The organism is Bradyrhizobium sp. SOJA106 (assembly GCF_059448745.1).
Genome location: NZ_CM182549.1, coordinates 1,820,152 through 1,935,494 on the forward strand (window position 1 = coordinate 1,820,152; position 115,343 = coordinate 1,935,494).

Below are 115,343 nucleotides of genomic sequence, written 5' to 3' on the forward strand. Positions count from 1 at the left end.
ACAGCAGAAATCGTCACAATCCATCTCATCTCGCATCAGGAGGTCGTTTTGATCGACGCCGTCATTGTTTCAACCGCCCGCACGCCCATCGGCAAGGCCTATCGCGGCATGCTCAACGCCACCGAGGGCGCAACCCTGCTCGGCCACGCCATCGGCGAAGCCGTCGCCCGGGCCAAGATCGAGCCCAATGAGGTCGAGGACATCGCAATGGGGGTGGCCCTTCAACAGGGATCAACCGGCAGCAACATCACTCGCAAGGCGCTGCTCCGCGCCGGCTTTCCCGTGACCGTTTCCGGCACCACGATCGACCGGCAATGCGGTTCGGGCCTGCAGGCGATCGCGCTCGCCGCGCGCTCGGTTATCTTCGACGGCGTCGAGATCGCGGTCGGCGGCGGCGGCGAGTCGATCAGCCTCGTGCAGAACGACAAGATGAATTCGTTCCACGTACGGGATCCCGCGCTGCTAAAAATCAAGAGCGAAGCCTACATGTCCATGATCGACACGGCAGAAGTCGTCGCTAAGCGCTACGGCATCTCGCGTGCACGCCAGGACGAATATTCGCTGGAAAGCCAGCGCCGCACCGCGGCCGCGCAGCAGGGCGGCAAATTCAAGGACGAGCTCGCGCCGATCACCACCACGATGGCGGTGACCGACAAGGCGACCGGTGCCGTGTCGATGAAGGAGGTCACGCTGTCGCAGGACGAAGGTCCGCGCCCCGAAACCACCGCTGAAGGCCTCGCAAGGCTCAGGGCCGTGCGGGGCGAAGGATTTTCGATCACCGCCGGCAATGCCAGCCAACTTTCGGACGGCGCCAGCGCTTCCGTCATCATGAGCGACAAGGAAGCGGCCAAGCGCGGTCTTGCGCCGATCGGCATCTTCCGCGGCTTCGTCTCCGCCGGCTGCGAGCCGGACGAGATGGGCATCGGCCCGGTCTTTGCCGTGCCGCGCCTCTTGAAGCGCCACGGCCTTACCGTCGACGACATCGGCCTCTGGGAGCTGAACGAAGCCTTTGCTGCGCAGGTGCTGTATTGCCGCGACAAGCTCGGCATCGACCCCGAGAAGATCAACGTCAATGGTGGCGCGATCTCGCTCGGCCATCCTTACGGGATGTCAGGCGCGCGCCTGACCGGCCACGCCCTGATCGAGGGACGCCGCCGCAAGGCCAAATATGCCGTCGTCACCATGTGCGTCGGCGGCGGCATGGGCGCGGCGGGTTTGTTCGAGGTGTTGCAGTAATCGCACCTTGCAGCCGAGTTGCGCAATTGCGCACGCGCGGCACGAACCGTATTCCGCAGACGGAGTGACGGCTACGGAGACGAGTGGCTTTCTTACGAAGGCCGATTGTTACGGTCCCGGCCCCTGTGCCTGTTTGCGCAAGGCCGGACGACGAGGAAGCTCACAGGAGGATCTCATGGATCTCGCGTTCACAAAGGAAGAGCAGGCGTTTCGGGAGGAGGTGCGGCAATTCCTGAGTGACAACGTGCCACCGGATACGCGGCGCAAGCTTGTGGAGGAGCGGCACCTCTCGAAGGACGAGATGGTGACCTGGTGGCGCATCCTCAACAAGAAAGGCTGGGGCGTCAGCCACTGGCCCAAGCAGTACGGCGGTACGGGTTGGACATCCGTGCAGCATTATATCTTCAATGAGGAATTGCAGTGCTATCCGGCGCAGCCTCCGCTCGCTTTTGGCGTCGGCATGGTCGGCCCCGTCATCTACACCTTCGGCAACGAGGAGCAGAAGAGGAAGTATCTGCCGCGCATTGCCAATGTCGACGATTGGTGGTGCCAGGGCTTCTCCGAGACAGGCTCCGGCTCGGACCTTGCTTCGCTGAAGACCAAGGCCGAGCGGAAGGGCGACAAGTGGATCATCAACGGCCAGAAGACCTGGACCACGCTCGCCCAGCACGCCGACATGATCTTTTGCCTGTGCCGCACCGATCCGTCCGCGAAGAAGCAGATGGGCATCTCCTTCATTGTCCTCTCGATGAAATCGAAGGGCGTCACCGTGCGACCGATCCAGACCATCGACGGCGGTCATGAGGTCAACGAAGTGTTCTTCGACGACGTCGAGGTGCCCTACGAGAACCTCATCGGCGAGGAGAACAAAGGCTGGGATTATGCAAAATTCCTGCTCGGCCATGAACGAATCGGCCTAGCTCGCGTCGGCCTCTCCAAAGCACGGTTGCGCCGCATTCGCGATCTCGCCTCCAAGGTGGAAGCCGGCGGCAAGCCCATTATAGAGCATCACGCGTTCCGCCAGAAGCTCACGGCCTGCGAGATCGAGCTGAAGGCGCTCGAGCTCACCCAGCTCCGCGTCGTCGCCGACGAAACCAAGCATGGCAAGGGCAAGCCGAACCCGGCCTCCTCAGTCTTGAAGATCAAGGGCTCCGAGATCCAGCAGGCCACCACCGAGCTGCTGATGGAAGTGATCGGCCCGTTCGCTGCTCCTTTCGAAGTGCGCGGCGACGACGGCTCCAGTGAGGCCATGGACTGGACCGCCCAAATCGCGCCGAGCTACTTCAACAACCGGAAGCTCTCGATCTATGGCGGCTCCGACGAGATCCAGCGGAACATCATCGCCAAGGCGGTGCTGGGGCTGTGAATTCTGCCCGTCACAAACACACTCGACGTCACGGCCGGGGCAAAAGCGCGAAGCGCGTCTTCGACGAATGACCCCGCCATCCACGCTAGCGGCACGAAGAACGTGGATACCCGGCACAAGGCCGGGCATGACGAAATCAGATACCGGGAGAGTTGAGAAACATGGATTTTGACCTGAACGAGGAGCAGCGGCTTCTCAAGGAAAGCATCGACGGCCTGCTGACCGATTCCTACGATTTCGAGCAGCGCAAGAAGTATATGAAGGAGAAGGGCGGCTGGAGCAAGGCGGTCTGGCTCAAGCTCGCCGAGCAGGGCCTGCTCGGCCTGCCGTTCAGCGAGGCCGATGGCGGCTTCGGTGGTGGCGGCGTCGAGACCATGATCGTGATGGAGGCGCTCGGCAAGGCGCTGGTGCTCGAGCCGTATCTGGCAACGGTCGTGATTGGCGGCGGCTTCCTGCGCCATGCCGGCACCGACGCTCAGAAGGCGGCACACCTGCCCGGCATCATCGACGGCAGCAAGACGCTGGCGTTCGCCCAGCTCGAGAAGAATTCGCGCTACGATCTGTTCGACGTCACCACGACCGCGAAGAAGAAGGGCGACGGCTGGGTCATCGACGGTGAGAAATTCGTCGTGCTCAACGGCGAGAACGCGGACACGCTTGTAGTGACCGCCCGCACCAAGGGCGACCGCCGCGATCATGGCGGCATCGGCGTGTTCCTGGTGCCGGCCAACGCCAAGGGCGTCGGCACGAAGGGCTATCCGACCCAGGACGGCCTGCACGCCGCCGACATCACCTTCGCCGGCGTCGAGGTCGGCCCGGATGCGGTGCTCGGCAATCCCGAGGATTCCCTCGCGCTGGTCGAGCGCCTGGTCGACGAGGCCCGCGTCGCGCTCTGCGCCGAGGCGGTCGGGCTGATGGACGAGTCGCTCAAGATCACGGTCGAGTACATCAAGACCCGAAAGCAGTTCGGCGTCGCGATCGGCTCGTTCCAGTCGCTCCAGCACCGCGCCTCCGACATGTTCGTCGCGGCCGAGCAGGCGCGCTCGATGTCGATGTTCGCGACCATGGCTGGTGATTTCGAGAACGCCAGGGAGCGCAGCAATGCCATCGCCGCGGCCAAGGCGCAGATCGGCAAGTCGCTGAAATTCGTCGGTCAGCAGTCGATTCAGCTCCACGGCGGCATCGGCATGACCATGGAGGCGAAGATCGGCCACTACTTCAAGCGCCTCACCATGATCGAGAACTCGTTTGGCGATGTCGACTATCACCAGTCTCGCGTGATGGGGATAGCTTAATTTAATACACAGCCGTCATCCTGGATCTCGCAAGCGCGGGGCCAGTCTTCTCGTTCCTGGCAAAGCGAACCAACCCAGACCCTTTCGGCGAGAGACAGCCGGATGGTTCGTCGCTACGCTCCTGGCGATGACGGAGCAAGCGCACCCAATCAGGTCGACAAAAATGGAAACCACCTTGTTCGACTGCACCAGCAAGGGCGCCCTCGTTAGCTGCTCAAGCCGCGGCATAAGTGGGTTTTGTACTGCAAGAACAGGCGGAAAAAGCGAGGATATGCGAAAAGGTCGTATAGATGCGATCTGGTCCACCGGTCGGACACTGCATTGCGATCTCCGGGACTCGCTTCCACAGCTGCGAAGATTTCGGAATAACGCTGCTCTTCTTATCCCGCCTCGCGATGGGCGTTACAACACCGACTAAGAAACCTAAGACCGGCAATTCAGAGATGTCGGCGGCGCAAAAAACGGATAGGCCGACATAGAGAGATCTGCTGGGGATGTTGTAGACCTTATGATGTGCACGAAGCGGTTGTCCGTAGAGGATTCTTCTTGGTAATGGTCGACTTTTCGGGGGAAATTCGTTGACTGTTCTCGACGAGCCGAACGAGGAGCTCCGGTTGGCTGGGGTGTACGATCGCCTCAGGCTGAAGCTTCTGGATCTGTCCAAAAAGAACTTAATGCTGAATTACAGCCTCGGTGCGAGATCCAAGCGACATCTTCAGATCGTCGACGAGGTGATGGAGGAGGTCTACAGGAAGCTCGCCGGCGAAGATGCCTCCTTGAGAATCGACCCTCTGGAAGAGCCCGAAGATATTCCGCCGGAGGAGAAGGCGGAGGAGTTCATCGCCGCGCTCGAGCATGCGAAAGTCTCGAACCTGGAGTATCTGACGAAGCTTCAGGCTCTGGAAAGCTCCGGGCGCGATGACGAGTTCTCCTTGGGAAAGCTCGAGCGCGAGCTTCGCGATCACATCCGCGACGAATTCGAATTGCCGCCTCGGCCCAAGAAGGCCGAAATCAACCGTGCAGAACACGCCCGCCGGTCGAACATCGATCCGAATCCGGAGCTCGGACGCGTCAAGTCGAAGCCATCGCATAGCGACGCCGCCCTACAGACCTTGAAATTTCCGGACGAACTCGAGCGCGTGCTGGAGAAGATCGCCGCTGATGCACGATTATCGGAACAGGAAATGGGACTTTCGACCCTGTTCCTGTCGTTCGGCTTTTTGGATGGTACGAATCCGACAACTGCGACAAGAAGGCGTTCGCGCCTTTGCTTCTGTTGCCCGTCGCACTCGACGTGAAGAAGGCGTACGGCCGAAATTCTTTCCATTTGTCGGCCACCGAATCTTCCGCCGAGTCAAATGTCAGTTTGCAGAAGCTTCTGGAGACGGAGTTCCACCGGAAATTGCCGTCCTTCGAAGGCAGCGATGACGAAGGATTGGCCTCTATCGAAGCATATTTCGACCTGGTCCAGGAGGCCATCAAGGATCTCGGACGATGGCAGATACGCCGATGGCTCGTCCCGGGTCATTTCGCCTTCGGTCGGTTCGCAGTATACGCCGACCTGAATCCTGCGAACTGGCAAGTCGATCCTGCTGCGCATCCCCTCGTCGGATCGATCCTGCAGGGGGCAGAAAAGGGCTTCGAAGGCGACGGCGCTCTCATCCCGAGTGAACCTACCGGCTATCTGATCGACGATCCGCATATAGAAGCGGCGGCGCCTTTCCTGATCCACGATGCGGACGCTTCGCAGCACAGCGCCGTCATCGATGCGATGAAGGGCCGCAACCTCGTCATCCAAGGCCCGCCGGGCACCGGTAAATCGCAGACGATAGCGAACATCGTGGCTATACTGAGCGATGCGAAGGTCGGAGCCCACATTCTGTCCCATGACGAAGAAAACCCGCCTGCCTTGCTGCACTCGTCGGCAGAATCCTGCAGGAGATCTTTCAGGAAAGCCGCAAAGAGTTGCGGACTTTGACCTGCATTTTTAGATGCTTGCACGATAGCAGGGTCAAAATTCGCGCGAAAATCGGCGAAGCGATGATCGTCAGCCCGGATTTTTGATAGTAGCTCCCAGTCGACACCGCTGGCATCGAGCAGTTGGAACGTAGTGATCGCGCGGGCTACTTCAATGCCCATGCTCTTTCCCTTGTCCGCCGTTTGAGCCAAACCCTTTTCGATACGCTCAAAAACATGAGGCGCGGTAGTGATCGGCCAAGCGCCGGTTGTCGCGACCCAGGCTAAGGCAAGCGCAACTTCATCGGATAGGAACCGGATTCCGAAGTTTATGCTGTCCTCCGGAGCCCCCGGGTTGGCATCTCGAACAAGCTTGGCCCAAAATTCCGTATCTTCGCTAGACACGTTCTTCAGCTCTTCGCGGGCGTGCGCCTGCAAGATAGGGTGCAATCCTCCGAAGCCATGTGGCACGAGGGCGAAGGCGCCAGCGCGGACTAGAGGGGCTATCTCAGCCAGTCTCATCAAGCCGGCGCGAAAGCCGATCCGGGCTTCTTCGAGCGAGAAAGAACCAATCAGCTGTCCAGTCTCTACGGACGGGTGCATCGCAGCGGCAAGTAGATCGGGAACGGCGATTGAACTGAAACAAAGTGCCGCTCGCTTATATGAGGCACTGGACATCAGGAGCGGACCTTCCTCGCCAAACTGGTCCGCGCCAGACGGCAAGTAGAGTGGCTTGTCCGCAATCGCCCCTCGCCGCGATACCGTCACTCTCCAGCCAATCGTACCAAGCAGGAGCGAATCTGGCGAGGAAATCGCTCAGTTGGTCGTCTGGAGCTCCAGAAAGTTTTTCAGCTTCATCAACGTCGAAGTGGCAGCCAATTAGGTCCTCGACTGCCTGTAGAGAACCCCAATTCCGCTCCTGCCCCGCCATGCCGTCGTCCTTTCCACTGGGAGATGTATGATGTCAGGATCACTCGTCTACCGCAATCTGCGGCGAACGCGCGAACTGCGTCCAACCGCGATCAAGAAGTCCACGCGCATTCGCGGGGCGGGCCTGCTTCGACAGTGGTCCCGATCCAATCGTCTGCCCGCCTGGCCTCGCGGGCTTCAACGCTGACGTCGAGAAAATTCAGCCCTGCCTTCGGGAGTGGGAGGGAGCCCGGCCTCGATGAGCCATTTCCGGATATGACCTGGGACGTACCCCTTGGATTCCAAGATATGTTGCTCGTCTCGGTCGCGTCGCGCGAAGTACTCCTCGACGGTGAAATTCTTGATCAGGAACCTCCTGAATCCCGCCGCGTTCGATCGCACGTACTTGAACCTGGCCACGAAGCGTCCCTCGTACTCGAGATACGTGTCATCCCAGGTGAACTTGGATTTGTCGAATGCCGTCATGTCACTCCCGAAGTGAACTTTCGTGCGTATCTGCGCGCTTAGAGCTTGCCGCGAAAGCGCTCGGCGCCCATTCGCACCATTGGTGTGGATCGGCAGAGGAACGAAGAAGTGGTCGACGACGGAGGGCGGAAGTCCGTCGCGAAAGGCGATCCTCTCTTCTTGCGTCTCGATGACGCCATTGCAATGGATCGATGCCCATGAAGGAAAATAGCTTGCGCCATTCCTCTAACCGAGCAGATCAGCCGTATGCGGAGAGATCGCCGTAAAGACCGGCTTTACGTATCCTTGCATGGCCCCGATGACGCAACGCGTCGGCAGGTAATCCCGATTGCTCGCTATTACCCGCTCAACGAGCTACTAGCTGAAATGACCCGCTACGCGGAACAGGAGTTCGGCAAAGTTCATGTGAGTTATCTGCTTCTGCCTGGTGTCAACGACACGCAACAGCATCGGGATCAGCTCAGCGCCGTAATTCGCGGGCGACCACTGTTCAAATCCTTCTGTGGAACGCGGTTGCCGGAATGGGTTTTTCTCGAGTGGCGATCGAGACCGCGTCCGACTGGGCAGACCACCTGTGGAGCGCCGGAGTTCCGGCATATGTCATGCAAAGCAAGGGAAGGGACATCGGCGCGGCTTGCGGTCAGTTGGGATTAAATTCAGTTGGTCTTTGCGGCGGCAAAGGGCGCCAAAGCGGCGGACCGCGCGTTCGCTGAGCACGATTTCGGCGTCGGCGGCGATATCCGCCAGCTTCACCTTCGTCCCGTTCGGTCGGCGTGATCTCGCCATTAAGATCAAGATCGCGAACGCGTTGAAGACGAGAATGATATACGCGAACTATGGATGGAAATGCAGTCCATCCCGTTCCAACTAAACGATCGGCGACCAGGTCCGGTAGGCGTCCGCGACCGGGCCGTGCCGCAGTGATCGGCGGTTGCGGCGACGTCGTCTGGCGCTCGGTGAGCGTCGCTCTTCGCGGCATACGCGGCGAAAGGTGTCGCATCGCAGATCGCGTTGGTCGAAGCGATCTTGTCGGCCTTGATCTTGGCGAGTTCGACCACCATGGCGTTCGCCATCAGATAAGTATCCGCGACTAGACGACCACCGCTTGCTCGTCGTCGCCGTAGACCGCGAGAGCCGTGAGCTTCTTGACAGGCGGGCGAAGGCATTCTGGAAGACGCGGAAACGCTCGATGCCCTTGATTGCCCGAGAGGATCCTCCCCGTCGATGCGGAGCTGAATACGGTAGCCATCGTATTTGATTTCGTGAATCCACCTAGAGCCCGAAGGTGCCTTCAGCTTCAGGGCCGCAAGCTGGAGAAAGATGAACCCCGGCATCCGAGAGGCTTGCGGCTCTCTGGCCGGCTTCTTGGTACGCTTCGCCACGCTACACAACTCATAAAAAACCCACCGCCGGGTTTGGGCCGACGGCGGGCAGTCTACCTACCTTACTCAACGAGTCCTCCAACTTCGGAGGCTGTGACGTGTTCCGAAGCGCACCAAGGCCATCGCGTTGCCCCGAGAACCGGTCCAAACGCCGCGCACAGGTTCCTATTTGAGCCCGCGGACCTCACCCCACCGAGTTCGACCGAACCATAGGCTCGAGCCGGCGTTTACCGACATCATGTCAGACGCATTCGACTACTTCCGGGCCTATGCCGTACGAGCTCTCTGCAGGGCCCGGTCTATGCCGCAGGGCAAGATGAAGCATCTGCAGCTCGTGGCCGGGCGAATATACAATCTCCTCAAGAAAGAGGCCGCTTACGGCCCGAACACCCAGCATCTGGAGGACTTCCGCGCAGCGCAGAAACTCGAGAGATCCCTCGATTGTCCGCCGGGCGATGGCCCGGCCGCTCAAAGTCATTTTGCTAAATCGAGATCGTCGAGCGCGGGTCGGGAGGCTCGTTGAGTGGCTTCTCTCGACAGTCCCACGGTAGCGAGCCTCCTGCGAGAATACGCGCAGCGCGGCGGCAATCCCTACCGGGCAAAAGCCTATTCACGGGCCGCGGACAGCCTGGCCGCCCTTGCGATCCCTCTTCATGTGCTCATAGCCGAAGAGCGGCTCACGGAGATCCCGGCGTCGGCGATGCGATCGCCGACATCATCACCAAGCTGCACAAGACCTCCTTGACGCCACGGGCGACGATCCGCAGCGTGCCGTCCGGCAGTGGCCGCTGCCGTCCAGCGGGCTCAACCCGCTGGCGATCGGAAAGAGCACCGGGGGCCTTTCGAATTTGCCGGTGCGTGTCACGATGACGAGCTGACGTTGAAATCGAGCGAGGCTGTTGTCGCCGCCGAATCCGTTGTCCTCGCCTTCGATCAGCGCCTTGTACATGCTGTTCACGTCTTTCGAGCATCGATTGAAAGCTTGTCGAAACTGCAGTCTCGGGTCTCCCGCGTCCAGGTCACGTCCTTCCACCAGGAGATCGGATGCGTAAGCAGCAGCTCCCAACGGTGGCCGGTCATCGGGTCGGGCGGAGGCCAACCCATCCCCGGTTGGTTTGCGAGCTTCAGGAGCCATTGTCGAGACGTCGTCGGGCCAATTCGGGAAGTCCGACTTAATGTCCGGGAGCGAAACCATTCACGGCGCACCTTGTCTAAGGGCCGCGCGGCGGCCAAAGTGATTAGAAATCGTGACGGATGGCAGGGCGACCCGCCGTCGAGGAAACTACCGGGTCATATTCCGCGCGGCTCTCGCGGCTTCGCTGTCGATCCTGAGGTTGAACAATTCGGGATTCGTTTGCGGTCGAGAACGGTTTGCCGTGCTCGGCAGCGCTCGCTTCGGCGAGCGCTTCAATCCGATCTTTCAGAACTTAAGCGAAGCAACTAGAATTCACGTGCGGTGCAAGGGAGGGGTGTTCGCCGAGGCCGGAAACGCTCTTGAGCCTCCGCTGCCGCCGTACGGACGTCTTCAGCCGAAGCCAATCCAAGTGCTTCCGATTGTCCGCCGGTCGCGAGATTGTAAGCAACCGCAGTACGGCCACCTGCATTGAAAATCGCTCTAAACAGGGCTTGATCGAGGTTCGTATGCAGCGCATAAATTCGTGCAACGACGACCGAATTTGCCGCCCGTTGTGCAAAAATTATATTCGATGGATTGGGAACGCGTTCGCATATTCTTGGAGGTCGCGCGAGCAGGGCAAATCCTGAAGGCATCGAAGACTCTTAGGTTAGATCATTCCACGGTAGCTCGACAACTTACCGCTCTTGAGCGAAGTTTGAACACTAAGCTGCTTGAACGACATACGTCTGGATGCACTCTAACTGCGGCAGGCGAGTCGTTGATGGTCGCGGCGGAGCGCGCGGAGAGCGAATTTATCAGAGTGAGTTCGAGCATCAGCGGCGCGAATCAGGCTATCACAGGTACAGTGCGCGTCGGTGCACCTGACGGCCTTGGCAACTATTTCCTTGCAGAGCGCCTCGGTATGCTTGCTGCGAAACATTCAAGGCTCGTCATCCAACTGGTTCCGCTGCCACGAACATTCTCGCTATCGCGGCGAGAGGCCGACATAGCGATCACGTTGGATCGCCCCAAACAGGGCCGACTGATCCTGGCGAAGCTAACCGATTACACACTAAGTGTGTATGCGGCGGAGAAGTACCTTGCGCGAGAGGGCCCGATCACAAACCAGCACGAACTGGACGGCCGATTGTTCGTAACGCATGTTGAGGACATGGCCTACAGCCCCGCCTTAGACTATGCTTCTGTACTCGGTCGCCTTATGTCACGTAAATACGAATGCGGCAGCGTGGTCGCGCAAATGGAGGCAATTCGCGCCGGGTATGGAGTTGGAATCCTTCACGACTATGCGGCGCAACGGTATCCGGAGTTGAAGCGCGTGCTGCCGGCAGTTCGATTCGTGCGCAATTATTGGATCACCTCTCACCCTGATACGCATGAGACACGCCGAGTTCAAGAGGTGCATCGATTTATCTCTAGATCCGTGAAGGCCGAGAGGGCCTCATTCGTGTCGGAGTAAGATGGACAGACGCACAGACGGATGCATCGAATAGGCTAGAGTTCATATTGCAGTCGAGAAGGGAGCGCAAACGTCGCTTACGAGTGCCTGGCGAGAAAGCCTGTCCAGCGCATGCGGAAAATGGTGCCAGGAATTCCGGTGCATCGGCTCCTGAAGATGGGCCCAGATCATAAGTACATCGTCATGAGCAAGGCTCTCGCACGACAATCTAGCCTATAACCGAGCTGGTCCAACAGGCGCGCTTGGAGAGAGACGTCTCAATTATTTCTTTTTGAAGAGTTGGATTGCCACCGCTGAGGACAAACACCAGCACAGTCTCAGGGTACGCGGCCAACGGATTGGCGGGGCTTAGCTGAACGTCACCGGCCGCGACTTGAACAAGGTACCTGTTGTTTGCTTCCTCGGAAGTGACTATGACACCCTTGATTCGCTCTGTTATTTTTGCCAGCTGGCTCAAAGATTCGCGCATTCCCAACTGGTCGACCAAATCCTTCGTGCGCAGAACCATGGTGCTGAACGTGGTTCCGGAGAGCTCAGCGTCGCTCGCGGCAGGAAGAACTTTTGAGGGAAGGCGCGTCAGAATCGGTATGCCATCCCGCAAGTAGATTGCACTCGCATCGACTTGACTATGACGGGTGCGTACAACGACTGCCTCTTGGTTGAGTTCGCGTAAGATCGCTTCGACCTTGGACACCCGACTTGCGGGTACAAGATCTATTTTGTTAAGGATCAGCCGGTCGGCCGCTTCGATTTGCCGCTGGACCAGTTTGCCAACGAACCTGTCGTTCAAACGATCGACGAAACTTGAAGCGTCGATCACTGTAATCATGGCGCTGAGGCTCAACTCTCGCAGGCCTCGGCTGTAATATGAAATGCGGCGAGGGTCGCCAACTCCGCTGGCTTCGACCAGAATGCGCTTTAGTCGCGGACGAAATGCAGTCATCCAATCGAAGGCCTCTCCGAGTCGATCGGTGACGGAGCAGCAGACGCAACCATCTTGAATGCCGAGCGTCAGCCCAGTCTCGCTAATCACGTGTTGAGCATCGATGTTGATAGGCGCGAGGTCGTTTACGATAACGCCTGTCTCTTTGGAGCCCCACGCTTGTAAGAGGTGATTGACAAGGCTTGATTTGCCGGAGCCGAGATACCCGCCAATTATGATGACGTCCACACTCATTGACGCGCTCTAAAAGCTGTTCGGAAAGTACTTTCCTTCAAAAACTGTGCCGAGAACCTTGATTTCGCGGATGCGCTCCGGCGGCACTTCGAACGGATCACTGTCCAGCACAGCGAAGTCCGCTTTTTTGCCCGAGCGGATACTACCGACTTCGCTATCCATTCCGAGTATATAGGCGGCGTCGATAGTGATGGCTTTCATCGCCTGCTCGACTGAAATGCGCTCGAGTTCTCCCATGACCTTACCCGTTTCAGACAGGCGGTTTACTGCAACCCAGGCGTTCACCAGTGGTGCTGCGGGCGCCATGCTGAAGTCTGAGTGCAAGGAGAAGCGAATATTGTTACGCGTCAAAGTGCCTAGCCGGGACATCTGCGATGCCCTCTCATAACCGAGTATGCGCTTATAAAAACGGTCGCTGAGCTCATGAACGTAGTAGACGTTGACCGAAGCATTGGCGCCCAGCTCGGCCGCACGCTGAATTTGTTCCGGTGTGCTAACTCCCAGATGCTCGATGACGAGCTTGCGTCCAAATCGCGGCCGGCGAGCTTGGAGATGCTCGAGCGTGTCGAGGACGAGTTCTAGACCCAAGTCGGCGGAGGTATGAATATGAATGACGTTTCCGGCATCCCAATAGGCTTCGGCAGCCTGGCGTAGGATCTCGGGCGATGTGATCCAGTGGCCATCCTGGCCCTCGATCCGACCCGGCCAGTTAAGTTGCATCAGGTTGGAGAAGAATCCACCGTCAGCAAACAACTTGACCGATTTGCCGAAGTGTGCGCGCTCGGTTTTCGTTGCGCGCAGAGCTTCGAGATGAGCCATACGCGCAGGGATGTCGACGGAGTCCGCTCCGAAGGGAACTCCAACGGGAGTCATTTGCACTCTGAACGGCGTGTTTTCATCGAAGGCTTCCTGGCAAAGCTGCCATTCCAGCTCTTCGCCGCCGATTTTGCCAAAGGCCATGTCACCGATCGTGGTGTTGCCGCCCGCACGTATGACGTCTTTGAAGGAACGATATCCAGCCTTGATACGTTCGGGTTCGAGGAGATAGCTCCGTAAACGCGCCAGCACCATGGCCATGCCGCTCTCGTAGAACAGCTGTCGTTCGGCATCGACTTGGGGATGCCTTTCGGCATCCTCCCGCGTTATTCCGGCCCATGCCATCGCGGCGTCGTTGAGGTAAAGCGAGTGAAAGCCGCGGTGCCACACGACAATCGGCCGTCTATTGGAGATGCGTGACAGAAGTCCTCCGCTTACCGGGCCGTGCCACAACTCGTGATAGCCCCAACTTACGAGCGGTTCGCCCTCGGAGAGCTGGCTTTCGATCTCGGTCAGACGGTTGAGAAATTCGTTTTGTCCACGAACGGAGACGAGCGATCTCCCAGGCAATTTCCAATCCACGCCAGTGATCCAGTGCATGGGAAGGAGTATAGAAGCCAGAGCAGGATGCACATGTGGGTCTATGAAGCCGGGCATCAGGACGGCATCTCGAAACCTGTCGTCGATCTCAGGTGTTTGGCCTGGGAACCACGGCCGGATTGACTCTTCCGTACCAACTTCGAGGATGCGAGACCCTCGAACGACCACGGTGTCGGCGACCGGCAATGACGGGTTCATCGTCCGGATGGTCTTCGCCCTGTAGATGGTCGTCTTTTCCACCTTGGAATCCTTCCGAAGATCTGTTGGGAATGGCCAAGCCCGTGCCATGACAACGCCGAGTTAGAGCCGATTCACTATGCGCGGTCACACATGCGATCGCCAACCAACGGCTGCTCAAGGTTCATTCTGCTCGTGATGGTAACGTGCACCCGGCACCACCATTCACGACGCATCGTTGCCGCTACTGCTTCGGTTAGCTGCTCCCTGTGAAGAAGGGTTGATGGCCGGCAGCTAGGAATGGTCGTCTGTGCTATGCAGCCTGTCGCCCACTCGGCGCTTCTTCGGCCGAGCACTCCCAAATTCTTTCTCCCTCGACGTACGTGCCGAGGACCTTGAGATCAAGCACGTGCTCTGGATCGACGGCGCGCGGGTTCTTGTCGAGGACTACAAAATCCGCATATTTGCCAACCTCAATGCTTCCGATCTCGTTGTGCTTTCTAAGATGGAAGGCCGCGTCAATTGTTATGGACCGCAAGGCCGAATCCATATCCATGATCTGATCTGGACCAATAACGTTTCCTGCGCGGCTTCGGCGAGTGGTGGCAAGATGTAGACAAAGGAGCGCGTGCGGCCAGGTCATCGGTGGGTCGCAGTGGAGCGAACTCCGCATCCCCTTTCGGACGGCGCTCCCCGCTGGCACAAACTTTGCGGCCGCTTCCGGTCCAAGGAGCGCGTCGCGGAGTGCTTCGCCCCAGTAATAAAGGTAAGGTAAGAAGAAGCTACACACCACTCCGAGCGTGTTGCAGCGGTCAATTTGGTCTTCGCGCAACGTTCCGCAATGCTCGAGCCGGAACGGTCGCTTTGCTTCGGGAAACTCATTGAGTGCCGCCTCATATGCATCCAGAACCGCGTCGATAGTCCGATCGCCATGCGTATGAACGGACATTTGATGCCCGCGGGCGGCGTAAGCTCGTATGATACGGTTCAACTCTTCGGGCTTGTAGTTCATGTGACCGACGCTGTCGCGCGGTAGACCCATGCTCGTAAGGGTGATTTCGTTATTGAGGTATGGCTTTGTCAGCCACACGTTGCCCATAAGGACGGACCCATCACCCCACACCTTGATGCCGGCCATTGCAAACCGATCGTTTCCTCCCTCAAAGGAAATTGTCTCGATTCCTTCGGGAACAGCTCTCTGATAGCAAAAGACCCGAATGGGCATTTGCTCTCTTTCCAAAGTCTTCTTGTAGAAGAGGCTGGTCATGGGCGTCACGCCCATTTCGGAGCTGGTCGTATATCCAGACTTTGAGAACTTCCACAGCCAATCCCGTAAGGAGTCGACGCCCCGCTGCTCGCCACAGAGAGCATAGAAACTCTCGATGACGTATTCGCGCGAGCGCTCCTCAAATTTCCAAGGTTCACCATTCTCATCGCAACGAACATTCCCGCCAGGAACAACGGGGGTTTCGCGTGTGATTTTAAGTGCCTTAAGGGCCGCCGAATTGAGGTAAATTCCGTGCATGTTTGACACCTGCACCGCGATCGGAATGTTCGGTGAGAGTTCGTCCAGGTCGGCCTTGCTAGGCTCTTTGGCGCCGACGTGGAGCTGGGGGTCAAGCCCCAGGAACCAGAGGAACTCACCATCTTTTGCTTTGCTAACTCTTCTTCTTATCTTAGCGAGAGCCGCCTCGTACGTGGGCGTGTGCACCGATCGAATATCGACCACGGGGTCGCCCCAACACAAAGCGCTAAGCAGGGGATGACCGTGTGCTTCGACGAAGCCGGGTAACATCGTGCGCCCATCGAGATCGACTAGAGTTGTTTGCGAGCCACGGTGACGGCTTACGGCCTCCCAAGATCCAACGGCGAGTATTTTTCCCTTGGATATTGCCACGGCTTCAACCTGCATCTGGTCGCGATCCATCGTGACTATCGGTCCGCCGTGAAAAATTGTGTCTGCGCCCATCTGTGCTCCTCCTGCCGGCTTTCCGGCGTCAAGCGCCGTTGGTCTGCCCTTCAAACATTTCCGTGAGTGTGTCGGTTGGTAGTTCGCCGCGCACGCCTATGAACACCAGCTCGCTTCTGCGATCGCCTGAAAAGGAAGGGCGGAGATCGATCGTCGAGCGCTTGCCGATTAGCTGGAAAATGCCGCTCTGATCGGCCAAATCCGAGAACCGAACGATACCTTTCGCGCGCAAGATTGACGCAGGAAGAGCCTTTACGATGTCAGCGAAGTTGGCTTGATTCCCGACATTGCCTGACCAGGACCAACTCTCAAACGTGCCGGAATGATTACGAATCCTTGAGGTGCCGGTGCAGGCGGTACAGCCTTCGTGACGGCAAGGGCTTTCAGCGCGGTCGCATCGAAAGGATGCCTTCCGATCAAGCCGGAGGGCCTCTGCGTCGCCGTCACCGAGCAGCATAAATGCCGGAAGGATGGCATTCTGCGTCTTTATGATTCTCATCGTCGGCAACGCACCGCGGAGTATCGTGATCACTTTGTCGGCGAACCGCGGCGCTATCAAATCGGTCTTGTTGAGTAATACATAATCCGCGACCGCAGCCTGATCGATAGCAAGCTCAGTATGTTCGAAGCTTAGGCTCGGGAAGTTTTCGGCATCAACAACGCAAATGGTGCGATCAATCCTCAGCCGGCGAGAAACCGCGGGTTGCATAAATGCATCCGCAATGGCCATCGGGTTCGATACGCCACTTGTCTCGAGCAAAACTCCGTCGAACCTCTGCTCCGAAGACGCGATAGACAGAATTGAGCTCAAGAGGTCATCTTTGATGCTGCAGCACACACATCCATTGGTAAGAGAAATGATGGTGTCGTCCTGCGATGCGATAAGCTTCACATCGATGCTGAGCGCGGCAAAATCATTGACGAGGACAGCCAGCTTCAGCCGAGTGTGCTGTAGGATGTTGTTCAGAAGCGTCGTCTTTCCGGCACCCAGAAAGCCGGACACAATCGTAACCGGTAATCGTTGCTCCCGGGCGAAATGCAGCATCGCGGCGAATCCTCGGTGATTACAGCAACGGTCAGGCGCGTCCGTCGCCTGCCACACCGCCCCAGGTACGAAGTGCGTTTTCGAGCCTTTGAAAATCGAAACGACGAAGCAGTTATTCCGATAAATCAACGAAAAAACTCTGTCAACATGAAATTTTACGCAAGAATTTCACGCGTGTGCTTGGCTGTTTCGGTCCGCACGGGACTTGCGTTTGCGAGATGTGGGAATGGCGTTCGGGTGTACTTCGCCAGCAGCGCAGCCGGCTGAGGACCTATCAATGCACGCAGGCGGAATGCGCCCAGACAAATTGGCAGGCATCCTTTTTAGGACGGAGTGTCCATTTCGTTTCGTGGCGCCGATCATTGCCAATGGCGAGGACTGTCGTCGGTTATAGAAAAGGTTCTCGCGGAGGCAGGTTTGCCGCCCCGGCGAGGGAGATGCTTCGCTAACAGGCACCGCTTCATTAGGGCAGATCGTCAGCCCGTTAAAGCGGGTCCATTTCTCACGAAGCAGCGCGACCTGGTGTAGCTTCTATCGTATGCCCCGGTCGCTCCGGAGCGAATGCAGCGGTCGCGATCATCAATTCAAGGAAGCTGCGCGACTAAGTGATGACGAGCCGACCCCGCCGTTTTCTTGCCCGGTTGTTTGCAACGGCGGCAGAGGCGGCAACGATTGGTCTCTATGCTCCTTCGAGATGATATCTGTATGGGGTCATCTGATTGCAGCTCGAGCCATTCTCGGATCTCCGCTTATCGACAGCGAGTCTAATAGTGCGGCGGAGTAATGACCCAAACCACTTTAGCTCGCACCGTTCCGGGATTTGCGCAGCGATGTTGCAAGGTGCTGCTAAAGGAGAAGCTGTCTCCTTCTTCAAGCTGAAACAGCTTGCCGTCGACCCACAGGTTCAGTTGCCCAGCAATCACAATCCCCGCCTCGTTGCCGTCGTGGCTGTATTCTTCGCTGTCGGCCCCCGGTTCAATCGTACTCAAGAGCAGCTCTAGAGGGCCAGCGAGGTTGGGCGAGAGAAGCTCCTCGGCGATCCCGAGGCCGGTGAATGTCAATCGGCGGCGGTGCGCTTTACGAACGACGATGTCTCGTTCGCCCGGCGCCGCCTGCATGTTCCCGTTGAAGAACCAATTCATATGTACGCCAAGAGCGTCGCTCAGCTTCTTCAGAACACCGATGGGCAGCTTCGATTGATTTCGTTCGACTTGGCTCAAATAGCCGACCGAAATGCCGGCGGCCTGAGCAAGCTGGGTCAGCGTCAGCTTCTTGATCTTCCGAAGTTCGCGGATCTGGCTACCGACGGCAGCCTCCAAATCCATTCCGCTTTTTGTTTCAGAGGCCGCCCATTCCTCAGCTGCGCGTATCGGTCTAATCGCCATGGGCTCTCTCGTCCTTCAATGCGGGCGGCGTGCCGCGACCAGCCGCCTGTAGCCACAAGCCACCATTCAAACCGCCAGATTGGGCTCAATCCATTTGGAGCGCCTGCAACATGAGCTCCCGACTACCCGATTCCTTATAGAAGCCACAACATCGAAAAAAAACTCCAGATGTGAAAAATCTATTCACCTTTGTGAAAAAATATGCAAGATTTTCGCGAAAGATCGTTAGGAGCTTTAGGTGTGACGGATCTCCCGAAGTCGGCCCAAGTCGTCATTGTTGGCGGCGGTATCATGGGCTGCAGTCTTGCCTACCATCTTACTCTTCGTGGGTGGACGGATGTCGTTTTACTCGAACGTAAGCAGCTTACGTCGGGAACGACGTGGCACGCCGCCGGGCTGGTAGGCCAACTCGGAGCAACCCACAACCTGACGCGGTTGGCCCAATACACGACCGAACTCTATGATCAGCTCGAGAGAGAAACAGGTCAAAACACCGGCTACCGTCAGATCGGATCGTTGGCGATTGCAAGTCATCAGGAGCGATTTGAGGAGTTGAAGCGCGGGGCCTCAATGGCTCGTTGTTTTGGGCTGGAAGTAAATATCTTGACTGCTAAGGAGGCGGCCGATCTTTGGCCGTTGATGGTGACCGAAGATGTTGTGGGTGCGGTCCATCTTCCGAAGGATGGTCAGACCAATCCGGTGGACACGACGCATGCGCTGGCAAAGGGTGCCAAGAGTCGTGGGGCGAAGATATTTGAGGGCACGGCTGTAACCGAGATCATGACCGAACGCGGTCGTGCTGTCGGTGTTCGCACCAAGGACAGCGAAATCGCTGCCGAATTTGTGGTCAATTGTGCGGGCATGTGGGCGCGGGACCTCGGTGCAGCCGCGGGGGCGATCGTCCCACTTCACGCAGCCGAACACTTCTATATCGTCACTGAGCCGGTGCCTGACATAAAAAAGCACCTTCCCGTGCTGCGGGACGCGGACGCCTGCACGTATTTCAAGGAAGATGCCGGCAAGCTGCTGGTCGGCTGGTTCGAACCGGTTGCAAAGCCCTGGGGGATGGAAGGCATTCCCGAGAGTTTCGAGTTCGATACGTTGCCGGATGATTTCGAGCACATCGAGCCGCTGCTTGAGGGAGCGATCCGTCGCGTTCCCATACTGGCAAAGACGGGAATCCAGTTGTTCTTCAACGGACCGGAGAGTTTCACCCCGGACGATCGCTATATGCTGGGCGAGACGCCAGAGGTGCGAAATCTCTTTGTGGCGGCAGGCTTCAATTCCATCGGTATTCGTTCGGCCGGCGGAGCAGGCAGAGTTCTCGCCGACTGGATTGTCGATGGTCATCCGCCGATGGACCTGTGGGACGTCGACATACGGCGCGTCATGCCTTTTCAGTCCAATCGTCTTTATCTACGGGATCGAACGGTCGAGTCGCTTGGCTTGCTGTACGCGATGCACTGGCCGTTCCGGCAGGCGGAGAGGGCGAGAGGAGTCCGGCGTTCGGCGCTACATGACCGCTTGCTCTCGCGGGGGGCTTGCTTCGGTGAGGTCGCGGGCTTCGAACGGCCCAATTGGTATGCGCCAAAGGGGCGCGAGCCCAAATATGAATATAGCTTCGGGCGGCAAAACTGGTTCGACTATTCCGCGGCGGAGCATCGCGCGGTTCGCGAGAACGTCGGACTGTTCGACCAATCCTCTTTCGCCAAATTCGTTTTCGAGGGCGATGATGCCGAGCACATTCTCAATCAAATTTGCGCAAACAACGTCTCAGTTCCGATCGGCCGCATCGTCTATACTCAGTGGCTGAACGAGCGGGGGGGCATTGAAGCAGATGTGACGATCACCCGTGAAGGCGAAAAGCGCTTCCTCATCGTTACTGCGGTCGCCACCCAAGTCAGGGATTTCGCCTGGTTGAAGCGCAATATTCCAGAAGGTGCCCGGGCGCTGGCCGTCGACGTCAGTTCGGCCTACGCCGTCCTGGGCGTTATGGGTCCGAAGTCTAGAAGTTTGCTGAGCAAGCTGACGGATGCCGATCTGTCGAACGGAGCGTTTCCATTTGCCAGCTCAAAGATCATCGATCTTGGTTATGCCAAGGTGAGGGCGAGCCGTATCACCTATGTCGGCGAACTGGGATGGGAATTGTATGTGCCGACTGAGTTCGTCCAGGGTGTATTCGACGTTCTTGTCGAAGAGGGAGCTTCATTCGACATGCGTCTCGCCGGCTACCATGCGATGAACTCGTTGCGGATGGAGAAAGGATATCGGCACTGGGGCCACGACATCACCGACGAAGATACCCCGCTGGAGGCCGGGCTCGGCTTCGCAGTTGCTTGGTCGAAGCCGCAAGGATTCATTGGGCGCGATGCGTTGCTGCGTCAAAAGGAGGTGGGCCTCAAACGCAAGATGATCCACATGGCAGTCGAGGATCCCGCGCTAATGCTCTACCACAATGAACCGATTTGGCATGACGGTCGGCTCGTTGGGCGCATCACGTCCGCCATGTACGGTCACAGCATTGGAGCTTCTCTTGGTCTGGGATACGTCGAGAATCCCGACGGCGGAGGAGTTGATGCGGCCTTCTTGCAGAGCGGAAGATTGGAGATCGAGGTTTCCGGCGTGCGTGTGCCCGCACGTGCGTCGTTGCGCGCGTTCTATGATCCGGCGAACAATCGGGTGAAGGACGTCGAAGGTGCCGTTACCGTGTCCGCGGCGGCTTCCTGATCGGTGCGTGTCATGTCTGAAATCAACACGGCACCCATCAAAATCCCCGATGCAGGGAGTTCGTCTGTCTTCCTCTCGTCAAAAGAACGAGCAGATCGTCCCGATTTCGTCCTGACATTTTCCTGCCCGGACCGGACCGGCATTGTCCACGCCGTCTCCGGTTTCCTCGCGACCCATGGATGCAACATCAGAGACAGCGCTCAGTTCTCCGATCGCAGCGTCGGCAAACTTTTCATGCGCATCTCTTTCGACGCGCTCGCTGAGACCGGAACCTCACGCTTACAGTCGGAGTTTGCCGAGGTCGGAAAGTTGTTTGACATGACGTGGCAATTGCATGATTTCGGGTTGAAGCCACGCTCATGATTATGGTCTCGCGGGCGGGGCACTGCTTGAACGATCTTCTGTTTAAGTATTCCACCCGAATGCTCGATGTCGAGATTCCGTTGATCGTTTCGAACCATAAGGATTTTTTCCGCCTTGCTGCGTCCTACGACATTCCTTTCCATCACCTGCCGATCACCGCCGATACAAAGCTGGCGCAAGAGGCAAAACTGATGGATCTGGTCGAGCGGGAACGCATCGACTTGATCGTTTTGGCTCGATACATGCAGGTCTTGTCGGATGGGGTCTGCCAGAAGATGTCTGGGCGGGTCATCAATATCCATCATTCGTTCCTGCCGAGTTTCAAGGGAGCGCGGCCGTATCATCAGGCCCAGGCAAGAGGCGTGAAGTTGATCGGTGCGACGGCGCACTACGTCACGGCGGACCTGGATGAGGGGCCTATCATCGAGCAAGACGTCCTGCGCGTTGATCACTCCCTCACGCCGGAGCAACTCTCGGCAGTCGGACGTGACGTCGAGGCCGCGGTATTGACGCGAGCCGTAAAGTTCCACGCGGAGAACCGGGTCTTGTTGAACGGCGATCGCACAGTGGTATTTGGATGAGCATTTTGATGCGGTTAAACACGAAATGAGCGCAGTGGTGATCGACGGTACTGCCGCGGCCAGGCAGCTTCACGCCGTGTTGCGTGGTGCCGTTCTAGATCTCGTGGAGCGTGGGGTGACGCCTGGCCTTGCGGTCGTGCTTGTGGGCGATGATCCCGCGAGTTCGGTTTACGTTCGCAACAAGGTGCGAAAATCGGTCGAAGCGGAATTGCGCTCGTTTCATCACAGATTACCCGCCTCAACCAGCGAAAGTGATATTCTGGCGCTGATCACACGCCTGAACGGCGACGAAGACGTTGACGGCATTCTCGTTCAACTGCCGCTACCCTCTCACATTGACGCCCAGAAGGTGACTGCCGCCATTGATCCAGCGAAGGACGTTGACGGTTTTCATCCCACTAATGTGGGCAACCTGTCGCTCAGCGCCTCCGCTTTGATCCCCTGCACGCCACTCGGCTGTATGCTCTTGATCAAGAGCGTCCGTAAGGATCTTACAGGACTTTCTGCGGTCATCGTTGGCCGTTCAAACATAGTCGGAAAGCCGCTGGCACAACTCCTGTTACGAGAAAACTGCACGGTTACTATAGCCCACTCCAAGACCGAGGATCTGCCATCGGTCTGTCGTGGCGCAGACATCCTGGTTGTGGCGGCCGGACGGGCGAGATTCGTTCGTGGCGATTGGATCAAGCCTGGTGCAATCGTTATCGACGTTGGCATCAATCGCATAGGAGGCGATGGCAATGAGCAATTGGTTGGCGATGTGGATTTCGAGGGCGCGCGCACTGTTGCCGGCGCACTGACACCCGTCCCGGGCGGTGTGGGCCCGATGACCATTGCGTGCCTGCTCAGAAATACGATCGAGGCTGCCTGTCGCCGCCGGGGTGTTTCTTCGCCGCTTGACCATAGCGCACTAGGCGCCGGAGCCCCTCCGCCACTCCTGCGTTGATTGAACTGCGCGTAAGGCAGAAGCATTCGACCTAAGCAATGGTGATGGCGAGCCCAATTGAGCAAGATCTCTGTCAGGGAAGGATCTCGATGGATCGCATCCGATCTTCATTTAAAGCTAGGGTGACGCGGTTGCCTGAGATGCGCGTGCTGCGCTCGGCGGCTTGCCCGGCGCCGCGGCTCGAGGTCTACGACGAGCATGGCATGCAGGGCTTTAGCTAGTCTCAAGCACGTAAGGAAGACAACGCGATGAAAGTCACCGGTGATCCGCCTGAGCCGGATCGCGCGGACCCGAGCGAAGATGCATTGGCAGCTGATCTGCCCGGTTCCTACTGGTGAACTTGCTGCCCGCTGCCGGCTACACGCGCAACGGGGACGATACCGCTGTTAACATATACCTCCGCCGGCGACCGCCTGGTGCAGTTGAGAAGGGACCCGAGGATTTGACGTTAACTCTGTCAGGGTCACGTGTCGGATGCGCGAGAGGCAAACTCGTCGGTCTTTGAGGAACATCGTGAAGCTCGCCAAACCCTTAAGGAGTAGTTGATGGCTTGGCTTGGTCATGGCCGCGGGGCAGCTTCGCGAGCCAGTCGAGCATAATTGACCTGCTGAGCCGCGACCGGTTGGCGGTTCAGCGTCTGTCGTTCTTCGGCGCGCCCACTCAGTTGCGGACTTGGCCACAGACGCCCCAAAGCAATCCCCGCATAGAGGCTAACCGGCCAACGAGAACACTCGGCGTCTTCACCCAGCGGGTCGTCATCAAAATGTCCTTGTCCCCAAAAGGGGGACTCCGAAAGATGGTTTTCGGAACGGTTGACAAGGGCCGTAGGAGATGAACTTGCCGCGATCCGAACGCTCCGCGTAGAGCATCGTAGCTGGCCGAAAGACCCCATGCGGGCGCAACATCTGTAGAAGTTTCGACTTAATCTGACGGCGAGGTTTGAACTGGCAGGGAATCGAGCTGCGGGCGAGCAGGAGCGCTCACCCAAAGGGCGCTCCCGCGCAGCCCGCAGCGTCTCACAGGAGACGTTCCCATGACCCAGGAACAGAAGGTCATTCGCGCGAAAGTCGGAATGCTGGAATTGGCCAAGCAGCTTGGCAACGTCAGCCAAGCTTGCCGGATGATGGGCTATAGCCGCGACAGCTTCTACCGGTTCAAGGAACTTTACGACAAGGGCGGCGAGCTGGCGCTGATTGAGATCAGCCGCAAGAAACCGATCCTGAAGAACCGTGTCGCGCCGCAGGTCGAGGTGGCCGTCGTTGAGCTGGCGATCGACCAGCCGGCCTGGGGCCAGGTGCGGGTCAGCAATGAGCTCAGGAGCCGCGGCCTGTCGATCTCCCCGTTCGGCGTGCGGGCGGTGTGGCTGCGTCACGACCTCGCCAACGTCAAGAAGCGGCTGACGGCGCTGGAGGCCAGGATGGCCCAGGACGGCCTGGTGCTGACCGAGGCCCAGCTCGTTGCGTTGGAAAAGGCCAAGTCCGAGAAGGAGGCGCACGGCGAGTTCGAGAGTGCGAGTGCCCCGGCTATTGTGGTGCGCAGGACACCTTCTATGTCGGCAACATGAAGGGGGTCGGGCGGATCTATCAGCAGACCTTCATTGACACCTACAGCAAGGTGGCGTTCGCCAAGCTGTATGATCGCAAGACGCCGATCACGGCGGCCGAGCTGTTGAATGACCGCGTGGTACCGTTCTTCGATGCGCGGGGCATCGCGCTGAACCGGATCCTGACCGACCGCGGCACCGAGTATTGCGGCAATCCGGAGCATCACGAATACGAGCTCTACCTCGCCGTCGAGGACATCGATCACACCCGCACCAAGACGAAAAGCCCACAGACCAACGGCATTGTCGAGCGCTTCCACCGCACCGTGCTCGAGGAGTTCTATCGCGTCGCGTTCCGCAAGAAGATCTATCCGAGCATTACTGCGTTGCAGAGCGATCTCGATGAGTGGATCACCGCCTATAATGAGTTACGCCCGCATCAGGGGCGCTGGTGCTACGGCAAGACGCCGAATGCAAACCTTGCTTGACGCAAGTGCTCTGTCGAGAGCGAAATTGTTGCCGGCTGCGTGAGGTCGGACATGAAATCTTTGTCGGACACCTGCCGCGACAAAGCACCCACTGTCAGATCAAGTCCCTTCTTTTACACAACATCGGTTCTTGCAAGGCTGACTTTTGCCGCCGCTTTTCTATCCCTCAAATTCTTCTTCCTGACTGCTCCCAATAAGGATCCCGCAGCTGCCTCTTGAAGATCTTGCCTGAGTCTTCGCGCGGCAGGCCGGTCCGGATCTCGATCTCCCTGGGAACCTTGTAGTCGGCCAAGACCGTCTTCAGCTTCTCGCGTATGTCCAGGACATTAAGCATAGTCCCGGGTTGCGGTTCGACCACTGCCATGAGTGCCTCGCCAAATTCCGCATCGGGAATGCCAAACACTGCGCAGTCATGCACGCCCTGCACCATGTGTAGAGCTGCTTCGATCTCGGCGGGGTAAATGTTGACCCCACCGGAAATCACTACATTGTGCAGCCGGTCACATAGGAACAGATAGCCATGCGCGTCGACAAAGCCGAGATCGCCGGAGGCGATAAAGCCTTCCTGATCCATCTCGACCGGCTTCTCGGGTCTGTTGTGATATGTGAATCGCGGGAAAGACGTGTTGCGGGAATAAATCTCTCCAACCTCCCCAGCTGGCAGTACTTGTCCGTGCACACCGACTACGCGCAGCTCGACATGGCGCAAAGGCGTGCCGACCGTTCCAGGCTTTTGCAGCCAATCCAGCGAGGTCGCAAACGTCACAGCCCCTGCTTCTGTCGAGCCGTAGAACTCATGTATGATGGGCCCCCACCATTCAATCATCCCACGCTTCACCTCCGACGGGCAGGGCGCCGCCCCATGGACGACGTGGCGCAGCGACGAAAGGTCATATTTCATTCGTATACTTTCAGGCAGCTGCATAAGGCGTACAAACATGGTTGGCACCATGAGAATAGTGTCAATCTTCTCTGCTTCTATCAGGCGTAACAACTCCTCAGGTTCGAAACGAGGCATCAGCACCAGCGCGCCGCCCCGGCGGCTGAACCAGATTCCAAAGAAGTTCGGTGCGGAGTGGTAAAGCGGTCCTGGGACGAGCGCGCGAGCGCCCGGCCCATAAAGGATCGCGCGTATATCCTCCAATCCCGCGGCCTGCTCGCCGGTTGGTGGGACGCGACGTACCCCTTTGGGATGCCCCGTGGTGCCCGACGTATAGATCATTGTCGTCGGCTGGGCTGCAGGCAAAGCCGCGCACGACGGCTGATCCGCAATCCACCTTTCGAAATCGCGTGCGAACCGCGGCATCGCGAGAAGCGCGGGATGGATATTGTAAGCAGCTATCAATTCCGGCGGCGTCGCTATACTCAGAACCAACTTGTTTGAGGCGTCACGTTCCAGTTGATGCAAAAGGTCTGCATGGCCTATCAGCACCTGCGCGCCGGAGTCGGCCACAATGTACTCTATCTCTTGACGCTTGAAATGCCAGTTAACCGGTACAGCATAAGCTCCGAGCTGCATAACTCCATGCGTGACCTCCACAAATGCGATCTCATTCCGCATCAGAATGCACACGCTATCGCCTTCGCGAATGCCGAGCCGAGCAAGCCCTCCCGCGATCCGCATCGCGCGATCCGCGACATCGGAATGACTGCGCCGTCTCTCACCCGAGATGATGCCATGAAAAAGGGGGGAAGTCCCGATCATCCTATCTCTCCTCTTTAGTAAGATGGGTGCCATCGAACCGCTTCGCAGGACCAAGAGGTGTGTCAGTTGCTTGGCCGAAGGAAAAGGCGCGCGCTATAGACTTCACGGTTTGAGAGACGCAGAAAGCCGGCGTCATTTCCGTGGCTGCAGTCGCGACATGACATTCACGAGATCGCCAACTCGACTAACCATCCATCCTTAACCACCTAACTGCGGCGCGGCCGCCCTTGGTGAACGCCATGCACGCTCGGGCCCGATTTGCCGCAATTTGATGCGGCGTGCCCTCTACTCTTTGGCCTCGCCCTAAACCTGCAACTTAACCTTCAACCAATATTGTTGCGCGAACTAGTCTTGTGATCCTCGTGCTCTCGATGGTCGAGCGTGTACATGACCAAACATTGAATGACATTAATGACCCGTGAAGTGACAGTGTTGAATGCCGCAAGCGAAGGGCTTAGCAATCAGAAAGGCACTCGACTGTTCGTCAAAAGGCTTCTGCATCCAGTTGGTTTCGATCCATTCGCATCAGGCCCCGTTCAACGCCCGAGAACCTATTTCGGCCAGCTCCAGCCTTGTAGTTGAGAAGGCCACATATTCTGTGACCGGCTCTGCACTAGTCGCTTTCGTCCCAGAGCACCGTTCAGGAGCATTTAGTTTCCAGAGCGCTCCACTAACATTGACTCAAATGTAGCTCCGCGGCTTCAAGGCCAAGGCCCTCGAGGCCCTGTCAACCCATCTCTCCGATGGGCGATAGATAGCTGGGCACCTCAACAAGAAAGCTCCGCGAGCACATGCAGTTAGAGATCGAATGGCACCATCGCGCCGCTCTGGCGTGACGACCATAATGTGGATCACCCATGATCAGCGTGCGAATGTCGTAATGATCGCCATGTATCTCGAGAGGCAAGACGATTGCGGCCCATGTTGAATCTATCAGTTACGAAGGAGCTGAAGACGAAGAACTTCGTGCCGACTAAAGCGGCCGACCAGTGTGCTGCGATGGTGCCGATGATCAGCTCCTTTCTCCCTGTGTTATCGCTTCGCGCACTTCCGGCGGAACGAGGGGTCATCGACACCTAAGGCGATGCTCGTGCGGAACGAGACGAATGCTCGCCTGGCGTTTCGGCGCGCTTAGCATCGAGTCCATGCGCCAGTTACGACGGACCCGTGTTTTGCGGTTGATGCTTCAATGGACTCCAAAGAGCAGATTCATGCACTCAAAGGTCTTGACCGGTATCAGACGGAGCTCGCCAAGGTCGCCCTATATTGCGCGGCGACCTGCTGCACCAGGTCGGCGGCACCCATAATCGAGAGCACGCCTGAAACGGCGTGACCAGCACTCAAGATATCGATCCACCGCCGCGGTCCTTCGCCAGAATTGCCACCAAATCTTTCTTTGGCTTGTGCTTCGGACACGGTTTCGTCGAGGGTCGACGGATCAAGGCCGGACGCGACGATTGATGGCCTTAGCATGTTGACTTGAAGCCCCGTGAAAGCCCTGGTCAGCATTACGTCGTCAAGCGTGCTATCTATCAGCATGCGTCGATAGGCACTGCTCGCCATGCTCTCAAGTGTCGCAATGAAGCTGGTTCCCATGTAGGCGAGATCACACCCGAGCAAACGTGCAGCAGCGAGGGAAACGCCGTCAGTGATGCCGCCGGCGAGTACGATTGGACCATCGAACATGGCGCGAACTGCCCGAACGAAAGCAAATGGGTTAGCCCAGCCAGTATGGCCACCAGCTCCCGCGGTAAGCAGGATCAAGCCATCCGCACCGGCTTTCACGGCGTTTTCCGCGTGGTGCAGCGATGCGACGTCGGTGAATACAAGGCAGCCAATTTCGTGCAGCGGTCCGATCGCAGCAGTCGGCGATCCCATGCTGGTTATCACAATTTCCACCTTGTGGCGTATGAGACAGGCGAGGTCATCTTTCATCCGCGCCTGACGCATGAGAAGGTTTGGGCAGTGCGGCGCGGTCACTCGGTTCCCCTTCGCGAGATCATGCTCAATGAAGGTTAGCCAATGATCGAGCTCCTCGACCGATCGCGCATTGATGGTCGGAAATGCGCCAATCGCTCCCGACCGGCAGACAGTAGTCACAAGTTCTACCCCAGAGACAGAGAACATGGGCGCAACGATCAGCGGTAGGCCAAGCCGAGATGCGATTGCAGCCGGCAATCTGCTTCCATGGGATCGTGCAATCATACTTATCGCCTCAAAAATTGAGTTGCGCTTCTAGGATCATGTTGTCTCTAGCTATTGCGTTTGCCGGAGGAGGTTCCACGGACGGACGTCATAACGTTCGAAGCTTAGGCCTGCCTGAGCGAGGAGAGGCCGTCGTGCGCCTACCCTGATCGAGACAAGATCAGGGTCGTTCGAGCAAACAGGCGAGCGAAGGAGGGCGCTCGATCAGGGGAGCTAGCGAGGGCTGATAGTGCTTATGATGCATCGCGAACACCCGTAGCTCCTTGTCATCAGGCTGAAGGCTGACGTTCTCAGGTAATTCGTGACATGCGGATGCTGCTGGATCAACTGCCAAAGCAGATAGTATTGTCCGGAAGACGAGCTCCACTCTATCCCGGGATCTGCGCGATGGAGGCGCCGGAACACCTGCACAGCGCCCAAACGTCGCAAGAATTGCTCGCTCGTGGCGCTGACGGCCTGCCGCGCGACTACACGATCAGCGCATACTCGGCTGGGAACGCAAGCGCGGCGACATTGGAGCCCCCCTTTGCACTGACTAGAGTTAGTGGCGAGGCGATCTCGCAAGGCGTTTAGGATATCAGTGATCTCGCGAGATGTCTCCGATAGCCTCTGGATTGGCCATTTTCGTAGAGTGCGTAGTTGAACGTATGCTTCGGCTCGCGAACGAGACAAAAAATGTTCCATCGTGCTGGCGGGACGGCCAGTTTCCAAATCCGTTGCCAAGAAGACCGTCGGTCCGGTCGAATGCTAGGACGATATTCGTCAAGCGTCAGAATCATTGGACCTTGAGACGTACCGTCATTCTTTGCGAATTCCGCACCACCTCGCGCAGTGCGGCCTTGACCCGGCCCTTTATTTTGTCGCGCAATTGCGGGCCCAACTCCCGATGGATGGCGGCGTCCGGCCCGGCGGGCAGAACGCAGACGCGCGGATAGCCGTAGCCAGCGCGGGCATGACGGATCTCCTTGAACTGATGTTCGAGGGCAGCGTGGCCGGCGCGACGGGGTTTGTAACGGTAGGTTGATCCGTCAAACGTGAGTGCCGCGCGGGTGTGGCGGATCGAGACCTGCCACTCGTTGCTGCTTCGACGACCAGCTTGCGCTTGTGGCCGGGCGTCATGCTATTTGCGGATCGCATCCTGCGGCATCCCTCGTTGAGCGACAGAGTTGCCACCAGCTTCGCCAGCTTGACGTTGTCGTCCTCGAGCAGCAGCCGCATCTCGGTTGGTAGCAGCCTGTCGTGCTTCTTCTTCCAATTAAAGTAGTCAGCCCGACTAATGCCGGCCTTGCGGCAGATCTTGGCTGCGGCGACCAGTCACGGCTCTGCTTGAGAATGAATGCCTTCTGGGCGTCGGGAATTCGAGGCCGTCAGTGTTCTTCCCCCTCCTCAGGGGGAGCCGGTGCTGGAACCCTCGCGAAAATGCCCCAGTCTGCCGGCCTCAGATCGTTCTCTCCGGGCCCCGTTCGGAAATTGGGGCCTCTTGAAGGTGTTGCTGGCGATCTCACCAGAGTAGGTAGTGTCGCGATGTCCTATTGATGCGTACGGTCAGCTAGCAACTCGCCACCTGCTGTGATGCAGCTAATCTGAGGGTATCCAGCAGAGGCCGCAACATGCGGGGCGTTAATTGATGAGATCTGCGTCCCCAAGCGTTCTCTGCTGCGCATGCGCCAGGCGCACGCAAGCAAGTTCGTTACTGTGGACCCGCGGACAAAAGCAGTACCGAACCAATATCGAGAGTAGAGGAAACTCTCTGCGGCAGTTTGGCATGAGGGGCTAATCCAGTTTGATTGACGTTTTGATCGCGTGATGCGCAAATTGGTCGATAGTCCCCTTCGCCCGAAGCCGAACGTCAGGGCTCAGGCGTTGTGGCATCGCTATGACTGGTGACTGCCTACTCAGCACAACTTCAAGAAGACTATGAGGATGTCGTGAACCACAAGAAAGCAGAGTCCAATACGGCGGTTTGATTTTCGCGCGCTGGGAGGCGGTCCGACGAAAGCTTTTCCCGGGGACAAAGAGTGTTCCCCGACGGCACCTCGCGAGTTACGATTGAGCGAGATCCAACTCCGCTTTATATCGAGCGTTGGCTTGGGCAGCTATGTGTTCGATGTCGATGGCCGCCGGTTTCGGACCTCAATTGCAACTTCACGACGTTGATCCATGGACATGCCTTCGCCCCCGTGGTGGAAGCGCTAGTGAATCAAATTCAGCGCGGCAGCTGCTTCGCAAATCCGACGGAGATCGAGATCGAACTCGCAGAACTACTCTGTGAACGCATTCCGAGGGTTGACCGCGTTCGCTTCGTGAATACCGGGACTGACGCCGTACTATTTGCGGTCAAAGCTGCGCGGGCCTTCACCGGACGTTCGAAGATTGCCAAGATCGAGGGTGCATATCATGGTGCCTATGACTGGGTCGAAGTCAGTCAAGCGGCGACACCGGAGAACTGGGGTGACGTCATCCAGCCAAACTCGACGCCCTTCTATCGCGGGATGCCTGCAAGTGTTCTCGATGAGCTGATTGTTCTCCGCTTCAACGATGTTGAAGGCGCACATCGATTGATATAGTCGAATGCGTCTGAGCTTGCCGCCGTCATTCTGGATCCGATGCCGAGCCGCGCGGGGTTCATTGCGCCAAAGCCCGAATTCGTAGCTGCTGTGCAGGAATCGGCCCGCAAAAACGGGATTCTTGTGATTGCTGATGAGGTCCTCAATCTTAGGCAGAGCTTTCAGGGGGGCTTCCGCACGTTACGGCCTTGTCCCAGACATCATCGCGATGGGCAAGATCATCGGCGGAGGTCTGCCGATTGGAGCAATCGGCGGTCGCGAGGACGTGATGAAGGTATTCGATGCACATCGGGTCGACCACTGCTTCCGCAAGGAGGTACGTTTTCTGCCAATCCACTATCCATGACAGCGGGGCTAGCCGCAATGCATCATCTGGACCATGGGTCTTTTGCTCATCTGGAGATCCTCGGGGACATCGTGCGAACAGGAATCGGTCGGGCAATCTCGAAACTGGGCGCGCCGCTCTGTGTCACTGGAGCCGCCTCACTCTTCCGCATTCATCCGGGGGCAGAAGCTCCGAGTGAATATCGCGAGATCTGTCCCACGCCCGCCGGAGAAACTCTAATGAAGGAGTTAACACGCTTCTTTGCGGAGAACGGCATCATCCTCCCTTATGGTGCTGCTGCATCGATTTCATCACCTATGACGCGCGCCGACGCGGAGTTCATCGTCGATGTGTTCGCAGGCTTTCTCGAGAGCCGTCAAGACATGCGGGGCGCAATGAGGGTAGGCAGATGAATGGGCTATGTCGGCAGCGCATTTTGGTTTAAGCCTTTAAGAGGATCTTTCGCCTATAGTCTACCGTCCTCGACGATCCCGGTTGGTGAGGGCCGGCGATAATCAGCTGGGATAGTCGGGTGGTAATCGCTCGTCCACACGCCGCTGCTCCCTTGCACGAGTTGAGCGACCGGCAGGACCCCTGTCACAGTGCGCTTGGTAGTTTCGTGGCCCGAGTAAGCATCACACCTGCGTGCGCGCAACCTTTTCGACTTTGTTGGCTACACGAGTGTTGCCGTCGTGCCTTGAGTGAGCTCGGCAATCGGAGCCACAGCTTGGCCTAAGGAGCGATAGGTCGCAGCCTTGCACCTTAAAGAACGCTGTTCAGCAGTCCGTTCAGGCCATATACATGGGCGGACCTACGCGCCGACCAAAATCTGACTTATTCTCGTCCTCTAGGCGCAAGATCGCCGTCATGTTTCGCTCCTTGTGATGGCCAAGGCCAGCCTTTATGCATTCTTAAAGGGGATGCGATCTGGCGGTCTGCTGTCGTGGCCTGCAGCAAAGCCAAGTACCTTACTCAATAGGGCTGATCTATTCAACCATGCTCCTCGGGCGGGCCGTGGAGAATAATAAGTTCGATCTCGCGAGATACCTCGAATATAGCTTCTGGATGTAGGCCATTCTCGCAAAGTGCATATTTGAGCGCTTGCGCACGGCTCGCGAACAAGCCACCGAAATTGCCGTTCTGTTCACGGACGACCCAGTTTCCAAAACGATTCTTGCCAACAAGGACGATCGGTTCGGTGGAGTTTCCAGAAGGATATTCGACAAGTGTCATAACCATAGACCATGAGTTTGTAGAACCTGGGGATAATTCTGCTCGTTGCATAGCGTGAGCTGACCAGTCAAAGCGTGTTGTGTTGGCGAGAGAGCATCGCCGTTTTAGGCTGCGAGAGACAGCTGGAAAGGCTTGCCCGCCTACCTTTGAATTGTCAGTTAGACTGGAGCAGCACGACGCTTTTGGCCTGTTTCGTTTCATATATGCGACGTTTTCTTGCACCCATGAGGCGCGGACGACTACCACCCTGAACGTTTGCCGCCGTAATGCGGCGAAGCGCAAAATCTCCCAGCGGTCGGGATTGTCAGCCAAACTTCATCGGTGCTAGGCACGACTAGCACGGGTTCATCGAGGCACGGGTACGTGGAATATGGGGGTGTTGGTGGAGTATCAGGATTATCTGCCGAACTTGGCATCTGCAGCTCCGTCCTTGGATTGCGCTTCAGGATTCGCAGATCCGTATCACGTCTAGAGGACCGCCGCGATTTCAGCCATCTCGCATGGTCGTTGCAGATCGCGGCAACCAAATGCGATGTTTCATTTCGCGAACCATTCGTCGTTCCGGATGACAGAATCTACAGCAAACACCAGGCTTGTCGCGCTATCAATTCTGGGGAAGGCAGAGTCGCTTGAACGAGGAAGTGTACCTACCCCATTGAGACGTCTTTTCTGCTTTTCACCAGAAGATCCGAGAGAAAGAGGCGACTAGGATAAAAAACGCGCGCGAATACATGAGGATCTCGGACGCTTGCCTATGCGCGCGCTCATCGCTGGCAAAGGCGAGACCACTTTCGTGCTGAGCTCGTCGTTGCGCGCCAAGGCCGTAATCTCATCGCTTCGACAAACCTGCTTAGAAACGTTCGAAATGTGTTCGAGCGCAGCTTCTGTGGGCTCAAGGACTTCCGCCGCATCGCCACCAAACACGCAAGCTCTTTGGGAACTTCTTGGCCACTGTATCGGCTCAATTGAGGCCGGACATTAAGAGTTTAGGCAGGCGGCAGAAGTGGACCGTAATGAGAAAGATCGTAGCGCCCCATTCTCGGCCAATTGATGCGGCAGGTGGACCGTAACCACGGCTTATTCCTGGGTTAGATGTCAGGAATGCACTTTCAGCTAAGCCCTCAAATGCTAGCGATGTGTCGGCTCTGGTCCAGGCGTATACGATTAGCGTTCCTGGCCTTTCATTGAAGTGAGTGCAGAATCGGGTGCGCCAAGAAACGGACTGTGGGGACGCGCAAGATGCCTCTGCGGCCGGCTCGTCGGCAGTGGCGCCGGCCTTTCAGAGGCAGCTGAGCGACGTCGCTCGCCCATCCACTTCCGTGCTCATGCAGGTCCGTGCCCAAGCGGATGCATGGCAATCTGAGGCGCGGTCCGTCATGCGGGCGAGCGCGCACCCATATCTGCCGGCTCCGGACGGTGAAGGAACAATGCCGAACGCTTCGGCACTCATGGAGCCGAGCCGTGTCTTGGATCGCGCCGTACGGCATAGCGCTTCGCATGACTGGCCAGAGGTCCTGCCTGTGGAAGATCAGCATCGGTTTCAGGTGATCATGAACGAACCCCTCCCGGCATCACCTCTGGAATTAACCGGAGAGGATGATGCGATGCCGGGCAACTCAGCGCAGCAGAAGAGCCAGCCAATTGGGGTATTGGTAGGTCGCAGCGAGAAGCCCCTTTATGCCGAAGATGCACTCCTTATTCCCCGGCTTAAGCAGGCGCTCATCGAAGGAGGAGCCGCCGAGAGCACCGCCACGAGCAACGTCGGTCATCTGCGCAGCTTCGCCCGCTGGCTCTTTGCAAACAGAAAGCCCAGCATTGCTGATCGGCTTCATAGCGATTCAATGGATGAAGACGTCGATGAGTTCATAGCAAAAGGTGGAACGACGAACGTCCGTTGGGCATTTAGCTCATCTGCGGACCTCTCAGTCGACAAGAGGTATCGCGCCGATCGCTGGCCGCCCTGACCTGACTCCCTATCCAGAGGACGCGAGTCTCAACAAAGAGTACAAACAACAAGCAGTGACGGCCGGAACTTTAGGTACCGCCAGCACCTGTGCCACTCTTCTCGCGGATTTCAGCCACTACCTTCGTACAAACAACCAGCCGGGCATTGCGGCGCGGATTCACGACGAGACATGGAATATGGAAGAAGCGCTGAATGAAGAGATCAAGCGCTTCAAGGACGCCGGTGGTCATAGAAGTATCGGCGCGGCACTTGAACATCTCCGCGATGGAGCGAGAAAACGCAATGCTCCGCCTTTATATTCCGAAGACGCACAGATGATTTCTACACTTCAAGACGCGCTTGTTGGGGCAGAGTACAAGGAGATCACCGCTAGGGTGGATTATGTTCGTCCTCTTCGCAGATACAGCCAGTGGCTCTTTGCAAACAACAAACCGTGCATCGCTGCTCGGCTTAACGACGCGTCGTTGGCCAGCGATGCCGCGGTGTTTGATATAAGTAAAAGGCGGCTCGTTCTTTGCGCACTAGTGCCCACTTTTCTTGGATCGTGAGTCGTGATTCAAGATATGGATGATACCCGAAGCAAGAGAAGTCCACCTTTCGAGGAAAGATCGCAAGGTGCTTGAGGCGAGCTGTCGCTCACCGATGACGTTGCAGCACGATTTGAAGCGGGCGCGGATAGTTCTGTTGGCGGCGGATGGGCGCAGCACCCGGTCGATCGCCTTGGGGTCCAGCCGCGGATTGTCAGCCTTGGCGGCATCGCTATGCCGACCAAGGCCTTGACGGGCTGCAAGACAAGGCGCGCCCGGGCAAGCAGCCGATTTATACGAAGGCCACTGACAAGCGGATTCTGAAGCTGCTGGACAAGCTGCCGCCGAAAGGGTTCGCACGCTGGACCGGGCCCCTGCTGGCCGGGGCGCTGGGCGATGTTGACGTCCAATATGTCTGGCGGTTCCTGCGCAACCACAAGATTGACCTCGCGGCTCGCAAGTCCTGGTGTAAGAGCAACGACCCGAACTTTACGGCCAAAGCCGCGGATGTCGTCGGCCTCTATGTCGCCCCACCCGCGAAGGCCATTGTGCTGTGCGTGGACGAGAAGCCCTCGATCCAGGCTCTGGAGCGAGCGCAGGGTTATCTGAAGTTGCCCAATGGCCGCGCCTTGACCGGCCAGAGCCACGATTAAAAGCGGCATGGCACGACAACGCTGTTTGCAGCGCTCGAAGTCGCCACCGGAAAGATCATCGCAACGCACTCTAAACGGCGTCGCCGCGTCGAGTTTCTTGATTTCATGAAAAGCATCACCGCGGCTTTTCCGAACCGGAAGCTTCACGTCATCCTCGACAACCTCAACACAAGAAGAACGAGCATTGGCTCAAGGCCCACCCCAACGTGCAATTTCACGCCGACAAGTGCGTCCTGGCTCAATCAGGTCGAGGTGTGGTTTTCGATCTTGCAGGGGCAGTCGCTCAGCGGCACCTCCTTCACAAGCCTCAAGCAGCTGCAGGATCACATCGATGCCTACGTCAACGCATACAACGACAGAGCCGAGCCCTTCGTCTGGACCAAGAAAAAGGTCCGTCAGCGCCGTTTCAAAGGCCGCCGTATCACTCCGCTCTGATTCCGGGTACTAGGCGCCCATGCGATGCGAATCCCTGCGCGCAGGGTCCAATCTTCAGTTCGCTCTGGCTGCTGGAGTCCCTAGTCAGGCGGGCCAGCGTCCGCGTCCGACCTGGGCGTGCCGCAGTGAGGAGAACAGGTCTCGATCAAAGGTTTTGCGAGGGCTTTGCGTCGGGCGCGATGTGATGCCAGGAGACACCACTCCGATCCGCCGATGTCAGAATGGCATGGCTGTATTTCGGTGCCATTTTCGCTGACTGTCCTTGGTCTGCCGCCCTCGCGCCCACTCGCCGAGAGCGAGTGTCAGCGGCCATTACCGGCAGGCATTCACGGGTGCAGTCGTCAACAACGGTCTGGTTATGGAATCAGCGTCCGTCTGTAAGCTGATCCGAGACGGCCGGCAAGGGGAGACGGACCTCGCCTCATCTGGAGTCTCACGCTGTCGCGGAAGCGGCGAATTTGCGGACAGTGTGCGCTCCTCTTCTGGCGGCGATTTCGTTAGCAACGCCTCGCCAATGATAAGAGAAACGATACGACGACTCGTCGGGTTTGTTGGGTTCGCGACAGTGTTTCAGCCTGGTTCGCGGAGTCGAACCCACTAAGAAGTGATCGAACGGGTTGGCCTGCGCAATCAGCGAACTGGCACGAGTTTTGATGCTTTCCTTGGCGCGGCAGAAGCTGCCGGTTGGCATCGTGCCCCGGGTTAACGTCATCGGCTGCGGGGAGGAGGGTGCCAACCTCGCTCAAATCGCACGCGATCGAATGGTGGGAATCGCCGCGTTCACGACCTGCCGACGGTGAGCGCGAGCAATTGTCGAGCTCAAGAGAAGATGTCGAAAATTGATTCCAGTCGCTCTCTTGTGGCGGCGCGAGCTGGCCTAATAGAATCCAAAAGTTTGTGCGCGTTCGGGGCCTCTCCTATTTACTTGAGCGTCAGCACCGCAGTCGGCTCTGTCTGTTCGAAGAGTTGCAGGAGATGCCTTATGAATCTGGATATTCATCGCAACGGAGTGTCGTATGCTAGCCCCGCCGCGGGTCAAGTGCTGCGCGATCTTGGCGTCGAACCGATCATTAATTGCACCGGCGTGCGTACCTCCTACAGACCACGGTACATCGAGACCCACCGCGCAGTCGCATGGCCGAGTCAATACAATTGGTGCGATCAAACGGCTGCCAAAGTCCGTCTTGCCCCGTAGCTCGTGTCATTCACCATCGCTGGAATTAATCAGTTCGGGCGAAATCGGAGGCGAACAGAACCTATGCACCTAATCCGTAGTAGTTGAGGCACTCGGCGATGCGACACGAACCGAGAAGATCGCGCCCCATCCGGGAGGATGACTGGCTGATTGTTGTAGCACTGGGCGGTGCAGGAATTATCAGCTACGGCACACTTTATTATTGTGTGGTGGCCATTGCAAAAGAGGCTTCTCATGACCTCGTAGTCACAGAGGACTGGTTAATTGGTCGTTTCTCCTTTGCTTTGCTTGCTAGTGCGCTGATGTCCCTGGTTGCCGGTCGCCTCATGGACCGATACGGCGCAGGCAAGACAATGAAAGTCGCCTCAGTCGTTGGAGCTGCTAGTCTGGGAATTGCAGCAATTTCGTGGAATGCGGTCGTTTTTGCGATCGCCCTGTTCGGTATGCAACTTGCGTCGGCATTTCTCTTTTATGAGGCGGCTTTCGTATTTTTGGTGCAGCGAGATGCGATCCATGCGAAACGGCAAATGGCTGCCTTGACATTGATCGTCGGTTTCTCGTCGACGCTGTTTTGGCCGTTGACCTCGTTGCTGCTCGCATCGATATGCTGGAGCCAAGTCTGTTGGATCTATGGAGGCTGCAATGTTCTCCTCGCGTACCTTTAATCCAATTGGCTCTTGGAAAGTCGTCCGCAAGGCTTGGAGATCTGAATACCGTCTGTGGCTCGCGAGACCAGTCCTCTTCCAAGCCGATTGGCCTCGTCCTCATAACGGTAGGATTCTCGCTGACGACATTTGCTTTTTCAGCATTACTTAGCCGGATGATTCCCATCCTTTCGTCGATCGGCTTAGACCCGCAGGAGACAGCGTTAATTTCCGCACTCTTCGGCCCGTCACAGCTCGCAGTACGGTTGTTTGCAGGATGGTTTAGCGAGAGGATATCTCCCATTCAACTCACCATTTTCGCATGTGTTATGCTTTTGGCGGCCACAATCGTCATTGTGCCGGCGTCTCACTCTGTCGTCCGAATTGCAATCTTCGTTGCCTTGGTTGGGTTTAGCTCTGGCCTAACAGCATCTGTCGAGGAAGCTTGCCGCTGTCAGTCTTCGCGCCGGGCGGGTATGGAACACGAGTGGGCTTGATCACGACTTTCCGATTGTCGACGGCGTCGTTTGCGCCGTTCTTCTTCAGCTTCATTCAAAACAACTATGGAGTTGGGCTTGCCTTGGGTTCACTAGCCGTCTACGCAGTAGGAAGCACGCTTTCATTCGCATTCGTGGGTTTCCGATCAAAGGCGGAGCCAGGCCAATGAAAAGTGGGCTGATCGGCCTGGTTGCGAGCCCGACGTGAACCGGATCGTCAATAAGTGTTCGCCACCTTAGATCCACGATCGCAAGTGTCTGAGTCTAGGCCATCACGCGGAGCTCGACGTTCGCGCGCATTCTGGAAGCCGTGGTGTGCGCGAGGGGGATCAACTGAGCGGTCCAACTGCAGTGCCAAATGGGAGACGTATCTCGGCTTCGCCGGGCCAGAGCTCAAAATGCAGATGTCGCCCCGCTGAGGAGTTGCACGTTGGGATTATCTGGACGCTAGACTTGGTCATCGCGATCGCGACCGCCATTTGCCGCGGTGTTCGGCCCCATTTTGCGTCCTGCCTTGGGCATGTCAACAAGCGCCCGCTGGCGGTCCTTTCGAGGCGATTGAACAGCCGCGGCTATGGGAGAGAACGTCAAGCTGGCCGACCATAGCTCGAGTCCGCCTCGGCCCCACATTTGCATGAAGGCTGCCGTCTTCGCTCGCGGAACCACTAAGCTGACCTACTAGAACCGGTAGTTTGCGGACATTTCGGGCCCCGCCCAATTTAAGTTGCGGCCGCCAACCAGCCGCATGGGCTCAGGTTTCGATCGCTCTCGGCAGAGAGAGCAACATCGAGGTTCGATGATCGCATATTTATCTGACCGCGCAAATGCCGTTACTGCCGTGGGGCTCCTGTGCTGTGGTGCAGCGATGGGGCTCGTGGTGAAAGGACACTATGAGGCGGGAGTCGCGTTCGGTCTCTGGGCGATCATCGCTGATGATGTCGACGGCGAAATTGCCCGGCGCACCAAAGGTCGAACAATGGCTACCAAGGCCATTGGTAAAGCTCTCGATGCTTTCTCTGACCTCTCGTTTGGATCAGTCATCCCGGCGATTGTCATCGCATCTTTTATCGAGTTTCCAGCATCTGCGGTGTTCACAGCGTTCGTGATGCTCATCGGAGCTCTTCGTCTGGCATATTTTGACTATTTCGGATTGGACAAGCGTGGTCGTTCGACCGGTCTACCTCTCTCTTACGCTCTGCCGATGCTGGCCGCGATCTTGCTGCTTGACCACACTATCGCGCCGCTTGAGTTGGGTGTGGTTCTTCCAGCATTCTTTGTACCGCTATCTTTGCTCCACATCGCCCCTTTCAAGATCAAAGCCTCTGGCAGTCTTGTGCATGTGATAACCATCGGCGTGGCGGCCACTGCGTCCGCCGGATTATTGATGACGAGTAGAGCGTTTCAATAAGCGGGCTTGCAATGTCTCAAGGAATAGAAATGTCCAGCTCAATCAACCGCGTGGTATTTGCCGGCACCAGGGGACTTGCGACCCGCTGTCTTCTGTTCGTCATCGAGACCTGCGGCAAAGACCACATCGCCGGCATTCTCGGCGCTTCTCGGTACGAGAAAACTTGGTGGAGGCACGAAACCAGTGAGGAGCTTTGGGAAGTCGCAGACCGCTTCGGAATACCTTTTTTCGAGTCGATAGATGATGTTCCTTCTCTCGGAACGTTTCTCGTAAGCGTCATGTGGAACAAGATTTTCCCGCCCCATATCCTCGCACGGTTCGATGGAGGGGGTATCAATCTTCATCCTGGCCCACTCCCTGAATATCGCGGCAGTTTTGCGCGGACGCATGCCATACTCAATGGCGAGAAGAGCTTTGGGGTAACTGTCCACTATCTCTCAGAGCGGGTCGATAGGGGCGATATTATCGGCGAATTGCGGTTCCCGGTGCTGCCTTCTGAGACCGCCCTTTCTTTAGACACCAGAGCGCTACTTTATGGCTACGCTCTCTTCTGCCAAGTGTGGCTGCGTTTATTGGACGGATCGGCGACGCGTCGCTCACAAGACGAGTTGATCTCTCAAGAAAAGCGCAAGGCTTGCTTCTATCCCATGCGCATGATGACCGAACTTTTGGATTCGTCAGACGTTCCGCGAAGCGCCGAAGAACTCGATCGGCTCTATCGCGCTCTATACCTTCCACCACGCATTGAGCCTCCAAAGTGGCTTATCGAACGAGTGATGACCAATGAGGTTCGGACGCTCGCTCGGGACGTTCACCTCCAGGGGAAGGCTTGACTTGGCTCGCACCGCGGAAGCTAGCCCGGAATCTGAGATCGCGCTTCGGCGAGGCCGTCCGCGAAGCCAAAGTGTGCCTGCAAACCTCCGCTCATTGACTGAACGTGGTCTTAGCTCTGGAGGTTGTTTTTGTAGCAACCAGCCCATCGAGAGGCGCCGGCGGGCCGACCGCGTGTGGGCCGGCTAAGCACGCAGGAGGCTAGCTGTGTGTGGGATTTGCGGATTCATCGGACGGGTCACTGATCTGTCAGTGACCGAGCGGAACCTCGCGCGTTGCGCTCAGGCGCTGGCCCACCGGGGCCCTGACGCGAGTGGTAGTTGCGTGGCCTCTTCCTTTGCCTTTGCGCATCGAAGGCTCGCTATAATCGATCCGGACCCTAGGTCAAATCAACCGTTCCTCGATGAGGAATTCGGCTTGGCTCTCACGTATAACGGGGAGATCTATAATTACCGTGACTTAAGGCGGGACCTGCTCCGGCGCGGATACCGATTTCGCACTGAGTCGGATACGGAAGTACTTTGCAAGGCATTTGCTTGTTGGGGGATTGATAGCGTCAAACGTCTGCGGGGAATGTTTGCTTTCGCAATCTACGATCAAAAGACCGCGACAGCGTTCCTTGTCAGAGATCGGCTCGGTGTCAAACCGCTATATTACGCTTGCGTGGATAATGGGTTTGTCTTTGCCTCACAACCCTCAGCCATCCTGCAGTGGCCTAGGGTCCGCTCGAAGCTCGATCCGGTCGGATTATCAAGCTTTCTCTCCTACCGCGCCGTTTTCGGCGAGAGGACGTTGTTTGCAGATGTTCGAAAGCTGCAACCTGGAACCTGGCTGAAAATCACGGCTCAATCGCACGAGCAGACGTGTTGGTCGGATCCTGCCTACCTCGATGATGGTGGCGATTGCGATTCTCTGGAAACCTTGATTGCCAGCGCCGTGGAGGAACATTTGCTGCCCCACACTCCAGTCGCGGCGCTGCTTTCCGGAGGGCTCGACTCCAGTATCTTGGCTTTCGAGCTTTCAAGGCGCTCGTCGCAAAGGCCGACATGCTTTACTGGAATCGTAAGCAAGGATGCGTACGATGAAAGCCCTTATGCCGTTGCGGTCGCGAAATCCCTTAAGCTCCCCCACGTCTTGGTCCGGCTGCCCGGAGCAACGAGCCTGGATGTCGTTACGCGCCTTACCGCGTTACGTGGTCATCCAGTCGGCATGCACAACGAAGCCGCGATGTATTTACTTGCGCGGACGGTCAGCCACTCTCACAAGGTCCTCCTTACCGGCGAAGGTGCCGACGAGATATTCCTCGGGTATAGCCGGATCTTCAGATTGCCGTTCGACCTTCGTCGACAGGCGCTGTTGGCCGCTCTGCCAGATGTCATTGGCCGCCCGGTGCGACGCCATCTCGGCCTCCCCAAGTTCAAGGCGGGCGAATTTGAGTTCTTCCTTGCGCGGTACACTTATTTTCCCCAAACCGAGAAGCTGTTGCTGGCGACACCGGAATGGAGAAAGGAGATCGTTCACGATGCGGAGCTGATCGATTGGATGAACGATGCCTACCATTCAGGTGGCGCCACCCCCGTGGAGCGCATAAGGCAATTCTTTGTACGGCATCATCTGCCGGCGCTGCTTGAAATGGTCGACAACACCACAATGGCGGCGGGCGTGGAGTCTCGCGTTCCCTTCACAGACCACCGAATCGTTGCGCTAGCTCTGCGCATGTCGTTCTCAGAACATCTGAGTTGGAAACATGCCTTCGCCCCGTTTCAGGCGGCCCTCCAGCCCATTGCGAAATTTAGCGAAACGCTTGATGTCTCCAAGGCCGCTCTGCGCAGTCTTTACCGAGATCATCTACCCACAAGTGTGATCACGAGAAAAAAACTCGGGTTTCCGCTGCCTCTAGGTAAGTGGGCGACAGAGCAGAGCTCGGCGCCCTTTCGTGACTTAATCTTCAAAGACTCTCCCGCGATCGCTGACTATCTCGACATTGGTGCTCTCCGCCGATGGTATGCGCGCCGCTCAGAAGCGGCGAACGATGCATTCGGAAAACAGCTCTGGTTGATCTGCAATCTGGAGGTCTTCCTTCGTCAACTGTCTTCATAGCTGTTGGTAGGGACCGGATGCGGGGGGAGCCAAGGCAATGCCCCACCGCTTAGCGGGAAGACGAGCCGATCGGTGTTTGGAAACAGGAGAATGCCAGCCACCAGAAATATATGGATGCGCGATCGCGTAATCCAGTGCGGATGAGGCGTTCTGACTGTGCTGGAACTGGGTTGAACTACGCCAGTGGATTAGTACGCGAGAAGAACGTTGATGCTGAGAGACGACCTGTCGTGTTCGCGCGCCCTGCGAGAAGCGCGGTTTGACGGACGCGTGATAGGAATGCAGGACAGACCTCATGATGGCCGATTTGCTGCTGTCCAGCTCGAGTGTATACCGGCACCGGACCGCGAGCCCGCTCTATGGCACCATTCGAAGCCACTCACTGCCGCTATATGTCGGACTTTTCGCGTCCACCGGAGGCATCAGCGTTCGAACCAGAAACAGGCCGAGGTTGATGGCTAGCATAAATCCTGGGAAGCGGAAGCGCGACATTCGCCATTTTTGGAAGGCCAGCAAGAATGACAGCCTTTTCCCGGTTAGGGCCGAACTCGGTGATGCTGGCAAAGGTCGCGTGATCGACGCGCGTGGCAGCATCTTCCTGGGCGGGATCTTTGAGTGGATCATTGAAGAACACGTAATCGGCGTTCGTCCCAGTCACCACCACCCAATGAGTGATCATTTTAGCTTCGAACTCAATGCTGACCATCACGATAGGGTACCACCCCACCGCCATCCATTTCGAGAGGTCATCGAGGCTGTAGGTGCCAAGATGGACGGGGATGCAGCGCTGGTATGCTTCGGCTAGATCTCGCTCCTGGAGAATCTGCATCACCTCCACCTCGCCGCCTTGCGAAGCGCGAGACTTAAGAAAAAGCCCATCATGGCTCACGGCAACAAGCGCTGCGAAGCCGCGGCGTTTGAGGGCTAGTGCCAGACCAATCGGTCCGCAGCCGCCGTGAATGGTTGTCGCCTCTCGCCAGATCTCGAGCTCAGCTGTTTCATTCGGCTGATATCGCTCGTCGAGAGCGGACATGACCATCATCAAGGAAGATGGTCCACAGGTGAACTTCCTTTTTTGTCGATACAGAGGAACGTTCCTGACCATGTGATTTGTTGAGCTTTCGAAGTCGGGACGCGACATGACGTCATCTCAGGTGAATGTGAAAGAAGCTGAGCGAGATCCCGTCTGGCGCAGCGCCTCGCTGATTGTCATGAGAGCAACCGCTGTCGCTGCGATGACGAGCCCGGGCGCCAGGGCGATCCACCATGCGGTCATCAAATAGTCTCTGCCGAATCCCACCATATTGCCCAAGCTGGACATCGGCGGCTGTATCCCCAGACCAAGAAAGCTCAGGGTGCTTTCCAGGAGAGCCGTCTCGGTGAGCCCAAGAGTCATGCCGAGCACGATGGTCGGTGCATAGGCTGGGAGAATATGCCTTGCGTAGATATGGATTCGCGAAGCGTTATAGGTCCGCGCGGCCGTTACATGGAGCCGATTGCGGGCCGTCAAAGCAAGCCCCCTTGCGATGCGGGCGTGGCGCTCCCAACCGTGCAGGCCCACAAGACAGACAAAGAGTGCCAGCGAATTGCCAAATATCGTTATGACAAGAAGTGCGGTCATCATGAACGGCACGGCAGCCTGCATATCGACCAGTGCCATGACTCCCTCGGCGATTAGTCCGCCAAGCTCGGCCGCGAGGAAGCCCAACGAAACGCCCAGCAGGGTGCTAATGAAGGTGCCGCCCACCGCGACGAGCATGCTGATCTGGATTGAATATATCAAGCGAGCCAGCACGTCCCGACCGAGCTCGTCGGTGCCCAACAAATGTTCAATCGTGCCGCCGAAGAATAGTGGTGGCGAAAGCCGCGCATCCAAGGAGATCTCCGCTGGATGATAGGGAGAAATCACCTGGGCCAGTGCGGCAATCAACAGACATCCGACAATCCATATCGCGGCAACATAGATTCCAATTTGGGGTGGCTTACGCAGCTCGCGACGGTTTTTCGAAGAACGAAAGATATTCCGGGTCCATTCATGCGCCCAGTCGGTGCTCATTCAGGTCTCCGAGGATTTCGACCGCGGATCGAGCCAGGCGTAACCGAGATCGACGGCTAGGTTGGTCATGATCATCGCAGTGCCAGCAAGCAGGACAATAGCCTGCACCACTGGAACGTCCCTGTTGCCGACGGATGTGACGAAGAGGCTTCCGATACCCGGCCATGAGAAGACCGTCTCGACCACAGTCGAACCCGTTACCGCTCCGCCGATGAGCAGGCCCAGAATGGTCAGGATCGGCACCGCCGCATTGGGCAGTACGTGGTGGATCAATATCCGCCAGAACGGAATGCCGCGCGCAAACGCAGCCAACACATACCGGCTGTTCAGCGATTCGCGAACGGCCACGCGGGTGTAGCGGGCAAGCACGGCGGAGCTTGCGGCCGCCATGGTTACTGCCGGCAGAACCAAGCTGCGCCAGCTCTCAGCGCCGCCGGTTGGCAACCAATTGAGCTGGATTGAGAACACCAGCATCAGCACGATCGCCAGGAAGAAGCTTGGAACGCACAGTCCCACGATGGTTCCGATCGTGCACGCACGGCCTATGAAGCTCGCCGGAAACACCGCGGCCGTTATTCCTGCCGTAACGCCTGTGACCGCTGCCAACATTAGAGCAGAGCAGGTGAGTATCAGCGTCAGTGGAAGCTGGCTGAGGACGACACCGAGTGCATCCTGTCGATAGACGTAAGAGACGCCCAAGCTTCCTCGGACGATGTTATGGAGATAGGCTAGGTACTGTGCCAGGATCGGCCGGTCGAGCCCCAATTCGCCGGAGTATGCGGCCCGCATGTCCGTGGTCGCGTCCGGCCCGAGTAAGACGGTGACCGGATCGCCCGCGCAGCGCATAAGAACGAATACGCTTGTTACCATCAAAACGAGCGTAACCAATGCGCGAGCAATTTTGTTCGCAAATATCTTCTGCGTGTTGCGCCTCATGCGGCTATCACCCATCCGCCGGCAAGTCGCGACGCCCCGGTGGCTGCGAACAAGGCTTTGAAGGTGGTGCCGTTTCAAGGCCGAGCCCAGAATTGGGTACCGCCTCGAGTAGGGACTTCATGTAATCCGTCTTTGGGTCGAGCAGCACCTCATCGCGTGAACCGCTCTCAACGATGCTTCCGCGCTTCAGGACGGTGATCTCTGAGCAGAGATAGGCCACGGATCTGATATCATGACTGATGAACAAGAGGGACAGGCCCCGGCTCTCGCGCAGATCCGACAGAAGGTGCAGGATCTGAGCTTGAACGGTCATGTCGAGCGCCGAGACGGGCTCGTCACAGATCAGAACCTCGGGATTGACAATAAGTGCCCGCGCTATATTGACCCGCTGCGCCTGTCCGCCGCTTATCTGATGCGGCAATTTGCCAAGGATCTCGCCCGATAGGCCGACGGCCGAAATTGCTGCAGCGAGCCGAGCCTGACAATCGGAAGACTTCATTTTGAAGTTCACGAGCAGAGGCGCGATGATTTGTTTGCTGATCGGGGTAATTGGGTCCAGTGCGTCCAGAGGGCTTTGAAAGACAGGTTGGACACGGAGGCGGAACGCAGCCAAGCGATCCGGCGTCAGCAGCTCGCCGTCAAAAAAGATCTGACCCGCTTCTGGCGCCGTCAGGCCAAGTAGAAGCTTGGCAATTGTGCTTTTGCCGCTGCCGGACTCCCCAATCAGCCCATGGGCTTTCCCGCGATGGATGCTCATGTTGATCTTGTGCAGCCTCGCGCCGCCAAGGGCGTGCGCAGCGGAGCGCCGAGCAGCCGGGTAGCAAAAATCGACATTGCGCAGCTCGAGAATCGGTTCGGAGGACGCGCGCGCTGTATGAGCGTGAGGAGGCTCGATCCGTAATGCCATTCATGCCTCCAAGTTGTGGCATGCCACCACTTGTTGTGGAATGCCCTGCAAGGTGGGCCTTGTGTGCCGACAAATGTCCAACCTCCCGGAGCACCGAGATGCGAAATTGCAGCCGGCCTGGCGCTGAGTAGGTTCAGGGAGGGTGCCTGCTGGGCTGTGCAGACGCCGGGGACGCCCTGAGAGTGGGGGGACAGCGGAGAATAGCGCGCGCGTATAGGGATGCAGGGGAGTTCGAGCGACGAGATCGGCGCGCCCGATTTCGACCAACTGCCCGGCGTAGAGCACGCCAATACGATCCGATCGCTGCAGGGCAACGCCCAGGTCGTGGGTCACAAAGAGGATTGCCATGTCTGAGCGGAGCCGTTCGAGCAAGTCAAGGATCTGCTTTTGCGTGGTGACGTCGAGGGCCGAGGTCGGCTCGTCAGCGATGAGAAGCTTCGGCTTCATCGCCAGCGCCATTGCAATCATGACGCGCTGATTCATTCCGCCGGACATCTCGTGCGGGTATTTTGTCATCGTCTCTTTGGGATCATCGATCCCCACATCGCGGAGGAGATCTGCAGCCCTTTCGCTCGCCTCTTTCTTGCTCAAGCCGTCGATCACCTGGACCGTCTCGCGAAGCTGGAATACAATGTTACGAACGGGATTAAGATATAGACTTGGCTGTTGGTAGATCATTGCACGCCGGTGCCGATCGACATCAGAAAGACGCCTGCCTTCGATATAAATGTCGCCGAGACATCTCAGTTCGGAACTTGCTACTCCCATGATGGTCGAACACAGCACGCTCTTTCCGCTGCCGCTTTCGCCGACAAGCGCGAAAAACTCACCTTTGCGCAACTCGAGCTGAACGGCATCCAGGAGGTGCGTCTCGGGCCGGTCCGCAAGGACAACGGTCAATCCAGTAATGCTGAGGAGCGGCGGGCTGCCCGCCGCCATGGCTGGGCGCCCGACATTCCCTTGCTCAAAAGTTTGGACAAAAGGTGCTTCAAGCGCATGCGCTGTGGTTTGGTCCATGATTCCACCTTCCGAGCACCATAGTCTTGTGCGTCTGGCCCAAGGCGTCTTCTCAGCTAGACGTTGATTGCGCCTGGCCGAAAATCCATCAAACCGGTTGGCGTCGGTGTCCACTTGATGTTGGCGCGCTTTCCGAAAAACTCGCCGAGCGAATGAAGCACCGTTCCTGGTGGATCAATCTCGTCGAATATGTCGAGCATCTCTTGATAGGCGGCTCGCCTTTGGGCCGGGTCCTGCGCCGTCAACAAGGTCGTCTCCAGCACATTGAATCTGTCGTTCCGCCAATACCCGCCCCTCTGAAAATTGCTCTGAGACCCCCAGCGCGAGACGAACGATGCCGTGGGATCAGGGTAGTATGTCCCATCGGACGAGTTGTTCACGCCGCGGCCCAGACGGTCTTCGACTTGGGCCCAATTCTCTTTTATTTGGATATCGACGTTCAGGCCGACAGCCCTCCACATTGCCGCGATAGCTTGAGTTTCGATAAGCTCGGCCGTGTAATAGTTGCCGACTGTTTTGAAAGGAATTGCTGCCCCTCTGTAACCAGCTTCGGCGAGAAGCCGCTTGGCCTCTTTCGGATTGTACCGTGGGATTGGCCGGTCAGGATTGTAGAGAGCGCCGTAAGCAAGGTGTTGATGGGAAGGCGGCACACTGATGCGCTTGCGCCAGATACTATTGACAATAGTCTGCCTGTCGATCGCAAGATTCATGGCGCGCCTGATGCGCGGATCCCGCAGCACCTCATTGGTCGTCGAATCATAGACCAGCGTGCGGAAGGACATCGTGTCGCCTCCAATCACGTCCAGCCGGTTGTCCGCGGCGAGGATATCGAACTGATCCGGCGCTACGGTTGTGATGATGTCGAAGTCACCAGCGCGAAGGCCGGCGACGCGTGCTGCCGGCTCCCGCACCATCCGAAACTCGATGCCCTTCAGCGGCGGCCTTCCACCCCAGTACCCCTCGTGCGCCTCGAGGCGTATGTAGCGGTTTTCGACGGCCTCAACGACGCGGTAAGGCCCCGCCGCGACGGGTGCTCTGGCCCATTGATCGAATGTCGCCGCCTTCAGATAGGCCGATTTCGAGACGATGCCGGCTCCATAGGAGGTCAGTCGTTTGACGAAGACAGGATCGGGCGCCTTCGTGCTGAACTCGACAGTATGTCGACCGGTTGCCCGCACCGCGCTCATCGACGGAAAGCTGATCTGGCCAACGCCATAACCCGGGTTGTCCTTTGCCAGCATACGCTCCGCGCCGAAGGTAAATGCGACGTCCTCTGCCGTTAACTCTTCACCATCGTGGAATTGAACCCCTTTCCGCAGAGACACGCGATATGTGGTGCTGTCGAGAGCCTTGATGCTTTCAGCCAACATCGGCCGAATCTGCCCGTCCCGTTGATAGTCGATTGCAAAGAGCTTGTCGTAAATGCTCTCGAGCACCCGGAAGCTCACGAGCGCCGTAGCACGGGGATGGAGCGGATCGAGCTCGACGCGCAGATCCTGCATTGCGATCCGCAGTGCCGTTCGGCCAGCGTCTTGGGCAAAGACAGAGGTCGATCGAAGCAAGCTCAGACCACCGACCAATTTCAGAACCGTGCGTCGATCACAGGTCTTCATCATACATCTCTTCTTAGTTGCACAAACCACTGAGTGCCGAGCTTCTGGACCATGCAGCTTCGGGTGCTCACGCTCGAGCCGGGCGGACTCGGACAATGGTTTTCTGAGGAGCGGTTCGATTGGTGCGAGATATAATTCACACCATGTGACACCATCATGACAGGCCTAGGTACCTAGGTAGCTAGACAAGGGGGCTGCCACTCCCGTAGGTTGAGGCTCGGAATCGGAGCTGGAAGGTGGCCGAATGAAATTTGTAATTGTCATGCTGGATGGTCTTCGTCCTGACCAGCTAGACGAAGCAGTTACGCCGAATCTCACCGAGCTGTCCAAAATCGGCCTTCGACTTGCCCGCCATACCTCATCTTTTCCCAGTGAGACGCGGGTCTCATCGGCCGCGCTGGCCACGGGCGGACATAGCTCGGCGCATGGAATCATCGGCAACCGCTTCGTGGCGAACGGTCGGTCGATCGACGGATCTTCGCTCTCGGCGCTCCTGACACTCGGCAGCGAAAGCGGTGGCGTCCTCACCGCCACGACGATCGGCGAAGTCTTGGCGGCTCATGGAAGGGCGATGTTGTCGATCGGATCTCAGTCACAGGGCTCTTTTGGACTTTCCAGCTGGGGGAGTTGGCAGGCGGGGGCGCCGGTGTTCTGGGTGCATGACCCGTCAATGTTCAGTGGCAACGCTGCCGTTCGCCGGATTGCGCCGTCGTTTCCGATGCTCCCTCCCGACGAGCGACCGGCGCGTGCGACCATTGAACGCGTCGTCGATCTATTCTTCTCGTTCCTGAAGAAAGAAGCACTTCCGGAGGTCAGCCTGCTCTGGCTTTCCGAGCCGGACATTACATATCACATGTTCGGACTTCAGCATCCTAGAGCGCGTGAGGTGCTCCACGAGGTCGATCGCCAGTTTGGGCGTATTTTCGCTTGGTGGAACGAGAAAGGAGAGCGGGAAGGAGTACAGCTTATTGCTGCATCCGATCACGGACACGCCATCATTGGAGACAAGGTCTCCGTATCGAAACACCTGCGGCGGTCGGGTTTCAAGGTCGGATACGAACTCACGCCCAACGTAGACGCCGCAATAACCGCTCAACGCGTTGTCAACATTTGGGCCCGGGACAGAGAGGGTCATCTTCTGACAGAGCTGTATCACGCCATGTGCGAGGAGCCATGGTTTGGCGTTGCTTTCTCACGTCAGGCTCCCGATGGCTCTCCACTTATCGCGAGCACCCTTGCGCTTTCGGCTGTCATGGCCGAACACGAACGAAGTGCAGACCTGTCGTTTTGTTCTCGCCGATTGCGGCGTGGCTAATCGGAGCGGTTCGCGCGACGCCGTGTACTACGATGGGACCTATCCAATCGGCGTTGGTATGCACGGAGGGCTTTCGGCGCACGAGCTGTCTTCATTATGCATCCTTGCTGGCAATGCCTTTAGAAGCGGAGTTGTTGCTTCCCCAACCAGCATCGTTGATCTGGTACCGACGATCCTTTCCAGCTTGGGACTGCCGCTACCGTCGACGGTGCACGGCCGTATCATCGATGAAGCTTTGCAAGATTGGGAGGACTCAGGCCAGTATGATGTCGAAGATGCGAGCGTCTCAATTTCCTCTTCAGTGCGCCGGTCAACTGTCTTCCGGGAGCTTTACCGACAACGTCTTTATCTGAGGGGAGCGGCCGTAACACGGCTGGCGCAGGTTAAGGATGATAAACCTGGCGCTAATCCGCGCAATTGAAAGCCTGAACCACGGACCATTTGACCTATGTATCAAGGAAAGCGCTGGGAGTTTGTTCGGTCGAACATCGAAGAAGCCATTGCCTCGAGCCGATTTCGGCCAGGCGAAAAACTTCCGAACGACGTAGAGCTTGCTCTCGAATATGGTGTCAACCGGCACACCGTAAGATACGCCATTCGGGCACTCGAGCAGGAGGGACTGCTCCGCGTCGAGCAGGGGAGAGGCACTTTCGTTGTCGAACATCCAACACCCTATTTGCTCTCCCCTCAAACCCGGCTGACCGATAATCTCATCTCGCAAGGCCGCTTGGCGCGTCGTAAGATCCTGTCTGCTGCAACGATAAAGGCAGACGAGCGGCTCGCCGGCTACCTCGATTTGCAGGCTCGTGACGATGTGCTGCGCATCGACACACTCAGTTATCAGGACGAGATCCCAATCGTCATTGCGCATAGCTACTTTCCGGCGAAACGCACTCCCGGACTGCTGGAGAAATTCTCGGGCGCCAACTCGATCTCGACAGCTCTCAGGCGCATTGGAATTGAAGACTACTCGCAGCAATGGGTGACGATAAGTGCGCGTCTGCCCTCTGCGCAGGAGGCGCGCCTTCTTGAAATGTCGACTTCAGCACCGGTCTTCGTTAAAGAGAGCCTTGATCGCTCCGGCCGTATTCCGATCAAATTTGGCGAGAATGTACTGTGCGCGCCGAGAATCAGCTTCAGGTTCGACTTTAAAGAGACGAGTTCCGCGGAGCAGTCGCTTGCAGGAAGCCTCGATCCGGAAAAGCGCAATCGAGGAAGTGGAAAACATCTGCCTCTGTGAAGGTCTAGGTGCCGTCCCATTCCTGCCGTCAAAGCGGCTGCAGCGAAATAACTGTTTCGCTAGCACCATTGCTTGTGGGTGTGTGTTTCACGCGTCATACCCGGACGAGCCGCTCGCGTTTTGCTGAGGCACTAGGAGGCCGCATCGGTTGCGACCCCATCGAGCTGGTGGGTCTTGGCATCGTTACGGGGCCAGTGTCAGGGGCAGCGGCGCAGGCCGTGAAGAGGCGCCGCGTCAAACCTTCCGTGATCGTGGGGCGGTTGGATCAAACGTCGGCTTTTGCGAAGATGCGCTCGGCGGTATGCAGATCGTCCGCATCATCGATTTCGTACCACTTGAGATCATCGCATCTTACCGCCGCGAGCAGCAGGCCTTGCCTTTCCACGAGATAGGAAAGAAGCTCCTCGGTGTAGGCCTGGGTAGCTCCGGCCTTGATCATATCGTCCAGGGCCGGAACGACCTCTGTCCGCAGAGTAGACGCGGACAGGCGTAACAGATTAATCGTCTTATAAAGAGGCGGGCCATCCGTGATGAGATTTTTCGCTGTTTGTTTCAAGCGAAATTCCGAAATGAAGCCAAGATCCGACAACAGGACCGCTGACCCCTGCATCAGCTCACCGAACGGAGCGACAGCAGCCGCGTCTGGCTCTTCACTGATGAGCAGCTGCCGCAACACGTTTTCCTCGAAGAAGACGTCGCCCTCAAGAAGGAAGTGGTCCCCGCAAACGAGCGCGTCACGCGCCAGCCAGAGCGAATAGGCGCTCCCAGTACGGTCATAAACGGGGGATTCGATGTATTTGATCGCAACACCGCCAAACCGGCTGCCGCAAGCTTCTTGGATCTTCTCTTTGCGATACCCGACAACAATCGTCACCTGTTTCACGCCGACACGCCCAAGGTTATCTAGCGCGTTGTGCAGGATGGCAGTGCCATGGATTTGGACTAACGGTTTCGGGTTTAGATCCGTGAGCGGTCGCAGTCGAGAGCCCACTCCCGCGGCGAGAATGAGAGCATGCTTGGGAGCATTCAGAGGCATTTCATTCGCCTTCTTCATCCCGAATTTCGCCCCCCGAGCATCGTGAACGCCTCTGTTCAGTGTCACGTGCCGCAGACTTGTCCGACCAGCCTAGATATCAAAGGGGGATAGGTGTGAATTGTCATCAACGCATACACCTGCATCAGCCGCTGTGTGATCCTTAAGCGTTAGGCCATGTCTGGAGCTGTCCAGGATGTTAGGTCGCGGGCTTGCGGGGTCACACTGGAGCGAGTCCGACGAGAGGCCAGCAGCGCATCGGGCGGGTTTTGCAAGAGAAGCGTTAGGTGCCAACCCTGCTGACATGGACTAGCTGGGCTGCAGATATTGCTTTTCGGCCGCGGCGAGCTCGTCATACCTCAGGAGCTCGAATATCTCACTGAGCGGCGCGATGTGAGATTCAATGTTCGCAACGCTCTCTTGAGCTGCGATGCTATCGCAGATGCGCCGCATTGCAGCTGCCGCAGCTCGCATGGAGTGATTGGCCCAGACGACTGTGGAGATGCGCGCATCACGATAGGCAGAGACTGGCGTTAGAAAGTACGTCGTCGGAACGATCACGACAGGGAGCCGGTTCCGCCACTCGGTGACAAACGAAAGCATCTCGTCCGCGGTACTCTTTCGCGAGTGAATCAAGATTGCATCGGCTCCCGCGTCGGTATAAGCGTGAGCACGCAATATAGCTTCATTCAACCCGTGGCCGGCGATCAGCGCTTCGATTCTGGCCACGAGAACCAAATTGTCGGCGACTGCATCCTTTACAGCCCGCAGACGACCGGAGAATTCATCGATATCGGCGAGCGGATGCCGCTCACCAATGAGCGAGTTCAGCTTCGGAAAGCAGCTGTCCTCAAGCGAGATGCCGGCGGCGCCCGCCTGATGAAGTTTGCGCGCGAGGAGGCGAGCATTGTTGAAATTACCGAAGCCGCCATCCCCATCAACGAGCACAGGGAGCTCTGTCGAGTCCACGATGCGTTCGACGCTCTGGACGAGCTGGGTCCATGAGGCTTCATTGGCATCGCGATAGCCGAGCGAGCTGGCAATCGACAAACCAGAGGCCCAGAGCCCCTTGAATCCTGAGCGCTGCGCGATCGTGGCAGACAGGCCATCATGCGCTTCCATCAGAAACGAGAGCTCATCATTCGAACAGACCTGGGCGCGAAGCATTTCGACAGGCGACGGCCGTGCGCATTGACGACCTGCCGTAGCCCGAACAGCTTGTGGTTGATACTGCATGCCTAGATCCTGCAAGCCGATCCTCGATTGGCACCAACATCACCGTTCATATCTTTTTGAGGGAATGCCGATCAATGACCAGCATTGGTAGTTTTTTGAGACGCGCAGATTCGCATAATCGCGTAGAAGTGGCGGCGAACACAAAGCTTTCGCTATGGGGTTGATGGGGGTCCCCTAAAGGCTGGAAAGAGGGGCCTTGGTTACAAATGGATGACCTGGGTTCGCGAGCCTAGTCCTACAGCCCCCGGGGAGAATTCTTCCACTCCTTGACGGGGAGGAGTGCTTAGCGAAAGGGTGATATCCGCCTTACATACAGTTGGACAGAACATCGACAGCCACGATTGTCGTAATGCTGATGTCGTGTGTACGACACATGTCGCAAGCCCATCGACAGGGCTGTAGCGGGATGGCGGTTTCGCGCGAATGTCGCGGCAATCGCCGAAGAATTCGTCCTGCCTCGCCGATGCTTGTTGGCCGCCACTGAGTGGCATGGCACTTGCTGATGCCTCTCCTGTTCTCTCAAGTCCAGGAGAAATTCATGGCGGATGAGAAAGAGGTTGTGCTGTCGGAACGGGAACGACAGTGTTTGCGATGGGTCGAGGAAGGGAAGTCATCCTGGGCTATCGGCGTCATTCTGAAAGTGAGCGAGAACACCGTCAACTTTCATATCAAGAATGCGATGCGAAAGCTGGAAACGTCCAGCCGGACTCAGTGCGTCGTCAAGGCGCGACGGTACCGTCTTATTGAGTAACGGCCGCGGTTCCGTTGCCGCTCATACAGATCTAGCCAAATGTAAGGGGCGACTGTGGCTTGCTCCGGCGGAATGCGAAGCGAATGACGCGGCCGTAGAGCCATAATATAGGCGCTGTTACTATGAATCGGGGCGTGCTTCTATTTTGTCGCCGATCGTCACGGGGCTCCGTGGACCATTAGGCGAGGTGAGATCACAGGCTCATGACGCTCTTGTAAGCTCGACGGCCGGTCGGATCTCTATGTTAACGTTGTGATCGGTCCGTCCCCCTGCTGCGGCTGCGGCGGTCGTATGCGTGGCGCAAATTGAAGAGAGTTGATCGTAGCGGCTTACGTACTGAAGTCGTGGTCGTTCGGAAAGGCGGCGTAGACGGCTTGGGCCGGACACGAAAAGGGCACTGATAGTCCGTGAACCCATTTCCGAAAGCGTGCTGCTGGTAGACGTTTCATCACATTCTAGCGCTCTGCGCGCTCAACGATGTGCGCGCGATCCTCGCGAAGCTTACCTAGCTTGACGAACGACCTTTCCGCGGACACCCAGTGCGACTATTGGGTTCTTCAGATGATGTGGCGGCTAAGCTGGAATTGTTTGCCACGGACGGCTCGATCCCGGTGTTTTCGGAAAGGCGGACGACTCCGAAAAGGTCGAGGTGGCTGAGTTGGGCCACGACCGGAGGGCGTCATCGATGATTGGGAGGCTCGGCAGTATCGGGATAGCGTTGAGGTTTAGTCGAGGCGGGGACGCAACCACATTCAACGCGCCTTCGGCGCAGCGGTCGCACCCAGGCGCGCTCGCGATGATGGATAATACTTGAGCGACGCCGCTGTATTTGAAGCGCTTTGAGCGTGATCTTGACATCTCCATTCATGCTGCCACGAACTATATCTTTGGTCACTCTGATGCCGTCCTGGATATTGCGACTGCCAATCAGGAGGCCTGGGCGGTCCTGCGGGTGAGTGCTCATCAATCTGAGGAGATTGCAGGACGATGTGGCATCTATCCGGCTCTACGCGGACTGCGCACGCTGGCGGTCCGCATGAGGCAACTGGCTGGCTCAAAGCCTGGAAGAGACACCCGGCTGTCGAGCGGGTCTTGCACCGTGCGCTCCAAAATGATCCCGGCCATAGGATTTGGAGACGAGAGTTTTCGGGTGCGAGCGGACTGTTGTTGAAATCGATGTCCAAGGCCCAGCTTTCGGTTAGCCGTCCCACGACCAGCCGATACTGAAAAGCTGCAGCTTTGCGAAGAGGAAAAATATTCGAGAGTTGTCCTGGCTAAGAGTCGTTCAAGGCGACTGGAGTTGATGGGTGAGGTCTATACGTAGTCCATCAATTCTGATGAGCAAGCCACCGGTGAGCCTTTGGGTGTCCGAAAGACCGATGCAGGTCGTGCCGTTGGGAGGTATGCGCTTTCTGAATTTCCGCGACCAACGAGTGAACGCCTTTGATTGTTAGGGCTTCGCCGCGCCCTGTGCCTAAGTGCGCGCGAACTAGCGCAGCCCCGTCAACTACTAAGGCTAATAGTTGATCTGGATCACAGAAGTGTGTCACTGTTTAGTTGAAGAACAGCACGCTGATCAAGCTTATCTCCAGGTGTGGTATGCAACGTCAACCACTATCTGCTCTTGCTACTAGCCGTGAAAGGCGCGCTGCCTTTGCGCCTGCAGAACTGCTGGGCGGTCAGATGTGCTCCGAGAGCGAGCTCTTCTTCTTCACTGAAACTCATGATGCGCTCTGCGCCTCGAACCTCAAGCGCGGAGGTCACTCGGCGTTGGCCCTGTCAATTGGCTCCTTCCTCGACGTCGAAGGCGACGGAGCATCATGGAATCAAGTCGTTGACGTTCCAAGGCCCGCCCTGGACTTGACCGAACTGGCTCACGGTGACAGCGGCTTCGGGAATGTCAACAATGCACATCTACGTGCGGAAACTCCGACGACAGCTGCTATACGAAGATGAGCCCGTCTGGCCAACGACATCCGCTAGCCAAATGTGACAGCCTCTCAGGCCGTCTGCGGGTATTAAACGGAACAGTCGCGGAGGTGCTAATCCGCGGGGCCGGAATAGCAGGGCTGATCGCCGTCCACGGAATGGACGAAGCAATTTCAAGTGCTAGCGCCTCCGCCGTCTCGAAAAGATTTGATGTCATTCGCGTCGTCGTCACAGCATTTTGCGTTAGGCCACCCATCGTACTTGCGACGAGCGGACATGGCTACGCGGCCTGACCTCCCACAGGCATTCGCTCCGTCCGAACGCGACCACGCGCGCGGGTGGATCTACCGAGAATTCGGTGTCGAGCCGTTCATCCAATGCGCTGGCGTACGCACGAATTATGGAGGAAGCCATCCGAGCGACGAGGTCATCGCAGCAATGAACGCAGCCGCCCAGGCTTTCGTCGACCTAGACGAGCTTGCGGAAGCCGCAGGCGAAAGGATGGCTAAACTCACTGGCGCCGAATGGGGTGTCATCACCGCCAGCGCTACAGCGGCGCTAGCATTAGCCACTGCGGCGTGCATTGCAGGAAACAACCCGGAACTGATGTTGCGGTTGCCGAATACGTCCGGGCTACGCAACACCGTGTTGATTCCATCCGACCAGCGTTTTGCTTATGAACAGGCGCTCCGCGTCGCGGGCGCTGAAATCGTCGGCATTAGCACAACAGAGGAGTTTGCGCACGCACTGGATGGAAGTGTAGCGATGATCTGCTTGCTCGGTCGCATGGACGAGGAGTCGGTATTGCCATTGAGCTCGCTCCTTCCTTTGGCACGCGCGCGCGGTGTGCCGATTCTCGTCGATGCCGCCGGGCTTTCTCCAGACAAGCCGGATAGCTGGATCAAGAAAGGAGTCGATCTGGTCGTTTACGCAGGTGGCAAGTATATCCGGGGGCCACAATCCACTGCTATCGTTCTTGGTAAGGAGCGGCTTTGCAGGTCGATCTGGTGGAACGGAACGCCCCACCAGGCATTTGGCAGGTCGATGAAGGTCGGCAAGGAAGAGGTGGTTGGGGCCGTAGTCGCGCTCGACCGCTGGATCAATTCTCAATCGGCCAAAGATGAGCGCGATCAGTGGCTTCCGCGATTGAAGCGGATTGAGGCTTACCTCGTCTCGCTGCCAGGCGTTACTACGGAAGTGCTGCCTTGGGCGAGTTTTGCAGCAGCTATTCGGCTAAAAATCATCTGGGATGCTGGCGTGATTCCGTTTGATGCGGAAGACCTAAGGCTTGCGCTCTTGCAACAACGACCGCGCATCCTGATCCACGATTTTTGGTCCACGCCGACATCAATCATGCTGGATCCCGTGAATCTCTCGGATGAGGAGGCTGATACCGTCGGCCGCGCTTTGGCATCGGCATTTCGTATGCCCCAGTCCATCGGTCAAGTGACTCCCTACTTCCCAGCGGAAGTGGATTTCTCGGGCAGCTGGCGTGTCGAAATGCAATTCCTTCATGGGTCTGCGACACACCAAATCAAGATTCAACAGGATGGTGAACTCATATCGGGTGTCCATCACACTGCATCGTCCTCCGGAGACATATCTGGTGAGGTTCATGGTCGCCATATTCACTTCGAGGCTGCGCACGAGCAGGTGCCGATTTCCTTGTTTTACGAGTTCGAGGGCGAATTTGCAGAGGACGGCTCCGTCAGTGGAAAAGTGCGGCTGGGCGGTGCGACCAAAGAACATCTCGGGCCGGTGTTCAAAGGTCAGTACGGTTTTGCCGAATGGCATGCAATACACTGCGCATAGCCGGTCATAACTCGGCCGAGCACGCGGCTTGTCAAGCGCGGCACAAGCCCGATCCACCATGTGGCTTCCGCAGCGTTATCGCAGCCGCGCGCTCCTTATTGCGATACGCAACAACTTAGAGACCAAGAAGAAGCCCGTGGTCCGCTTCTGTCGGATCATCAACTGAAGCAATGTAATTGAGCAGTTGCCTATCTTTCTTGGCACCCTACCAGAGTTGGTAGTGTCAAAAGGAGATGAGGCTTGGTTTGACTGGGCGCTCACGCGCCTTGCGACTCGCTCCACTTACCCAGCGCGAGGAGTGCAAGCTCAACGTTCCTCGAAGCGCCGCATAGGAGCAATGGGAAGGCGAGCAGCCGTAGGGCCTGCGATCACCAAGAGGATAGTATAGTGGCTCGACACCTCCGATTCTCGACCACGGCCAGCGCCAGCTGCCGCGGATATAGGCGCCTAGCTCTTGCGGAAGACGCTATTGCGCGTGACGCCGTTCTCTGGGCAGAGAACGAGCAAGCAGCTCAGACCATAGTCGGTCCGTTGTTGAGGCGAGCGTCGCTCGGTCGAGTGGCAGCACAGGACCAGAAAAAAGCGTGCGGCCGGCCTGCTGCAGAGACCGATCGTATGCTGGCCTTTCCAAGCCTCGTCTCTAATCTACGCGTCCGGTGCGTGAGCCGGGACAGCCGTCTGTTCGACTGGCGCGCTTGCGTTCCGCCCGCTCCGTCCTCTCCGTGAGCATTCCCCCCATGACAAGTTCGTGGCTGCGATACGACGCGGAGAGCACCTACCAGGTAGCGAAGCGCCGTCATTCAGCTTGCGCAAGGCGATCCACTGCGGCGGCTCGCGCAACTATACCTAGCGGTTGCAAATTCCCCTACAGCTAGCTATTTGCCGCAGGTTCGTGTGAACGACTGCTCAGCAGATGGGGAACTAGGAGACTTGATTTACGGGTCGGTCGGCGCGGCCTCACAGCCTTAATGAGCGTCTTGCGATGGATATAAGGTACAATGCCGCACAATGTTGGCGAAGCTAATGCGCGTTAGGATCATCTGCTAGCGAGGTGAGCGCTCGATCTCAGCAAAAAGGAGTACCGTTCGTTTGTGCCGGGGGAATGCGTACCCGGCGAAAAATGTATCGGTGCCGGACCATTCTAACCCGCCAAAAGGAATGAGAGCCCATGAACCGCCGAGCGGCTTGCAGGAGTTTCATGCCTACAGAAAGTCGTCCGACCGGCGTGCTGCACCGCTGAGAAGCCAAGGAACGCGCGTTATCGTAGGATAATTACGTCACTGATATGCGGCCCATCGATCGCAAGAAAAAGCGCGGAACTACAGGCGTAGCGCCCTCTTACGACAAGTTGGTGTTTCTAGACCTGGTCCTGGATGTTCGCGCCCAACGCGTCAGTCGCAACGGTCGGCCAATCAAGATAAGGCCGTTGGAATTCCGCTTGCTGCAGCACTTCCTTGAACACCCCGAGCAGGTGTTTTCGAGGACCGAGCTCCTATCAATCATTTGGGGACAGAACCTCCATGTCGGGTCGCGAAGCGTCGATCTTCAAATCAGCCGCCTACGCAAGGCACTCAATGAAGGCGGCCAGCGCAACTATATCCGCACCGTACACTCGCGAGGTTACTCCCTCGATGCGCAGGAGTAGTGGGCCCGACCGCCGGCGGCATCGGCCGTTGTCGCTTGGCCAAGATTAAGCCGCGGCAGTCAATCACCCTCGCACGCTTCGACAGTGTTTGGGGATCCTGGCGACATCATCCCGGAACAATAGGCGGCATCATGGGCATCCGCGGTATCATCGAACGCCGACCGGGGCGAAGCCGAATGCCGACTGAACGTTGCAATCGCATAGTTATAGGATTCGAGTCGACGGCGACAAATTGCGGATTGTGACGTTCTCGAGATCCGCCGGCACAGCAGGTTCATCGTAGTCATCTGAATCTCCTGTCTGGATAGAGTGTGCAATGACCGAGATCCTCTCCGACAGAACATCACCGTTCAGATGCTTGCGCTCACTTCGTGTAGCGGCTTCGTACGCTCATTGGTCGGCTCGCGACCTGACCACGCACTTTGGTCAGCGGACAGACGTCTCAGCTGAACCATCTGACACTTTCTGTTTGGGTTGTCGGATTCTCAACACAGGCTTGTTCATCCAAGCACTCATTGGGGGCCTCTCTGATAAGATTGCTGAACGCAACCAATAAAACGTTTTTCCCATCGAGCAGCCGAATTGGCACGCGTTTTGAAGCCCTTCCTTGGGAAGCGGCCGGAGTTGCCGATTGGCGTCCATCTCTGGTGCCGACTTAGGTCGGACGAGAAGCAAAGCAACGTGCCAGATTTACGTCAGAGTGCATTCGACAGTAAGGGGGGAATCGGCAAGGCTCACTACCTTGCAAAATACGATCGCAGCCTTTGTCGACCTCGAGCAGTATATCCCTCTCGTCGGCTGCGACCTCAAATCGGCTTCACCGCGGCGTATAGGTTTGTTCGTTCCAAGATCGCTAGACGGTTACAGCAAAGCACTTCGGCGCCTTGGCTTTCGAGCGTCTACAAAGACGCGATAGTTAGATCGAGGTTGAAGCGAGTCTCAGGATTGCACAGCGATTGCATGGCGATGGACTCCGATTTCGAGAACATCATTAATGGCGATAGCTGACCGGGATCGTTCACTCAGACAAGCATCGGCGTGACGTTGAAGCGGCAATTCGGACATGCGAGCTGTCATCACCAGCCTGATGGAGGACGAGATGCGAGTTGCTAAGAAGCGGTCCTTTGGAAGCTTTTCCGAAGTAGCAGAGACTTATCCACGGCGCCCGCCCTATTCACGACGAGTCCTTCAGATGCTTGTCGACCAGGTGAAGAACTTAGCCGGCAGTCCGACTTTCGGGGATATCGGTGCTGGTACAGGCGCGATCGCCTATGCCTTGGCTGACATGGGGCTTACCGGCTATGCGGTCGAACCTAATATTAAGATGGTCGCAGTGGGGCAGAGGCTCGGCCGAGTTTATCCAACCGTCTCTTGGATTAATGCGCCGGGCGAGTGCACGGGCCTGCCCGACGGTACGCTAGATTGGGTTTGCTACAGCTCGTCGTTCCACTGGACGAACAAGAGCGAAGCGCTTCGCGAAGTTATGCGGATCTTGCGACCGCGTGGTTTCTTCACGATTACAACCTTCCTTAACGATCTTGAGGCCGATCCATTTCAACTTGAAATTGAAGCGAAGCTACGCGATATGGTGCCGGCTTTGCGGCGGGCGCGTCTCCCATACGTTGCCGAGATGGGAACCTACGAGGCGCTGCTTAATCAATATCCGGAGCTGGGCAACTGCATTTCTCTCGCTACCACCGAGGCGATCTCCATGAGTGAGGAGCAGTATCTCAACTACTGGGCTGGTTTCCACGATATTCCCAGTCAGGTGTCCCCCGAGGTGTGGACTTCCATTCTGGAAATGGTAGCCGGGACGTTCCGACAGAGGCAGCCGACGGGTATACGATTTCGCTCTATGGCATGGCATTCTCAACGAGACTGAGCCGAGTGCCAGTCTCATAAGCTCAGATTAAAGACAACGAATCAACAATTGGGAGACGCGACGGTTAGTATGAGAACCGAGGAGAGGGCTAGCGACCATCTGGAATGATGACAAAATCGTTGTCGCCGCACTGGGTTGCGCAGAAATCATCAGTTACGGCACACTCTACTATTGCATCGCCGGTGTGGCTAACGAGGTTGCCCGTGACCTCGCAGTCACAGGTGCATGGATATTAGTTTGTTTTTCCTTCGCTCAATTTGCGAGTGCGCCAATGTCGTTGATCGCCGGTCGCCTTATGGACCGATACGGTGCCGCCAGAGCGATGGAAATCGCCTCAGTTGTGGGCGCTACCAGTTTAGGAATAGCCGCAGTCTCCTGGAATGCGACCGTATTCGCGTTCGCGCTGTTCAGCATACAAATAGCGTCTGCCTTTGTTTTCTACGAAGCTGCAGTGTTGTTCTTGATCCAACGAGATGGAGTCCAGGCAAAACAGCAGATCGCTCTACTGACGTTGATCAGTGGGTTATCGTCAACGCTGTTCTGGCCGCTCACCTCTTTGTTGCTCATTTGGATATCCTGGAGAGAGGTGTTTGGGATCTATGCGGGCTGTAATGTTCTCATTGCTCTCCCGTTAATGGTATGGGCTCGTAGGAGAGCCCCGGTTGGCTCCGTAGATCTAGATAAATCGCACAACTTGCAAGTCCACTCACAGTCCTCTCCCAAGGCGATAGATTGTGCGTTGATAACGTTTGGTTTTTCGCTCACCGCATTTATCATCTCAGCATTCCTTAGTCAGATGACTCCAATCCTTTCAACGTTTGGCTTAGGTCCGATGGGCCCTTTGATTTCAGCGCTCTTTGGACCGTCTCAGGTCTTAATACTGCTTTTTGCGGCTTCGCTCACCGAGACAATGGCCGAAATTCATCTCACTCTTCTCTCATGCCTCCTGCTCTTCGCGGCTGCGCTTATCGTTGCACTAGCTTCTCACTCCGTCCTTGGAGTTACGGTGTTCGTTGTTTTGCTCGGATTCAGCTCCGGTCTAAACTGCATCTGTCGTGGAACGCTACCCCTGGCGACTTACGGGCAGGACAGATACGGAGGTCGAGTTGGGTTGATCAACGGCTTTCGATTGTTATCGGGGTCTGTTGCACCATTATTCTTCAGTTCGGTCCAAGATCATTATGGCGTCACCGCCGCATTAGCATCCCTTGCGGTCTGCGGAGCGGGGAGCGTGCTCGCATTTGGTCTCGTGAGCATCCGATCAACGCGATCTTAGCATCGAGTGATAGTGTGGAAGAGAGAAAGAATGAGGTGGGGCGTCGATCCTCAAGCACGAGTTACAAGCGAACCGACCGCCATGCGAGTGCCAACAAAACGATCAAAACAGAGGTCGCCACAGACGTTGGAATCTGATGGGCAAGCATCCCGAATTTACCTTATCGTTCCATCGAATCCGCAACGCGATCCTCTCACCGCTTTGGCGTCGTGGATCCGGCTGCCTGGCGGTAAGCCGGCATCGTGATCGCTGGCTTTCGGCCGACACATCGCCATCATTCGGCAAGCCTAGTTATGCTAGAAGGCGCTGCTTGTCGGGGAAAGATAACAGCGGACATTCTGTCGATCGTTGGCGGAAAAGCGATCGTTAAGAAGCAAGGCGCCCCGGCGGATTGAGGCCGGCGAACTGCTCAAGGGCCTCTTTTAGACTGGCAGTGGGGGCCGCCGTCACGGGGCTTGTGAGATTGCATTATCCGGCGCGCAGGCCGCTGCAAAACTGCAGCAGCGATTTCCACCAAGGAATTCGGCGACAAGGGCCTGCATGTCGATCCGGGTTATACGCCAATAGTTCGGTTTCAGCCTTGGGTTTCGATCGCGGCGCATTCGCGCTGTACTCGGGCTATGCATGTGGACCCCTCAACCAGTGACATCATTGTCCTACGCGTCAAGACCCAGATAGCAAGCGGCAGAACCTGGTCCAAGTCGTTCTGCCGGGCGATTTGTTCACACGTTGCGAGTGTCATCAATATCTACAATCTGTCGAACCGAAATTGGACCCTATCGGCAGCATAGATCACTTGGTAACACCAGACTGGTTGACCGTGCTGATCGATGCTTGATGCGCGCTTTTCCATGACCGGCCTAGCCAGGGATTGATCCAGCAGGGTTGCCTCTTCCTCGCTCGGCATCCGCGCGAGCAGGTTGACGTCGATCTGGGCTTTTTCTACCAAAGCGAATTGCTGTAGCGCGTTTTCGACGTTTGCCTCGGGACCAAGCGCCGAGACGAAGCCGTCGAAACGCGGTAGTTCCAGATAGCACGTGCTCAATGCGAGAGGGCGGTTGTCGGCCTCGCTGACGAGTCGGATGCGTAAGGCCGAAGAGCCTTGGGTTAAGCGCAGAGATTGCCGCACCCAGTTGTCGGGCTGGACGATATCCGCCGCGAGCAACCTACGGCTCGGCCTCATGCCATTATCGATGACGTTCTTCGAGAAAGTGTGGCGTCCGCTGAGGCGGTACTTGATGGCGTCGATCTCCACGAACGAGCCACGCCCGTGTTCAATGCGGATGATCCCCTTGCTTTGAAGGCTCGCTAGGGCCTTGCGAGCCGTCATGCGGCTCACGGCAAAGCGTTCGGCGACTTTGGTGTCGGATGGCAGTGGCCTGTCGATCTCGAAATGCCCGCTCAGGATCTCCTGCGTCAGCGTTTTCGCGATAAAGCGCCACCGGGGGCCTTCCAAAGCATCGGAATCGGTGTCAGCCACATCGAGAGGGCCCTCGACTTTATCCATATTGTATCCATTCTGTGTCATGAGGCTGTCATCTCAACTCGTATATACGAGTGCGGCCGTCAAGAGCGGGCTGCTTGGCAAACACAATGCGGCGGCCGTTCCGAGCGGACCAATACTCGACGGGGGTGAGGCCGTTGCCATGACATCTCAAATGATCACGCGTCGCAACTTCAGTGGTTTGATCGGTGCCACTGTCCTGTCCACGGCGTCGCGGCCGTCCATGGCCCAGCAAACCGCGCCTCGCCGCGGCGGTCGCGTGCGGGTCGTCCTGCAGGAGACGGCTTCCTCGTCATTACTTGATCCGACTAAGGTTGCGTCGTGGGCGGTCTATTTCGCCTATGAGCTGATAGGAGCTCGCCTCGTTAATGTCGATTCGCATCTTCAGCCCATTCCGGCCCTGGCGGAGAGCTGGGAAGCCGCAAACGGCAAGGTGAACGACTGGATCTTTCGCCTGCGCCGCGGCGCCGAGTTCCACGATGGCAGATCGGTCACGGCGCGCGACGTGATCTATACCATCAACCGATTGCGCGATCCGGCAGCGCAGTCGCCTTTGCGCGTGCTTGTTGATCACGTGAGCGATATCGTTGCTGAAGACCCGCAGACAATCCGCTTCAAGCTGACACGTCCCGATGCCGATTTCCCGCTGCTGCTCGCCCAGGATCGTTTCCATATCTTGCCTGAGGGATATTCGCGCTTCGACAAGCCGCTTGGGGCGGGCGCCTTCATCGCCAATGGTCTCGATCCGGCTGGTGTAAACACATATCGCCGTAATCCGAACTTCTGGGACGGCGGCAAGCCCTATCTCGATGAGGTCTCATTTCAAGGCAACCAGGATCCGATCGCGCGCGTTTCGGCTTTGCTCGCTGGGGACGTCGACGCTGTGCAAACAATCAGCTTTGCGCTGGCTAAACGCGTGTCCGCAGCGACCGGCCTTGAGGTCGTCTCATCGCCCAGCGGTGTGCACAACGTGGTCGCGATGCATGTCGACAAGGCACCATTCGACCGTGTCGAGGTGCGCGAGGCACTAAAATGTCTGTTCGACCGTTCTCTTCTCCGCGACAAACTGTGCGCCGGGCAGGCGAGCATTGCCAATGACCATCCCATTCCTCCGTTTAGCCCGTTCTACCATTCCGAGTTGCCCGTCAGACCCTACGATCCCGACCGGGCGCGGACGCTGCTTCGCCAGGCTGGCGTCGACCTCGGTCAACTCGTCTTGCACGCCTCCGAGGCCGTGACGCCCAATGTTGCTGTCGACTTGGCGCAGATGTTTGCCGATACGGCGCGTCAGGCCGGTGTCAATGTGCAGGCGCGACGGGATCCCGTTGCTGGCTATTGGGACAATATCTGGCTCAAAGAGCCGCTGATGGTGGGTGGTTGGGGCATGCGCTACACACCCGACGCTATGCTGCGCGTTGCCTATCGATCTGACGCCAAATGGAATGAGACACGGTGGAGACGCCCCGAGATCGACCGCATGATGGATGATGCCCTGGCTACGACTGATTTAGAACGTCGGCGCCTGTTGTACTGGGGGATCCAAGAGGCGATCCACAAGGAGGGCGGTGCCGCCATCCCACTGTTCTTCAATCAGCTCGACGCCAAGGCGAGCTATGTCAAAGGCGTTGCACCGTCACCGCTCGGAGCGCTCAAGGGCTCGGCATTCTCCGAGATCTGGCTCGATCGGGAGATTTGATCCCGTGGAAGTGCCGACACCATTTCACGCCGCGCCTGAGCGCGTGCATTCGCGTGCCAGAGCGTGGTTGCTCTTGCGTGGCATCCTCACCCGTGTTGCCATTCTTATCGGCGCATCCGCCCTGATCTTTCTCGGAACGGCGGTCATTCCGGGGGATTTTGTCACCGAGTTGCTGGGTCAGGACTACACTCCCGAGCTCGCTCAACGCATGCGCGCTGACCTCGGCCTCGATCGTGGCCTTGTGGAACGCTTCGTCCTCTGGCTCTCCGCCTTCTTGACCGGTGATCTTGGCCGCTCGTTTACGACCCGCACCGGCGTCTGGGAAGTTGTCGAGCCTCGGCTCGAAAACACCCTCGCTCTCGCGGCCGTGACGTTTCTGTGGTTTCCGGTCGCGATCGCGGCAGGGCTTGGAGTGTTCATGACTGGCCGACGCACCCAGCATTTCTTCAGGCTCGTAGCGCAAATTGTCATCTGCATGCCGGAATTCCTAATCGCCTACATCTTCATCTATGTGTTTGCCGTGGAGCTTAGGCTTTTACCTGCGATTTCGCGCATTTCGCAGGGACAGCCTTTCCTGGACCAGCTGCGTCTCCTCATTCTGCCGAGCGCTTGTCTCGGTGTCGGCATCGTCGCCTATGTCGGGCGGATGGTGCTCGCGCTGCTCGCCACGGAGGAACGCAAGGATTACTTCGAGTTTGCTCGGCTCAAAGGCTTTGGCCGGGGCAAAACTGCGCTACGTTATGCATTGCCTGCGATTACACCATCGATCCTCAACCTCGCACTGACTTATTGCGCCTATCTGCTGACGGGCGTGCTCGTGATCGAAGTCGTGTTCGGCTTTGCGGGCCTTGGTGACCTTACTGTGTCGTCGGTTGTGTGGCGCGATATCCCCGTACTGCAATTCTGCGCGATGCTGATCACCGGCATCTATATGCTGCTGTATTCATTGTCCGATCTCGTGAGTGGTCGCTTCGTCGCGAGGACAACGCTGTGAGCGAGGTGCTGCGGATACGTGAGCTCAAAGTAGAAATCGCAAGCTCGGACAGCGACGTGAACCAGATCGGCGCGCTTAGTGCCACTTTCATGGGCGGTCGCCTCTATTCCGTCATAGGCCCCTCGGGCATCGGTAAGACGAGCCTGTGCCTGGCCCTTATCGGCTGGCAGCGTCCCAATCTCCGTATCACGGGTGGCGATACCTCATTTCTGGGGCGATCACTCACCGGAATGGCTCTCCGTGATCGGCAGGCGCTTTGGGGGCGGGACATCCTCTACATTCCCCAGTCGTCTGCCACGACCCTCGTTTCAAGCCGTGGCGTGGTCGATCAACTCGCGGCCTTTCCCGGGGACACGAGCTCGCAACGCATTGAGCGCAGGCATCTGCTTCGCAGCGCCTTCGATCGCCTCGATATTCCAGGGTTCGACGAGAACCGCTATCCCCACCAATATAGCGGCGGCCAGCTCCAGCGTGTTCTGATCTCTAGCTTGTTCTGCGCTGCACCGCGTCTCGTCATCCTGGATGAACCGACGAGTTCGCTCCAGCCGGCGCTGAAGGGCATGGTCATGACTGCCATCAAAGCGCGTATCCAAGAGATCGGCGCTGCCGCCATAGTGGTGACCCACGAGCTCGCTTTTTTCGAAGCCTTGTCGGATGGAGCCATCGACGTTGCCCGGCATCTGAAGCGTCCGCTTCCCACCAAAGCGACCACTTCTCGCCAAAAAGACCGCAACAGCATAAGGACGCTCGCCCCAGAAAACAGTCCTACTCCTCTCGATTCGAACACGGACAAATCACCGCCGCGGCATGCTGTGCCGCTCCGCGTCGACCGACTGAGCGTGCATGCGCCAAACGGACATTCGCTTGTCGTCGATGCCTCGTTTTCGCTGGGCGCTGGCAGCTGCATCGGTCTCGTCGGCCCGTCCGGCGCAGGCAAGACGACGGTTCTTCGTGCACTTCTTGGTCAGCACCGTGGCTCCTCGGGGGAGATCTTGGTTGGCGGGCGCCGTCTACCCCTCCACTATTCGGCCCGCACAACAGCCGAGAAGCGTGTTTTCGAGTACGTTCCTCAGTCAGTTCGGTTGCATCTCAACCCAGCGCTGACGATTGCCTATCTGATCGGCCGCAGATTGCGTCAGGCGGGGAGAGGCGACACCGCAAACGAGGTTGCAAAGGTTCTCGACTCGATTTTTCTTCCGACCGATTATCTGCCTAAGCGCCTCTCAGAGCTTTCCGGCGGGGAATGCCAACGGCTCGGGATCGCCTTGGCTCTTGCTTCGCGGCCACGCATTCTTCTCCTCGATGAGGTGACGGCCTCGCTCGACTCTGCCAATGGCGCTCTTGTCGTGGAGCTTCTGCGAAAAGTACGTGATCATCGTTCGGTCAGCATGCTCTTCGTTTCACATCAGCCGGACATGGTGGCGCGGCTCGCTGATGAAGTGATCGAAATGCGTGCCGGACGCGTGCTCTCCTCTGTGATCAGCGTCGACGCGGCATCGCCTCCCACGACGTTCCCGAACTCGGCGAGCGCTTTCGAGCCGGCGCATTCTGTTGGACGGGGCAGCACATGAGGATTGCCGTTTTCGCGATCTTTTCGCTTGTTCTCTTCATGGCGCCATCCTTGATCGACGCGCGATGGACGGAGCGTTACGGCGCCGAGCGGTTCGAGCCACCATCCGCGGCACACATTCTTGGAACCGATCACCTCGGGCGAGATCTATTCGCCGAGACACTCGCGGCTGGCCGTGAGACCATGCTCATTTCCGTGACTGCGGCATTCGTCGCCTTTGGTCTCGGCCTCGGCCTCGCGGTGCTCACGGGCGTGTCGACCGGTTTCGGCGGCTCGGTGCTTGCCCGATCGATGGATGCGCTGATCGCGATCCCGGGCCTGATCGTCGCCTTCGTGCTGATCGCGGCCCTCGGATCGAGTACGTCCAGCCTGATCGCGGTCATCATCGTCGTCGAATTCTGCCGTGTGTTCCGATCCCTGCGCGCGCCCGTCGCTCAGGTAATTGCGCAGCCGTTCGTGGAGCTCTCGCGCATTCGCGGAGAGGGCATCGGCTACCTTATCTTTCGTGACGTTTGGCCAAATATACGGGCCTATGCAGCCGTAGAACTCATCAACCGTTTCGTGTCATGCCTGATGTTCCTGAGCGCGCTCAGCGTGTTGGGCCTCGGTGTGCAGCCCCCGGCGAGTGATTGGGGCACACTCATCAAGCTCAATGCGGCGGGTCTTCTTCTTGGATCGCCTGCGCCAATTCTTCCTGGGCTATTCATCCTCACTACCTCGCTGCTTGCCCTTTGGGCCGTCGGCGAGGAGCGTCTCACCCCGTTCCGCAACTGACCCTGACATGAAACCGGACATGACCAAGCTGTTCTTGCATTCTTACGGCCTGCGCTATCAATATCGTCACAAACCCGGCTTCAATGTTTTCTCATTGATCGATATCGCGGCCGAGCTCGGGTTCGACGGGATCAACGTATCGGCTCACCTTCCGGGCTATGTTGAAATCTCCGGACGCGAACGCGATCACCTTCGGAAGGTACGACGCCATCTCGATCACCGCGGGCTACTCATCGACATCGAGACCCGCGGGACGGAGGTCGCCCATCTAAGCGATTGCCTCGCCATGGCTGCTGACGTCGGAGCCGGATACCTCAGAACCTTCACGACAGGTGCGCCGGATCGCTGCCAGCGCGTGAGTGAGGCCAAGAGGAATTTATCTCAACTCACTCCGATAGCCGAGCGGGTCGGCATTCCAGTTCTTCTGGAGAACCACGAAGATTTATGCGGTGCTGAGGTCGCGGAGATCCTCACATCGGTCAATAGCACATGGATTCGCGCGTTGTTCGATTATGTCAATTCGATGCTGTTCTTTGAGCATCCGTGTGATGCTCTCGAGGCGATGGAGCCCTGGGTATGCTCCGCGCATCTAAAGGACTGCGTGCTATTACCCCCTGTGCGTCAGGGGGAGGAGGGGACCCTGCTCGGTGTGCCGATCGGTGCCGGCGTTGCACCTGTCGCAAAGCTGACGCAAAAGCTCGCAAGCCTAGGGCTCGACCGTATCTGCTTCGAGAACACATGGTCTTATCGCGCCCCGCTGCGCGACCGACGCGGCAGGGGTGAGCCTGGAGAATCCATTTTTGGTTGGGCAAATCTCCGAGGACTCCCCGCTGAGTGGATGATCAATGCCGCCGAAATGGCGCAGTCGGCCCCCGCAAAGCTGGTTGAGATGGAGATGCAAGCTCTCGACCAATCCCTCTGCTGGCTTAGAAAACAGTCTATCGGTGTCGGCCTGATGAGGTCGGATGCGAAGGCATAGCCCAGCGGATGTTCGCAGGCGCTGAGATGTCGCCGATCAGTGATGGTTGTGCGCGGGCGCTCGATGGGTTCAGCATCATTCAGAACGTGCTCGAAGCCGATGAACGGATCGCGACAGAAGTGTGGAGTTGGACATGTCTCTGGACGACGGCGCCGGCCCAACTGTGGGGCCCAGCTGTTTCCTGGCGGGCTTGCACTGCACGCTTCTACGCGAAAACTGGCGGATCGTCGTTGTCTCGAAGAACTCCCCTCGCTTCATATCTAACCCGCGTTGGACGATGTGACCCAAGAGCAGAGCAGTCTGTCGATCCTTCCGCGCCCTGGAAGCTGCGTGGTCCGGGCGAGTATGCGGTCCTTTGTCAAGAATGCGATCCTGGCGAGGCTGCCTCTGCAAGATCTCGCAGCAATAGGGCAGTGTCTTGAGCCAATCGTTCTAAGAGAACGCATCGTTCTGCAAGAGCCGAAAAGGAATGTCGATTACGTCTATTTCATAGAGTCGGGACTCGTCTCGCTAAGGATTGTCACCTGCGGCGTCATCCTTGAAACGGCGGTAATAGGATTTCGGGGCGCGGTCGGCGCTTCGGTCCTATTGGGAGGTCATCTTTCGACACATCAATCTGTCGTGCTTTTTCCTGGAACCGCTCTCAGGATCGGTGTCAAAGATTTGCGTCAGCTGATGAACGAGCGTCCGAAAATCCGGGAGCAGCTCTCTCGCTACGTCGACGCGCTATCATTGCATTGCGCTCAGACAGGATTTTGTGGCGTTTGGCACCATCGCGAAAAGCGGCTCGCGAGCTGGCTCTGTCTATCGAGTGACGCCGCTGACACTCATGTGCTTCCAGTTACCCATGACTACCTTTCGTCCGCCTTGGGATTGCCTCGTCCGGGGATTACCGAGACCCTGAACAAGTTTGCCGAACAGCGTCTTATTCGCAAGGAGCGCGGCGTGTTGCGGATCGATGAACGCAAGTGCCTCGAGCAAAGGGCATGCACTTGTTACAAGCTTGTCTCCGAGGCGTATGCCTTCTCGGGATCGGCAATTGCAGCGCAAGAGCCGACCAACTAAAACAGCGCAGCGAGCTCGGCGTCGCCTCTTCTGTTCAATTTGTAAACGAGTGCACGGCAGGGTGTCGCCTGCAGGTGCGCATGCATATGCCTCGGCTAATGCTGTCAGGACGTTCAGCTCTAATCTCATTGAGACGCAAGATGCGCTGCTATGGAGCATGCGTTCTTAGCCGATTGCAGTCCGAAGCATACCGTTGTGAGGCGATTAGAGCACACCTGCCAGAGCGAGCGTGAAGTTCGTCTGTTTCCTACACAGTTTCCGCGCCGATAACGAGCGTGATCTGACACCGTAGCGATGCGAGCTGCGGAATGGTCCGCGGCGCGACGTTCACTGGTTCAATCAGGCAGGTGGCGTTCGAATAAAGCCCTTTAGGTCGAGAGTGATTGGGGGCGAAGGTGATGGTCTCTTCGGTGCGCTTTTCTGGTCGCCTTTGAGATGGAACAGTTTGGAGGACTGTTATGAAGTTGGTGGAGAAGTTTTTGCTCGGTTCGGCCGTCGGTCTGATCGCCGTGGTCGAGGCGCATGCAACCGATCTTCCCTTGAAGGCCAGGCCAGTCGAGTACGTGAAGATTTGCTCGTTGTATGGGGTTGGCTTCTATTACATTCCCGGCACCGATGCGTGCATCAGATTGGGCGGGTATCTGCGCGTTGAAACCACACTGAACACCAGCGGCCATTATGACATGCCCAGCAGCGGCGTCCCTGGCGCTCGTAATCGCCTGACGGACTATTACAGTACGCGTTCTCGCGAATACCTTTCTATCGATACACGCACTGCGACTGAATATGGTGTAGTGCGCACCTTCTTCGATGGCGCCTTTACCTGGACCACAGGAACCTATTCAGGCGCGGGTACAACTGGCGTGAATGGTTCGACAGCGTATACGTCGTCACTTGGTTCTGCGGTTGGCGCTGGTTTGCTTGGTGTTTATGACGCCTTCATCCAGTTCGCTGGGTTCACTTTCGGCAAGGCGGCTTCGCAGTTCAGCTCGCCTTGGACTGGATATCCCGGGAACAACATCGAACTGCCTGGCGGCGGCGGCTGGGAGCCCGTGAACCAGTTCACTTATACCGCTGACCTCGGTCAAGGAGTCACGGCCTCGATCTCAGTCCAGGATCAAGTCGCCAACTACACGAGCAATGTCTGGAACGTGAGTGCTGCGACAGCCACCGGTCTAGCCGTCGGCGCATACGGTGCCAACGACATCGGCGGTTCGCGCACACCAGACCTTGTCGGTATGGTGCGCGTTGACCAGGCTTGGGGCCTCTTCCAGGCATCGGTTGCTGCACATGACAACCACGCCGCATATTACGGCGCATCCGAAGTCACCGGCAATCCGAGCGACAAGTGGGGATGGGCCGGTCAGTTGGCATTGTCCGTCAAGAACATCCCAACGGGACCAGGTGATACCATCAACATCCAAGGCGTCTATACGAGCGGCGCTAGCCGCTACAACTTCGATAGCTATAAGTCGACCACCTACGCGATGTATGGCGGCACCGGCCTTGCCGGAGCTTACCAAAGCATCGGGCTTGCTGGCATCTCTGACTCTGTATTCGTAACTGGCACCAGCCAGGAGTTGACCACGAGCTACGGCTTTAACAGCGCGTACACCCATAATTGGGATCCTCATTGGAGTAGTGCCATCTACGGTGCGTGGACGGCTGTGCGGTACAACAACACGGCCAAGGGCTACATCTGCGGCGCGTTCGTCACGGCCCTCGCGTTGTCAAGCGGCGGTTCCGGCTGTAATCCCGACTTCAACTATGCCGTTCTTGGCACGGTTACGCGTTGGACTGCCGTCAGGAATCTGACTTTCTCGGCTGAACTCTCTTACATGGTGCTCGACCAGAAGTACGCGGGCGGAAGCACTGTGACGCTGCCGCAGCAATCCAATATCGCTAAGCCGGGTACTGTGTACGAACTCAAGGATCAGAATAGGCTGACGTTGCTGCTGCGCGCTCAGCGCAACTGGTAGATCGTGCGAACTAGCGAAAGGAGAAAAGTAACGGCTCCAAAGATAACGTTAACCTCCAAGAGGGCTTTCGGCATGTCCGCCGGAAGCTCTCCAACTCCGTCGCGATGATCCGATACAAGACCGTGTCTACCGCACAGCCATGTGCGCCGGCGAATGCCTTCCGCAATCTTGGAGTCCACATTAGTTCGAGGGCGCTGGGCGAGCCTAGCCGCGAAACATGCTTTCAGCCGAGCGCAGTACAAATGTTGAGGCGTTGGAATGCTCGCGGAGCGGCACTCAAGCTCGTATGTTCTCGACGTGGTTCCCGCTCTGATGACGAACGCGATCTGCGAACGCAACCATGCTTGCACGGACGCATCGGAGCCGAGATGTTCGCTAGTTTTTCCGATCGCTTCGCCGACATAGCCCTCCTGAGAGATCATATAACAACCAACACCATCGCTGGAAGATTGAGGGCATGGAACGTGTCAAAAAGGTTCTCGTACAGGCCGGCCTCGTTTTGGCATGGAGCTCGGGTTTCATCGGTGCACGGATGATCAATGGCGAAGAATCGGTTTACCTGGTCCTCTTCTGGAGGTTCTCAATAGCTGCAGTCATATTCTCTCCATGGCTGTTCTTGATATTGATCCGAGGGGTGGCGCTCCGCGACGTTGCGAACCAAAGCTGTCTTGGCTTCTTAGCAATGTTCTGCTCCACTACTTTTGCAGTAAAGGCCGTCGCAACAGGGCTGCCTGCTGGAACGGCGGCATTGATAAGTGCATTGCAGCCCCTTGCAACGACCATCTGCGCCGGGCCTGTATTAGGCGAGAGGATTTCTGCCGGAAAGTGGGCGGGATCTTTGATTGCTCTTGCAGGCGTAGCACTTGCAACGGGAGGGGCAACAGGGCATGCTCCGCCTTTGGCGTATGGATTGGCGGCAGCAGCCACTTTATGTCTTGTGTTGGCGACGCTTATTTCAAAGCTGAGCTCCAACGCTATGTCGATTTTTCCTGCATTGGCAGTACAAAGCGCGGTCTCAGCGCTTTGTATGCTCCCGTTGGCCGTTCTGGATGGAAGACTTGCTCCTCACATGACGGCGCAATTTGCCACTGTCGTCCTGTGGTTCGTAATTATCTCAACCGCTGTGGGTTATGGACTTTACTGGTTCTGCCTACGGGAAAATGCGGCGAGTGAAGTTGCAACCCTGATCTATCTTACTCCCTTGACTACGGCGGCCTGGGCGTACTTTGTGTTTGGAGAGCCGGCGACAATGAAGGCAACTCTCGGATATTTTGTGTGCGTGATAGGTATAGCTATAGGGACCAGCGCGTTCACAAACAAACTAAACTTAAGCAGAAAGTGAGATTGCCGTTTTCCAAATAGTCGAGTTTTCCAATTCACACTTCCATCGCGAGTTGCAGGCGCGCATGGCGCCGAAGACGATCTCGTCTTCAGTCGGATCGGATACGGACCGTACGTCCGCCCACATCCGCGGGACTGGCCGGGCAGGGCCGAATCTTGCCATCTGTTAGTGTCCGGATCGCATGCGATGCCCATCTTGTGACGTCGAAAGCCCATGGGTCTATCATCTCGGGTCGACCGGCCCCTGGATAACGCGGGGCCTGCCGCTGACGTGATCTCGCGGTTCGTGTACATACTAAGTTTGCTCCCATTGAACCTATCCGCCGGCGCTGCCCAGCTGACAGGCAAGTTGGGCGGCAACAGTTTTACTGATGCAATGGGCGGCCGCGCCGACCAACATCGCTGGCGAGGAAAGTGGCCGCGCGGGAAGAACTTCGGGCCATCCGCCGTGATTCGTAGTGCCCCTGGCACGAATAGCGCGGTTCCCAACTTGAAAAGACAAGAAGGGACGGCGAGGCTAGGCTGGATCAAAATTGCTCATGCGGGGCTCTCCTTGTAAAGGTGCGCTCCGCGATCAGCAGATCTTCGCTGCTGTCAGTCGTCGCAGCGTGCCGCTGTCACCTGTAGCACACGCTTTCCACTGGTTAAGCAAGAAGCTAGTCGGTGTAGTCCTGCGCAGCACGGGACCTCGTTATATAGTCCGGCGCTGGAACGATCATCGTGCCGAGGGCTGTCGCTGAAAATTGTAGCAGGTTCATCGTCTTGAAAAATGTTCGGCTTCCGCGACAGATTCGCTCCGGTCAAGGTGGTGCATCCCTTCTGCGGACGAAGCTGAAGCAATCGATCAAAGTTCGCCTAGTCTTCTCGCCGGCAGACGGCGGCCGAGGCCGAGCCATTCGCACGGCAATGGCTTCGTGCCATGCTTCGTGCGCTTTCCTGGCACGTGCCCGGAATTGGAGTGATCTGAACCCGACCATTTATCTCAACCTTGTCGTGCGGTGTGCACCGACTTGAGGAGGCACGTGCTCAACACGCCGAGGCCGAAAGCTTCGACAGCTGCCCCCTCGAACGTAGTTCGGCTGTTCCGGAATTCGAAGCTGCCGCCCAGCCAGCCTCGCGATCCGAGTCCGCCTGGGCAACAACCCCGCAACGTCGACCAGGAGGTCTTCGCCCATGTCGAGAACTGGCAGGGTCGCAGGCTGTCCGGCAGCACGCGGCGAGGCCGCCGGTTGAGGGCGCCATCTGTTCCTACAGCCACCGCAGAGGTGAACCGCTCGATCGTCGCTCGGTGCAACAACTAGTTGCAGTGCGATGATGTGGAGATGACGCTTATCCGAGTGCCACGGGACGACGGCATCTGGAGCGCTCCACAGCTGCAAGTGGATCACAACCAAACGCGATGCCACACTTGCGACCTTCCTTGCGGTGCCCCCAACATCATGATCGGGTTCTCAGCAACACCAAGCTGGCACCTTAGATGCGTTCGAGGGCACTTCGAAAGAACCGATCACTTGACAAGGCAAATCTAGTCATCAGTCAGCTTTCGGAAAGCTAGACTTGGCATCCTGGCCTAGTGGAAATATCTCGGGGCTGATCTGCGAGTGCATCGAAAGCAAACATCGTCAAAGGGAGTTACGACATGGTTCCGATCCATGAGGCGCCCGACACCGCAACGTTGGCTTCCAGCAGCACATCAGGCGCGACCCAGCAAGATGAAACCTTAAGCCAAGCGGCCTTCGACCTGCACCTGAACGACATGCCGTTGGAACAGGAGCAACAAGAAGGTGCAGCTCCTTCCGATGCTGTTGTTTTGGCCGACATGGAGGACGACCTCGCTACGGTCAACCGGAAGCCCGAAATGAAGCTGGTTGTCATCTCGAACCGGGTTGCGCCCTTCGACCCTAATAAGCCCCAGGTAGGCGGGCTTGCGGCAGGCCTCGAACCGGTCGTTGAACGTTCCGGTGCACTCTGGGTGGGTTCCTCGGATACCCGAGGAGATGGGACCGACCAGCCCTTGCCGCTGGTGAAGACCGGTGCAGGCGGTGTGGCGAGGCTAGACCTGCCAGAGACGGATTATCCCGGCTATTATCGAGGTTTTTCGAATTCGACCCTGTGGCCGGCACTGCACTCCCTGCCTGAACGGATGTCGGGCTCGGAAGGCGATTATGAGAGCTATCGAAATGTGAACGCGTTTATAGCGCGAGCGGCCTTCGACGTACGGGATCGGGACGCATTCTGGGTCCATGACTATCATTTACTTCCGCTCGCGGCTGAACTGCATAGGCTCGGCATCGATCGGCCGACCGGCTTTTTTCTGCACACGCCATGGCCGCCGCCCGACATGATCGAGCACGTACCCCACCATCGCGAATTCATGAAGTTGATGCTGGAGTACGATCTGCTCGGCTTTCAGACAAACCGAGATCTCAACAATTTTCTCGCCTGCCTGCAGGTATATTTCGGGCTGAAGAGCAAGAATGGCGTCGTGACAACGGAGCGTGGCCAGACGCGGCTCGAAAAGTTCCCGATCGGCATCGATCCCAAGCAGTTTGCAGAGTATCTTGCGGCACAGCTTTCACCCGCTGAGGAAGAAAAACTCTCGTCATTATTGCAGAAGTTCGAAGGCGCCAAGTTTGCAGTCGGCGTAGACCGGCTCGACTACACAAAGGGTATCGATAAGAGGGTCGAAGCGTTCAACCACCTTTTAGCCGCGGAGCCTGGTAGCATGTCGTTGCTGCAGATCGCGCCGTCCTCTCGTGCGGACGTCGGCGAATATCAGAAGTACAAGGAGGACGTGGAGAATGCGATCAGTCAAGTCAATGCTGAGCATGGCACGGACGAGTGGAAGGCGATCCACTACACGAATGACTCGTTCAGCCAGGCTGCACTCGCCCGTCTTTACCGCGCCGCAAATGTAGGTCTCGTCACGCCGCTCCGTGATGGCATGAATCTTGTGGCGAAAGAATATGTCGCGGCCCAAGACCCAAATAATCCCGGGGTTCTTGTACTATCGAAGTTTGCGGGGGCGGCTGAAGATTTCAACGAAGACGAGGCACTGCTGATTGACCCAAACAATCCCGAAGAGATTGCAGACGCTATTACGAAAGCGGCCAACATGCCGCTTGAGGAGCGTGTCAAGCGCTGGCGGTCGATGATGGATAAGATTGAATCCTATACCATCCACCATTGGGCGGCGGACTACCTCCGGGAGCTGGACAAAGGCAGCATCACCGTTCCGGCTGATCAGTTCCACCATCTCGGTCTCGGCTGGACCAACGAGGCCGAGATGCCGCTCTATCAAGATTATGCAGCGGCCCTGACCTCCTATAATGAGATCGATCCCGCTGATGCCGCCTTGAAGGACGCTGCCTATGGAGACGTGAAGTCGGCCTTCGAGGCTTTAGCGGCCCCATTGAAGCATACACAGGACAGACTGTGGGATCTGCCGGCGGCGACAGCTTCCGGCGATGGTCATCGCGGACAAGAGCTCGGTGCCCGCGAGCACTGACCGGGCGAAAAGCATAGCACGGCGGATGACAGGCTTCTGTAGCAGGACAGAGGAGCAGTCCAGGTCTTTGGCGCTGACGCGGTTCTTGCGGGCGGCGCAGGCCCCCCATGAAATCAAGACATCATGCGAGTGCCCCATGACCAGAATGGGTCGATACAGTCAATTCATGTTCTATCTCTAACCGATGCTGATAAGTGATGGCGGCGCCACTCGGCGCGGTGCTGCCTGTTGATCGCTCCGCCCAGGCTTGCGGGACCTGGCGCGTCAAGCAGAAGCAGCGGCAAGCACGCAACCGCATGACATAGCGCGGCTTGCGCTATGTCGCGGGCCGTTCAAGGCAAGCTGCGTGCCGGCTAAAGAGTCGTAAGTGTCAGCCATCGGGGGCTGCACGATCATGTTCGGTTACCGACATTGGGTTGCCAAGCGAACATCAAATCGTGTCGGAGGCCAGCCAGACACCGCCAGCGTTTTTGATCTTCACTGGCAAAGACCCAGGGCGCGGGTCGAGCCTCGCAACTGTTCTGTAAACCGGTGGTGCGCGGCGAGTGAAGCGGATATCAAAACGTCATCTGGGCTGAAGCCTTGCGGCGAAACTGTCGTCGACGTCAGGATTTCTGTCGCTTGCACGATGCGGCCGCAGCTAGACCACGCGATAAAAAAGTGAGCACGTGACCATCGCAGCGACGCTGGGCATCACTTGCCGACCGTCTTGATGGCCGGGAGACTCTTCGCTAGACCACACTGGTTCACTATGGAGATGCCGCTGTGGCAATGGGTATTGTGAAGTGGTTCAACTCGACCAAAGGCTATGGGTTCATCAGGCCTGAGGACGGAAGTCCCGATGTCTTCGTGCACATCAGTGCCGTGGAAAAGGCCGGTTACACCACCCTCGAAGAGGGGGCCCGGGTAAGTTATCAGCTCAAGTCCGGGCGTTCGGGTAAGATGTCAGCTGAGGATCTGCGGGTTGGCTGATCTGCCCCACTCCGGAAGCTCCTCTCTGCAAAGCGTGTTCTCGCACCTGTCCGGCGATGCCTTGTCACGGCGCGCCGGGCGTTCGGCCTTTCGACCGTCCCTTCAAGGCATGGGGCTGTCTCGCAAACCGCTTGAGAGCCTCGATCGCCTGAAGCTGTTGATCAATCGCTGCAGCCACAGTTACAGCTGGCACGTCGCGCAGGCCTCGAGCGCATAAAGCTGTTGGCAGAACACGGGCCGGATCTCGGCGGACTTTGTGTTTCGCGATGCTCTGGGCTGGAAATACGCAAGACGATCGAGCAGAGAAGCCGCCGATAGTGCTCTCGCATTGGGACCATCTTCATGGCGCGCTCATGCTCACGCATCTGCTCGACTGCCTTTGGATTGTCCCGGATCAGCGGCTGGGACCTGGTGCCGCGCGTCTAGTGTCCTGAGTCACAAGTTCGCAATCGTAGATTCGCAGTAGATTCGCGTCGCTGTGCCAGAGATGGCGGCTGTAACAGCGACGGAGGATCTGATGTCGGCCCAGCGGCTTGCGCCCCTGATATTGAGCGATGATGAGCTTGCCGAACTTCAGTCGCTGACGATGCGGCGGAAAACGGCGCAGGCGCTGGCTCTGAGAGCCCGGATCGTGCTGACCTGCGCGGAAGGCGGTCAGAACAAGGAGGTGGCGGCCAAGCTAGGCCTGGAGCGGGGAACGGTAGGCAAGTGGCGGCAGCGTTTTGTAGAGCAGCGCGTGGCCGGGCTGCACGACGAGCCGCGTTCCGGGGCGCCGCGCACCATTGACGATGCCCGCATCGAAGCTGTGATCGTGCGGACGCTGGAAAGCTGCCCCGAGAACGCCACTCATTGGAGTTCTCGGGGCATGGCGAAGGCCAGCGGCCTGTCGGTGTCAACGGTGCAACGCATCTGGCGGGCCTTCGGGCTCCAGCCGCACCGGCTAGAGACATTCAAGCTCTCCACCGATCCGAACTTCGTCGCCAAGGTGCGCGACGTCGTCGGCCTTTACGTCTCGCCGCCGGCACACGCCATCGTTCTGTGTGTAGACGAAAAGTCCCAAATCCAGGCGCTGGACCGCAGTCAGCCGATGCTGCCGATGCGTCCCGGTCAGCCGGCTCGAAGGAGCCATGACTACAAAAGGCACGGCACCACATCGCTGTTCGCCGCTCTCGACATTGCGACCGGACGGGTCATCGGCAAATGCTACGGACGCCACCGAGCCGCCGAGTTCCGCAAGTTCCTCGACGAGATCGAGGCCGCCGTACCGGGCGAACTCGACGTCCATCTCGTCATGGATAACTATGCAACGCACAAGACGCCGCTGATCCGGAAATGGCTAGCCAAAAGGCCGCGTTGGCATGTGCACCTGACTCCGACCAGTTCGTCATGGCTCAATCAGGTCGAGCGCTTCTTCGCGCTCCTTACCGATAAGAAGATCAGGCGCGGCGTCTATCGCAGTGTCGCTGCCCTCAGGGCGGACATCACCTCGTTCATCGAACGACACAATGCCGATCCGAAACCATTCCGATGGACCAAGTCCGCTGACGACATCCTTGCTTCCATCGAGCGCTTCTGCCGATACAATGCCCCGGCACAAAACGGACCAATGTTGCGAACTTCTGGTTCAGGACACTAGCACATATGCTGCTCCAAAAAGGGCAATCTGGTCGTACGCCCTGCCAACGCAAGCGTCTGTTTTGCTTTTGGTGAATTGTTAAGAGGCGGTGCGCGGCTCTCTGATCTCAACGACAGCGGATTGACCATCCTTGCGACTCTCACGAGCGATCGGCCTTGCTGACCGGAGATACAGACTATGCGCACCTCATGCATGCCAATGCCAAGCAAGTAGATCACCTGGTCGCAACTCATCATGGCGCCCCGCTTCAATGCAGGCGCGCCGTCGGTGCCAAAGCCAAATAGCGGCCGCTGTCAACTGGTGATTTCCGGCGGATATCCTAAAGTCTATGGGCACCCGCACCCGGATGGGCTATCCAAGCATGCGATGTCGGGTTGGACCTACGTGACCACCACTGGGCGAGGAGGTATTACCGCTCGAGGCGACCGCATCCTCAATTGACGGCGAAACGCCGAGATCTTCTGCCTGCCCTGAAGGTCGTTCTCGTGATTCATCAGAGAGGCGCGCGAACCGGCGCGAAGCCATGCGCAGCGAAAGGCTCTGACGCTCAACATAGCTGGCTGAAACGTACTGATCGGAATCGCCAGATAGTACGTCACGGCTTACCGCCACTACGGCGGCGGGCGAGTAGCGGCCCTGCGCTCCTTCACTAGATGCGTTACCGAGTAGGTCTTTACGATCACGCCATGAGTGGTGGCGTCCGGGCCGAAGGCATTGCGGATCGCTCCGCCGTAGGGATAGAAGCCGTCCCTTGAAATCTCAGCCTGGCCGATGACGCGGTGCGGACCTCATGCAGGAAGTCCATGGTGCTTTCGGTCGTGGCGCTGCACGTTCTTTTACTTCTTGTCAAGGCGCTGCGGAATGCGATCGACGAGCCCTTGAGGAACAACAGGGAGACCAAGACACCCGATCTCGCACTGGTGATGGCGAGAGCTACGGCTCGACAACAGCTCTTTGCCAAGCTATATACGAACATACAGTGAACATATCCTTGCAGTTGCAGCAGCCTTGCGATACATCTAGACCGAGGTATTCCCCCTAGGCAGATTCTGAGTGCGGCGGCAAGCTGCATCCCTTTTTGGATGATGCCGATTCAGGGAGTGATAGCGATTGTCCTTGTTCCGCCATTTGCATGACGACGCGTTTTTAGCCTTCTCGCGCGATCACAAGCACCTGTACGCGGCCTGTCTGCTCGACCTCCATGAACGCTTCTTTTCAGGCGCGCCGTCGTTTCCGACCCCTCAGCAGGTCGTCCATGCCATCTATGACGTCATGCGCGCCAACCCCGCCCTCTGGAATGAAGGCGATGATTTCGGCAGCCTGCCGGAAATGATCTCCGCGGGACGCCGCCGGATCCGGAAGGCCGACGTCGCGCTCGCTTCCGAGAAGGGCGACAAGGCGCTCGGTCTTGCCCGACAATTGTACGCTCGGCTGCTCGCCTGGGGGTGGCTTGAAGAGGAGGAATACGGGCTTCGCGTTACCGTTGACATGGCTATGGGACCGCTGCTCGTGATCCAGCGGCTCGCGAGCCTCAATAAGGATCTCTCGCAGCGATTCGGCGGCTTGATCGTGCAAATTCGCCTCAACCTGGAGGCCGTCGAAAAACTGAGGCCCGAGATCACCGACCGCAAGCAGCGCGAAGCCGCGCTCGCCGTCCGCGAGGCGCGCAATCAGGCCGACCAGTTCACCAAGAGCCTGCGGGCCATTCTGGCCGACCTGAAGCGCGTCCGACGGACGGTCATGGAGTCGAAAACAGTCGCTACCCGGCTGGAAGCCTTTTTTGAGGAGTTCGTCGACCAGCTCCTGCTGAAGGATTTCGAGTCCATCCTCACCGTCAACCATCCGTACCGCTTCCGCGACGCTATCGTCGATCTCGCTCGGAGAATCTCCTACACCCCGGAAACCATGCAGGTCCTCGCCGAGGAGTACACAGCTTCCAGCATGGCAGCCGACGTCGAGGACGGTCGAATGGCCGCGGCCGATGACCTGCTGGCCATCGAAAGCATTTTCGAACAGATCGGGGAGATGTTCGATCGGATCGAGGCCTTCCGCAGGCAGCTCGAAGCCCGGGTCCGCAACACCATTAAGTACGCCGAGCGGGGCGGGCAGGGACTCGTCAGCCGGGCCGGCGACCTGGTGCGGCGCCTGGACGCCCTACTGCGGGACGGCAGACACCACAAGGCGACTATCGAATGGAGCATCGAGCCGCTGCGGTCCCCCTGGTCGGAGCACCATCAGGCGCCGGCCAGGCAGCCCCGCCGTCCCGTCGAAGCAAGGGAGCTCGCCGAGCCGCCATCGGACCCGTTGTACGAACTGCGGAAGAAACTCCGCCTCGAGTACATCGCTCGCATCGCGCCCCGCCCCGAGGATGTCAGACGATTCCTCGAGGACCAGGTGCCGCCATTCGCGACTAGGGAAGCCCGCTTCATGGAAATCGATAGCGTGGACGACTTTCTCGCCTTCGACTGCGCCCGCCGATATGCGTTGACGGGCGAAGTTCCGGCGCAGGTCGCGGCCGGGTTCGATCTGGAGCCGCGCCCAGACACGCCGCCCCACGACAGCGAATGGCTTCGGTGTGCGAACTTCGTGGTCAGGCGAGCCGGCCCCCTCCGGAAAGCAGAGGCAGCCCGTGCTCAGTGAGTTCGAAAACGTCGAGCGCTCCTTCGGCGCGGAAAAGGCAGCCGACCTCCGCAAAGCGCTGCACTTCCTGCTACGGCGGCAGTTCGTGTTCGCGGGAGATCCCCGGACTGGGACAGTCTACAACACGATCATGGATGGCCGCTTCCGCGACCTGGTCGACGGCTTCTTCGATAGTTGCGGATATCGCGTCCATCGCGATCCGGAAGCGCAGTGGGCCGGCATCGTCGCCATGGACGAGGACGTGCCGCTGCCTCGAATGAAGCTCGACGAAACCATTGTTGTTTTGGTGCTGGCGGCGCACTGGCAACAGGAGGTGAACGTCGGAGCGGTCGAGGACCGGGCCGTCGTAGTGGCCACTTTGAACGACCTGTTCGATCGCTACCGCGAGATGGCGCAACACGGCGGCGGAGGGGCGATCTCACCCGCCCGCTTTCGGGACATCCTGCGCGAGGCCGCCCAACGCAGTTTGGTCGAGATCGGTGATTTTGACGACGAGCAGCAGGACTGCGAGATCAGGATCCGCCCGATGGTCAAGCTGATCAGTGGCGGCGATGCCCTCCAACGGCTTGAGCGCTACGTCCGTAGCGAGGAGGCGCGGTTTCCGCAGCCGGCAGGAGACGAGGCATGATGGAGCTACGCCACCTGACGATGGTGAACTGGCACCTGTTCGACGTGGCCGACATCGACGTGACAGGACACGTCGGGGTATTGGGCGAGAACCGGTCCGGCAAATCGACAATCCTCGACATGGCACAGGTCGTTCTCACCGGCGGGAGCCGGCGGTTCTTGCGCCTGAACGCGGTTGCCGGCGACAGCGGAAAATCGCGCAGCGGCTCGAAGCGCAGCGTCGTCGATTACTGCCTTGGGACCCTCGGTGAAGACCAGCGCCGGCGCGACGAGGCGCGCACCTACGTGGCGCTAGGGTTCGAAGACAAGGAAGGCGATCGACCGCCAGTCACGATCGGCATGGCGCTTGAGGCGCGTAAGTCCGACAGCAGGGAGACCGTGCTGGCACTGTTCGTCGCCGTCGGGACCGTTTTGAGCTCCAAGGCCTTCATCGAGCAGCGAGGAAAGTCGCAATTCCCGGCGCAGTGGGAGGACGTGCGCGCCCGGATCGTCGCGGCGGTCGGCGAAGGCAACTTCGTCAATCATCGCGACCGGGCAAGCGACTACGTCCGCGAGTATATGCGCCATCTTCTGCCGCATTCGCCCTATGGCGAGCAGAACGCCAGCGCCCTTCAGAAATCAATCGTCAACGCGATGACGCTCGACCACAACCAGACGGCCACGCAGTTCGTGCGGAACTACATCCTCGAAGACAGCCCGATCGGCATCAAGGAGCTCCGCGAGTCGATCCAGACATACCGCAATATCAGCGAAACCATCAGAAAGATGCGCCTCAGGCTCGAAGCCCTGAGGGCGCTTCGCGTCGTCCTCGGCACCCTTGAAGAAGCGCTCGAGACCAAGTTCAGGGAGGAGTGGATCGCAAAACGCGCGACTTGGCTTGCGGCGCGCGCGACAAACCTGGACTTTAAGGCCAAGCGGCGTACCGAGATGGCGCGCCGGGACGCGGCAGCAAAAGAACTCGAATTCATCGACTACGACGTCAAGGCCATCGATAACGAGATCGAACGTCTCACGGCCGCGATCGCCGAGCACGATGCCAAGACCGGCAGAAAGTCCCTGCAGCAGACCGCCGATGTGGCCGGGCAGGCGGCGCACCGCGCCTCAGCGGACTTCAAGGCTCGTATGGAGAACATCCGTCGCCTGGAGCCGCTACGCGCGATGTGCGCGGACGGTTTCGAGGACTTCGTTCCTGCGCTTGAGCGTCTTCTGACTGCCACGGCCGGGGCCGAGATCGGGCGCGTGTCCGACGAGCTCTCCGCGGCCGAGAAGTCTTTCGCGGCAAGCGGCGCGAAATGGCTGCCGAAGATTGACGAAGCGCGTCAAACGATCATCGCGGAGCTTTCCGGGCTCCGTGGCCGGCGCGACGAGGTGCTCGAACGGATCCGACAGCACGCCGCCGGAGGGGCGCGGGCCTATCTCGGCGACGATACTGAACTCCTCTGCCGCAGGCTGCGGCAGAGCGGAATGGTCCCGCGCGTGCTCTGCGACATCATCGAAGTCGCCGAACCCGAGTGGGTAGGAGCCGCCGAGGCGCTCCTCGGCCGCGACCGGGAAGCCGTGTTCGTGGACAGAGCGGATATGAGCGCCGCCACGTCAATCTTCAAGGAAGGTCGGCGCGAGTTTCGCCATGCATCGCTCGTGAGCCTAAACAAGCTCGAGCAGTTCAGGGCCAAGCCGGAGCGCGGTACTTTCCCCTCGATCTTCCGGAGCCAGGATCCGGACGCGATGGCCTTCGTCATGCGCCGCTACGGCACAGTCCGCCTCGCGGACACGCTCGACCAGTTCAACAGGCCCGGCCGCGCTATCATGAAGGACGGCCTCTACGACGACGGACTCGTAAGGACCCATCGCTGGATCGAAGCCTCGCAACATAAGATTGGAAAGGCGGCCCAGGCGAACGCCCTGCGCTCGCTGCAGGATCAGGCCGAGGAACTAGATCGACTCCAAACGGAAAAGAGCAAGGAGGCTCAGGCGGCAGAGCAGGCCTTTGCCGCTCTGAAGAACATCTGCGAGGGACGTAACGATCTGAAGGCTAGCGCCGCTGCCTTCGCAGCCGCGCAGACTGAGATCGCCGAAGCCCAGGCGAGGCTCGAAGCGCTCGACGGCGCGGGCGACGGCGGGCTTCGCGACAAGAAACGAGCGCAGCAGAAGCTGAAGGAGAGGAGGCTCGATGAGCGAAAGATCCAGCAGAAGGCGTTCGGCGAGCATGACGGCGAGGTCAGATCGGCAGAAAGGAGACTGGGAGAGGGCGAAAACGTACCCGGCTCCGAGCTTAACCTGCGGGTCGCCCGGTCGATCTATCGCAGGACCTTCCCGCTCTACTCCGCGGCGAAGGGCAGGATCGTGTACCGCGAGCGCCTCAATGCCGCGGCCCCGAAGGGCTTCGCGGAGAAGCACCGCGCCATCGCGGACAGGGCACTGAAGGATGCGGACGCCTCGGACGCAGAGCGCGCCCGCATCGAGCGGCGGGTCCGCGAGCTCCTCTACGATTATTTCGACCAGTTCGGCGTGAGCTCGCAAGTCGGCGCGGAGAGCGAGCCGCTGAGGGAGGTGAAGCCCTGGATGGAACAGCTCATCTCGGATATCGAATCCAACGAGCTGCGCCAGTACGAACGGCAGGCGCGGGAAGCGGCGGAAAAGGCCTCCACCCTGCTGCGCGGCGAGTTCATCAACGCGCTCACGGCGCGCATCGGCAAGATGGAGCGGGAGCTGCAGTCGTTGAACCGCAGTCTCTACGCACATCCCTTCCACAACGAGCGCTATTCATTCCACCGTACCCAGGTCGTGGAATTCCAACCCATCCTGAAGATCATCGAGATCGCCAAAACCTCTCCGGAGGCGCTCGATATGCTGTTCCGGGGCAACGTGCCCGATGACTTCCCGCACAAGGATACGATCGTCGCACTTGAGGCGCTGCTTGAGGATCCCGACAAGGATTTCACCCAGTTCGAGGACTACCGGAACTTCTACACTTTTGAGATTCACATGGAGGATGTCGCCACGGGTCGTTCAACCCGCTGGGAGCAGCGGCGCGGCACCGGATCCGGCGCCGAACAGCAGGTGCCCATCTACGTCGCCATCGGCGCTTCGCTGGCCGCCGTCTACGGTAGCGCCGAGCGTCGCACGGGCAAGCCCTCCGGCGTCGCCCTGGCCATGTTCGACGAGGCCTTCTCCAAGATGGACGGCAAGAACCAGCGGCAGATGATGAGCTTTTACAAAAACCTCGGCCTGCAGTTCGTGATCGCGGCGCCGTTCGAGAAGCGGGTGGCCGTGCTCGAGCACATGGACACAATCGTGGAGGTGGACCGCATCGGCGAACAGTCCAGGGCCACAGTGGTGGAACTGAAAGAGAAGGCCAAGCGCGAACTGATGGCCATCGATCCGGACCTGATGTCCGAAGATGAGCTCGCCACCCGTCTGGCCGCCGAGTAGCCATGGCGCGACGTTTCACAGAGGCGATCGGCCTGCTGAACGACCTGCTCAATCGCTTCGAAGGCGGGGCCGCAAGCCCAATCGCCCACCCCGACTATGCTGCTTTCTCGTCGGTAGTCGCGGCGGACGCTTTTCTGAACCAGATCAGGAAAGCCGAAAGTGCCGGCGCGGTGTCCATTGGCTGGGGGCGCGGAGCAAAGCGGGACCAAGTGGCGCACGTGCGGTTGGCCTCGGCGGAGATCTTATACCGATACCTTGGCCGCACGCCGGCGTCACGCATCGCGGAGGACGCCGCCGCGCGGCTTGTAGCCGGAGTGGCGCTGCACGAGTCTCTGAAGAACAGTGGCTCTCAAATCGCAGAGGTGTGGGCGCGGGGTAAGACATGGCACGGATTCGGTTCGTCCGACGCCGACACGCTGCGTCACGCATTCGTTCTCGCCCAGGCGATCCTCGATAGTAAGCATCTGGACGTCGACTACAAAACTTTCTCGCGACGTACGGTGGGGCACAGCAAGATACTCGAACGCATCGAGGGTGCTGTGGTCCGGCTTTTGAGCGGCATAATGGACTTTCCGCCTGGTGCCCGCCCCCGAGAGGCACTGCGAGCGATCGGACTGGAGCGCTTCGCCCCGCCGCTTCTGATTGCAGGCAAGATCGACCTCGATGGAGCCGACCTGTCCGGTATCTCTCCGCATTATCTCGGGATCAGTCCCAAGGAAGCAGATCGCGTCCGCTTCCGGGAGCCGCCGGCCTACATTCTGACAATCGAAAACTTCGCAAGCTTCAACCGGCACATCGCCGAGGCGGACCCCGGTCGATTAGGAACGACCATGTATGTCGGCGGGTACCCCTCGCTTGCCACCCAACAGGCGCTGCGGACGATCGCAAGATTGGTATCCGAAGAAACGCCGATCTTTCATTGGTCGGACATCGATCCGGACGGCACTTGGATCTTCCGCACCATCGAGCGCGCGGTCGATCGACCGATCGGTCCCCACCTCATGAGCGTCGAAGTTGCCGAGCGCTTGGGACAAGTGCCGTTCAAAAAATCGTCACCCGCTCGATGTCCACCGGACTCCGGTATCGCGGCTCTGGCAGCGTACCTGGCGGAAGAGGGAGCCAAGACGCTCGAGCAGGAAGAACTCGATCCAGTCCTGCCAGAGCTTCATGAGAAAATGCGCTCGGATCAACGCAGTGTCGATCCCGATGAGCTTCCTCGGTCGACGATCTCCGTCGGCGTTTGTTGAACAACACCTGCGTTCCGCAGAGCGAACGCGATGAGTAGGGCGGCTCCTCGCCTCGTGGCGTCGATAGCCGATTGGCAGACGAACAGCGGCGATTTCAAACCGAGTGCCGACCACCGCAATCGTGGCAATCGTCGCGATCAGGATTACGAGCAGCATGGCGGTAACACCGCTCGCCCAATGCGGACAGATCGTTGCGGCCGAGTGCGTGTCCGACGCGTACGCTCACCGCCATCCCGATGCATGGAATCATGAACAGGACCTTTCCGACCTGCAAAGGAATCTGATGGGCTGCAACGGCAGTGGTGCTGATTACACCTATCAGAAGCGCCGTCGCAGAAAAGGGCCCGATCCGTGAAAATGGCAGCCGAAACCAGCGTCCCGATCACGATGAGCTGCCTCGGTGAGTTGACGGCGAGCTACCCATTTCGCCAACTGACGAGGCCGCGATGCGAGCGTTTTTTCTGCTGTCTTCCGAACGAACAGGCTGCCCCGCATTGCGCGCTTCAGCTATCCTTTGCCCTTCCTAACACGATCTTATCGCTGCGTTCGCGCCGCATCATCGGCGCCATGGCCCAGCGATAGCATGTTCTCACACAACAACGCACCGCTCAAAATGGTGAGAGCAATCTGGCCGGCGTCCGCAAAATCTTCTCTCTATGTTGACCGCTGCCATAGTGAGCGCTGCTATGGCCGTCGTGGTTACGGCTTTGGCTGTCTCGTTCAAGACGTCCTTTGTTTCAAGCGCGACAACAGCACCGCCTGCAACTACGTGCTGCGGGAAAACCGACATCGTTTCGTCATAAAAACACTCAACCGGAATTGGCATGCCGGTTGCCTCAAGATGTGACGAAACCAATTGCGACTGTGATGCTCGTTCAGCATCCGGCCGAGGTATTCAGATGAACTTGCCCGATTGATCGATGGCAGAGGTCTCCTGATGCGCTTTTCAAACCGTGCACCTGCGTCACGAACTCTGCCATCTTCGTATCGCGCTCCGGTTTGCCGGGCCGAATCCGATCGTCTTGTAAAGGGCTGGTGACGAATGGCGGGTCCTCAACAAGATGGTGCACACCGCTGCAAAGGCGTTATACCTCAGGGCGATTGTCTGCCTCACTTTTGGCCGGTGGCTCAAGCGCCGGGCATCTGCGAGATACCCAGCCTGCGTTCGTGAAGCTAGCGGCGGCCTTAATCGGTGCTTTGCAGATGGTTGGTGGGCTGATGCAGGACGATTGGAATTCTGAGAAAATACTCAGGCAACAGGACGAGCTCAAGGTCAAGCTGCTTCGCGCCCAATCGATTGTCGAGGAATGTAAGGCAGGATTGGCGGATCTGGAGCGGAGGCTTCAGCGTCGAGCAGTCGCATCACCGATCGATGAACGCCAGCGCAACTCTGCGGCAACTAATCACGCGCGATCGCAAAAATCCCGAAGATCCTGTTGATCAGAATGCCGGTGTGGTGTTTTCGAGTCGACCATGGGACCGCTGAAAGCTGCTGCCGCGCACATTAGCGGCGAAGCTTTCGTCGCGGAGTTGGTGAAGATCTCGAGACGCATGGGGTTGCGAGCCCGGCGTTTCGAACCGGATAACTGGGTGCGGACCTGTCGATAGGCTCGTCTTTTTGGTCGACGCGGTGCGTTGGCCAGGGGATGCGCGAAGAGTAGCACCACATATGAGACGTATCGCCGCGTCTTTGGCTAGAGCGTCTTGTTTCGTGGGCTGCTCACGTAGATGTTCTGAAGGGAATGTCAAAACTCTCCACCTTGAGCCAGCCGGTTCCGGCGTTTCGTCCGTCTTAAAGCGTTTCAAATTACCGCTAGACGTTTCTGTAGGGCGAGGGCCGCTTCAATGACACGATGGGCCACTATGGCAGCAAGGCAGGACATGCGGGGCACCGGCGGTGCTGACCAAAGAAGCCGACCATGCCTCATCCGGCATCGCATGGAGGATGACGAGAACTGGTTGACTATGTCCGCAAACGATCACGATGCGATCCGGGGGGCAGAAACGGCAGTCACCTAAATTCGTGAGAACCAGAAAGAGGGTTCCCGGTGCGAATGCGATCCGGTGCCGGCCGGTAGCCTCGTCAGCTTCTCGAAAGCTTCTCCGAATACGGACTAACCCAGTGATTCTGGATGGGAGGCTGGCGTGGACTCGCACAATTTCGCCATATCCAATGCAGCACCTCCGCTATCGGTACAGCACGCCGTTCGAGACGATCAACCGAACCAGACGGGAGAAGACGCCTTCGAGCAGCAATTAGATGCGGCGCGCGCGGTCGATTCCGCTGACCTTGCCTGGCGCCGCGGCCGTAAACCGCCGCCGAATGTGTCGCGCGCGGATTTTGACTACATTCACGAGATGATGAGCGGCGTCAGTGCTCGCGGAAAACTGTCGCCGTTGTCGGCCCAGAAGTATACTTTAATGCTTTACAAGGTGACGAATTACCTCGGCGAGCGCGGCCAGTCGCTCGAAGCCAGTGATGATAATGCACTAAATCAGCTCTCTGACACCGTGTTCAGGGAGAATAAGCACGTAGGTATCGCTTTGCGGGCGCTTCAAGAACAGCGCGGAGGTTCACTGCAGTAACGTAAGGTCATGTCGATGATCATATCGAGCCTCGCGGGAAACGTCTGGTCCTCTATGTCGCCCCGTTCCAGCCCTCGCTGCTCGCCAACGTACCCGAGGCGACCATGCCCGACGAGTGCTAACCTCGCTTTTCGGTCGATCCAGCTAGAACAAAACGTCGGTTCGTAATTCGGAAATCGGCGGCTCAAGTGTTTTTCACGGGCGGCGAACTCCGGCCGATGCTCGACTGTTGATTGTTACCCACTCATTGTCGCGGCGGCGTTGTAGCGAGCAGGGAATGCGCATGGCTTCGCGGTACTTCGCGACCGTGCGGCGGGCAATATCAATGCCCGAGGCGCGCAAGCGTTCCACGATGGTATCATCCGACAGGATCGCCGAGGGTTCTTCCGAATCGATCAGCTGCTTGATGTGATGACGCACCGCTTCGGCGGAGTGCGCCTCGCCGCCGTCAGCCGAGGCGATCGACGCCGTGAAGAAATATTTCAATTCGAATGTGCCGCGATTTGTCGCCATGTACTTGTTGGCGGTGACGCGCGACACCGTCGATTCATGCATCTGGATGGCGTCGGCGACGGCCTTCAGATTCAGCGGCCGCAGGTGCGCGATGCCATGGGTGAAGAAGCCGTCCTGCTGGCGCACGATTTCCGTTGCAACCTTCAGGATGGTGCGGGCGCGCTGGTCGAGCGCACGCACCAGCCAAGTCGCGTTCTGCAGCGCGTCGGTGAAATAGGACTTGTCGCCGTCCTTGCCGACCTTCTTCGACAGCTCGGAATAATAGGTCTGGTTGACCAGCACGCGCGGCAAGGTGTCGCTGTTGAGCTCGACATGCCAGCCGCAGTCGGGACCCGGGCGGACATAGACGTCGGGCACCATGGTCTGCAAACGGGCCGAGCCGAACTTCATGCCGGGCTTGGGATTGAGCCGGCGGATCTCGCCGATCATGTCGGCGATGTCCTCGTCGTCGACGCCGCAGAGCTTGCGCAAGCTCGCGATGTCGCGCTTGGCCAGCAGATCGAGATGCTCGACGAGGGCCTGCATCGCCGGATCGTAGCGGTCGAGCTCGCGGAGCTGGATCGCGAGGCATTCGCTCAGGTTGCGGGCACAGACGCCGGGCGGGTCGAATTTTTGCAGCACGGCAAGAACGTCCTCGACGTCCTTTTGCGATGCGCCAAGACGCTCGGCGGCCTGGCCGAGGTCGGGCGGCAGATAACCGGCCTCGTCGACGAGATCGATCAGATACTGGCCGATCATGCGCTGCGCCGGCGCGGTGAAGGCGACCGAGAGCTGCTCGGCGAGATTATCCAACAATGTTGTCTCGGCTGCGACAAAAGCTTCAACATTGTAATCTTCATCACCTGAGGCGCGGCCACCCCATTCGGTGTAGACGCTCGGCGCGGCGTCCTGCGCGTTGCGCGCGGCCGCCTCGGCCGGCTGTTCGGCGCTGACATGATCAACCTCAGTCAGGGATTCGATGCCAGTTGCATTGCCACTGGCGCGCTCAAGCAGAGGATTGCGCTCGAGCTCCTCCTCCACGAAGGCCATGAGATCGACATGGGCCAATTGCAGCAGCTTGATCGCCTGCATCAACTGCGGCGACATGACCAATGACTGCGAATGCCGTAACTCTAATCTCTGCGTGAGCGCCATGAAGCGAGAACCAATACTGAAGCTAGCCGCGTTTTGCTCATCTACTCAGGAGCTGATCCACGCGCTTTGATGCCGCGCAAAAAGCAGATCCGAGGTGTGATTCTGGTGCAAATGGCTGGAAGGACGGCAGATCCTATCGACGCGTCCCTCCCGAGGGCGCATGAATTATGACGAACTGCCTGGCTAAGTCCCACACAATGTGGTTCGGCGGAAGGTCGGAAAACAGCAGTCACTTCGTCCGTGCGGCGTCAGACAGAGCATTCCCGGCGAATGTAAGTCCGGCGCCAACCGTTAAACTCGTCAGCTTTTCGAAAGCTTGTCCGAATAGGGACTGATCAAACTGACCCGCACGAGAGGTTGCTGTGGACTCGCACACGAGCTCTCGAACCGTCGCACATTTCCCTATCGTTTTAGGCGCACATGCAAGGTGCTACTGCACGATCGCAACGTCAGGACTTCTGCTGCGTCTTACAAATGTCATCTTGCGCAGGCCCTTGACACGTGGGCGGCTCGATCCAGGCGCTCCAGCAGACGCAATCGGCAGAGATGCACCTGACAAAGTACGAGGAGGTCGATGACAAAGCGTTTTCGCAACTGGGCCGTATTGTCCATACTCGCCTCCATGGTGGTCTGCCCCGCCGCAAAAGCGCAAGACCGCCGGACGATCGCCGAACCTGTTGCACCGAATACGGTCTGCGATCGCCCTGTGCCTTCCGGCAAGAACGATACAGTTACCCTACAGGACGCCATTGAACATTGCCCGGCTGGCGCTGCAGTTTATCTCGGGCGCGGCGAGTTTCACTCAGGTCCACTCGAGATGAAATCGGGCGTGACCTTATGGATTGGGCGCGGTGCGGCGCTGATCGCCATCCCCGAACCAGCTGCTTACGATAGGGGCCGGGGACAATGTGGTCGCATCATGGGTAAGGGCGACGCTTGCCGGCCATTCATCAGCTTTTCCAAAACGCGTGGCGGCGGCATCTACGGGGAGGGCATCATCGATGGCCAGGGCGGCGCAATTATGGGCGGCGGCGCCGAAACCTGGTGGCAGCTGGCCCGCCGCGCGCAAGCTGAGGGCGGCAAGCAGAACGCCCCGCGCTTGATCCAGATCGATCATGCGCAGGACATCACATTCTCTGGTATCACCTTGCGCAACGCTCCAAATTTCCATGTCGCGATGAACCGGGTCGAGGGTGCCACTTTCTGGGGCCTCACCATCGATTCACCAGCGGATGCGCGCAATACCGACGGCATCGATCCCGGCGCGAGCCAGGATGTGACCATCACCCACAGCTTCATCCGCACGGGAGACGACAACGTTGCGATCAAGGCCGGCGACAACGGCTCGAGCAGCCATATCTCCATCCTTGATAATTATTTCGGATGGGGGCACGGCATGTCGATCGGCAGCGAGGTGAATTCCGGAGTTAGCGACATACTGGTTCGCAATCTGACGCTGGACGGTACGACGTCTGGCCTGCGCATCAAGAGCGATGTCAGTCGAGGCGGTCTGGTCGAGCGCGTGACTTATGAGAACGTGTGCCTGAGGGGCAACCGGTGGCCGGTGGCGTTCGATGCAAAATATGATCCGCGCGCACAAGGCACGAGGATTCCGGTCTATCGGCAGATCGTTCTGCGCCATGTGCGTGGTGACAATGGTGTGCTGCTGATGCGCGGCGTAGACGAGCGGCATGCCCTCGACGTTGCACTCGAGGATGTCCGATTTGCCAATTCCGCGACTTGGCAACTCGAACACGCGAAGGTGACCGCGGGTCCCTCTGACGTATCCCCGCCGCTGCCGGGACGAGCCACAGAACCGCTGCGCGGATCGGAGGCATGTGCCAGAGCATTCCGCGACGCCCATCGCTAAGTACGACACCCGGTGCCGAACCCGGCTGGTGAGTTCGGCACCGGCCGGCCTAAATCGCTGGACTTGCAGAACCTCAGCCTCATGTCCGGTACTTCGTTGCGGGCCGCAGCCGGCTTTGCAGGACCGCAATTGCGAGAGTCAGGTAGGGATTCTGGGCTGGCGAGGAAAATGTGTTTGACAATGCACGGCGGCTATCCCGCGGCGGTATCTCATATCGACTGCGTCGATCGTGTCGCGAACTCAACGAAGAGTGAGATCATATGCGAATTTTCGTGCCTTCCGCTGCGCTTCTGGTCCGATGTTTCTGCATCCCGGCAGCGTACGCTGAGCCACTATTCGTATCGCATGCCGGAAATGCAGACTATCGCTCCGTGCAGCAAGCCATCGACGCGTTGCCGGCGGAAGGCGGAAATGTCCGGATCGCGCCGGGCGTCTATCGCGAGAAGGTCAAAATCTCCAAATCCGGTATTCATATCGAAGGGACTGGCAGGAAGCCGGAGGATACGGTCATTGTGTATGGCGACGGCGCGATCAATGTAGGAGGAACCGCCCGTTCGGCGACGCTGGATGCTTCTGGCGATGACTTGCGGCTCGAGAATCTGACCATCCGGAACGACTACGCCCTCAATCCGGCCAATCCCCCCTCGCAGGCGGTAGCGCTGTCCGTTACCGGAGACAGGGACGTCGCTACGCGCGTCCGCCTGCTCGGTGCCCAGGACACGCTATTTGCCGGCAAGGGACCAAACGGCAGAATGTCACGACAATACTTCTCGAACTGCTACATCGAAGGACATGTCGATTTCATATTTGGCAACGCCAAGGCCTGGTTTCGGCAATGTGAGTTGCACGGCATCGCAAATCAAGCGGTCATCTATACCGCTCAGAGCAAGGCAGCGCCGGATGAAGACAGTGGCTATGTTTTTGATCATTGCAGGCTAACTGCCGACACTGCTGCGGGCTATATCGCACTTGGTCGCCCTTGGCGCCCCTACGCCACAGTGGTCTTCCTGGCGGCGAAGATAGATGCCCCCGTGATCGCGGAAGGTTGGCGCGAATGGACGCCCGGCAAGACCGATACGTTGAGGACGAGCTATTATGCTGAATACAGATCCTTCGGCGTCGGGGCCAACCCCTCAGCCCGCGAGCCTAACTCCCATCAACTGACAGATGGCGAAGCTGCGAGATGGTCGCTGAGCGTGTTCTTCGGAGGCGCCACAGATTGGCTGCCAACGGAACGATATCGAGCGAACGCAAAGAAACGGTGACGAGACGACGGCGATCGTCGCATGAATGACGGGGAGTGCGGATATGACGGCGGCCTGGGCTGTCACCGACATCGCGCTGGGCACCATATTCGTGGGGGCTCACCAGACGGTTACTCACGAAGAGGGAAACGCGCAACTGCGTGCGATAGCCCAGTGCTTGATGAACGCGATGCACGGTGTGGAGTGCGATCAAGTTCACGATGCCTGCCTTGCCTCGCTGCGATCGGGAGAGCCCTTGAGATAGGTTCGGGGCGCGGGGCTCTACAGCCCCTGGCTATGTCAAAACTGGCCGCGAACGCCGCGATCCATCGGCTCTCGTGCTCGATCGTTGATCCGGCGCTACCGAGCGAATAGGCCTGGACGGGTCGCTTCTGCGCCGAAACCCTTTCCATAGAGCCAACGAGTGTCCCCAGATAGGTTTGTACTTTCGTGTTGCCTCTCGAACAACGGAGGGATCGATCGTGCGCAACTCCTGTTGGAGCTTCGAAGGTGGAACCGGCGGTGGTAGCAACTCAGCCGCCAGGAGTGGAAGGAGCCGTTTGGCATTTCCACGAACTCACCGCTGAGCCGATGGAGCCGCCCACGTGCGCAGGATCTTGCCACATCCCTTTTTCCGGCCTTTCTTTCTCACCGCTGCGCGGGACTTAACGAACCGGTCATCGTGCCGATTGTCCGCCAATGGTCGCCCGAAAGCGTTAGCCAGGGAGGTCAAGTGCACGCGTAGCCAGAGCAAAGCTCTGGATGGTTCCATCCTCCACTTCACATGCGCCGTTGAGGTCCACTGAGATGTTCGGGCTAGCTCTCGCGCACCACGGTCTTCAGGTACTGGTACGCCTTGATGATCTCGACCAGGCGATCCTCCGTCGACCGGTCGCCGCCATTGGCATCGGGATGGTGCTGCTTGACCAGCATCTTATACTTCGCCTTGATCTCGCCGAGCGTCGCATTAGCATTGAGGCCCATTACCTGCAACGCTTTGCCCTCGGCATTGAAAATCTTGCGTACCTTGGGCTTGGCTTCCGCGCGGTGGCGGGCGCCGGCGCGTCCGTCCAGCTCGACTAGCATGCAGAGGGCATCCCAGTCGTCCTCGAAATTGGCAGTGCTGCCGGTCATTTTGTGTGCGCTGATGCTCTCGCCCATCTTCCAGGTCGGACGATGGCCGGTCAGCGCGTCCTTCTGGTAGCGCGCGACCGCTTCCGCATCCATGCCCGAGAAGAAATTGTAGGACTGATTGTATTTGCGAACATGCTTGATGCAGAAGTGCCAATAGGCGCGCGCATTGTCGCGGCCCTTGGGCGCGGGATGGGTAGCCTTGTTCTGGCAACCAGGCCATTCGCATAGCGCCGCCGGCTGGCGCTTCTGCGCTTCCTGCTTATTGATGCGAATGGAGTCGAAGATTTTGAATGTGTCGATCAACATGACCTGGCTCCGTTTGCGCAGCGGCAGTTAACAGCGCCGCTTCTATGCTAGAGACGTGGTTTGGACGGCAAGTCAGGTCCGACACGGCCTTGCGTCCAGTCAGTCGCATGATGTAACGGGCACTTCCTAGCAATGGACATGCCAGGACGCGCGAGCTTGGTTTACATCATCTCTTTGCGATTTCAGATCAGCTCAATCGCAATTTGCTGTCGGGTTCTGCACACGGACGTGTTTAATATGACCGGTGCGAATACTCTCAAGGGTCCAGCGAAGGGCAATGCTCGGTAATGTGCGCAGCGAGGAACGCGAGCGGCGTCTTCTCAATTTTGCTTAGAAGCTCGGAAAGTCTTCCGTCTTCGTAGCGAAACAGAAAGCGCAATGTCGCGATCTGAAGGGAATTCGGCCCCGCTCGTTCACGGATCAATGCAAGTCACAGCGCCGGCCCGCCGCTGACGAAGCCCCTGCTTACCGGCCGACCCAGCAAAGTCTCGGACGTTTCGCTGTTGGAGCGGCTGGATGCTGGCGCTGGCACGACAGCCGTGTTGTAGGAGGTGCTTGGCAAGGCGCTGGTCCACGTCCCGGATGCAGCTCTAATGGTTATGTCGAGGCAATTCGTTTGCGGGGAGTCGGATCCTATGAAACACCAGTTTGTCGCCAATTGCCTCAGAGCATCGTGTGCCGAAGCGTCACCCAGCGCGGCGATGTCGCCTTTAGACAACCATTTTTCGACCCCTGGCGCTTTTGGCAGTTTGGCGACGACGGGACATGCACCGTGAATCAGAAATTGGATCTCGATTATGCCCTCGTCGGGTACTGGAATGCATGACCCAAAAACAAGCGAGACGATCAGTCAGCGAATATCCTTCTTAAGGATCGGGCAGAAGAGCATTTCGGACATCGTGCATGAGTACAACCCGCCTGTTGTGGGAGTTGCAGCCCTATGCGCATGCGGTGCGGCCGGCCCGCAGTGGCACCGATGGCTTTCGGCAGCGCAACTCTATTTTCCCGAAAAGTTGCAGAGCCTGGACCTCACGTCTTTACGAAACAGCTCTACCAATCTAGGGAGCGACCGCGGTCAAGACGTGAAACGCAATCGGTGCGACTTCGTCATTAAGCGGAAGCCCATGATCGGTTCAAACTCTCCTCCAGCCTGCGCACCTCCTCCGCGCTCGACGGCGACAATCATCGTTGCCGTCGCTAGCCCTGCCCAACAGAAGGTCACCTTGATCCCAGGGCGTCGCATTCGCCTGTCGCGCCGTCGGCCCGCATTCTATTTGCAGATCAGTATCTGCGGTGGTCCGGCGGACCAGAGTAGGAACCCAATAGAGGATGGCGCAGCTATCGGCCCTGTGAGGCGATTCCGGCCAGTAACCCGTCAAAACAACTGCTTTGCATCCGGGAGACCGGTGCGCAGCGATCCCCGGGACCTTTCCGTCCGTTGACAAGTGCCCCATTGCCTACACGTCTGCTTGCACCGTCTCATCATTGGATGCCGAAACGCCAAGCTTCCCCGGAGCAAGAAGTCATATTGAGAGACATAGGGTTGGATGCCGCGGGCATCCGGCGCGGGCGCCGACCATGAGGGGCAGCCTGGCCGTCGGATCTCGGTCAGCTCACTGCCTTCGTCGATTTCCTGTCGGCAACCCAAAAATTTTTTGCGGGGTCGTCGGTGGCTGGATTAGCCGCTCGAACCCACCTGGTACATGCTCGGAAATACTGTAATGCGTTTTTAGTGCGTTTTGTCACCCGCCACGAAGAGTTTCTGCGCATCTCAGGGTGCCGGCGCGGTAATTCAACGTTCGTGTCGCCAGTGCAGCCTGCAATTTAAAACGATGTACGCGGTCAGTCGTTGATGCGCGCAAAGCGGACCATCTGCATTTAAAGAAATTTGTTAACTCTAGCCGACTTACAACCTTAGCGAACACGCGGTCGCTGAGCATGTATGTCGAGTTATCCGCAGAACCATTCGCATGACTGCGCGCCCGTATTTTTGAGGCACTTCGGTCGAGTTCAAAATGTTCAATGTCGTGAAATTTCGTCGACCTGGTGCGCCCATGCGGCGTACTGAGCCAATGCAAACGATGGCGATTGCTAAGCGCGACGCGCCATTAGCGCCGATCGCAACAGTATGTGATTCCAGTAGAGGTGCAAATCAGCGGCTCAAAGCCGCCCGCGCCAATGCCAAGCTCACGATCGCGCGTGCGATTGCCACGCTAGAGGAGAACCATCGTCAGATACGAGCGGCCATACACAAGATTGCCGATTCATCAGCTAGGGCCAGGCTGGAAGCCGATCTCGATCTAGTCGAGCGAGGGCTTGCTCTCGCCAAACGGAAATCTGCCAGCCTTTAGAGCTGACGGTCCTCGTTTTACGATGGGGTCGCTGAAGTACATTCGAGGTAAGACCACCACCCTTTAGCAGAGAGCCACAACAAGTGTTTGCAAACATCAAGATCACCGGTCGATTGATAGCTGGGTTTGGATCGCTCCTTCTGATGTCCGTTGCAATTGTCGGTTACGCGATCCATACCTCCCGGAGCGCGAGCGGATCGTTAGCGACTGTGGTTCGCCAAAAGGACCACGTGGCCGAAGATGAGCGTATCGAGAAGCAACTATTTGAAGCTCGGATGCATGTATGGATGGCCTTGGCAACCGATGATCCGTCGCATTGGGAGAAGGCCGCAGACACCTATAGGCGAACATTTGCACGGCTTGAGGACCTCGCTGCCGACACCAAGGACGTGGGGCGCCGGGTGCGAGTGCTGGATCTCAAAAAAGCTGTCGAGGACGATGAAACGAAGGCGCTCGGACTGAAGGAATTTAGAGGAAGAAATAGCGCGCTAGACACGCCCGCGGCGAAATCGGCCGTAAATTCCGCACTCGCCGCCGGTGGTCGGGTTGACGAACTCTCAGAGCCGCTCGCGATTGATTACGATAAGGCTTCGAAAGCGACTGCGCTAAAGGCGGAAGATGACCTTGGATTTGGCGTGATGATAGCCTTGATCCTTGGCACTCTCAGTTTGCTGCTGGGTTTCATCCTCGCGGTGTTTACCTCGCGCAGCATTAGCAGCCCGATCCGGAATCTGACAGCATCGATGCTCGAGTTGGCCGAAGGCAATTTCGATGTTGTACTCCACGGTCTTGGTCGCAAGGACGAAATTGGGGAAATTGCGAATGCGGTCGAAAGGTTCAAGGTGAAATCGGCCGAGAAGGCGGAGGCGGAAGCCCAAGCCAACCTAGCTCATGATCGTATCGCTGCTGAGCAACGAAAGTCCGACATGCGCAGGCTTGCAGATGCGTTCGACGCGGCCATCGGGGAAATTGTCGAAACCGTTTCCTCGGCGTCCACAGAACTGGAGGCGTCGGCTCGCTCACTGGCAAACACTGCCGAATCGACACAGCGACTCTCGACCGCTGTAGCGTCGGTCTCCGAACAGGCGTCCGCGAACGTTCAGTCAGTTGCATCGGCCACAGAGGAAGTGTCGATTTCCGTAAATGAGATTGGCCGGCAAGTGCAGGAGTCAGCTCGTATTGCCAGTGAAGCCGTTCGAATAGCCGCGAGCGCTGACAAGCGCGTTCTGTCTCTCTCTGAGGCCGCCGGCAAGGTCGGTGACGTCATCCAATTCATCAACACAATTGCATCTCAAACAAATCTTCTGGCCTTGAACGCGACAATCGAGGCAGCCCGCGCCGGAGACGCTGGGCGAGGGTTCGCGGTCGTTGCATCAGAAGTGAAAATGTTAGCGAACCAGACCGCGAAGGCGACGAAGGAGATAAGTGATCAGATTTGTGGAATTCAGTCATCCACCAAGGAATCAGTGGCAAGCATCAAAGAAGTCACTAGCGTTATTGGCCGAATCTCAGAAAGTTGCTCGGCCATCGCGTCTGCTGTGGAAGAACAAGGCGCTGCAAACCAAGAGATTGCCCGGAATGTTCAGCAGGCGGCAATTGGTACGACCCAGGTCGCCACAAATATCGCCGAAGTCAATCGAGGTGCGGATCAGACGGGCACCGCGTCAACGCAGGTGCTTTCCGCTGCCAGGTCCCTAGCTGAGGATAGCAATCGTCTGAAGCTGGAAGTGCAGAGATTCCTGGCCAGGGTAGCGGAAGCTTAGCAAAGGTTTGAGCTCCTGAAGAAGCGCTGCTCCAGTGCGCATGCCCCTTTATCTTGGTCGGATGTATTTTCCACGCCGACCTCTCGGGGGCGCGACCGACGGACAAGAGCCCCAATAGGGCTTGAGGGCAGCAGCTGCCCACAATCATCTCGTGCAAAGCGCCACTTCGCGTGGAATGAGCGCACCTGGGAATGGAATGATTGCCGCTTTTCGTCAGGTCGAAGTCAAAGCTAGATGCGGCGTGGAACACGTTCGCGCAGCTCCGAACTTCGTCAAGCGACGTCTGTTACTGTACGTCTGATGGCTCCAGCGGCTTCGACCGAAAGAAACCGAACCTGCCGGAATGTGTTCAGGCCGCCATCAGCTCGGCTGGCCTTTCACCTACAAGGGCGGCCAATCGATAGGCCTACAAGTCCACTGCGGTTGATCTCAGCAAGCAGACTGTCGGCGCGATTCCTCGCCGGAATTCCAACAAGCCGTGTGCCCGCTGTCGCATCCGTCGCCACCGGATCACGAATGAACTCATAGGATAATGAAATGGACGGAAAGGCCTGCGAAATCCTCCTCCGGCCTCTTGGTGCTTACGTAGAAGCCTTGTGCTCAAACTCCAACTCGCCCAAACTATCGCTGCAAGCCAGGCGATCATTACGATGGTGGCAACTCCCAGGAATCCGATAGGAACTAGCTGATTGCCATTTCGCCGCCGTTCGCCGGCATCCAGGGTAAGAGACGATGAGAGCTGCCCGCCTGGCATAGACCGATGAGCTGAGACAACCATCCGGGTTGAGGACGACCTAGGAGTGACCGGGCCGAAAGCTGCTCTAATACTGCAAAGGCCGCTTCATAGGGTGAGGCCGTGCTCATTAAGCACCTTATCTCTGAGAGCCCCCTTGATCTCACGGGCGATCTCTTTGCGAACTGCGGCGCCCAACTCTATCTTGGCATCCTCGACAAGGTCAGCTTCGACCCCGATCAAACCTTTGTCGGTGAGCTGTTGCTGCAGCCGGCTGTGGAACTCCGTGCCCATTGCAGCAAGGAGCTGGTCGTGCGCCCTGGTGTGGTCTTCGGGTGCGATACGACTCACAACGCTGTCCCAGGGTTCCCAGTCCACCGCCAAATAGTCGGCGAATTCCGCCGCTTCTCGGTTGCGCACGGATGTCTCTGCGCTGTCAAAGTCAGCGTCGGTCACACCGGAAACCTCAAAGAAGCGCATGTTCGGGGCGACGTGTTGCAGCCCCAGCCGCTCGCGGAGCTTATTTTGATAAGCAAGAGAGACCTCAATGGCGTCGATGTCTTCGACGTTGTTGCCCGAGCCTAGCGCGTGAACCTTCTCGCGCGCAATTCTGTCCAGCGCGTCCAGGCGGAACATGACCCGCCCCAGATCGATGAGATCGGGAAGCCGGGCCTTGTTGTTATAGGCGCCGTTCTCGACCTCTGCGATGAGGCGTGCGGTCTGCATGCCGTTCCAGGTCAAAGTTCTGCGATCCTCGCAGCTCTCGTTGGCGTCCAGGGCTAGTTGGAAGTAGCGCTTACGCAATTCCGGGTTTTGCGCCACTTGGCGCAGATCATTGGCCACTGACTGCCGGAATTCTTCGTTGCCAGAGTTCACGGAGTCGAACAGTTTGCCAAGGAAGAGTGCGTATTCCCGGGCGCCCGGCTCTTCAGCGACGCTCCGCCAAGCGGCCAGCACCTCTCGATCACCCTCCTGTGGATTTCCCCGGAGCCAGTTTGCGACCGTTTCAATGAGAGCATCGGGCTGTTCATCGTCTGTCTCGGACAATTCACTTTCGTCATTGTGCGAATGGTAGACGGTTGGACCGGCATAGTTTTCGGCGCTTAGGATTGTATCCAGGTCCGCGAGCACCTGCTCGGGCAGAGGATTGTCGGTCAGAACTATGCTGCCAGGAGCGACCAATTGCGTCAGCAGGTCGTCCGGTAGGCTCGTCAATTGGTTTTGGCCGACGTCGAGAAAGTCCAGCGAAGCAGGGAGGTGCCGCGGCAGACGCGTCAGTTGGTTTTCGCTGACGTCGAGAAACTGGAGGGTGGCGGGAAGGGTCTCCGGCAGATTCGCCAACTGATTGTGACTGGCGCGGAGAAACTGCAGCGAAGCAGGCAGCGCCTCGGGCAGTTCCTGCAGCTGATTGTGGTTGAGGTCGAGATGTTCGAGCTCAGCAGGTAGGACGCTAGGCAGGCTCCTCAGCCGGTTTGAGCTCGCGTCGAGGCCTCTGAGCTCGGTCGGGAGTTCGGGCAGGGTGGTCAGCTGATTGCCCCTAACGTCAAGACGCCGGAGCGAAGCAGGCAGGCTATCGGGCAGAGTGGTCAATCGATTGAAGGGCACATCAAGCGCAACGATAATGCTCGGAAGTCTTGGCAGGCTTGTAAGGGACAGCGATCCAAGATCCAGTGTAGTGGTCTCACCCAGAGTATTCGCTCGGCGCACCGCTTCTTCCCGATCCTCGAGCGGGCCTACCTCCGGTTCGGCAGCCCAATTCTCAAGCGCCCCATTTCCATCGCCCTCGATATGGGCGGAATCTCCGGAGTTTGCTGCGGAGCCTGTCACCATCGCGTTCCACTGCGCCGCGTCTTCGTTTTGCCCGTCCCGCTGTCCGGAAGATACAGAAGGGATGCCACCGTTGCGCTGAATATGTCCTCTCTCAAATGGATCCATCCCACCCTCCTCACGAAATTGAGCGCAGACTCAGCCCACGGTGACGATGCTCTAGGAACATTAGCTTTCGATAAGCTGACAGACTGTCGCCGGAAGTGGCATCGATGGCAACGAAGCTGGCATGACCTTGGGTGCAGGATTTGATCGGCCGATCCCCTGACCGTAAGAAATTTTCCGCTGACGTGTTTCCGCGCATAACCAAGCAGCAGCGGCTCAAGTATAAAGCCCGCGCGTGGCGGCGGTGCCTTTCTCCAACTGCCTGCGAAGCAAGAGCGCACGCTCTCCAACGCCCAACCGTCCGCGTCGGTCCTCTCTCGTGCCAAGACAATCGCTGCCGCGCTGGTATTTGCCGTTGGTGGCGAGCCCCACGATCTGGGTGTTTTTGCAGCGACACTCGTCAGCTGATCGACAGGTGGGCCTGCTAAGGGCGAAGGCTGCCACCGTTGACGGTTCTCCGGACTTGTCTGGCAGCGAGATGGCAGACTGCGGGCAGCAGTATCGATCTATTGTCCAGGTTGGGCTCGTATCGGCCTGTGTCAAAGAGGTGCTGGACGGCAGTCGCGGACCACGCGCACAGGCCTCCGAATGATCATTTGCTCTGCGGACCTAGCTGCTTCGCGGCCTTGGGAAGCGGAGGTGTACTCGTTAGTTCTGACGGATGGAGAGATTGATGAACACAGGACACGCACAGCGGAGCGCGGCTTCCTCCCCGGGCGCATTCGAAGAGGTGGAGCAGGAAAGCTACCTCGGCGGCTTCAATCGTGCCGTCGCGAATTTGGTCGAAACGTTGACAGGGTATCGGACCCCAGCCTCCGCGCGCGCACAGATCCTGGACAATTGGGTTGCCGAAGAAGGGCAGGGCGAAGCCGAGAATAGGCGACAGGGGCGCAGACGAATCAGGAATTCGGATAACACAGGCTCGCGCTCGCTGGATTTGTCCTGGCTCTCACTGACCGCTCTGCCCGCCGCCCTTCCGCCAAGGTTGCTGGAACTGCGCGCCAGACACAACGAGCTAAGCAGCCTGCCTGCCGTGTTCCCCCCCCGTCTCCAGCGTCTTCTCATTAGCCATAATCGCTTGACCAGTTTGCCGGACGATCTTCCGGCGACCCTCTCTGAGCTCGAGGTCGTTGACAACAGCTTGACCAGTCTGCCGGCAAACCTTCCAGCCGGGCTCGAGATCCTGAACGCAAACGACAACCGGCTCATCAGCCTGCCGGACGCTCTCCCGAGCGGGCTCACCTCGCTTGCGGTCAGTGGCAATCAGTTGACCGACCTCCCGGTGTCCCTCCCCTCGTGGCTCGTTGAACTCAATGTCAGCGGCAATCAATTGGCCAACCTCCCCGACCCACTTCCGAGCACGCTCCAATCGCTCAATGTCAGCGGTAACCGGCTGACCAGCCTGCCTGAAGGTCTTTTAGATGCTGTTGTGCCGAATAATAGCCTCTACTACCCGCATCTGGAGAGCCTCGAATTGGAGGATAACGCGCTGCCGGACGACGTCCTCGCTCATCTGGCGGCGGCTCAAGCGCCACCGCAGCTTGCGCAGCAATCCCTGCATGAAGCTGCCGCACACTGGCTCGCAGACGACCCGGCCACGCTGGCCGAATGGCAGCACTTTGCAGATGAGCCCGGCGCCCAAGACTACGCACAGTTCCTGGAGAGGCTACGAGGCACCGTGAACTACGGCAATAACGGGTTTCGGCAAGCAGTGGCTGATGATCTGCGGCACGCGGCCGCCAATCCGACATTGCGCGAGCAGTTCTTTGCGCAGGCTTCCGAGGCCAACACGAGCTGCGAGGATCGCGTCACCTTGCACTGGAATGGTATGCAGACCGCGCGCATCAACGCTGACGTCAAGGACGGGCTATATGACGATCGCCTTGGCGATCTGATCCAGCGCGGCCGTGTCGCCTTCCGCTTGGAGGCGTTGGACGAGATCGCGCGCGACAGGATCAACTCGCTCGCCAGCGGCAACCCGAACGTAGACGACATCGAAGTCTATCTGGCCTATCAACATCGGCTGCGCGAGCCGTTGGAGCTCCATCATCTCGCCCCTGACATGCGCTTCCTGGAGGTCTCTCACGTCAGCGAGGATGATGCGACGGAGGCGCTCGACCTGGTGCGGCAGCGGGAAGCAAGCCAGTTCACCGACTACATGGCAAGCCGCTGGGAACCCTGGGAGACGGTGCTGAGGCGCCTCGCTCCAGACGAACATGCCGCGATGGAAGACCGGGTGCTCGACGCCATGGGCGACGAGTTTCAAACCCGCTTGACTCAGCGACTGGGCGAGCATGGTCTTCTAGGCGATCCGGATGCCGAGCGGGTGCTCGGAGCCCAAGTCCGAAACGAGATCGCTGGCGAGATCAAAGGCGAGGTCATGCAACGTGTGCTCGCAGAGCGTGGCCTCGAACTATGAGGCTCCCAAACCGCCGCAGCGATATCTACTGTTGCTCCGCGGCGGTACCTAAAGATCGATCGCTAAGGCTCGGCCATCGCTGCCAAGGTGCTTTTGCGTCTTGGCAATGCGCTCCTGTCGATGAGGGTCTTTCGGTCTTGACGAGTGACGAAAATCCTCGCGTGTCGGGTGAGGGCGTATCTACGCTCAGTCGAAGGCGCTTCGCGACGAGAGCTCCTCGGTCGAAAGTTGTCGAGGAGACCAAGGCGCGCAGCGGTGAAATCATCGGTTGCCGAGGCGCTGCCGAAGCCAGCCAGCTCGGTTTGACGAGGCAGCTAACTGCTCGGGCGGCGATGCTTGAATTCGGCGCACGATCGACAGGCGATCCATTGTTACGTCAGTCGAGGAATTTCGTCAGCTCGAACTTGGAGGCCGGCGAAGAGGTGCGGCAAAATTTGAGCGACCCCCGTCCCTAGTCAGGCGAGTGCCTATTCCGGGCCACTCTCGCGCCCAGTAATATCCTGATCTCGTCAGCTTTTCGAAAGGTTGCTGCTACAACAATAAATGATCTGACTCTTGCTGAACGAGCTGCTATTTGGCCGTAATCCAGACCGTACGGATTGCTGCAGGGTCTATGCAAACATGAGGAGAGCAGGATGGATCCGGTTGACCCATTCTTCGATTCAGGAGCCTGGATGCGAGAGTACGCCGCCCTTCAGGGGCGGAGTGGGCGGCGAGCGGGCAGCCCAAGCGAGCAGGGTGACTTTGAAAGGCGGCTGCAGGATTTGAATCTCGATCCGTCTGATGAAAGCAAGTCAGCTTCGCCTGAGCGGCCTCCCGCAGGAGGTGGTCGAGCAGTCCGGCGGGAGGATTTCGGCGGTTCGATGCGGGTGCCGCCGCACTCCGCTTTCAGGGAGAGTGCGCTAGGCGGCACGCGACGGAGCGTAGACATTCCCAGCTTCCAGCTTCCCGCTTCAGCGCAAGTGCCGCAGTCTAGTTTGCGAGATGATCTGTTCAGCAGCGCACGTTACAGCTTTCCGGACGCAGAGTCTGCCGCCTCGGCCAAGAGCGGAAAAAGCCGCGGATTATGGTCACGCTTCAAGTCGGGAATCGGCAAGGCCCTTGGCGGAAAGTCGTCGCGTGACGCGGGGGAATCTGACGTCTTTTCGACGAATGTACGAATTGATTATGCAAGGCAGCCGGGCCGGACGCGCGGGGTCAATTCGGCCGATGAGGAGCTCATTGAAGATTTCCGAAACAAGGCGACGGGTAATCTCAGCGACGGCACCATCAAGAATGCGGCAGCCGATTTGCGCCATTTGAGCGCGCGCCTGAGCGACGCCGGCAGGCCCTCGATTGCCGATCGAATTCGCCGGGAATTGCAAAACGCGCAGCTGGAAAATCCGGATGTGGAAAACCACCAGCTAGAAGCTGAGCTCGATGAGGACGTCGACACCTACGCAAAGGACCGCGGCAGGCGCATCAAGGCGGCCCTGAAGAAGCTCCGTGAAGTCGGTGCCGGAAACACCTTGGCAGCCGATGTCCGCCGGCTGGCTCCTCATGCTGAGGACGCACCCCTCATTCGCATGTGGGCGGCGGCGGAAAAGGCAACAGACAGGATCGATCCAAAGACGATCGACAGGCAAACTCGCCGCATGTTCAGGCTGAGTGAGTGGCTGCAGACGCATAATAGGCAGCCGATCGCCGGCCGACTTTCCACTCCTGGCCTCGCCCAGGATGTGGAGGAGTACAAGCGCGAAACGAAGGACAGCAAGATCAACGCTGATCTGGTCAGGCTCGGCCTTTACCAGCAAATCCTTGAGGCGAACAGGGCGCTGGGATTGCCGCCTCCTGAGGACCCGGGTCAGCCTTCTGCGGAAGCTGCTCGGCAGGCCCACTCGCCACAAGAGCTTCCCGCAACGCCAGCCACGCCGAGCGCGGGAGCTTGGGAATGGCTTGGAGAGCAAATGCACGGATCTGGCTCATCGATGCCGGCGCCGCAAAGCGGATGGCAGGCCGGCTCGTCCCAGCAGCTTCCCGCAACGCCGGCGACGCCGAGCGCGGGAGCCTGGGATTGGCTCGGCGACCAAATCCACGAACCTGCCTCACCAGTGCCGGCGCCGCACTGGGCCGCGCAGGCTCATCCGCCGCTCGAGCTTCCTGCCACTCCAGCCACCCCGAGCCAGGGAGCCTGGGCTTGGCTTGGGCAACAGATGCAAGAACCCGCATCGCCTTCGTCCGTGAGGCCTCGATCGTCAAACATCTACGGCGGTCTCGAGTCCTTCGTTGATCTGGACCCACCTACACCCCACGACTTGCGTGACGATGCGCGCTCCGCGCCAGCACCTGAATTTGCGGCCGCCTCGCCGTTCGCAGGACCGCCCGTGGGGGCTTCGGAGCTGCGGGACATTGGGGCGATCGTTGGCGCCAACTGGCGCCACGGCTCCCAGGCCGCTTCAGACGTGCTGATCGATGTCTTGGGCAACATCAATCTGCTGCCAAACCAGTTCGGGCCAAGTCAGTTTGCAATCAATGGGGAGCGCTATTCGGCGACATTTGGACCGGGCGGTCGCAGAGATATTCGCCTGATCCATCACCCGCGCGCCGCTGGGATGAACGAAGCCGGGCCATCCCGGCCGCTGCATCGTCCACGGCCAATCGTAAGCGCAAGGCAAACCGGGGAAGGTGCAGTCGATCTTGGCCATCTTATCCGGGGCGGCTGGGAGCATAGGGAGCGGTTCCTGCCGCCTTACCTCGTGCGCGTTTTGGAAGGCGAGGGCATCATGCCCCAGCCCGGGCGGCCGACCTATTTCGAAATCCGCGGAATCCCATATAGGGGCGAGTTGGTGGAAAGCGAAGGACGCGAGCGCGTTCGCGTTTATCCCGAACCTCGGTGAAGAAGCAAGTTGGCTGCAATTCCAAATGCTCGGCGGGCAGCTCGCGTGAGACCTTCTATCACGCCGCACTTGACCGGCGATGCACCCAATCGATGCAGATCGCAAAGGTGGGGCGTGAATACACGCCTGATTTCGACCGCGATGGATGATCAGTTAGTTCTCAAGCGGAAACCTCTCCGCTGCCTGTACATCAGGCCCGTGCCTGGCTCGGAAGGTTTCGAAGCGACGGTCTCTCAAGCGAGCGCGGCGTGAACCCGATCGAATCAAGCGACCCATTCAACACGGAAGTTTGTGTACAGGGTAAGCTGCCCTGCAAGATCCGCATCGGGTGAGACAACATCCGGCAGGTGTCAAATTGCATGACGACCGGCCCCCTGCGCGCATCGTCCGTCTCATCGTGTCATCATTAGTCCGCCGTGCCGTGTTCGTGGTCTGAAACAGGAGCGCGTCGGCCCGCTCGCTGCACGATGATTTAAGTCTGCGCCGAAGCCGTATCAAAAATTTATCAAGATACTGCACTTGAATGGCCGGTGCTCACGTCAGGCGGTACCGTCACGTTTACTGATACCGCACAGGGAGGAACGAGCACGCCTCCGCGCGAACAGCCTTATCGTCGAATGCGATGTCCCCTCGCACGAAAGCGGACGTCACGCCCTTCCTAAAGCTCCTCTGGTTATTCATCATCAAGCAGTCGCCGAAGCTCCCCTGGAGAAAACTGCTCTGGCTCAAAAGTAAATTCTTCTGGATCAATGGAAACAGGAGGAGCGAAGTGATCATCCCGGAGTCCGTGAAGAGCGTCGTGCAAGTCCTTTTCCAGTTGCCGCAGCTCCTCTGGAGGGACGGAGACGGGCGAGTCGCTGGGTAGATCATCGAGATGATCCAGTACTCGCCGAAGATCTGCCTGAGGGAGCTGCTCCGAATCGGATGCGACTTGCTCCTGGATGAAGGCCGAGGTGGCGGGTTGATCATCTCGCCCCTCGGTAAGCTCCTGTGCGTCTTCATCCTCGAGCAGTCGCCAAACCTCCGCTGGAGAGAACTGGTCTAGATCAATGATAAACTCTTCTGGATCAGAGGGAAACGAGGGATCAGGGGGATCCTCCGATTGCTGGTGAAGCTCGTTATGCAACGCCTTTTCCAGCTGCTGAAGCTCCTCTGAAGGCAGAGAAACTGGCGAGGGGATAGCTTGGTCCTCAAGATGGTCGCGTAGGCGCCGAAGTTGCTCCTGAGGAAGCTGCTCTGGATCGACCGCGACCTGTCCTTCGAGGAGAGCCGACGGGACAGGTTGATTGTCGTGTCCCTCCTGATGCTCCTCTTGCCAATTAGCTTCGTACGATGCGCGCTGCTGCGCAGCGGCGCTGTCGATGCGTGTCGGTTCTGTCAGTAAATTGCCCTCGGCATTTATGAGCGCCACATTCTGAGGGGATGGATCGAGCTTAGCGCGAGTACGCCCTGGACGCACGATGGGAACGACGCCCCCCGTCGATCGAAAGGTCCGCAGATACTCTAATGCCTTGAGCAGTCTCTTGCTACTAGAGGCACCGCTGAACTCGCGCACGTCACTGCCCTCGCTCAGCGATTTGCCGTCTAGCCGAGCAACAATGCTTGGTCTATTTTTTGCGAAGAGCCAACGGCTATAGCCGATAAGAGAACCTGCATGCTGCTTCGCCGTCACGGAGGCCGTCCCGCCCGCAATAAGCGCCTCCTCAAGCCTGAAGATATCGGCAGCATCCTCGGGATAAAGAGGTCGCCTGTCCCACTGCCCCCGGATTATGACGCCCGGTGAGGCGACCGGCATTGCTCCGCCACTTCCTCCTGAAGCGGCGCTTGCGGTCGGTTTCCGATATACCAGAACTTCTTCCAGATCGTTCAGCGTCCTCTGTCTTTTCGCTGCTCTCGATTGAGCTGTGTCATGTTCATGATTGATGGGGAGCTCCTCACTTGCCAGGAGATTGCTCTGGGCCCGTGGATCGATCGCCTCATCCGGGGATTGCCGGCCATCGTTAGATGCGTCTTTCGCTGAAGGGAGCGCGCGCCGTCGCCCACGAGAAACTACATGGTCGGGATCGTGATACGCACGAAGCACGCTTAGTGCAGTCTTCATGAGTGCGTCTTTAGGAAAGTAAGTATCTGCGTGATGAACCAGGGAATTGTGATCCGCTAGATCAGTCGTTTGGCCATGAGCACGCAGAGCATTGGCCAGTCGACTAAGTGCCTGAGTATAGAAGCTGACTGTGCTCGACTGGGATTTTTTCTGGGTCGCGTGTTGAGCAATCGCTCTGTCGATAACGTCCCGGTCTTCTGCAGATAGATGGGGATAGGGGCCCTCAGCGCTGACGGGAGCGGGTTCGGCCTGCCTTACCTCAGCCAAGTGCTGCTCAAAGCCATCTTGTCCGGCCTGGCTTGTCTGCGGCTCTTGAGAGACGGCGTGCTGCACTTGCGACCAAGCTGGCACGTTAAACGGGTCAAAATCTTGCGGGTCCACGCTAACCTCACTTCCAGGATCACCTGAACAGGTCTGCCTAGTCGCGTAAGCTTTCGAGAACCTGACGCGGCCATGGTTCCGGGCAGAGAGTTATTCGCGGTGGACAACCTCGGAAATGACCGCGCTCGGGACCAGCTTCTCCTCAACACTCCGCCTCACCTTGCTTGGGGTCCAACGACATCTTTTCTCCATAAGCTCTTGCAGCTGGCGCACCCCTACACGGGCTCGTCTCGCGCAGATGCAGCCGGTCTCCTCAACAAGATCGCGAAGCTCAAGTCCCATGCGGCACGAGATGCTGAAATCAGAATGGCGTCTGCGATGATCAGAAGAATATCAACGTAGATACCAGCAGATTGAGCGCGTGTTCAGTGTGGGGCGTGTGCGTGATGCCTGTGGGGTTATGAATGTATGATAGTCCCACGCCTGCATATATTCCCGGAGCAAGATGGGCGGTATATGTTCCAGTGATTGCCGTGGTATCGCGATGCGCAAGCTGGCCTTTAGCCAAGGCAGCATCCACCGCAAATTTGCTCCAGCTCGTCTTGCTAGCAACGATTGCAATCAGATCACTGGGCCGGCTATCAAAAGGCCCTTTCGCATAAAGACGAAGCTCGTAATATTGGCTGATCCTGTTGAGGTCAGGCGGAGCTCCCATGATGGAGAAGCCGCCATAGATGCCGCGCGACGGCATCCCACCCGCGTCATTCTGCCAGAGCTGCCTGTCCGCAGCGATGTAGTGAAAGTTATTCCCGCTCTCTCTTTGTTGCTTGGGATCCGCCAAATTCGTGTAGCGGCTACTGTTCAAACCAACGCCCGCCCGCAGCCACGTGTCGGGTACGCCGGCAGCAGCCTTGCTCTTGTAGCCGGCTTCTTCAACGAGAAGGATGCCCGTGTTGGCCGTGCTCCAGTTCAAGCCGGTGGGATTCTCGGTTATGTGGGCATAGGCACCATCTGGACTGATTGAGCGCTGGACGGAGACCTTGTTGTACAAGCGATCGTCAAAATTGTACTTCAAGTTGACCGCTGGCGTCGGCGCAGCATTGGTGCTCATCCCTGCCTGGAACAAGGCAGACATGTTCGATCCTGTAATTCCTCCGAACAATGTGCCGGTGAACTCATTTTGGTTTCTGAGGTAGCCAAGTTTGAGTTCTAGCGTCCTGTCGAAGAAAGTCTGGTAGTAGGCGAGCGTGTTGATTCCCGCTCGATCCGGTCCCGGGCGATCCCACGTCGAGTATTGGTGCTCGGCTCCTACGACAATCTGTCCGTCGGCAATGCCAAACCGGCTGAGATCGTAGGTAACGATCATGAAGTTTGCCGACGCGAAGGTCGGATTCTGGCCCATATAGAGCTGGTTTGCGATAGGGCTTCTGGTCGCATTCGGCAGCTGGTTGTTTGCAAAGCTGTTGCTTGTCCAGCCGATGTACCCGATGCCGACATCTGCCAGCGCCGATCTAACGCCGTCTTTGTCCTGATCAATCGTGTCCGCTGGGCCAGGTATGTTGAACCACAACCCTTTTTCACGCAGCTTGTCGTACCTTTCAAAGGGATCGATCGTCTTTTGCGGTCTCGTCTGAGCACCCGTGCCCGCATTGCCCTGCTTCTCGAAAGGCACTCCGAGACCTTCTGCTGGAGCCGAGGCAGGAGCGCGGATTTCCTGACGCATCAGGTCGATCGGGAGCCTCGCGGCCCGAGCGGGGGTCTTTCCTCTTTTGCTGGCCTGATCCACGGAGTGGTTACGAGGATCAAGTCCGCTCGCCGTTTGTCCCAGTACGGAATTGCCGACCAGACAAGCCGCTAGCGAAAGCGCGATAACAAGCCTAGATTGCTTTCCCCTTGATCTCAAATTGAACGAAAGTGCTGCCGTAGCCGAGTTTGTCCCAGGCGAGCTCGTCGCAAGAAGGCAATCACGCATGGCGTACTTCGGGCCCATGTCGCCCGGCGATGAATAGATTGAACTGCGGCCTGATTGGGCAGAGTGAGCTCCCGGCGTTTTCGCGTCCGAGGGCGAGAGGGACGAGCCAGAACACGATCTATCCGAAGAGGACCACCCAGGTTT

The 115,343-nt window shown here is 58.1% G+C and carries 75 protein-coding genes and 4 pseudogenes; 54 read left to right on the forward strand and 25 right to left on the reverse strand.

What is annotated here, in order from left to right; all coding sequences use genetic code 11:
- The first annotated feature begins 48 nt into the window (after positions 1 to 48).
- The 5 genes and pseudogenes from AC5V87_RS08275 to AC5V87_RS08295 all read left to right on the forward strand — a co-directional run bounded on the left by AC5V87_RS08275 (position 49) and on the right by AC5V87_RS08295 (position 5,875).
- Positions 49 to 1,236, forward strand: a complete 1,188-nt coding sequence (locus AC5V87_RS08275; RefSeq protein ID WP_495370591.1) for an acetyl-CoA C-acyltransferase — start codon at positions 49 to 51, stop codon at positions 1,234 to 1,236.
- Positions 1,237 to 1,411: 175 nt separating this feature from the next.
- Entirely contained in the window at positions 1,412 to 2,602 is a 1,191-nt protein-coding gene (gene pimC, locus AC5V87_RS08280) for a pimeloyl-CoA dehydrogenase large subunit (RefSeq protein ID WP_225130626.1), read from the forward strand.
- A 161-nt stretch (positions 2,603 to 2,763) separates the two neighbouring features.
- Positions 2,764 to 3,897 carry a pimeloyl-CoA dehydrogenase small subunit gene (gene pimD / locus AC5V87_RS08285; protein WP_495370592.1) on the forward strand — a complete coding sequence of 378 codons (1,134 nt, stop codon included), beginning with the start codon at positions 2,764 to 2,766 and terminating at the stop codon, positions 3,895 to 3,897.
- Between the two features lie 674 nt (positions 3,898 to 4,571).
- Positions 4,572 to 5,218, forward strand: a pseudogene (locus tag AC5V87_RS08290) (DUF4011 domain-containing protein); the annotation flags it as partial.
- A gap of 450 nt (positions 5,219 to 5,668) precedes the next feature.
- Positions 5,669 to 5,875 (forward strand): hypothetical protein, encoded by a 207-nt coding sequence (locus tag AC5V87_RS08295; RefSeq protein ID WP_495371857.1) that lies wholly within the window; start codon positions 5,669 to 5,671, stop codon positions 5,873 to 5,875.
- A 1,085-nt stretch (positions 5,876 to 6,960) separates the two neighbouring features.
- On the opposite strand, the gene AC5V87_RS08300 is transcribed toward AC5V87_RS08295, so the two are convergent.
- Positions 6,961 to 7,248 (reverse strand): hypothetical protein, encoded by a 288-nt coding sequence (locus AC5V87_RS08300; RefSeq protein ID WP_495370593.1) that lies wholly within the window; start codon positions 7,246 to 7,248, stop codon positions 6,961 to 6,963.
- Positions 7,249 to 9,153: 1,905 nt separating this feature from the next.
- Here AC5V87_RS08300 and AC5V87_RS08305 point away from each other — a divergent pair.
- Positions 9,154 to 9,375: a hypothetical protein gene (locus AC5V87_RS08305; protein WP_495370594.1), complete on the forward strand. Its 222-nt coding sequence runs from the start codon at positions 9,154 to 9,156 to the stop codon at positions 9,373 to 9,375.
- On the opposite strand, the gene AC5V87_RS08310 is transcribed toward AC5V87_RS08305, so the two are convergent.
- Positions 9,349 to 9,579, reverse strand: coding sequence for a hypothetical protein (locus AC5V87_RS08310; RefSeq protein ID WP_495370595.1), 231 nt, complete (start codon positions 9,577 to 9,579; stop codon positions 9,349 to 9,351). The genes AC5V87_RS08305 and AC5V87_RS08310 overlap by 27 nt on opposite strands.
- A gap of 757 nt (positions 9,580 to 10,336) precedes the next feature.
- Here AC5V87_RS08310 and AC5V87_RS08315 point away from each other — a divergent pair.
- Entirely contained in the window at positions 10,337 to 11,224 is an 888-nt protein-coding gene (locus AC5V87_RS08315) for a LysR family transcriptional regulator (RefSeq protein WP_495370596.1), read from the forward strand.
- Positions 11,225 to 11,432: 208 nt separating this feature from the next.
- Here AC5V87_RS08315 and AC5V87_RS08320 read toward each other — a convergent pair whose 3' ends face one another.
- The 5 genes from AC5V87_RS08320 to AC5V87_RS08340 all read right to left on the reverse strand — a co-directional run bounded on the left by AC5V87_RS08320 (position 11,433) and on the right by AC5V87_RS08340 (position 18,393).
- Positions 11,433 to 12,401 carry a CobW family GTP-binding protein gene (locus tag AC5V87_RS08320; RefSeq protein ID WP_495370597.1) on the reverse strand — a complete coding sequence of 323 codons (969 nt, stop codon included), beginning with the start codon at positions 12,399 to 12,401 and terminating at the stop codon, positions 11,433 to 11,435.
- Positions 12,402 to 12,410: 9 nt separating this feature from the next.
- A complete protein-coding gene (locus AC5V87_RS08325; protein WP_225130651.1) occupies positions 12,411 to 14,057 on the reverse strand; it encodes an amidohydrolase in 1,647 nt (548 codons plus the stop codon).
- 250 nt (positions 14,058 to 14,307) lie between these two features.
- Positions 14,308 to 15,963: an amidohydrolase gene (locus tag AC5V87_RS08330; protein WP_495370598.1), complete on the reverse strand. Its 1,656-nt coding sequence runs from the start codon at positions 15,961 to 15,963 to the stop codon at positions 14,308 to 14,310.
- A gap of 28 nt (positions 15,964 to 15,991) precedes the next feature.
- Positions 15,992 to 17,008 (reverse strand): CobW family GTP-binding protein, encoded by a 1,017-nt coding sequence (locus tag AC5V87_RS08335; protein ID WP_495370599.1) that lies wholly within the window; start codon positions 17,006 to 17,008, stop codon positions 15,992 to 15,994.
- Between the two features lie 764 nt (positions 17,009 to 17,772).
- Entirely contained in the window at positions 17,773 to 18,393 is a 621-nt protein-coding gene (locus AC5V87_RS08340) for a helix-turn-helix domain-containing protein (protein ID WP_495370600.1), read from the reverse strand.
- Between the two features lie 240 nt (positions 18,394 to 18,633).
- On the opposite strand from AC5V87_RS08340, the gene AC5V87_RS08345 reads away from it, so the two are divergent.
- The 4 genes and pseudogenes from AC5V87_RS08345 to AC5V87_RS08360 all read left to right on the forward strand — a co-directional run bounded on the left by AC5V87_RS08345 (position 18,634) and on the right by AC5V87_RS08360 (position 25,084).
- On the forward strand, positions 18,634 to 21,120 hold the full coding sequence (locus AC5V87_RS08345) for a GcvT family protein (RefSeq protein ID WP_495370601.1): 2,487 nt from the start codon (positions 18,634 to 18,636) through the stop codon (positions 21,118 to 21,120).
- A gap of 12 nt (positions 21,121 to 21,132) precedes the next feature.
- Positions 21,133 to 22,064: pseudogene (purU, locus tag AC5V87_RS08350) on the forward strand (formyltetrahydrofolate deformylase).
- A 25-nt stretch (positions 22,065 to 22,089) separates the two neighbouring features.
- Positions 22,090 to 23,010, forward strand: a complete 921-nt coding sequence (gene folD / locus AC5V87_RS08355; protein ID WP_495371858.1) for a bifunctional methylenetetrahydrofolate dehydrogenase/methenyltetrahydrofolate cyclohydrolase FolD — start codon at positions 22,090 to 22,092, stop codon at positions 23,008 to 23,010.
- A gap of 1,033 nt (positions 23,011 to 24,043) precedes the next feature.
- Positions 24,044 to 25,084: pseudogene (locus AC5V87_RS08360) on the forward strand (IS481 family transposase).
- Positions 25,085 to 25,207: 123 nt separating this feature from the next.
- Here the strand turns inward: AC5V87_RS08360 and AC5V87_RS08365 are convergent.
- Together AC5V87_RS08365 and AC5V87_RS08370 are read right to left on the reverse strand one after the other, a co-directional pair.
- The gene (locus AC5V87_RS08365; RefSeq protein WP_495370602.1) at positions 25,208 to 26,746 is read right to left on the reverse strand and encodes an acyl-CoA synthetase; all 1,539 of its coding nucleotides are present in this window, start codon (positions 26,744 to 26,746) and stop codon (positions 25,208 to 25,210) included.
- Positions 26,747 to 27,982: 1,236 nt separating this feature from the next.
- Positions 27,983 to 28,951, reverse strand: a complete 969-nt coding sequence (locus AC5V87_RS08370) for an NAD(P)H-dependent flavin oxidoreductase (RefSeq protein ID WP_495370603.1) — start codon at positions 28,949 to 28,951, stop codon at positions 27,983 to 27,985.
- A gap of 778 nt (positions 28,952 to 29,729) precedes the next feature.
- On the opposite strand from AC5V87_RS08370, the gene AC5V87_RS08375 reads away from it, so the two are divergent.
- Positions 29,730 to 29,975, forward strand: coding sequence for a hypothetical protein (locus AC5V87_RS08375; protein ID WP_495370604.1), 246 nt, complete (start codon positions 29,730 to 29,732; stop codon positions 29,973 to 29,975).
- A 994-nt stretch (positions 29,976 to 30,969) separates the two neighbouring features.
- A pseudogene (locus AC5V87_RS08380) lies at positions 30,970 to 32,256 on the forward strand (aspartate aminotransferase family protein).
- 577 nt (positions 32,257 to 32,833) lie between these two features.
- On the opposite strand, the gene AC5V87_RS08385 reads toward AC5V87_RS08380, so the two are convergent.
- Positions 32,834 to 33,076: a hypothetical protein gene (locus AC5V87_RS08385; RefSeq protein WP_495370605.1), complete on the reverse strand. Its 243-nt coding sequence runs from the start codon at positions 33,074 to 33,076 to the stop codon at positions 32,834 to 32,836.
- A 1,550-nt stretch (positions 33,077 to 34,626) separates the two neighbouring features.
- Between AC5V87_RS08385 and AC5V87_RS08390 the strand changes: the two genes are divergently transcribed.
- From AC5V87_RS08390 to asnB, 9 genes are all read left to right on the forward strand, one after another.
- The gene (locus tag AC5V87_RS08390) at positions 34,627 to 35,040 is read left to right on the forward strand and encodes a hypothetical protein (protein ID WP_495370606.1); all 414 of its coding nucleotides are present in this window, start codon (positions 34,627 to 34,629) and stop codon (positions 35,038 to 35,040) included.
- A 178-nt stretch (positions 35,041 to 35,218) separates the two neighbouring features.
- Positions 35,219 to 35,590, forward strand: a complete 372-nt coding sequence (locus tag AC5V87_RS08395) for a hypothetical protein (RefSeq protein ID WP_495370607.1) — start codon at positions 35,219 to 35,221, stop codon at positions 35,588 to 35,590.
- A gap of 146 nt (positions 35,591 to 35,736) precedes the next feature.
- The gene (locus tag AC5V87_RS08400) at positions 35,737 to 36,222 is read left to right on the forward strand and encodes a helix-turn-helix domain-containing protein (RefSeq protein ID WP_495370608.1); all 486 of its coding nucleotides are present in this window, start codon (positions 35,737 to 35,739) and stop codon (positions 36,220 to 36,222) included.
- Between the two features lie 57 nt (positions 36,223 to 36,279).
- The gene (locus AC5V87_RS08405) at positions 36,280 to 36,657 is read left to right on the forward strand and encodes a transposase (protein WP_495371859.1); all 378 of its coding nucleotides are present in this window, start codon (positions 36,280 to 36,282) and stop codon (positions 36,655 to 36,657) included.
- A gap of 1,293 nt (positions 36,658 to 37,950) precedes the next feature.
- On the forward strand, positions 37,951 to 38,517 hold the full coding sequence (locus AC5V87_RS08410; protein ID WP_495370609.1) for an MFS transporter: 567 nt from the start codon (positions 37,951 to 37,953) through the stop codon (positions 38,515 to 38,517).
- Entirely contained in the window at positions 38,457 to 38,993 is a 537-nt protein-coding gene (locus AC5V87_RS08415; protein ID WP_495371860.1) for an MFS transporter, read from the forward strand. Before AC5V87_RS08410 ends, AC5V87_RS08415 begins: the two co-directional genes overlap by 61 nt.
- 796 nt (positions 38,994 to 39,789) lie before the next feature.
- Complete coding sequence (locus tag AC5V87_RS08420; RefSeq protein WP_495370610.1) at positions 39,790 to 40,401, forward strand: CDP-alcohol phosphatidyltransferase family protein; 612 nt, start codon at positions 39,790 to 39,792, stop codon at positions 40,399 to 40,401.
- Between the two features lie 29 nt (positions 40,402 to 40,430).
- On the forward strand, positions 40,431 to 41,234 hold the full coding sequence (locus AC5V87_RS08425; protein ID WP_495370611.1) for a formyltransferase family protein: 804 nt from the start codon (positions 40,431 to 40,433) through the stop codon (positions 41,232 to 41,234).
- Positions 41,235 to 41,484: 250 nt separating this feature from the next.
- Positions 41,485 to 43,332: an asparagine synthase (glutamine-hydrolyzing) gene (asnB, locus tag AC5V87_RS08430; RefSeq protein ID WP_495370612.1), complete on the forward strand. Its 1,848-nt coding sequence runs from the start codon at positions 41,485 to 41,487 to the stop codon at positions 43,330 to 43,332.
- Between the two features lie 388 nt (positions 43,333 to 43,720).
- Here asnB and AC5V87_RS08435 read toward each other — a convergent pair whose 3' ends face one another.
- The 6 genes from AC5V87_RS08435 to AC5V87_RS08460 are packed head-to-tail and all read right to left on the reverse strand — an operon-like array spanning position 43,721 to position 49,864.
- Positions 43,721 to 44,473: a peptidase C39 family protein gene (locus AC5V87_RS08435; protein ID WP_495370613.1), complete on the reverse strand. Its 753-nt coding sequence runs from the start codon at positions 44,471 to 44,473 to the stop codon at positions 43,721 to 43,723.
- Positions 44,474 to 44,482: 9 nt separating this feature from the next.
- Positions 44,483 to 45,388, reverse strand: a complete 906-nt coding sequence (locus AC5V87_RS08440; RefSeq protein WP_495370614.1) for an ABC transporter permease — start codon at positions 45,386 to 45,388, stop codon at positions 44,483 to 44,485.
- Positions 45,389 to 46,324: an ABC transporter permease gene (locus tag AC5V87_RS08445; protein WP_495370615.1), complete on the reverse strand. Its 936-nt coding sequence runs from the start codon at positions 46,322 to 46,324 to the stop codon at positions 45,389 to 45,391.
- Positions 46,325 to 46,331: 7 nt separating this feature from the next.
- Entirely contained in the window at positions 46,332 to 47,231 is a 900-nt protein-coding gene (locus AC5V87_RS08450; protein WP_495370616.1) for an ABC transporter ATP-binding protein, read from the reverse strand.
- Positions 47,232 to 48,248, reverse strand: a complete 1,017-nt coding sequence (locus AC5V87_RS08455) for an ABC transporter ATP-binding protein (protein WP_495370617.1) — start codon at positions 48,246 to 48,248, stop codon at positions 47,232 to 47,234.
- 56 nt (positions 48,249 to 48,304) lie between these two features.
- A complete protein-coding gene (locus AC5V87_RS08460; protein WP_495370618.1) occupies positions 48,305 to 49,864 on the reverse strand; it encodes an ABC transporter substrate-binding protein in 1,560 nt (519 codons plus the stop codon).
- A gap of 241 nt (positions 49,865 to 50,105) precedes the next feature.
- On the opposite strand from AC5V87_RS08460, the gene AC5V87_RS08465 reads away from it, so the two are divergent.
- The 3 genes from AC5V87_RS08465 to phnF are packed head-to-tail and all read left to right on the forward strand — an operon-like array spanning position 50,106 to position 52,416.
- Positions 50,106 to 51,176, forward strand: coding sequence for an alkaline phosphatase family protein (locus AC5V87_RS08465; protein WP_495370619.1), 1,071 nt, complete (start codon positions 50,106 to 50,108; stop codon positions 51,174 to 51,176).
- Positions 51,169 to 51,597 carry a hypothetical protein gene (locus AC5V87_RS08470; protein WP_495370620.1) on the forward strand — a complete coding sequence of 143 codons (429 nt, stop codon included), beginning with the start codon at positions 51,169 to 51,171 and terminating at the stop codon, positions 51,595 to 51,597. Before AC5V87_RS08465 ends, AC5V87_RS08470 begins: the two co-directional genes overlap by 8 nt.
- A gap of 27 nt (positions 51,598 to 51,624) precedes the next feature.
- The gene (phnF, locus tag AC5V87_RS08475; RefSeq protein ID WP_495370621.1) at positions 51,625 to 52,416 is read left to right on the forward strand and encodes a phosphonate metabolism transcriptional regulator PhnF; all 792 of its coding nucleotides are present in this window, start codon (positions 51,625 to 51,627) and stop codon (positions 52,414 to 52,416) included.
- Positions 52,417 to 52,681: 265 nt separating this feature from the next.
- Here phnF and AC5V87_RS08480 read toward each other — a convergent pair whose 3' ends face one another.
- A complete protein-coding gene (locus tag AC5V87_RS08480; RefSeq protein ID WP_495371861.1) occupies positions 52,682 to 53,452 on the reverse strand; it encodes a phosphocholine cytidylyltransferase family protein in 771 nt (256 codons plus the stop codon).
- A 306-nt stretch (positions 53,453 to 53,758) separates the two neighbouring features.
- Positions 53,759 to 54,616 (reverse strand): phosphoenolpyruvate mutase, encoded by an 858-nt coding sequence (gene aepX / locus AC5V87_RS08485; RefSeq protein WP_495371862.1) that lies wholly within the window; start codon positions 54,614 to 54,616, stop codon positions 53,759 to 53,761.
- A 607-nt stretch (positions 54,617 to 55,223) separates the two neighbouring features.
- Between aepX and AC5V87_RS08490 the strand changes: the two genes are divergently transcribed.
- The 6 genes from AC5V87_RS08490 to AC5V87_RS08515 all read left to right on the forward strand — a co-directional run bounded on the left by AC5V87_RS08490 (position 55,224) and on the right by AC5V87_RS08515 (position 63,980).
- Positions 55,224 to 55,436, forward strand: coding sequence for a response regulator transcription factor (locus AC5V87_RS08490; RefSeq protein WP_027562785.1), 213 nt, complete (start codon positions 55,224 to 55,226; stop codon positions 55,434 to 55,436).
- A gap of 829 nt (positions 55,437 to 56,265) precedes the next feature.
- Positions 56,266 to 56,607 carry a PLP-dependent transferase gene (locus AC5V87_RS08495; protein ID WP_495370622.1) on the forward strand — a complete coding sequence of 114 codons (342 nt, stop codon included), beginning with the start codon at positions 56,266 to 56,268 and terminating at the stop codon, positions 56,605 to 56,607.
- Positions 56,608 to 57,641: 1,034 nt separating this feature from the next.
- The gene (locus AC5V87_RS08500) at positions 57,642 to 59,177 is read left to right on the forward strand and encodes a hypothetical protein (RefSeq protein ID WP_495370623.1); all 1,536 of its coding nucleotides are present in this window, start codon (positions 57,642 to 57,644) and stop codon (positions 59,175 to 59,177) included.
- Between the two features lie 1,285 nt (positions 59,178 to 60,462).
- Positions 60,463 to 60,822: a winged helix-turn-helix domain-containing protein gene (locus AC5V87_RS08505; protein ID WP_495370624.1), complete on the forward strand. Its 360-nt coding sequence runs from the start codon at positions 60,463 to 60,465 to the stop codon at positions 60,820 to 60,822.
- Between the two features lie 1,192 nt (positions 60,823 to 62,014).
- Positions 62,015 to 62,704 (forward strand): class I SAM-dependent methyltransferase, encoded by a 690-nt coding sequence (locus AC5V87_RS08510; RefSeq protein WP_495370625.1) that lies wholly within the window; start codon positions 62,015 to 62,017, stop codon positions 62,702 to 62,704.
- A gap of 184 nt (positions 62,705 to 62,888) precedes the next feature.
- A complete protein-coding gene (locus tag AC5V87_RS08515; RefSeq protein WP_495370626.1) occupies positions 62,889 to 63,980 on the forward strand; it encodes an MFS transporter in 1,092 nt (363 codons plus the stop codon).
- 748 nt (positions 63,981 to 64,728) lie between these two features.
- Here AC5V87_RS08515 and AC5V87_RS08520 read toward each other — a convergent pair.
- Positions 64,729 to 65,487 carry a GntR family transcriptional regulator gene (locus AC5V87_RS08520; protein WP_495370627.1) on the reverse strand — a complete coding sequence of 253 codons (759 nt, stop codon included), beginning with the start codon at positions 65,485 to 65,487 and terminating at the stop codon, positions 64,729 to 64,731.
- Between the two features lie 139 nt (positions 65,488 to 65,626).
- Here AC5V87_RS08520 and AC5V87_RS08525 point away from each other — a divergent pair, with 139 nt between their 5' ends.
- The 16 genes from AC5V87_RS08525 (at position 65,627) to AC5V87_RS08600 (ending at position 89,944) form a co-directional block, all read left to right on the forward strand.
- Positions 65,627 to 67,180: an ABC transporter substrate-binding protein gene (locus tag AC5V87_RS08525; RefSeq protein WP_495370628.1), complete on the forward strand. Its 1,554-nt coding sequence runs from the start codon at positions 65,627 to 65,629 to the stop codon at positions 67,178 to 67,180.
- 4 nt (positions 67,181 to 67,184) lie between these two features.
- Positions 67,185 to 68,174: an ABC transporter permease gene (locus AC5V87_RS08530; protein ID WP_495370629.1), complete on the forward strand. Its 990-nt coding sequence runs from the start codon at positions 67,185 to 67,187 to the stop codon at positions 68,172 to 68,174.
- Positions 68,171 to 69,745, forward strand: a complete 1,575-nt coding sequence (locus AC5V87_RS08535; protein ID WP_495370630.1) for an ABC transporter ATP-binding protein — start codon at positions 68,171 to 68,173, stop codon at positions 69,743 to 69,745. The genes AC5V87_RS08530 and AC5V87_RS08535 overlap by 4 nt, the downstream gene beginning before the upstream one ends.
- Complete coding sequence (locus tag AC5V87_RS08540) at positions 69,742 to 70,518, forward strand: ABC transporter permease (protein WP_495370631.1); 777 nt, start codon at positions 69,742 to 69,744, stop codon at positions 70,516 to 70,518. Before AC5V87_RS08535 ends, AC5V87_RS08540 begins: the two co-directional genes overlap by 4 nt.
- Positions 70,519 to 70,537: 19 nt before the next feature.
- On the forward strand, positions 70,538 to 71,497 hold the full coding sequence (locus AC5V87_RS08545) for a sugar phosphate isomerase/epimerase family protein (RefSeq protein ID WP_495370632.1): 960 nt from the start codon (positions 70,538 to 70,540) through the stop codon (positions 71,495 to 71,497).
- A gap of 345 nt (positions 71,498 to 71,842) precedes the next feature.
- Positions 71,843 to 72,562 carry a Crp/Fnr family transcriptional regulator gene (locus AC5V87_RS08550; protein ID WP_495370633.1) on the forward strand — a complete coding sequence of 240 codons (720 nt, stop codon included), beginning with the start codon at positions 71,843 to 71,845 and terminating at the stop codon, positions 72,560 to 72,562.
- A gap of 458 nt (positions 72,563 to 73,020) precedes the next feature.
- Positions 73,021 to 74,541: a porin gene (locus AC5V87_RS08555; protein WP_495370634.1), complete on the forward strand. Its 1,521-nt coding sequence runs from the start codon at positions 73,021 to 73,023 to the stop codon at positions 74,539 to 74,541.
- A 457-nt stretch (positions 74,542 to 74,998) separates the two neighbouring features.
- Complete coding sequence (locus AC5V87_RS08560) at positions 74,999 to 75,883, forward strand: DMT family transporter (protein ID WP_495370635.1); 885 nt, start codon at positions 74,999 to 75,001, stop codon at positions 75,881 to 75,883.
- A gap of 1,638 nt (positions 75,884 to 77,521) precedes the next feature.
- Positions 77,522 to 79,390, forward strand: a complete 1,869-nt coding sequence (locus AC5V87_RS08565) for an alpha,alpha-trehalose-phosphate synthase (UDP-forming) (RefSeq protein WP_495370636.1) — start codon at positions 77,522 to 77,524, stop codon at positions 79,388 to 79,390.
- Between the two features lie 765 nt (positions 79,391 to 80,155).
- Entirely contained in the window at positions 80,156 to 80,362 is a 207-nt protein-coding gene (locus tag AC5V87_RS08570) for a cold-shock protein (RefSeq protein ID WP_456840535.1), read from the forward strand.
- 517 nt (positions 80,363 to 80,879) lie between these two features.
- A complete protein-coding gene (locus tag AC5V87_RS08575; RefSeq protein WP_456838572.1) occupies positions 80,880 to 81,998 on the forward strand; it encodes an IS630 family transposase in 1,119 nt (372 codons plus the stop codon).
- An 803-nt stretch (positions 81,999 to 82,801) separates the two neighbouring features.
- Positions 82,802 to 82,981: a hypothetical protein gene (locus AC5V87_RS08580; protein ID WP_456840533.1), complete on the forward strand. Its 180-nt coding sequence runs from the start codon at positions 82,802 to 82,804 to the stop codon at positions 82,979 to 82,981.
- Between the two features lie 127 nt (positions 82,982 to 83,108).
- The gene (locus AC5V87_RS08585) at positions 83,109 to 84,638 is read left to right on the forward strand and encodes a Wadjet anti-phage system protein JetA family protein (RefSeq protein WP_495370637.1); all 1,530 of its coding nucleotides are present in this window, start codon (positions 83,109 to 83,111) and stop codon (positions 84,636 to 84,638) included.
- Positions 84,628 to 85,266: a DUF4194 domain-containing protein gene (locus AC5V87_RS08590; RefSeq protein ID WP_456840531.1), complete on the forward strand. Its 639-nt coding sequence runs from the start codon at positions 84,628 to 84,630 to the stop codon at positions 85,264 to 85,266. The genes AC5V87_RS08585 and AC5V87_RS08590 overlap by 11 nt, the downstream gene beginning before the upstream one ends.
- Positions 85,263 to 88,697 carry an SbcC/MukB-like Walker B domain-containing protein gene (locus tag AC5V87_RS08595; protein ID WP_495370638.1) on the forward strand — a complete coding sequence of 1,145 codons (3,435 nt, stop codon included), beginning with the start codon at positions 85,263 to 85,265 and terminating at the stop codon, positions 88,695 to 88,697. Before AC5V87_RS08590 ends, AC5V87_RS08595 begins: the two co-directional genes overlap by 4 nt.
- 2 nt (positions 88,698 to 88,699) lie before the next feature.
- On the forward strand, positions 88,700 to 89,944 hold the full coding sequence (locus tag AC5V87_RS08600) for a Wadjet anti-phage system protein JetD domain-containing protein (protein ID WP_495370639.1): 1,245 nt from the start codon (positions 88,700 to 88,702) through the stop codon (positions 89,942 to 89,944).
- Between the two features lie 94 nt (positions 89,945 to 90,038).
- On the opposite strand, the gene AC5V87_RS08605 is transcribed toward AC5V87_RS08600, so the two are convergent.
- On the reverse strand, positions 90,039 to 90,218 hold the full coding sequence (locus tag AC5V87_RS08605) for a hypothetical protein (RefSeq protein WP_495370640.1): 180 nt from the start codon (positions 90,216 to 90,218) through the stop codon (positions 90,039 to 90,041).
- 1,871 nt (positions 90,219 to 92,089) lie between these two features.
- On the opposite strand from AC5V87_RS08605, the gene AC5V87_RS08610 reads away from it, so the two are divergent.
- The gene (locus tag AC5V87_RS08610) at positions 92,090 to 92,530 is read left to right on the forward strand and encodes a hypothetical protein (protein WP_495370641.1); all 441 of its coding nucleotides are present in this window, start codon (positions 92,090 to 92,092) and stop codon (positions 92,528 to 92,530) included.
- 195 nt (positions 92,531 to 92,725) lie between these two features.
- On the opposite strand, the gene rpoN is transcribed toward AC5V87_RS08610, so the two are convergent.
- On the reverse strand, positions 92,726 to 94,177 hold the full coding sequence (gene rpoN / locus AC5V87_RS08615) for an RNA polymerase factor sigma-54 (RefSeq protein WP_495370642.1): 1,452 nt from the start codon (positions 94,175 to 94,177) through the stop codon (positions 92,726 to 92,728).
- 574 nt (positions 94,178 to 94,751) lie between these two features.
- Here rpoN and AC5V87_RS08620 point away from each other — a divergent pair.
- Together AC5V87_RS08620 and AC5V87_RS08625 are read left to right on the forward strand one after the other, a co-directional pair.
- Positions 94,752 to 96,047: a glycoside hydrolase family 28 protein gene (locus tag AC5V87_RS08620; protein ID WP_495370643.1), complete on the forward strand. Its 1,296-nt coding sequence runs from the start codon at positions 94,752 to 94,754 to the stop codon at positions 96,045 to 96,047.
- Positions 96,048 to 96,307: 260 nt separating this feature from the next.
- Positions 96,308 to 97,312: a pectinesterase family protein gene (locus AC5V87_RS08625; RefSeq protein WP_495370644.1), complete on the forward strand. Its 1,005-nt coding sequence runs from the start codon at positions 96,308 to 96,310 to the stop codon at positions 97,310 to 97,312.
- Positions 97,313 to 98,107: 795 nt separating this feature from the next.
- On the opposite strand, the gene AC5V87_RS08630 is transcribed toward AC5V87_RS08625, so the two are convergent.
- Positions 98,108 to 98,731: a J domain-containing protein gene (locus tag AC5V87_RS08630; protein WP_495370645.1), complete on the reverse strand. Its 624-nt coding sequence runs from the start codon at positions 98,729 to 98,731 to the stop codon at positions 98,108 to 98,110.
- Between the two features lie 2,015 nt (positions 98,732 to 100,746).
- Here AC5V87_RS08630 and AC5V87_RS08635 point away from each other — a divergent pair.
- The gene (locus AC5V87_RS08635; protein ID WP_495370646.1) at positions 100,747 to 101,082 is read left to right on the forward strand and encodes a hypothetical protein; all 336 of its coding nucleotides are present in this window, start codon (positions 100,747 to 100,749) and stop codon (positions 101,080 to 101,082) included.
- A gap of 230 nt (positions 101,083 to 101,312) precedes the next feature.
- On the forward strand, positions 101,313 to 102,845 hold the full coding sequence (locus AC5V87_RS08640) for a methyl-accepting chemotaxis protein (RefSeq protein WP_495370647.1): 1,533 nt from the start codon (positions 101,313 to 101,315) through the stop codon (positions 102,843 to 102,845).
- A gap of 841 nt (positions 102,846 to 103,686) precedes the next feature.
- Here AC5V87_RS08640 and AC5V87_RS08645 read toward each other — a convergent pair.
- Entirely contained in the window at positions 103,687 to 105,513 is a 1,827-nt protein-coding gene (locus tag AC5V87_RS08645) for an NEL-type E3 ubiquitin ligase domain-containing protein (RefSeq protein WP_495370648.1), read from the reverse strand.
- 670 nt (positions 105,514 to 106,183) lie between these two features.
- On the opposite strand from AC5V87_RS08645, the gene nopM reads away from it, so the two are divergent.
- Positions 106,184 to 107,929 (forward strand): T3SS effector NEL-type E3 ubiquitin ligase NopM, encoded by a 1,746-nt coding sequence (nopM, locus tag AC5V87_RS08650; protein WP_495370649.1) that lies wholly within the window; start codon positions 106,184 to 106,186, stop codon positions 107,927 to 107,929.
- A gap of 635 nt (positions 107,930 to 108,564) precedes the next feature.
- The gene (locus AC5V87_RS08655; RefSeq protein WP_495370650.1) at positions 108,565 to 110,805 is read left to right on the forward strand and encodes a hypothetical protein; all 2,241 of its coding nucleotides are present in this window, start codon (positions 108,565 to 108,567) and stop codon (positions 110,803 to 110,805) included.
- 673 nt (positions 110,806 to 111,478) lie between these two features.
- Here AC5V87_RS08655 and AC5V87_RS08660 read toward each other — a convergent pair.
- Together AC5V87_RS08660 and AC5V87_RS08665 are read right to left on the reverse strand one after the other, a co-directional pair.
- Positions 111,479 to 113,287 carry a hypothetical protein gene (locus tag AC5V87_RS08660; RefSeq protein WP_495370651.1) on the reverse strand — a complete coding sequence of 603 codons (1,809 nt, stop codon included), beginning with the start codon at positions 113,285 to 113,287 and terminating at the stop codon, positions 111,479 to 111,481.
- A gap of 322 nt (positions 113,288 to 113,609) precedes the next feature.
- Positions 113,610 to 114,950 carry a carbohydrate porin gene (locus AC5V87_RS08665; RefSeq protein ID WP_495370652.1) on the reverse strand — a complete coding sequence of 447 codons (1,341 nt, stop codon included), beginning with the start codon at positions 114,948 to 114,950 and terminating at the stop codon, positions 113,610 to 113,612.
- Between the last annotated feature and the right edge of the window lie 393 nt (positions 114,951 to 115,343).

Coding starts and splice junctions, on each gene's coding strand:
- pimC (WP_225130626.1), top strand. CDS start 1,412: ATGGATCTCGCGTTCACAAAGGAAGAGCAGGCGTTTCGGGAGGAGGTG.
- pimD (WP_495370592.1), top strand. CDS start 2,764: ATGGATTTTGACCTGAACGAGGAGCAGCGGCTTCTCAAGGAAAGCATC.
- AC5V87_RS08295 (WP_495371857.1), top strand. CDS start 5,669: ATGAAGGGCCGCAACCTCGTCATCCAAGGCCCGCCGGGCACCGGTAAA.
- AC5V87_RS08300 (WP_495370593.1), bottom strand. CDS start 7,248: ATGACGGCATTCGACAAATCCAAGTTCACCTGGGATGACACGTATCTC.
- AC5V87_RS08310 (WP_495370595.1), bottom strand. CDS start 9,579: ATGTACAAGGCGCTGATCGAAGGCGAGGACAACGGATTCGGCGGCGAC.
- AC5V87_RS08315 (WP_495370596.1), top strand. CDS start 10,337: ATGGATTGGGAACGCGTTCGCATATTCTTGGAGGTCGCGCGAGCAGGG.
- AC5V87_RS08320 (WP_495370597.1), bottom strand. CDS start 12,401: ATGAGTGTGGACGTCATCATAATTGGCGGGTATCTCGGCTCCGGCAAA.
- AC5V87_RS08330 (WP_495370598.1), bottom strand. CDS start 15,963: ATGGGCGCAGACACAATTTTTCACGGCGGACCGATAGTCACGATGGAT.
- AC5V87_RS08335 (WP_495370599.1), bottom strand. CDS start 17,008: ATGCTGCATTTCGCCCGGGAGCAACGATTACCGGTTACGATTGTGTCC.
- AC5V87_RS08340 (WP_495370600.1), bottom strand. CDS start 18,393: ATGGCGATTAGACCGATACGCGCAGCTGAGGAATGGGCGGCCTCTGAA.
- folD (WP_495371858.1), top strand. CDS start 22,090: ATGAGCGCAGTGGTGATCGACGGTACTGCCGCGGCCAGGCAGCTTCAC.
- AC5V87_RS08365 (WP_495370602.1), bottom strand. CDS start 26,746: ATGATCGGGACTTCCCCCCTTTTTCATGGCATCATCTCGGGTGAGAGA.
- AC5V87_RS08370 (WP_495370603.1), bottom strand. CDS start 28,951: ATGATTGCACGATCCCATGGAAGCAGATTGCCGGCTGCAATCGCATCT.
- AC5V87_RS08385 (WP_495370605.1), bottom strand. CDS start 33,076: ATGACACTTGTCGAATATCCTTCTGGAAACTCCACCGAACCGATCGTC.
- AC5V87_RS08390 (WP_495370606.1), top strand. CDS start 34,627: ATGAACGAACCCCTCCCGGCATCACCTCTGGAATTAACCGGAGAGGAT.
- AC5V87_RS08395 (WP_495370607.1), top strand. CDS start 35,219: ATGGAAGAAGCGCTGAATGAAGAGATCAAGCGCTTCAAGGACGCCGGT.
- AC5V87_RS08400 (WP_495370608.1), top strand. CDS start 35,737: ATGGGCGCAGCACCCGGTCGATCGCCTTGGGGTCCAGCCGCGGATTGT.
- AC5V87_RS08410 (WP_495370609.1), top strand. CDS start 37,951: ATGCGACACGAACCGAGAAGATCGCGCCCCATCCGGGAGGATGACTGG.
- AC5V87_RS08415 (WP_495371860.1), top strand. CDS start 38,457: ATGCTGGAGCCAAGTCTGTTGGATCTATGGAGGCTGCAATGTTCTCCT.
- AC5V87_RS08420 (WP_495370610.1), top strand. CDS start 39,790: ATGATCGCATATTTATCTGACCGCGCAAATGCCGTTACTGCCGTGGGG.
- AC5V87_RS08425 (WP_495370611.1), top strand. CDS start 40,431: ATGTCCAGCTCAATCAACCGCGTGGTATTTGCCGGCACCAGGGGACTT.
- AC5V87_RS08435 (WP_495370613.1), bottom strand. CDS start 44,473: ATGTCGCGTCCCGACTTCGAAAGCTCAACAAATCACATGGTCAGGAAC.
- AC5V87_RS08440 (WP_495370614.1), bottom strand. CDS start 45,388: ATGAGCACCGACTGGGCGCATGAATGGACCCGGAATATCTTTCGTTCT.
- AC5V87_RS08445 (WP_495370615.1), bottom strand. CDS start 46,324: ATGAGGCGCAACACGCAGAAGATATTTGCGAACAAAATTGCTCGCGCA.
- AC5V87_RS08450 (WP_495370616.1), bottom strand. CDS start 47,231: ATGGCATTACGGATCGAGCCTCCTCACGCTCATACAGCGCGCGCGTCC.
- AC5V87_RS08455 (WP_495370617.1), bottom strand. CDS start 48,248: ATGGACCAAACCACAGCGCATGCGCTTGAAGCACCTTTTGTCCAAACT.
- AC5V87_RS08460 (WP_495370618.1), bottom strand. CDS start 49,864: ATGATGAAGACCTGTGATCGACGCACGGTTCTGAAATTGGTCGGTGGT.
- AC5V87_RS08465 (WP_495370619.1), top strand. CDS start 50,106: ATGAAATTTGTAATTGTCATGCTGGATGGTCTTCGTCCTGACCAGCTA.
- phnF (WP_495370621.1), top strand. CDS start 51,625: ATGTATCAAGGAAAGCGCTGGGAGTTTGTTCGGTCGAACATCGAAGAA.
- AC5V87_RS08480 (WP_495371861.1), bottom strand. CDS start 53,452: ATGCCTCTGAATGCTCCCAAGCATGCTCTCATTCTCGCCGCGGGAGTG.
- aepX (WP_495371862.1), bottom strand. CDS start 54,616: ATGCTTCGCGCCCAGGTCTGTTCGAATGATGAGCTCTCGTTTCTGATG.
- AC5V87_RS08490 (WP_027562785.1), top strand. CDS start 55,224: ATGGCGGATGAGAAAGAGGTTGTGCTGTCGGAACGGGAACGACAGTGT.
- AC5V87_RS08500 (WP_495370623.1), top strand. CDS start 57,642: ATGGCTACGCGGCCTGACCTCCCACAGGCATTCGCTCCGTCCGAACGC.
- AC5V87_RS08505 (WP_495370624.1), top strand. CDS start 60,463: ATGCGGCCCATCGATCGCAAGAAAAAGCGCGGAACTACAGGCGTAGCG.
- AC5V87_RS08510 (WP_495370625.1), top strand. CDS start 62,015: ATGCTTGTCGACCAGGTGAAGAACTTAGCCGGCAGTCCGACTTTCGGG.
- AC5V87_RS08520 (WP_495370627.1), bottom strand. CDS start 65,487: ATGGATAAAGTCGAGGGCCCTCTCGATGTGGCTGACACCGATTCCGAT.
- AC5V87_RS08525 (WP_495370628.1), top strand. CDS start 65,627: ATGACATCTCAAATGATCACGCGTCGCAACTTCAGTGGTTTGATCGGT.
- AC5V87_RS08540 (WP_495370631.1), top strand. CDS start 69,742: ATGAGGATTGCCGTTTTCGCGATCTTTTCGCTTGTTCTCTTCATGGCG.
- AC5V87_RS08545 (WP_495370632.1), top strand. CDS start 70,538: ATGACCAAGCTGTTCTTGCATTCTTACGGCCTGCGCTATCAATATCGT.
- AC5V87_RS08550 (WP_495370633.1), top strand. CDS start 71,843: ATGCGGTCCTTTGTCAAGAATGCGATCCTGGCGAGGCTGCCTCTGCAA.
- AC5V87_RS08555 (WP_495370634.1), top strand. CDS start 73,021: ATGAAGTTGGTGGAGAAGTTTTTGCTCGGTTCGGCCGTCGGTCTGATC.
- AC5V87_RS08560 (WP_495370635.1), top strand. CDS start 74,999: ATGGAACGTGTCAAAAAGGTTCTCGTACAGGCCGGCCTCGTTTTGGCA.
- AC5V87_RS08565 (WP_495370636.1), top strand. CDS start 77,522: ATGGTTCCGATCCATGAGGCGCCCGACACCGCAACGTTGGCTTCCAGC.
- AC5V87_RS08575 (WP_456838572.1), top strand. CDS start 80,880: ATGTCGGCCCAGCGGCTTGCGCCCCTGATATTGAGCGATGATGAGCTT.
- AC5V87_RS08580 (WP_456840533.1), top strand. CDS start 82,802: ATGGTGCTTTCGGTCGTGGCGCTGCACGTTCTTTTACTTCTTGTCAAG.
- AC5V87_RS08595 (WP_495370638.1), top strand. CDS start 85,263: ATGATGGAGCTACGCCACCTGACGATGGTGAACTGGCACCTGTTCGAC.
- AC5V87_RS08600 (WP_495370639.1), top strand. CDS start 88,700: ATGGCGCGACGTTTCACAGAGGCGATCGGCCTGCTGAACGACCTGCTC.
- rpoN (WP_495370642.1), bottom strand. CDS start 94,177: ATGGCGCTCACGCAGAGATTAGAGTTACGGCATTCGCAGTCATTGGTC.
- AC5V87_RS08620 (WP_495370643.1), top strand. CDS start 94,752: ATGACAAAGCGTTTTCGCAACTGGGCCGTATTGTCCATACTCGCCTCC.
- AC5V87_RS08625 (WP_495370644.1), top strand. CDS start 96,308: ATGCGAATTTTCGTGCCTTCCGCTGCGCTTCTGGTCCGATGTTTCTGC.
- AC5V87_RS08630 (WP_495370645.1), bottom strand. CDS start 98,731: ATGTTGATCGACACATTCAAAATCTTCGACTCCATTCGCATCAATAAG.
- AC5V87_RS08635 (WP_495370646.1), top strand. CDS start 100,747: ATGTTCAATGTCGTGAAATTTCGTCGACCTGGTGCGCCCATGCGGCGT.
- AC5V87_RS08645 (WP_495370648.1), bottom strand. CDS start 105,513: ATGGATCCATTTGAGAGAGGACATATTCAGCGCAACGGTGGCATCCCT.
- nopM (WP_495370649.1), top strand. CDS start 106,184: ATGAACACAGGACACGCACAGCGGAGCGCGGCTTCCTCCCCGGGCGCA.
- AC5V87_RS08655 (WP_495370650.1), top strand. CDS start 108,565: ATGGATCCGGTTGACCCATTCTTCGATTCAGGAGCCTGGATGCGAGAG.
- AC5V87_RS08665 (WP_495370652.1), bottom strand. CDS start 114,950: ATGCGTCAGGAAATCCGCGCTCCTGCCTCGGCTCCAGCAGAAGGTCTC.